The 115,343-nt window shown below is 69.0% G+C and carries 102 protein-coding genes, 2 tRNA genes and 3 pseudogenes (1 of these 107 cut by a window edge); 61 read left to right on the plus strand and 46 right to left on the minus strand.

Features of this window, described 5'->3' with window-relative positions:
- From HNR16_RS01980 to HNR16_RS02020, 9 genes are all read left to right on the plus strand, one after another.
- Positions 1-476, plus strand: partial view of a bifunctional hydroxymethylpyrimidine kinase/phosphomethylpyrimidine kinase gene (locus tag HNR16_RS01980; RefSeq protein WP_158039372.1) — the 3' portion only. 1,120 nt of this gene lie to the left of the window's left edge; the window shows 476 of its 1,596 coding nt (coding positions 1,121-1,596); its start codon lies off the left edge, out of view; it ends in the stop codon at positions 474-476.
- Positions 477-1,071: 595 nt separating this feature from the next.
- Entirely contained in the window at positions 1,072-3,408 is a 2,337-nt protein-coding gene (betT, locus tag HNR16_RS01985) for a choline BCCT transporter BetT (RefSeq protein ID WP_158039373.1), read from the plus strand.
- A 125-nt stretch (positions 3,409-3,533) separates the two neighbouring features.
- Positions 3,534-5,006, plus strand: a complete 1,473-nt coding sequence (locus HNR16_RS01990; RefSeq protein WP_158039374.1) for an aldehyde dehydrogenase family protein — start codon at positions 3,534-3,536, stop codon at positions 5,004-5,006.
- Positions 5,007-5,096: 90 nt separating this feature from the next.
- The gene (locus tag HNR16_RS01995) at positions 5,097-6,659 is read left to right on the plus strand and encodes a GMC family oxidoreductase (RefSeq protein ID WP_225737755.1); all 1,563 of its coding nucleotides are present in this window, start codon (positions 5,097-5,099) and stop codon (positions 6,657-6,659) included.
- A gap of 359 nt (positions 6,660-7,018) precedes the next feature.
- A complete protein-coding gene (locus HNR16_RS02000) occupies positions 7,019-7,483 on the plus strand; it encodes a MarR family winged helix-turn-helix transcriptional regulator (RefSeq protein WP_225737746.1) in 465 nt (154 codons plus the stop codon).
- Between the two features lie 1,186 nt (positions 7,484-8,669).
- On the plus strand, positions 8,670-8,978 hold the full coding sequence (locus HNR16_RS18710; RefSeq protein WP_338109180.1) for a hypervirulence associated TUDOR domain-containing protein: 309 nt from the start codon (positions 8,670-8,672) through the stop codon (positions 8,976-8,978).
- A 705-nt stretch (positions 8,979-9,683) separates the two neighbouring features.
- Complete coding sequence (locus tag HNR16_RS02010; RefSeq protein ID WP_158039377.1) at positions 9,684-10,517, plus strand: hypothetical protein; 834 nt, start codon at positions 9,684-9,686, stop codon at positions 10,515-10,517.
- Between the two features lie 16 nt (positions 10,518-10,533).
- On the plus strand, positions 10,534-11,385 hold the full coding sequence (locus HNR16_RS02015; protein ID WP_158039378.1) for an isopeptide-forming domain-containing fimbrial protein: 852 nt from the start codon (positions 10,534-10,536) through the stop codon (positions 11,383-11,385).
- Positions 11,386-12,327: 942 nt separating this feature from the next.
- Positions 12,328-12,951 (plus strand): hypothetical protein, encoded by a 624-nt coding sequence (locus HNR16_RS02020; protein WP_158039379.1) that lies wholly within the window; start codon positions 12,328-12,330, stop codon positions 12,949-12,951.
- A 443-nt stretch (positions 12,952-13,394) separates the two neighbouring features.
- Here HNR16_RS02020 and HNR16_RS02025 read toward each other — a convergent pair whose 3' ends face one another.
- Positions 13,395-14,393 (minus strand): hypothetical protein, encoded by a 999-nt coding sequence (locus HNR16_RS02025; protein ID WP_158039380.1) that lies wholly within the window; start codon positions 14,391-14,393, stop codon positions 13,395-13,397.
- Between HNR16_RS02025 and HNR16_RS02030 the strand changes: the two genes are divergently transcribed.
- From HNR16_RS02030 to HNR16_RS02075, 10 genes are all read left to right on the plus strand, one after another.
- Positions 14,370-15,686: a hypothetical protein gene (locus HNR16_RS02030; RefSeq protein ID WP_158039381.1), complete on the plus strand. Its 1,317-nt coding sequence runs from the start codon at positions 14,370-14,372 to the stop codon at positions 15,684-15,686. The two genes, HNR16_RS02025 and HNR16_RS02030, sit on opposite strands and share 24 nt — an antisense overlap.
- A gap of 70 nt (positions 15,687-15,756) precedes the next feature.
- Positions 15,757-16,065, plus strand: a complete 309-nt coding sequence (locus HNR16_RS02035; protein WP_158039382.1) for a WXG100 family type VII secretion target — start codon at positions 15,757-15,759, stop codon at positions 16,063-16,065.
- A 104-nt stretch (positions 16,066-16,169) separates the two neighbouring features.
- Positions 16,170-17,588, plus strand: a complete 1,419-nt coding sequence (locus tag HNR16_RS02040; protein WP_158039383.1) for a hypothetical protein — start codon at positions 16,170-16,172, stop codon at positions 17,586-17,588.
- A 2,292-nt stretch (positions 17,589-19,880) separates the two neighbouring features.
- On the plus strand, positions 19,881-20,615 hold the full coding sequence (locus HNR16_RS02045) for a hypothetical protein (protein WP_179558053.1): 735 nt from the start codon (positions 19,881-19,883) through the stop codon (positions 20,613-20,615).
- Entirely contained in the window at positions 20,608-21,141 is a 534-nt protein-coding gene (locus tag HNR16_RS02050; RefSeq protein ID WP_158039385.1) for a hypothetical protein, read from the plus strand. Before HNR16_RS02045 ends, HNR16_RS02050 begins: the two co-directional genes overlap by 8 nt.
- Positions 21,134-21,823 (plus strand): hypothetical protein, encoded by a 690-nt coding sequence (locus HNR16_RS02055; protein ID WP_158039386.1) that lies wholly within the window; start codon positions 21,134-21,136, stop codon positions 21,821-21,823. The genes HNR16_RS02050 and HNR16_RS02055 overlap by 8 nt, the downstream gene beginning before the upstream one ends.
- Positions 21,816-23,687, plus strand: a complete 1,872-nt coding sequence (locus HNR16_RS02060) for a hypothetical protein (RefSeq protein WP_158039387.1) — start codon at positions 21,816-21,818, stop codon at positions 23,685-23,687. The genes HNR16_RS02055 and HNR16_RS02060 overlap by 8 nt, the downstream gene beginning before the upstream one ends.
- Entirely contained in the window at positions 23,684-28,084 is a 4,401-nt protein-coding gene (locus HNR16_RS02065) for an FtsK/SpoIIIE domain-containing protein (protein ID WP_158039388.1), read from the plus strand. Before HNR16_RS02060 ends, HNR16_RS02065 begins: the two co-directional genes overlap by 4 nt.
- Positions 28,085-29,433: 1,349 nt before the next feature.
- The gene (locus tag HNR16_RS02070) at positions 29,434-30,840 is read left to right on the plus strand and encodes a DUF1800 domain-containing protein (protein ID WP_179558054.1); all 1,407 of its coding nucleotides are present in this window, start codon (positions 29,434-29,436) and stop codon (positions 30,838-30,840) included.
- An 11-nt stretch (positions 30,841-30,851) separates the two neighbouring features.
- A complete protein-coding gene (locus HNR16_RS02075) occupies positions 30,852-32,204 on the plus strand; it encodes a DUF1501 domain-containing protein (RefSeq protein WP_158039390.1) in 1,353 nt (450 codons plus the stop codon).
- A gap of 60 nt (positions 32,205-32,264) precedes the next feature.
- On the opposite strand, the gene HNR16_RS02080 is transcribed toward HNR16_RS02075, so the two are convergent.
- Positions 32,265-32,720, minus strand: coding sequence for an Lrp/AsnC family transcriptional regulator (locus tag HNR16_RS02080; RefSeq protein ID WP_158039391.1), 456 nt, complete (start codon positions 32,718-32,720; stop codon positions 32,265-32,267).
- Positions 32,721-32,826: 106 nt separating this feature from the next.
- Here HNR16_RS02080 and HNR16_RS02085 point away from each other — a divergent pair, with 106 nt between their 5' ends.
- Positions 32,827-33,450, plus strand: coding sequence for a LysE family translocator (locus HNR16_RS02085; RefSeq protein ID WP_158039517.1), 624 nt, complete (start codon positions 32,827-32,829; stop codon positions 33,448-33,450).
- 84 nt (positions 33,451-33,534) lie between these two features.
- Here HNR16_RS02085 and HNR16_RS02090 read toward each other — a convergent pair whose 3' ends face one another.
- The gene (locus HNR16_RS02090) at positions 33,535-33,912 is read right to left on the minus strand and encodes a winged helix-turn-helix transcriptional regulator (RefSeq protein ID WP_158039392.1); all 378 of its coding nucleotides are present in this window, start codon (positions 33,910-33,912) and stop codon (positions 33,535-33,537) included.
- A gap of 70 nt (positions 33,913-33,982) precedes the next feature.
- On the opposite strand from HNR16_RS02090, the gene HNR16_RS02095 reads away from it, so the two are divergent.
- Positions 33,983-34,987, plus strand: coding sequence for a zinc-binding alcohol dehydrogenase family protein (locus HNR16_RS02095; protein WP_158039393.1), 1,005 nt, complete (start codon positions 33,983-33,985; stop codon positions 34,985-34,987).
- 82 nt (positions 34,988-35,069) lie between these two features.
- On the opposite strand, the gene HNR16_RS02100 is transcribed toward HNR16_RS02095, so the two are convergent.
- The 3 genes from HNR16_RS02100 to HNR16_RS02110 form a co-directional block, all read right to left on the minus strand.
- Positions 35,070-35,438, minus strand: a complete 369-nt coding sequence (locus tag HNR16_RS02100; protein WP_158039394.1) for a cupin domain-containing protein — start codon at positions 35,436-35,438, stop codon at positions 35,070-35,072.
- Positions 35,439-35,516: 78 nt separating this feature from the next.
- Complete coding sequence (locus HNR16_RS02105; protein WP_158039395.1) at positions 35,517-36,509, minus strand: SRPBCC family protein; 993 nt, start codon at positions 36,507-36,509, stop codon at positions 35,517-35,519.
- On the minus strand, positions 36,506-36,751 hold the full coding sequence (locus HNR16_RS02110; RefSeq protein WP_158039396.1) for a hypothetical protein: 246 nt from the start codon (positions 36,749-36,751) through the stop codon (positions 36,506-36,508). Before HNR16_RS02110 ends, HNR16_RS02105 begins: the two co-directional genes overlap by 4 nt.
- Before the next feature lie 650 nt (positions 36,752-37,401).
- Here HNR16_RS02110 and HNR16_RS02115 point away from each other — a divergent pair.
- The 12 genes from HNR16_RS02115 to HNR16_RS02170 all read left to right on the plus strand — a co-directional run bounded on the left by HNR16_RS02115 (position 37,402) and on the right by HNR16_RS02170 (position 46,221).
- Positions 37,402-37,980, plus strand: coding sequence for an SAF domain-containing protein (locus HNR16_RS02115; protein ID WP_179558055.1), 579 nt, complete (start codon positions 37,402-37,404; stop codon positions 37,978-37,980).
- Between the two features lie 2 nt (positions 37,981-37,982).
- Complete coding sequence (locus HNR16_RS02120; RefSeq protein ID WP_179558056.1) at positions 37,983-38,801, plus strand: hypothetical protein; 819 nt, start codon at positions 37,983-37,985, stop codon at positions 38,799-38,801.
- Positions 38,798-40,378, plus strand: coding sequence for a TadA family conjugal transfer-associated ATPase (locus HNR16_RS02125; RefSeq protein ID WP_179558057.1), 1,581 nt, complete (start codon positions 38,798-38,800; stop codon positions 40,376-40,378). Before HNR16_RS02120 ends, HNR16_RS02125 begins: the two co-directional genes overlap by 4 nt.
- Positions 40,375-41,256, plus strand: a complete 882-nt coding sequence (locus HNR16_RS02130; RefSeq protein ID WP_158039399.1) for a type II secretion system F family protein — start codon at positions 40,375-40,377, stop codon at positions 41,254-41,256. The genes HNR16_RS02125 and HNR16_RS02130 overlap by 4 nt, the downstream gene beginning before the upstream one ends.
- A 106-nt stretch (positions 41,257-41,362) precedes the next feature.
- On the plus strand, positions 41,363-42,238 hold the full coding sequence (locus HNR16_RS02135) for a type II secretion system F family protein (RefSeq protein ID WP_158039400.1): 876 nt from the start codon (positions 41,363-41,365) through the stop codon (positions 42,236-42,238).
- 129 nt (positions 42,239-42,367) lie between these two features.
- On the plus strand, positions 42,368-42,562 hold the full coding sequence (locus HNR16_RS02140; RefSeq protein WP_158039401.1) for a hypothetical protein: 195 nt from the start codon (positions 42,368-42,370) through the stop codon (positions 42,560-42,562).
- A gap of 15 nt (positions 42,563-42,577) precedes the next feature.
- A complete protein-coding gene (locus HNR16_RS02145; protein ID WP_179558058.1) occupies positions 42,578-42,979 on the plus strand; it encodes a TadE family protein in 402 nt (133 codons plus the stop codon).
- A gap of 47 nt (positions 42,980-43,026) precedes the next feature.
- On the plus strand, positions 43,027-43,425 hold the full coding sequence (locus HNR16_RS02150; RefSeq protein WP_218868361.1) for a TadE/TadG family type IV pilus assembly protein: 399 nt from the start codon (positions 43,027-43,029) through the stop codon (positions 43,423-43,425).
- On the plus strand, positions 43,425-43,859 hold the full coding sequence (locus HNR16_RS02155; RefSeq protein WP_158039403.1) for a pilus assembly protein TadG-related protein: 435 nt from the start codon (positions 43,425-43,427) through the stop codon (positions 43,857-43,859). The genes HNR16_RS02150 and HNR16_RS02155 overlap by 1 nt, the downstream gene beginning before the upstream one ends.
- Before the next feature lie 14 nt (positions 43,860-43,873).
- Positions 43,874-44,539: a hypothetical protein gene (locus tag HNR16_RS02160; protein ID WP_158039404.1), complete on the plus strand. Its 666-nt coding sequence runs from the start codon at positions 43,874-43,876 to the stop codon at positions 44,537-44,539.
- 380 nt (positions 44,540-44,919) lie between these two features.
- Entirely contained in the window at positions 44,920-45,399 is a 480-nt protein-coding gene (locus HNR16_RS02165; RefSeq protein WP_158039405.1) for an ATP/GTP-binding protein, read from the plus strand.
- A 249-nt stretch (positions 45,400-45,648) separates the two neighbouring features.
- On the plus strand, positions 45,649-46,221 hold the full coding sequence (locus HNR16_RS02170) for a hypothetical protein (RefSeq protein WP_158039406.1): 573 nt from the start codon (positions 45,649-45,651) through the stop codon (positions 46,219-46,221).
- A gap of 5 nt (positions 46,222-46,226) precedes the next feature.
- Here the strand turns inward: HNR16_RS02170 and HNR16_RS02175 are convergent, their stop codons facing one another.
- The 3 genes from HNR16_RS02175 to HNR16_RS02185 form a co-directional block, all read right to left on the minus strand.
- Positions 46,227-47,105 (minus strand): alpha/beta fold hydrolase, encoded by an 879-nt coding sequence (locus tag HNR16_RS02175; protein ID WP_158039407.1) that lies wholly within the window; start codon positions 47,103-47,105, stop codon positions 46,227-46,229.
- A 109-nt stretch (positions 47,106-47,214) separates the two neighbouring features.
- Positions 47,215-48,132, minus strand: a complete 918-nt coding sequence (locus HNR16_RS02180; RefSeq protein WP_225737747.1) for an endo alpha-1,4 polygalactosaminidase — start codon at positions 48,130-48,132, stop codon at positions 47,215-47,217.
- 146 nt (positions 48,133-48,278) lie between these two features.
- A complete protein-coding gene (locus HNR16_RS02185; RefSeq protein WP_158039408.1) occupies positions 48,279-48,857 on the minus strand; it encodes a dihydrofolate reductase family protein in 579 nt (192 codons plus the stop codon).
- A gap of 73 nt (positions 48,858-48,930) precedes the next feature.
- On the opposite strand from HNR16_RS02185, the gene HNR16_RS02190 reads away from it, so the two are divergent.
- Together HNR16_RS02190 and HNR16_RS02195 are read left to right on the plus strand one after the other, a co-directional pair.
- Positions 48,931-49,500: a TetR/AcrR family transcriptional regulator gene (locus tag HNR16_RS02190; RefSeq protein WP_158039409.1), complete on the plus strand. Its 570-nt coding sequence runs from the start codon at positions 48,931-48,933 to the stop codon at positions 49,498-49,500.
- A gap of 169 nt (positions 49,501-49,669) precedes the next feature.
- The gene (locus tag HNR16_RS02195; RefSeq protein ID WP_158039410.1) at positions 49,670-50,050 is read left to right on the plus strand and encodes a nuclear transport factor 2 family protein; all 381 of its coding nucleotides are present in this window, start codon (positions 49,670-49,672) and stop codon (positions 50,048-50,050) included.
- Between the two features lie 160 nt (positions 50,051-50,210).
- Here HNR16_RS02195 and HNR16_RS02200 read toward each other — a convergent pair whose 3' ends face one another.
- The 6 genes and pseudogenes from HNR16_RS02200 to speB form a co-directional block, all read right to left on the minus strand.
- A complete protein-coding gene (locus HNR16_RS02200) occupies positions 50,211-51,047 on the minus strand; it encodes a MerR family transcriptional regulator (RefSeq protein WP_158039411.1) in 837 nt (278 codons plus the stop codon).
- Between the two features lie 79 nt (positions 51,048-51,126).
- Positions 51,127-51,666, minus strand: coding sequence for an O-methyltransferase (locus HNR16_RS02205; RefSeq protein WP_225737748.1), 540 nt, complete (start codon positions 51,664-51,666; stop codon positions 51,127-51,129).
- Positions 51,667-51,832: 166 nt separating this feature from the next.
- A pseudogene (locus tag HNR16_RS18955) lies at positions 51,833-53,762 on the minus strand (oleate hydratase).
- 187 nt (positions 53,763-53,949) lie between these two features.
- Positions 53,950-55,368 (minus strand): purine-cytosine permease family protein, encoded by a 1,419-nt coding sequence (locus HNR16_RS02215; protein WP_225737749.1) that lies wholly within the window; start codon positions 55,366-55,368, stop codon positions 53,950-53,952.
- A complete protein-coding gene (locus HNR16_RS18020) occupies positions 55,365-55,793 on the minus strand; it encodes a YybH family protein (protein ID WP_225737756.1) in 429 nt (142 codons plus the stop codon). Before HNR16_RS18020 ends, HNR16_RS02215 begins: the two co-directional genes overlap by 4 nt.
- Before the next feature lie 243 nt (positions 55,794-56,036).
- Positions 56,037-56,990: pseudogene (speB, locus tag HNR16_RS18025) on the minus strand (agmatinase); the annotation flags it as partial.
- 84 nt (positions 56,991-57,074) lie between these two features.
- Here speB and HNR16_RS02225 point away from each other — a divergent pair.
- The 4 genes from HNR16_RS02225 (at position 57,075) to HNR16_RS02240 (ending at position 61,441) form a co-directional block, all read left to right on the plus strand.
- Positions 57,075-57,659, plus strand: coding sequence for a helix-turn-helix domain-containing protein (locus tag HNR16_RS02225; protein ID WP_158039414.1), 585 nt, complete (start codon positions 57,075-57,077; stop codon positions 57,657-57,659).
- 158 nt (positions 57,660-57,817) lie between these two features.
- Positions 57,818-58,603 (plus strand): MerR family transcriptional regulator, encoded by a 786-nt coding sequence (locus HNR16_RS02230; protein WP_158039415.1) that lies wholly within the window; start codon positions 57,818-57,820, stop codon positions 58,601-58,603.
- A gap of 408 nt (positions 58,604-59,011) precedes the next feature.
- Positions 59,012-59,293, plus strand: a complete 282-nt coding sequence (locus tag HNR16_RS02235; protein WP_158039416.1) for a helix-turn-helix domain-containing protein — start codon at positions 59,012-59,014, stop codon at positions 59,291-59,293.
- Positions 59,294-59,419: 126 nt separating this feature from the next.
- Complete coding sequence (locus tag HNR16_RS02240) at positions 59,420-61,441, plus strand: AAA family ATPase (protein WP_158039417.1); 2,022 nt, start codon at positions 59,420-59,422, stop codon at positions 61,439-61,441.
- Positions 61,442-61,605: 164 nt separating this feature from the next.
- Here the strand turns inward: HNR16_RS02240 and HNR16_RS02245 are convergent, their stop codons facing one another.
- The 4 genes from HNR16_RS02245 to HNR16_RS02260 are packed head-to-tail and all read right to left on the minus strand — an operon-like array spanning position 61,606 to position 65,871.
- The gene (locus tag HNR16_RS02245) at positions 61,606-62,529 is read right to left on the minus strand and encodes a hypothetical protein (protein WP_158039418.1); all 924 of its coding nucleotides are present in this window, start codon (positions 62,527-62,529) and stop codon (positions 61,606-61,608) included.
- A 40-nt stretch (positions 62,530-62,569) separates the two neighbouring features.
- A complete protein-coding gene (locus HNR16_RS02250) occupies positions 62,570-63,529 on the minus strand; it encodes a BsuBI/PstI family type II restriction endonuclease (RefSeq protein ID WP_158039419.1) in 960 nt (319 codons plus the stop codon).
- On the minus strand, positions 63,526-65,007 hold the full coding sequence (locus HNR16_RS02255) for an Eco57I restriction-modification methylase domain-containing protein (RefSeq protein ID WP_158039420.1): 1,482 nt from the start codon (positions 65,005-65,007) through the stop codon (positions 63,526-63,528). The genes HNR16_RS02250 and HNR16_RS02255 overlap by 4 nt, the downstream gene beginning before the upstream one ends.
- Positions 65,008-65,058: 51 nt before the next feature.
- Positions 65,059-65,871 (minus strand): hypothetical protein, encoded by an 813-nt coding sequence (locus HNR16_RS02260; RefSeq protein WP_158039421.1) that lies wholly within the window; start codon positions 65,869-65,871, stop codon positions 65,059-65,061.
- A 443-nt stretch (positions 65,872-66,314) separates the two neighbouring features.
- Between HNR16_RS02260 and HNR16_RS18030 the strand changes: the two are divergent.
- A pseudogene (locus tag HNR16_RS18030) lies at positions 66,315-67,394 on the plus strand (recombinase family protein); the annotation flags it as partial.
- A 141-nt stretch (positions 67,395-67,535) separates the two neighbouring features.
- On the opposite strand, the gene HNR16_RS18035 reads toward HNR16_RS18030, so the two are convergent.
- Together HNR16_RS18035 and HNR16_RS02270 are read right to left on the minus strand one after the other, a co-directional pair.
- A complete protein-coding gene (locus tag HNR16_RS18035) occupies positions 67,536-67,895 on the minus strand; it encodes a hypothetical protein (protein WP_225737750.1) in 360 nt (119 codons plus the stop codon).
- Positions 67,896-67,938: 43 nt separating this feature from the next.
- A tRNA-Lys gene (locus HNR16_RS02270) sits at positions 67,939-68,011 on the minus strand.
- A 198-nt stretch (positions 68,012-68,209) separates the two neighbouring features.
- Here HNR16_RS02270 and HNR16_RS02275 point away from each other — a divergent pair.
- From HNR16_RS02275 to HNR16_RS02285, 3 genes are all read left to right on the plus strand, one after another.
- Positions 68,210-69,202, plus strand: coding sequence for a CPBP family intramembrane glutamic endopeptidase (locus HNR16_RS02275; RefSeq protein ID WP_158039422.1), 993 nt, complete (start codon positions 68,210-68,212; stop codon positions 69,200-69,202).
- A 96-nt stretch (positions 69,203-69,298) separates the two neighbouring features.
- A complete protein-coding gene (locus HNR16_RS02280; protein WP_158039423.1) occupies positions 69,299-70,501 on the plus strand; it encodes a sensor histidine kinase in 1,203 nt (400 codons plus the stop codon).
- Complete coding sequence (locus tag HNR16_RS02285; protein ID WP_158039424.1) at positions 70,498-71,103, plus strand: response regulator transcription factor; 606 nt, start codon at positions 70,498-70,500, stop codon at positions 71,101-71,103. Before HNR16_RS02280 ends, HNR16_RS02285 begins: the two co-directional genes overlap by 4 nt.
- Positions 71,104-71,140: 37 nt before the next feature.
- Here the strand turns inward: HNR16_RS02285 and HNR16_RS02290 are convergent, their stop codons facing one another.
- The gene (locus HNR16_RS02290; protein WP_179558059.1) at positions 71,141-71,926 is read right to left on the minus strand and encodes a hypothetical protein; all 786 of its coding nucleotides are present in this window, start codon (positions 71,924-71,926) and stop codon (positions 71,141-71,143) included.
- 225 nt (positions 71,927-72,151) lie between these two features.
- Between HNR16_RS02290 and HNR16_RS02295 the strand changes: the two genes are divergently transcribed.
- Positions 72,152-72,781 carry a DNA-directed RNA polymerase subunit beta gene (locus tag HNR16_RS02295; protein ID WP_158039425.1) on the plus strand — a complete coding sequence of 210 codons (630 nt, stop codon included), beginning with the start codon at positions 72,152-72,154 and terminating at the stop codon, positions 72,779-72,781.
- 585 nt (positions 72,782-73,366) lie between these two features.
- On the opposite strand, the gene pstB is transcribed toward HNR16_RS02295, so the two are convergent.
- The 8 genes from pstB to HNR16_RS02335 all read right to left on the minus strand — a co-directional run bounded on the left by pstB (position 73,367) and on the right by HNR16_RS02335 (position 82,591).
- The gene (pstB, locus tag HNR16_RS02300) at positions 73,367-74,146 is read right to left on the minus strand and encodes a phosphate ABC transporter ATP-binding protein PstB (protein ID WP_158039426.1); all 780 of its coding nucleotides are present in this window, start codon (positions 74,144-74,146) and stop codon (positions 73,367-73,369) included.
- 46 nt (positions 74,147-74,192) lie between these two features.
- Positions 74,193-75,311, minus strand: coding sequence for a phosphate ABC transporter permease PstA (gene pstA, locus HNR16_RS02305; RefSeq protein ID WP_158039427.1), 1,119 nt, complete (start codon positions 75,309-75,311; stop codon positions 74,193-74,195).
- The gene (gene pstC / locus HNR16_RS02310) at positions 75,311-76,339 is read right to left on the minus strand and encodes a phosphate ABC transporter permease subunit PstC (RefSeq protein WP_158039428.1); all 1,029 of its coding nucleotides are present in this window, start codon (positions 76,337-76,339) and stop codon (positions 75,311-75,313) included. Before pstC ends, pstA begins: the two co-directional genes overlap by 1 nt.
- A 122-nt stretch (positions 76,340-76,461) precedes the next feature.
- Positions 76,462-77,553, minus strand: coding sequence for a phosphate ABC transporter substrate-binding protein PstS (pstS, locus tag HNR16_RS02315; protein WP_158039429.1), 1,092 nt, complete (start codon positions 77,551-77,553; stop codon positions 76,462-76,464).
- 235 nt (positions 77,554-77,788) lie between these two features.
- Positions 77,789-78,754, minus strand: a complete 966-nt coding sequence (locus HNR16_RS18550; RefSeq protein WP_158039430.1) for an NUDIX hydrolase — start codon at positions 78,752-78,754, stop codon at positions 77,789-77,791.
- A 50-nt stretch (positions 78,755-78,804) separates the two neighbouring features.
- Positions 78,805-80,958 (minus strand): RNA degradosome polyphosphate kinase, encoded by a 2,154-nt coding sequence (locus HNR16_RS02325; RefSeq protein ID WP_158039431.1) that lies wholly within the window; start codon positions 80,956-80,958, stop codon positions 78,805-78,807.
- Positions 80,959-81,009: 51 nt separating this feature from the next.
- A complete protein-coding gene (mshD, locus tag HNR16_RS02330; protein ID WP_158039432.1) occupies positions 81,010-81,879 on the minus strand; it encodes a mycothiol synthase in 870 nt (289 codons plus the stop codon).
- Positions 81,880-81,898: 19 nt separating this feature from the next.
- Positions 81,899-82,591 carry a winged helix-turn-helix transcriptional regulator gene (locus HNR16_RS02335; RefSeq protein ID WP_158039433.1) on the minus strand — a complete coding sequence of 231 codons (693 nt, stop codon included), beginning with the start codon at positions 82,589-82,591 and terminating at the stop codon, positions 81,899-81,901.
- 99 nt (positions 82,592-82,690) lie between these two features.
- Here HNR16_RS02335 and HNR16_RS02340 point away from each other — a divergent pair, with 99 nt between their 5' ends.
- From HNR16_RS02340 to HNR16_RS02355, 4 genes are all read left to right on the plus strand, one after another.
- Complete coding sequence (locus HNR16_RS02340; protein ID WP_158039434.1) at positions 82,691-82,978, plus strand: hypothetical protein; 288 nt, start codon at positions 82,691-82,693, stop codon at positions 82,976-82,978.
- A gap of 136 nt (positions 82,979-83,114) precedes the next feature.
- Positions 83,115-83,726: a nitrobindin family protein gene (locus HNR16_RS02345; protein WP_158039435.1), complete on the plus strand. Its 612-nt coding sequence runs from the start codon at positions 83,115-83,117 to the stop codon at positions 83,724-83,726.
- Complete coding sequence (gene ygfZ / locus HNR16_RS02350) at positions 83,719-84,852, plus strand: CAF17-like 4Fe-4S cluster assembly/insertion protein YgfZ (RefSeq protein ID WP_158039436.1); 1,134 nt, start codon at positions 83,719-83,721, stop codon at positions 84,850-84,852. The genes HNR16_RS02345 and ygfZ overlap by 8 nt, the downstream gene beginning before the upstream one ends.
- A 1-nt stretch (position 84,853) precedes the next feature.
- Positions 84,854-85,933: an FUSC family protein gene (locus HNR16_RS02355; protein WP_158039437.1), complete on the plus strand. Its 1,080-nt coding sequence runs from the start codon at positions 84,854-84,856 to the stop codon at positions 85,931-85,933.
- Positions 85,934-85,965: 32 nt separating this feature from the next.
- Here the strand turns inward: HNR16_RS02355 and HNR16_RS02360 are convergent, their stop codons facing one another.
- On the minus strand, positions 85,966-86,760 hold the full coding sequence (locus HNR16_RS02360; protein WP_218868362.1) for a class I SAM-dependent methyltransferase: 795 nt from the start codon (positions 86,758-86,760) through the stop codon (positions 85,966-85,968).
- 68 nt (positions 86,761-86,828) lie between these two features.
- Here HNR16_RS02360 and HNR16_RS02365 point away from each other — a divergent pair, with 68 nt between their 5' ends.
- A complete protein-coding gene (locus HNR16_RS02365; RefSeq protein WP_158039439.1) occupies positions 86,829-87,578 on the plus strand; it encodes a phosphoglyceromutase in 750 nt (249 codons plus the stop codon).
- A 93-nt stretch (positions 87,579-87,671) separates the two neighbouring features.
- Here the strand turns inward: HNR16_RS02365 and HNR16_RS02370 are convergent, their stop codons facing one another.
- The 11 genes from HNR16_RS02370 to glyA all read right to left on the minus strand — a co-directional run bounded on the left by HNR16_RS02370 (position 87,672) and on the right by glyA (position 102,369).
- Entirely contained in the window at positions 87,672-88,922 is a 1,251-nt protein-coding gene (locus HNR16_RS02370) for an IS256 family transposase (protein WP_158039521.1), read from the minus strand.
- Positions 88,923-89,211: 289 nt separating this feature from the next.
- The gene (locus tag HNR16_RS02375; protein ID WP_218868363.1) at positions 89,212-90,015 is read right to left on the minus strand and encodes an IclR family transcriptional regulator; all 804 of its coding nucleotides are present in this window, start codon (positions 90,013-90,015) and stop codon (positions 89,212-89,214) included.
- Between the two features lie 147 nt (positions 90,016-90,162).
- Positions 90,163-92,685: a GcvT family protein gene (locus tag HNR16_RS02380; RefSeq protein ID WP_158039440.1), complete on the minus strand. Its 2,523-nt coding sequence runs from the start codon at positions 92,683-92,685 to the stop codon at positions 90,163-90,165.
- A gap of 51 nt (positions 92,686-92,736) precedes the next feature.
- Complete coding sequence (gene purU / locus HNR16_RS02385; RefSeq protein ID WP_158039441.1) at positions 92,737-93,627, minus strand: formyltetrahydrofolate deformylase; 891 nt, start codon at positions 93,625-93,627, stop codon at positions 92,737-92,739.
- Between the two features lie 209 nt (positions 93,628-93,836).
- A complete protein-coding gene (locus tag HNR16_RS02390; RefSeq protein ID WP_158039442.1) occupies positions 93,837-94,616 on the minus strand; it encodes a methylenetetrahydrofolate reductase in 780 nt (259 codons plus the stop codon).
- Positions 94,616-96,001 carry an L-serine ammonia-lyase gene (locus HNR16_RS02395; RefSeq protein ID WP_158039443.1) on the minus strand — a complete coding sequence of 462 codons (1,386 nt, stop codon included), beginning with the start codon at positions 95,999-96,001 and terminating at the stop codon, positions 94,616-94,618. Before HNR16_RS02395 ends, HNR16_RS02390 begins: the two co-directional genes overlap by 1 nt.
- Positions 96,002-96,004: 3 nt before the next feature.
- Positions 96,005-96,610 carry a sarcosine oxidase subunit gamma gene (locus HNR16_RS02400; protein WP_158039444.1) on the minus strand — a complete coding sequence of 202 codons (606 nt, stop codon included), beginning with the start codon at positions 96,608-96,610 and terminating at the stop codon, positions 96,005-96,007.
- The gene (locus HNR16_RS02405; protein ID WP_158039445.1) at positions 96,603-99,467 is read right to left on the minus strand and encodes a 2Fe-2S iron-sulfur cluster-binding protein; all 2,865 of its coding nucleotides are present in this window, start codon (positions 99,465-99,467) and stop codon (positions 96,603-96,605) included. The genes HNR16_RS02400 and HNR16_RS02405 overlap by 8 nt, the downstream gene beginning before the upstream one ends.
- Positions 99,464-99,832, minus strand: coding sequence for a sarcosine oxidase subunit delta (locus HNR16_RS02410; RefSeq protein WP_158039446.1), 369 nt, complete (start codon positions 99,830-99,832; stop codon positions 99,464-99,466). The genes HNR16_RS02405 and HNR16_RS02410 overlap by 4 nt, the downstream gene beginning before the upstream one ends.
- A gap of 22 nt (positions 99,833-99,854) precedes the next feature.
- The gene (locus tag HNR16_RS02415) at positions 99,855-101,096 is read right to left on the minus strand and encodes a sarcosine oxidase subunit beta family protein (protein ID WP_158039447.1); all 1,242 of its coding nucleotides are present in this window, start codon (positions 101,094-101,096) and stop codon (positions 99,855-99,857) included.
- 7 nt (positions 101,097-101,103) lie between these two features.
- The gene (gene glyA / locus HNR16_RS02420) at positions 101,104-102,369 is read right to left on the minus strand and encodes a serine hydroxymethyltransferase (RefSeq protein ID WP_179558350.1); all 1,266 of its coding nucleotides are present in this window, start codon (positions 102,367-102,369) and stop codon (positions 101,104-101,106) included.
- 159 nt (positions 102,370-102,528) lie between these two features.
- On the opposite strand from glyA, the gene HNR16_RS02425 reads away from it, so the two are divergent.
- Entirely contained in the window at positions 102,529-103,236 is a 708-nt protein-coding gene (locus HNR16_RS02425; RefSeq protein ID WP_158039449.1) for a GntR family transcriptional regulator, read from the plus strand.
- Between the two features lie 89 nt (positions 103,237-103,325).
- Here the strand turns inward: HNR16_RS02425 and phoU are convergent, their stop codons facing one another.
- On the minus strand, positions 103,326-104,000 hold the full coding sequence (gene phoU, locus HNR16_RS02430) for a phosphate signaling complex protein PhoU (protein WP_158039450.1): 675 nt from the start codon (positions 103,998-104,000) through the stop codon (positions 103,326-103,328).
- A gap of 266 nt (positions 104,001-104,266) precedes the next feature.
- On the opposite strand from phoU, the gene HNR16_RS02435 reads away from it, so the two are divergent.
- Both HNR16_RS02435 and HNR16_RS02440 read left to right on the plus strand, forming a co-directional pair.
- The gene (locus tag HNR16_RS02435; RefSeq protein WP_158039451.1) at positions 104,267-105,406 is read left to right on the plus strand and encodes a sensor histidine kinase; all 1,140 of its coding nucleotides are present in this window, start codon (positions 104,267-104,269) and stop codon (positions 105,404-105,406) included.
- Positions 105,407-105,451: 45 nt separating this feature from the next.
- On the plus strand, positions 105,452-106,138 hold the full coding sequence (locus HNR16_RS02440; protein WP_158039452.1) for a response regulator transcription factor: 687 nt from the start codon (positions 105,452-105,454) through the stop codon (positions 106,136-106,138).
- A 130-nt stretch (positions 106,139-106,268) separates the two neighbouring features.
- On the opposite strand, the gene HNR16_RS02445 is transcribed toward HNR16_RS02440, so the two are convergent.
- The gene (locus tag HNR16_RS02445; protein WP_158039453.1) at positions 106,269-106,838 is read right to left on the minus strand and encodes a DNA modification methylase; all 570 of its coding nucleotides are present in this window, start codon (positions 106,836-106,838) and stop codon (positions 106,269-106,271) included.
- A 185-nt stretch (positions 106,839-107,023) separates the two neighbouring features.
- Between HNR16_RS02445 and HNR16_RS02450 the strand changes: the two genes are divergently transcribed.
- The 3 genes from HNR16_RS02450 (at position 107,024) to rlmB (ending at position 110,038) form a co-directional block, all read left to right on the plus strand.
- Entirely contained in the window at positions 107,024-107,506 is a 483-nt protein-coding gene (locus HNR16_RS02450) for a CarD family transcriptional regulator (protein ID WP_158039454.1), read from the plus strand.
- Positions 107,507-107,614: 108 nt separating this feature from the next.
- A complete protein-coding gene (gene cysS / locus HNR16_RS02455; protein ID WP_158039455.1) occupies positions 107,615-109,036 on the plus strand; it encodes a cysteine--tRNA ligase in 1,422 nt (473 codons plus the stop codon).
- Positions 109,037-109,039: 3 nt separating this feature from the next.
- Positions 109,040-110,038: a 23S rRNA (guanosine(2251)-2'-O)-methyltransferase RlmB gene (gene rlmB, locus HNR16_RS02460; protein ID WP_158039456.1), complete on the plus strand. Its 999-nt coding sequence runs from the start codon at positions 109,040-109,042 to the stop codon at positions 110,036-110,038.
- A 71-nt stretch (positions 110,039-110,109) separates the two neighbouring features.
- Here rlmB and HNR16_RS02465 read toward each other — a convergent pair whose 3' ends face one another.
- Entirely contained in the window at positions 110,110-111,210 is a 1,101-nt protein-coding gene (locus tag HNR16_RS02465; protein WP_158039457.1) for an ABC transporter ATP-binding protein, read from the minus strand.
- A 248-nt stretch (positions 111,211-111,458) separates the two neighbouring features.
- On the opposite strand from HNR16_RS02465, the gene HNR16_RS02470 reads away from it, so the two are divergent.
- The 3 genes from HNR16_RS02470 (at position 111,459) to HNR16_RS02480 (ending at position 112,759) form a co-directional block, all read left to right on the plus strand.
- Complete coding sequence (locus HNR16_RS02470; protein WP_158039458.1) at positions 111,459-112,172, plus strand: DsbA family protein; 714 nt, start codon at positions 111,459-111,461, stop codon at positions 112,170-112,172.
- Between the two features lie 87 nt (positions 112,173-112,259).
- Positions 112,260-112,332, plus strand: a tRNA-Thr gene (locus tag HNR16_RS02475).
- 190 nt (positions 112,333-112,522) lie between these two features.
- Positions 112,523-112,759, plus strand: a complete 237-nt coding sequence (locus HNR16_RS02480) for an SHOCT domain-containing protein (RefSeq protein ID WP_158039459.1) — start codon at positions 112,523-112,525, stop codon at positions 112,757-112,759.
- A 289-nt stretch (positions 112,760-113,048) separates the two neighbouring features.
- Here HNR16_RS02480 and msrB read toward each other — a convergent pair whose 3' ends face one another.
- On the minus strand, positions 113,049-113,453 hold the full coding sequence (gene msrB / locus HNR16_RS02485) for a peptide-methionine (R)-S-oxide reductase MsrB (RefSeq protein WP_158039460.1): 405 nt from the start codon (positions 113,451-113,453) through the stop codon (positions 113,049-113,051).
- Between the two features lie 105 nt (positions 113,454-113,558).
- On the opposite strand from msrB, the gene HNR16_RS02490 reads away from it, so the two are divergent.
- From HNR16_RS02490 to HNR16_RS02500, 3 genes are all read left to right on the plus strand, one after another.
- Positions 113,559-113,885: a DUF3263 domain-containing protein gene (locus HNR16_RS02490; protein WP_158039461.1), complete on the plus strand. Its 327-nt coding sequence runs from the start codon at positions 113,559-113,561 to the stop codon at positions 113,883-113,885.
- Positions 113,886-113,891: 6 nt separating this feature from the next.
- Positions 113,892-114,446 (plus strand): LytR C-terminal domain-containing protein, encoded by a 555-nt coding sequence (locus tag HNR16_RS02495; RefSeq protein WP_158039462.1) that lies wholly within the window; start codon positions 113,892-113,894, stop codon positions 114,444-114,446.
- 525 nt (positions 114,447-114,971) lie between these two features.
- On the plus strand, positions 114,972-115,187 hold the full coding sequence (locus HNR16_RS02500; protein ID WP_158039463.1) for a cold-shock protein: 216 nt from the start codon (positions 114,972-114,974) through the stop codon (positions 115,185-115,187).
- Positions 115,188-115,343 lie beyond the last annotated feature (156 nt).

The raw sequence follows: 115,343 nt of genomic DNA on the forward strand, positions 1-115,343 counted from the left end.
CGGCCGCGAGCCTGCTCGCGCCGACGCCCGAGGAGCAGGCGTTCTGGGCGGCGAGCGCGAACGGGGCGATCGCGGCCGAGACCGAGCTGCACGCGGGCCGGGTCGGGCACGAGTCGCTCTTCTCGGCGGAGCCGTTCGACACGACCTCGGCGTACGTTGATCACCTCCTCGCGTTCGCCGCACGGGGGGACTACCTGGGCCTCGTCGCGGCGATCCTGCCGTGCTTCTGGATGTACGACGACATCGGGCGGCGGCTCGCGGCGCGACGACGTCCGGACCACCCGTTCGGCGACTGGCTCGCGACCTACGACGACCCGGCGTTCGCCGCGTCGACGCGTTCGGCGATCGAGATCGTGACGCGGCACGCCGCGGCGGTGGACGGCGAGGAGCGTGAACGCATGCGACGCGCGTTCGAGGTCTCGGCTCGACACGAGCTGCGGTTCTTCGCGGCGCCGCTGCAGGTGCCGAGCGACTGACGGTCCGTTCGTGCGCCGTCTCGGGGGCGCTCCCGGCGGATGACGGGTTCCCGAGCGCCACGGCACCGTCCCGGTGGCCGACACGCCCGGCCGGACGCGCACGGACCGGTGCGATCGGGCGTTCTGCCCCGATCGGACGGTCGAGGGGTCGGCGGGCGGTCTCGGTCGCCGCCGACGGGCGATCGCGGAGCGCGCTGCGACACCGCCCGGTTCCGCGTGTTCATGCGGATCGCACGAGGCGGCGACACCCGTGCGGCGGGTCCACGGGTGCCGGCGGGGGGAGCGGGCGGCAGGCCCGGCCGTCCCGCCGTGTGGGCCGCCGACGCCGGGGGTCGCGGCCGACGCGGTGTCGCGGGGCGCTCCTACACTGGTCGCACCGGTGATCCGGTGCGGGTCGGCACGTCTCCACCCGGCCACGGGACCACCACGGTGCGCGACCGCCCGGTCGCGCGCCGGTTCGGGCGCGAGCCGTGAGCGAGAGGAGCAGGGCAGCCCCGAGGACACCGCACGCACACCGCCGCGCACGGGGCGGCCCACCGCTCGCGCAGCGCGCATCGGGTGGGCCCGCTCGCGACCGAATCGGACGGAACTCCGCATGAACCGAAACGACGACCGAGCTACGCCCGACCCGGACCGCCCCGACGCGAACGACACCGCGGCAGCGCCGGATGCAGCCGGAACCGGCACGAACCGCGACCTCCACACCGGCGACGACGCCGGCACGGCCGACACACGCAGGACGGGAGCGAGCGGCGACGAGGGCGCGAGCACCCGAACGGCCCCCGACCGCTCGGCCGACGGCCGGACGAACCCACCCGTCGCCACGGTCGGGACGGCCGAGTCCGGGGCCGAGGCCGGGGCACCTGACGCGGACGCCGCCCCCACGGACCCCGTCACGCGCTGGCCCGTCTTCATCGGCTCGAGCGTGCTCATCCTCGCCGTCGCCGTGTGGGCGATGATCGATCCCGATCAGGCGGGTGAGCTCATCGGCGCGGTCGTCGTGTGGACGAGCGCGAACCTCGGCTGGTACTACATCCTCACCGCGGCGGTCGTCGTCGGTTTCGTGCTGTTCCTCGCGTTCTCGCGCCACGGCGGCGTGAAGCTCGGCCCCGATCACTCGAAACCGCAGTTCAGCCTCTTCACGTGGACGTCGATGCTGTTCGCCGCGGGCATCGGCATCGACCTCATGTTCTTCTCGGTCGCCGAACCCGTCTCGCAGTACTACGAGCCGCCGACCGGTGGCGGCGAGAGCATCGAGGCCGCACGACAGGCGATCGTCTGGACCCTCTTCCACTACGGCCCCGTCGGCTGGGCGATGTACGCGCTCATGGGCGGCGCCTTCGCCTACTTCGCGTACCGGCGCAATCAGCCCCTCAGCATCCGCTCGCTCCTCACGCCGCTGTTCGGCAAGCGCCTCGACGGCTGGATCGGGCACACGGTCGACGTGACGGCCGTGCTCGGCACGGTGTTCGGCATCGCGACCTCCCTCGGCATCGGTGTCGTGCAGCTCAATTACGGCCTGTACCTCATGTTCGGCATCCCCGAGGGGGTGGGCGCGCAGATCGGACTCATCGTGCTCGCCGTCATCATGGCGACGATCTCGACGGTGTCCGGCGTCGAGAAGGGCATCCGTCGACTCTCGGAGCTCAACGTGGTGCTCGCGATCGTGCTGCTCGTCTACATCACGGTGACGGGCGAGTCGCGTCGGCTCATGGACGGGCTCGTCATGAACATCGGCGACTTCGTCGCTCGCTTCCCGGGCATGCTCATGGACACGCACGCGTGGGAGCAGCCCGACGAGTGGTCGAGCGCGTGGACCCTGTTCTTCTGGGCGTGGTGGATCGCGTGGGCCCCGTTCGTCGGGCTCTTCCTCGCGCGCATCTCGCGCGGCCGCACACTCCGCCAGTTCATCGCGGGCGTCCTCGTCGTCCCGTTCCTCTTCATCGCCGTCTTCATCTCGATCTTCGGCAACTCCGCGCTCGTCCTCGTGCTCGGCGGCGACGCAGCGTTCGGGGCGAGCGCGATGGATACCCCCGAACGTGCGTTCTACGACCTCCTGATGCAGTACCCGGCGGCACCGCTCGTCGTGGGGCTCGCGACGATCACGGGGCTCCTCTTCTACGTCACCTCGGCGGACTCGGGTGCACTCGTGCTCGCGAACCTCACCTCGCGCATCGACGACCCGAAGCAGGACGGCGCGAAGGGCCTGCGCATCTTCTGGTCGGTCGCGACGGGGCTCCTGACGCTCGCGATGCTTGTCGTGGGCGGCATCCCGACGCTGCAGGGCGCGACGCTCATCATCGGGCTCCCGTTCTCGATCGTCATGTACCTCGTGATGATCGCGTTCTTCAGGGCGCTGCGGACGGAAGCGGCACACGTCGCCGGGTACCGGGCCACGCTCGGCACGCGTGCCGTCGCCGGCGGACAGAGCTGGCGCCGACGTCTGCGCCGTTCGACGACGTTCCCGCAGGCAGCCCAGGTGCGGCGATACATCGACGCGACCGCCGCGCCCGCGCTCGGCGACGTCGCCGACGAACTGCGCCGCTCGGGCGTGGGCGTCGATCTCGACGAGTGCGCGGTGGAGGGCACCGACATCCCGAGTCTCGTCCTCACGGTGCACTTCCCGCAGGAGGAGGATTTCAGCTACCAGATCTACCCTGTCGGGCACGAGCGTCCCTCGTTCACCTACCGTCACCCGGGCGAGAGCGCGCGCTACTACCGGCTCGAGGTCTTCGCCCCCACGGGGTCGCGCGGCTACGACGTGTACGGCTACAGCGCGGACCAGCTCATCGCCGATGTCCTCGGGCACTACGAGTCGCATCTCGAATACCTGCGCCTGTCGACGGCCGGTGCGGACGCATCGGTGGGTGACGAGGAGAACGTCGTGACCGATTGGCACGACGACTTCGGCGACGCGGACGAGGCGCGCTGACCCGGACCGGCCGCGGCGGACGCGCACGGCGCGACCGGCCGCGAACGGTGTGACCCTCGCGCGCCACTCGGCACGCGACCCCACGAACGAACACGCACGAACGAACCGACACGAACGGAGCGCACATGACCGCGACACTCTTCATCGACGGAACCTGGACGACCGCGGCGGCGGGCGGCACCCGCGAGATCCGCTGCCCCGCCGACGGCTCGCTCGTCGGGACGGTGGACGAGGCCGGGCCCGAGGACACGCTGGCAGCGATCGCGGCCGCGCGGTCGGCGTTCGACAGCGGCGTCTGGTCGGACGTGCCCGCCGTGGAACGAGGCGACCTGCTGCTGCGGGTGGCGGCCGCGATCCGTGAGCGCCGCGAGGAGTTCGCGCGCGCGGAGTCGCTCGACACGGGCAAGCGCATCGTCGAGTCGCGCATCGACATGGACGACATCGCCGCGTGCTTCACGTACTTCGGCAAGCTCGCGGCCGAGGACGCGGGACGCATCGTCGATGCGGGTGATGCGAACGTCCTCAGCCGCATCGAGCACGAACCCGTCGGCGTGTGCGCCCTCATCACGCCCTGGAACTACCCGCTGCTGCAGGCCGCGTGGAAGATCGCCCCCGCGCTCGCGGCCGGTAACACGTTCGTGTTCAAGCCCGCCGAGCTGACGCCGCACACCGCGATCCTCGTGATGCAGGTGCTCGACGAGCTCGGGCTGCCCGCGGGCGTCGGCAATCTCGTGCTCGGTGCGGGGGCCGTCGCGGGGGCTGCCCTCTCGGAGAGCCCCGACGTCGATCTCGTGTCGTTCACGGGCGGGCTCGTCACGGGACGCGTCATCGCCGAGAACGCGGCACGGACCGTGAAGAAGGTCGCACTCGAACTCGGCGGGAAGAACCCGAACGTGATCTTCGCGGACGCCGACTTCGACGCCGCGGTCGACAACGCCCTCAACGGCGCGTTCGTGCACTCCGGCCAGGTCTGCTCGGCGGGGTCGCGCATCGTCGTCGAGGACACGATCGCGGAACGCTTCGTCGACGAACTCGTCGCGCGCGCCGAGCGGATCCGTCTCGGTGGCCCGTTCGACGACACGGCCGAGACGGGGCCGCTCATCTCGGCGGCGCACCGCGACAAGGTGACCGCGTACGTCGAGGCGGGCCTCGCGGAGGGCGCTCGCGTGCGCTGCGGTGGGCGCTGGGGCGAGGGGGACCTCGAGACGGGGTACTACTACCTGCCGACGATCATCGACCGGGTGCACCGCGGCATGTCGGTCGTCACCGACGAGGCGTTCGGGCCGGTCGTGACGGTCGAGACCTTCTCGACGGAGGACGAGGCGATCGCGACCGCGAACGACACGATCTACGGGCTCGCCGGGGCCGTGTGGACGCAGGACGCCGGCCGGGCACAGCGCATCGCGCGCCGACTCCGTCACGGCACGGTGTGGATCAACGACTTCCACCCCTACCTGCCGCAGGCCGAGTGGGGCGGCTTCAAGCAGTCGGGCATTGGCCGTGAGCTGGGCCCGACGGGGCTCGGCGAGTACGTCGAACTCAAGCACATCTACCAGAACCTCACGCCCGCGGTCACGGGCTGGTTCCCCGAGCACTGACCGCGATGCATGCGCGGCGGGCTCGTCGCGCACGGGGTCCGGGACGTCCCGGACGCGGAGCGAAGACACGTGAACAAGATCGGAGACGAAGTGAAGACTACGCACACGTTCGACTACGTCGTCGTCGGCGGCGGCTCGGCCGGAGCCGTCGTCGCCGCCCGCCTGAGCGAGGACCCCGACGTGACGGTCGGCCTGCTCGAGGCGGGCCCCAGCGACACCGAGGAGCAGGTGGTGCTGCAGCTCGATCGCTGGATGGAGCTGCTCGAATCGGGCTTCGACTGGGACTACCCCATCGAGCCGCAGGCACACGGCAACTCGTTCATGCGCCACGCACGCGCGAAGGTCCTCGGTGGCTGTTCGTCGCACAACTCGTGCATCGCGTTCTGGGCGCCACGGGAGGACCTCGACGAGTGGGAGTCGCGCTTCGGCGCGACCGGGTGGAACGCCGACGCCACGTTCCCGCTGTTCGCGAAGCTTGAGACGAACGAGGACGACGACGCGATCCACGGCCACGACGGGCCGGTTCACCTCATGAACGTGCCGCCGCACGACCCGTCCGGCGCCGCGCTCCTCGAGGCGGCCGCGCAGGCAGGCATCCCGACGACGCGCTTCAACACGGGCGAGACCGTCGTGAACGGTGCGAACTTCTTCCAGGTGAACCGCAAGGCGGACGGGACGCGGGCGTCGTCCTCGGTGTCGTACCTGCACCCGGTCCTCGACCGCGAGAACCTCGCGGTGCTCACGGGCGTGCACGTTCGCGAACTCGAGTTCGACGACGACGGACGGTGCACGGGCGTGCAGCTCGTCGACAATGCGTTCGGCCGCCCGAGCCGTATCGAGGCGACGCGCGAGGTGGTGCTCTCGGCGGGTGCGATCGGGTCGCCGCAACTGCTCATGCTGTCGGGGATCGGCCCGCGCGAGCACTTGGAGGAGTTCGGCATCCCCGTGCGCATCGATGCTCCGGGCGTCGGCTCGAACCTGCAGGACCACCCCGAGGGTGTCGTCCAGTGGGAGGCGAAGCAGCCCATGACGCGCTCGTCGACGCAGTGGTGGGAGATCGGGGTGTTCACACCGACCGAGGAGGGCCTCGATCGCCCCGATCTGATGATGCACTACGGCTCGGTGCCGTTCGACATGCACACGTACCGGGCCGGGTACCCGACCGCCGAGGAGGTGTTCTGCCTCACGCCGAACGTGACGCACGCGCGATCGCGCGGCACGGTGCGACTGCGCTCGATCGACTACCGAGACAAGCCCAGGGTCGACCCGAAGTACTTCACCGATCCCGAGGGCCACGACCTGCGGGTCATGATCGCGGGCATCCGCAAGGCGCGCGAGATCGTCGCGCAGCCCGCGATGGCCGAGTGGGCCGGACGCGAACTGTCGCCCGGCGCGGACGCCGTGACCGACGAGCAGCTCGAGGACTACATCGTCCGCACCCACAACACGGTCTACCACCCCGTCGGCACGGTGCGGATGGGGCCGGACGACGACCCCATGTCGCCACTCGACGCGCGCCTCCGGGTCAAGGGTGTGACGGGGCTCCGCGTCGTGGACGCGTCCGCGATGCCCGAGATCACGACGGTGAACCCCAACATCACGGTCATGATGATGGGTGAGAAGGCGGCGGAGCTGATCCGCGAGGATCGATGAATCCGCTCCCACCGCGCCGCAGGCCGTCCAGCCTTTCATTTCGTCGCGGGGCTTCCACGGTGCAACCATGACGCACACCCGTTTCGCGACCGAACTCGGCAGCCGGAGCCCGGGCGCTTGCGAGACGACCGCACGGTCGTATGGCGGGGCACCGGGACGAGTCGCTGAGGCCCGCCGGTCTCGGTGGAAGTGAGGCGAGGGGACAACCGTCCACGTCGTCGAGGTCACCGATCCGGAATACCCTGACAGGGTCGGTGGGCCGAACGTCGGCGCTCGCTCCGATGCTTCGGCTCGACGATACGATGGTCACGGTTCCGCCCGGGAGGGAGCGCCAGACGATCGGGACACGGGGGTGGAAGGTGCCAGGTCAACAGTCGGACCCGCTTGCACTCGAGCGACAGGTGTGTTTCGCGCTCACCCTGGCGGCGCGCAGCATCATTGCCGCCTATAGGCCGGTGCTCGCTCCGATGCATCTGACGCATCCACAATATCTCGTGATGTTGACGCTCTGGGAGCGGGCCCCGTTGTCCATCAAGGACATCAGTCGCACGCTTCATCTCGATCCCGGGACGCTTTCTCCGCTCATCAAGCGGTTGGAGCGAGTCGGATACGTGGAGCGACATCGAAGTCGATCGGATGAACGTTCGCTCGAGATCATGCTGACGTCCGCTGGAGTCGCCCTCAGGGCGCAGGCAGAGGCGGTCCCGACGACGATGATGCAGCGGCTGGGGATGTCCGCCTCGGAGCTCGAGGCTCTGCACGACTCGATGACGAAGGTGATCGTCGCTGCCCAGCACTTGGAGGTCGGCGACCACAACGGGTGAGTCGAGGGGCTCGCCGGTCGCTCCGGCGCCGAGCGTGTTCTGGACGGCATGCGCTTCGTGACGGCGGGGCGAACAGTCGGTGAGTTCGTCCGGGACGGGCAACCGCCTTCAGGGCTCGTCGGGGCACTGGAGGTTGACACCGGTTCCGCGATGCGCCCTGACGTTCGTGTTGCAGTTGCGGCAGAGCGGAAGCGGTCGAACGCCGACGTCAGCAGGCCCGGCAATTCTGATGAGTGCTGCGTTGAACCAACGGTAGAACCCGCCGGCGTCCCTGATTCGCTGACCGAGGGGCTTTCTGCGCGGTGGCTGCCACATGCGCGAAGCGTACCAATGATTGGTGTACCAATTAACATCGGGCTTCGGCGTGCTGCGGCCCCGGCGTAGCGGGCGCGGTGAGGGGACGTTCGCCGGGTTCTCGCCGCATCTTCTTCTCGTCACGCCGATTCGAGCGGTCGACCTTCTGCCGACTGCCCATCGCTCCGGGAAGGTTGACGCCCGTTGCCGCCACCGTGTGGAGCTCCGGGACACGGCTGTGTAGCCGGACACGTGCCCTGGCGAGGCGGCGTCGCGGCAACACCCCGTCGCGGGCCTGAACGAATCCGGCGCGAGCGACGGAGGTCGACGTGGCGGGGGACGGGCTCTGCGCGAACCGGGTGAGGCCGCGGCGCGGCGGTCCTCGAGAGTTCGCGTGCGAACGAGTGAACGGGGCGGCGTGTTCATGGACGCCTCAGGCGGCATGGGCCGGGGCTCGGGAGCCGGGCTCGGCGTGGCAACGCCGTGGCCGCGGTCGTCGGCGCCCGGCACGATGGGCGTCGGCATCACCGGCGAGCGCAGCTTGTCGGGTGAGCGACTCGCGTTCGAGGTTGCGGAGACGTTCGTGACGGGGATCGTCCATCGAGACCGGATCGAGGAGCGGGGTGTGCTGTTCGTTCGGGCGGTTGCCGGACCTCATCGTGCGTGATCCGCTGGCGACGTGGTCACCGTGTCGGAACGCCGATGCCGAACAGCTGCCACTGAAATGCGTCGTGAACCTCGACCCCGCGTCGCCGGTGGATCGCATGAGCTCGAGACCGCAACGTGCCTTCGACGGTCCGGCCTCGGGTGCGGGCTGCTCCGTGGCGCGTCTGGCAGGATCGGGTGCGGATGTCCCGGCAACACGGGCGTTTGCGAGAGGCGGGTCTTGACGGTGCGGCGATTCGATATCGGTGATCGCGTGACGTGGAACTCGGAGGCGGGGCGGGTCAGCGGGCGCATCGTGCGGATTCACGAGGCGGACTTCCCCTTCAAGGGGTACCGCCATCATGCGTCGTCAGAAGACCCTCAGTACGAGATCGTGAGTGATCGCACCGATCACGTCGCCGCGCACCGCGGCGGAGCGCTGCAGCTCTTCGCTGAGCATGGCGAGAGGGAGGGGCGCCGCCCCTCCCGTCAGGAGCGCGTCAGTTCGATGCGCCCCGACGACCACGATGAGGACGGCGTCGGCATGGATCACTGAAGTGAAGGGGCTGAAGTCGAAGCACGAGGTGCGGGGTGCGCGGGGGAACCCCGAGTTCTCGATCGTGTCGTTGGGCGACGCCCGCACTCGGGCCGGGCTCGGACGTGACCACGGACGTGTCGCTCGCTGAGTTCGAGGTCCGGCTCACTGTCCGCAGCAGGCGCACCTGTGGCGGATCTGCTCCCCGGCCCCTCGGGTCCTGGACTATGAGCGCCGCGATTTCGCACGCACATCCGGTCCGGTGGATGATGATGCGGTCTCGCGCTGCTCGCCGGTGTCCCGTCCGCCGTCAGCTGTCTCGGGGTCGCCCGGGCGACTTCGGCGGCAGGTCGACGCGGATCGCGCCGAAATGCGAGTGTCCTGAACTGGTACTGTGCTGAACGATTCTGATTGGAATGCGTCCGGCTCCGAAGTCTCCACGTCGAAGCCGACATCGAACCCGCCCCCCCGGGAACCTTCCGTTCCCTCGAGACCTCGGGGCGACATCCTGCTGCACGGAGATGCCAGATGGCACTATTGAGTTTTCATCCGTCCGCCCGCGCGCCGCATCCAGCGAGCGAGACAGCAACATCGCCATGAAGTCAGCACGTCCGGTGGGGTCTGGTCGTCATTCTCGGCGTCCTCCTCGCCGCTGCGAACGTCGTGGCGACCGGCTCGAGCGCGCCTTCGGCCTCGGCCGAGCAGGCATACACCGGTGATGACGGATTGACCGTCACGGTCGACAGGGACTGGGTCACGCAGGGCGGCTCCGAGGGGTTCGTCGTCACCGTCGCCGATGCGAACACGAGCGGAGTGGACTTCGACTCCTACAAGCTGTCGGGAATCCCTGCCGGGTGGCAGGTGTCCGTCGACGGCACGGCACTCGCCCCGGTCTCCCCCGATCCCGTGATCTTCGAGATCCCGAAGAGCGCGACGTCTTTCGTGCTCACCCCGGCGGCCGACTATGTCGGGACGCTCTCGGACCTCAAGCTCTCACGGGTGTCCAAGGCCGGGAATCTGGTCACGGACTTCGATAACGGCACCTTCGACTACATCGGACAGTCGCACCCGACCATCACGACCAACCCGGTGGACAGTCTGAGCTCGGGATCGACCCCGTACACGTACCACGACCCCCAGACAGTGGTGTCGTCGTGTGGGTCCGCCCAGTACGCACCCTGCGATGGGCAGTACAGCATCTGGTCGACGGCGGACATCAACGGCCCCGCGCTCGGTGACAGCGGCATCCCCGGATGGCCGTACCCGCGCGCGTGCAACAACTACTGGGCGGACCTGCGAAGCACGACGAACGCGATGACCGATCCCACGACCGACACGGTGACCCAGGGGTGGGACACCGGAGGGGCGGACACGCTCGCATCGAACACCTACAGCGTCCCGAGCCCCCAGGCTGCAGCGGCTGGGAAGTTCCTGATCGTCAACGGCTCGCGCAGCTTCCCGCAGCCGCACGACGTCATCACGACGACGATCACCGGACTCGAGCTGAACACCGACTACACGATGTCCGGATTCATCGCGAACGTCTCCAGCCAGCCTTAAAGCCGACGTCGCCACCGTGCAGATCGGATTCGTCGCCGGGGGAGCGTTCATCGGCTCGTCACAGCCCTCGGCCAAGCAGGCCGGTGCGCGCAACGAGGACACCGCGTGGACGCCCCTGACCTCGATCGTCAACACGGGTGACGCCACGTCGCTCACCATCAGCGTCCGCAACTACGCGGCCGGTGGATGGGGTAACGACTTCGCCGTCGACGAGCTGAGTCTCTTCCCGATGGCCACGGCCGGATTCTCGCTCGAGGTCCGCAGCCCGGTGCCCGGATACGAGTTCTCGAAGACGTCGGACTCGGTGTCTGGGTCGAGCGTCAACCCGGGCGACGAGATCACGTACACGCTGACCGGCGACAACACCGGCGCGACCGAGCTGTCGACCACCATCGAGGACGACTTGTCCGACGTGTTCGAGCACGCGGTGCTGGTGGCCGGCTCCCTGAATGCGTCGACCGGTGAGGCGAAAATCGACGGGGCCGCACTGACCTGGGACGGAACGCTCGCGCCCGGCCAGACCGTGAGCATCAGCTACACCGTGAAGGTCGACGAAGACGCGTGGAACGTGTCGTTCAGGAATCACGCGACCTCGGAGGCGACCCCGCCTGGAGGCGTGCCGCCCATCACGCCGCCGCCCGGTGAGACCGAGCACCACACTCCACCGACGCCCCCGGTGACCCCGACGACGACGCCGGGAACGCCGACGGCCACGCCGGTGCCTCCCACGGGGACGCCCGCGGAACCGGGAACCGGCCTCGCCACGACCGGGGCCGAGGGGGTGGGATCGTGGATTCTGATTGCGGTTCTCCTGCTTGCCGCGGGTGGGGCGGTGCTGGTGGTGGTCCGTCGCCGTCGTGACGCCTGAGTGATCAGGAGTACCAGGGCGTCACCCTCGGGCGACGCCCTGGTCGGATCCCGGGTGGCCCCAGTCGGGGGCTCCCGGGATTTCGCTGTCCTCGGCCCGGCGCACAATCGCAACGAGTCCTGGCTCGATCGTCGGACGAGCGCACGTCTGCCGCACCAGGGGACGCAGCCAGGTCGCCGAGTGGGGGACGCAGATCGCTGCGATACCCGATTCCCTCCAGGGATGATCGGCCCGACACGATTCTTCAGGGAAGCCGCGGCCCGCGTGTCCGTTCGTCGTGCCGGTCGAGCCCTTCTGATCCCCGGTCGTCACATCCGACCGGAGCGACGGCACCTGCCTGGGAGATCATGTGGCTCCCTGCTCAACCGACCCGTCGAGAATCCTGCGAGTCGCGCTCACCGTCTGGAACTCGAACGATGCCGACGAGATTGACCGGTCCGTTACCTCGTTCGTCCTCTGGCGCGACCCGGTGACGATTCCTGCGGATGATTCGTCGCCTGCGAGTGCAGCGCGGTGAGGCGAGCCTGGGGACTCGCGTGGCACAGTCGTGTCCCTCGTGCTCACGAGCGATCGGCGTCATGATCCGGTCCCTGCAGCGGCGCTGATGGAGGGTGCCAGGGTGTCGTGGCCGTCGCACCTTACGATCGGAGTGTGACGAACGACCTTGATCAGGAGACGATCGCCCTTCGTCGACATGCGGTGGGGCGCCGTGAGGACCATGCTCCCGGCGCTTCGGAGTCCTCGCTCCACGCGGTCGGAACGGTCCCCCGGTGCGACGTCCATGCAGACGCCATAGCGTACATCGCGTGCCGTGAGTGCGGTCGACCGGCTTGTGCAGTGTGTCGGGAAGTGTCGGCGGTCGGTCAACTCTGTGCCGAGTGCGCGAGGCGCGAGAGGGATACCGATGGGATCGCGGTCAGCCCACGGATGGCGCGCGGGGCGATGCTCGTCGCGATGGTGACCGCGGTTCTCGGGGCCGCGACCGTGCTGTCGCCCGTGCTCGCGAGGGAGTTCGCCTTCGCACCGTTCACGCTGACCTCCAGTCCTTGGAGGATCGTGACGGGGCTGTTCGTGATCCCCGGCTTCGGGTACGTGGCCCTCGTGCTCGTCATCGTTCCGCTCTGGTTCGCCGCTTCCGGGCATGAGCACCGACGAGGCACGCTGTCGATGCTGGTGGTGCTTGCGCTCGGCGGAATCGCCGGCTTCACGCTGCTGTTCGCGGTGACCGGCAGTTCCGACCCGACGTGGACGCTCGCGTCCGGGACGCTGGCCGCCGGGATCGCGGCGCTCGCGGTGAGTGCCTGCTGGCCGCATCCACGGCACGTGGGGTGGCGTCCGTGGTTCGGGGTGGGGATCGCACTGACTGGTGTGCTCTCGATGACCCTGCTCGGTGTCATCCCCGCGTGGCAGGTTGTGGGCGGTCTCGTCATGGGGTGTCTGCTGGAAGCCGTCTATGCGTTCTCGCCCAAGCCCCAGCGTCATCCCCTCCCGCTGTTCATCGGGCTTGGGGCGGGGGTCCTCGTCGTCGTGTTGACGCTCGTCGCGGTGCTTTTCCTTCGGGGATAGCGAATCGGTATTCATATCGGGCATGTGCCGAGAAGAGTTCATCGACCTTGCAAATGAACAACGTCCGGGTCGGGTGGTCGGAGGGCACGAGACCCCCCACCCCGAATTCGAGTGATGCTCGACCGTGCGGTGTCGGGTGACGTCTGTCGTGCGGCAGTTCCTTCCTGTGCCGGGGTGCTGAGAGGGGCGGTGGTATAAGGGCCCGGTCGGCGGTGTCGGTCGGCGTTATACAACATCCGCGGATCATTCACCAGGGGAGGGGTCACCATGGTGATCGAATCGGTGTTCGTTAGCCTCGATGTGTCCAATTCCCTGGGTCTTTCAGGGCATGATCGAACGTTCTGAGGCGCGATCGATAAGTAGCGGAAAACGTGACGAGTGGTTGCGTTTCAATGGCGGACGAATTCGAGGGCGGGTATTTCGAGATGAAACGCATCGGGCGGTTAGCGCTCCTCGTCGGTGTTGCCATGGTCGCGCCGGTCGGCGTCGGTACGATCGGCATCGAGTCCGCGTTCGCCGCGGACGAGGTCGTCGGTATACCTGAGGTCAACTCCGGTGAGGGTGGCAGGGATGTCGCCATCGAAGGATTCGTCACAGCGCACGCCGAGGAGGGCGCATACCTCGTTCAGGCGGCCGGCTCCGGTGGAAAAGTGACGCTGCAAGGCGGTTCGGACGCGGTTCTCGTGATCGGCTCCGACCAGGTGCCGGCGATCGGCGCGTTCGTTCGGGTGCAAGGGAACGTCGAGGACGTTGATGGTGCGCGAACCGTGCGCGCCGGTGCTGTCGATGAGCGGGATGCGCCGGAAGGCGCACAGAAACCGGTCGCCGTGACCGAGGTCGATGGCGTGGCGGCAGGCGACATGCTGACAAACGACGAGGTTCTGGAGCGCCTCCGCGGCATGATCGTGGCTCCGGCAGGTGACTGGACGGTCACGGGCGTGGATCGCGCCGCGACGCGTGGCGAGATCGCCATCGTCCCGGGTACCGCGCCGCTCGGGGCTGACGCAGGGCAGCCCCATGCTGCCGCGAAGATCGTCCTCGACGACGGGCTTTCGGTCGACTACCTCAGTCCGAATGAGGACCGCCGTGCGCCGTGGGCCGGTGCGGAGGCGCCGCACGTCGGTGACCGCGTCGTCGTCACGTCGGATCTCGTCCTGCAACACCTTCAGGGCGTCGAGGGAGCCGGTGACGGGTGGCACCTCCAACCGGTCGCAGCGTTCGACGGCAGCGTGTCCGCGAACGATCGCCCGTACCGATTCGAAGGGGGGATCCCGCAGTCGGCCCCGACCGTCGAGGGTGGCGACCTCCGCGTCGCGACGATCGACCTGGGCAGCTACTTCCCGGTCGAAGGTGCCCTCGTCAGCCCGGACGGAACGCGCTGCATGGCGGTTGCGGCGCGCGACGGGCAAGCTGTTGCGGTGACCGGCGAAGGTGGATGCCACCAGCTCGGTGCCGCGTCGCAGGCGTCGTTCGAGGTGCAGCGCGCGAAAGTACACGCGCTGTTGCGCGGGCTCGCGGACATGGACGTGATCGCCGTTCAGGGCGTTGCCAATCCGCTCATCACGCCCGCCGCCGCCGGCGAGTACGAGCGGCTCGCGCAGGCACTCACCGAGCACTCCGGCGTGCAATGGGGCGCAGTGACGGCACCCGAGGGGGTCGGTGGGCCGTGGACCAACGGATTCCTCTACCGCACCGACCGCGCCGAGCCCCAGGGGCAGGCCGTGGCGCTCGCGGACAGGGCATTCGAGCGTTCGTCGACGCCCCTCGTCCAGGCATTCGCTGCGGAGGGGCGGGAAGCGGTCGCGCTCGTCTCCGTGCGCCTGTCCACACAGAGCCAGTCGGACTACGCAGGCGATCGCGAGGCGAACCGGTTCGCGGGAACGAACGAACCCGAGCGAATCCTGCAGATCGAGACGCTCGCCCGTCTCGTGGGTGAAGCCACCATCGCGCAGCGCACCGTGCTGCTCGGCGCGTTCGGCAGTCTGACGGGAGATCCGGTTCTCGCCCCCCTCGCCCAGGACGGCCGGATCGACGCGGTCGAGGCCGCCGGACTCTCGACCTCCCGCGACGGCGACGGGTCGGGATCCGTCGTGCATGTGTACGTGCCGGACGGGCTGTCCGCGAGTGGGGCGACCACCTGGCCCATCAACTCTCGCTCGGCCACGACGTCCGGCTTCGCGTATCAGGGCAGCTTGTCGGTCGCCTCCGTCGACGCGACGAGCCCGGAACGAAGCGCCGCGGAGGATCCGGTGCTCTTCTCGCTCTCGCTGGCTCCGCAGGAGCAGCAGACGTTGAACCCCGTCGTCGCCGCACAGCAGAGCGGTCCCGAGTCGGCCGCCGACCCGAACGCCACGGAATCCGCATCCGCGGTGCCGACATCGACGGCGCCCGCCGCCACGTCGGGTGGCACCGGGAACATCGGTACCGCGGTCGCCCCCTCGGTGAGCAGCGGATCATCCGGCCAGAGCCAGCAGGACACGTCGACAGAGGCACAGACCCAGCCCGCACCGTCGACGAACACCACCACGGTGGTCGCGGAGTCCTCCGCGACGCCTGCACCCGCAGCCGGACCGGCGAAGCCCGACTCGCAGGCACTCACCATGCCGGGCGGAAACCAGCTCGCGAACACGGGTAGCAATTCGCCCGCCGCGATGGGGATCGCGATCGCCATCGTCGTCGCCGTCGCCCTCGGCGCGATCATCACGACGATTGCGGGACGGGCGCGCAGGACCTAGACGTCGGAGCGGGAACCCCCGTTCTGCACAGCCGTCACCGTGAGGTTCGGTGACAACGGAAGGAGCACACATGGCCGACAAGTTCCACTGGGATGAAGGCGCCGTTCAGACGAAGCGGACGCAGCTCAAGAACGGCTTCATCGAGATCGAGACGAAGCTGAACGAGCTGAACCAGGCGATCGTCGAACTGACGACGCAGGGATCGGGCGGCTTCTACACGCAGCAGGGTTCGGACGCGTTCCAGACCTCGTACGACACGTTCACGCTCGGCGCGAAGAACGTGGTCGACGGCATCAACGGTATGGAAGCGTTCCTCGACAAGGTCGGTCAGGGCGTCCTCGAGTACGACCTCCAGATCAAGGCGGGCACCGGCGCCTAGAGAGCAGCGTTGTTCGGGGAGCTCGGGCACGTGGCCCGAAGCTCCCCGAACCGCTTCGCAGTATCGCCCGCGAGGCGATTCGGTCAGTGAATGAGGGAGCAGTCATGGCGAGGGCGTTCAAGCAGACCCGCGAGGAATGGGCGGCCACCAACGGGTGGATGACGCAGGCCGACGGGGCCGCACGCACGTCCGAGATGCAGGGCTACATCGATGCCGATCGCGCAGCCGCACAGCGTGCCGCTGACGAGGGACGATCGAAGCTCGACGAGGCGAAAGTGCAGTCCGAGGCTGCGCAAACTCAGGTACAACAGGAGAACGAGCAGCTCGCGAACGATCTGAAGGCACGAGCCGAAGCGAGCGATGCCGAGCGGACGAGCTTCGCGGCGGACCACGATCCCGGCGGGCCCAAGTCGTCCGCCGAGGCGCAGCGCGAGTTCGACGAGCTCGCCGACGACAAGCTCATCATCTACAACGAGTACGTCAATCCGGATGACGACACGTTCACGAGCACCAACGACCAGATCGCCGAGAGCGGCACTGCGGAGATCGACCCGACGAAGGGCGTCTCTGAACTGAGCGACGAGGATCTCCAGAGGGAGGTCCAGGAGCTCGGTGCGAACTACGACCCGTACGCCGACATCCCGAGCAGTGGGGACTCGGGCAGCGGCTCATCGTCCTCCACCGCGGGAATGACCCGTGCCGATATCGTGCACCTCGACATGCCCTTGCTGCGAGACCTGGCGAACCGGTGCGCACAGATCAACGAGGCATTCCAGAAGGGAACGGCGAGCGATCAGAGCGCCGCATGGTATGCGGGCACGAGGACGTGTCTCGGATACAACTCCGGTCTCGTGAACGGCGTCATCAAGGAGTTCTACTCCAACTGGAAGATCCGTCGGGGGAAGATCCGCGAGAGCGCCGAGCAGTACGGGAAGAACGCGCGCATCGTCGAGCAGAACTTCACGAGACTCGATGTCGAGATCGCCGCGAAGGCCGTTCGTCAGCGGGCGGTCTTCCTGGAGTCGAAGCGCCGCGCGCTCGCCGCCTCGGAATCTCGTGAAACGCCGGAGGGCAAGGCCCTCACGCAGCCCGAACTCGACCTCTACGACGGCACCGTCGAATTCATCGGGATGAAGAGCGGTATCTCGTTGACGGGGGCGGCGATCGGTGCGAAGCTCGCGCTGCAAGTGGAGGGAGCGGCCTCACCGTACGCGGCGTCCGCGGGAGACGATTTCGGGACGGGAGATTTCACGCCGGACGCGGTGTTCACCACACCCGACCCGAGCGACCTCTCCGATCCGGAGAAGTGTCTCGACGAGGGAACCGCGCAGACCGACTACTACCGATCGGACGGATTCGAGCCCGGGAGACCCGGATCACCGGGTGGAATCCCAGGCCTCATCGACCTCGCCACGACGTTGATCGGTCGACGTGGCGGAACGCCCCTCGAGTATCCGGACGGCACCATGCACGTCGTCCTGGCCGGCCCTCGCGGCATGGTGCCTCGCGCTGCGTTCGAATGATGGGACTCGGGAACATGACGAACCCACAGGGAGAACTGCACGATGTCCGATAACAGTACGTGGGACGGGCCGGCCACGTTCAGTGATTCCAGTGCCGCGACCGTCACGCGCAGTGACCTGCAATGGAATCGCGTGGGTCTCAGTGACGATCCGGTACAGATCTCTCCCGAGCGGGTGACCGAGATCTACGACGAGTGGCGCACGTTCCGGAGCGCACTCGAAGAGACCGCGGAGCAGGCTCGAAGTGTCAATCCCGACGGCAACGGGGAGATGAAGGGCAAGTCCGTCGAGAAGCTCAAGGAGGACTCCGAGAAGCTGAGCGAGAACCTCGACAAGGCGGCGGCTCGCTATCAGAAGGCCGAGCAGGCCGTCGGGGCATATCGTGAGGCCGTCATGACGGCACGCAATACCACGCGCGATATCGTCGAGGCCGCGGCTGCGGACAGGAACACCGTGTCGCAGGACAAGGGTGACGGTTCGGGGGACATGACCGACCCGAGTGACGCAATCGGCGAATACCGGAGTCAGATCAACAATGCCGTTGATGCGCTTCTCGATGCACAGAGCAGCTTCGTCGGGTCGATGAAGAGCGCGAGCAAGACCGAGAAGGACTCCTGCAAGGACAAGTTCCTCGATGCGTTCAAATGGGTACTGATCGCGCTTGCGATCCTCGGCATCCTGCTGGGGATAGCGGCATTCGTCGTTCCGTTGTTGGGAACGATATTCACAGTCCTCGCGCTTGCCGTGGAACTGGCCTCTCTGGCGGTCACGGCTGCGGCGTTCCACTACGGCCAGGGAAATGTCATCGACCTCGTTCTCGGCGCGATCTTCGCAGTCGTCGGAGGCGCCGCAGCGTTCGCAGCCGTACGCAGTGGCATGATCAGCGGTAAGGGATGGCACGGCGCAGGCTCGAACAAACCTCGACCCGAGCACGGCGGGGACATCGAGTTGCAACCGGTCGGAGGACGTCCGGACGGTGACGCTCCGGTCGAGCCTGTCCCACCCGCCGGGGGCACTGGTTCGGGGTCGGGTTCGGGGACTGGCACTGGTTCGGGTTCGGGTTCGGGTTCGGGGACTGGCACTGGTTCGGGTTCGGGGACTGGCACTGGTTCGGGTTCGGGGACTGGCACTGGTTCGGGTTCGGGGACTGGTCCTGGCACTGGTTCGGGGACTGGCACTGGCACTGGTTCGGGGACTGGCACTGGTTCGGGTTCGGGGACTGGCACTGGTTCGGGGACTGGCCCTGGCACTGGTTCGGGGACTGGCACTGGTTCGGGTTCGGGGACTGGCACTGGTTCGGGGACTGGCACTGGCACTGGTTCGGGGACTGGCACTGGTTCGGGTTCGGGGACTGGCCCTGGTTCGGGGTCGGGCACGGGGTCGAGCTCCACCGCCGCTCCTGGAGCCGGTCCCGCCGGTGGAGGTGGGGTGGTGCCGGGCGGTGTTCCTGTTCCGCGTCCGGCGAGTACGCCGCCGGGTGCTGGTGGGGCGTCGCCTCGCCCGGTTGATGTGGATGGGTCGGGTGTTCCTGTTCCGCGTCCGGCGAGTACGCCGCCGGGTGCTGGTGGGGCGTCGCCTCGTCCGGTTGATGTGGATGGGTCGGGTGTTCCTGTTCCGCGTCCGGCGAGTACGCCGCCGGGTGCTGGTGGGGCGTCGCCTCGTCCGGTTGATGTGGATGGGTCGGGTGTTCCTGTTCCGCGTCCGGCGAGTACGCCGCCGGGTGCTGGTGGGTCGTCGCCTCGTCCGGTTGATGTGGATGGGTCGGGTGTTCCTGTTCCGCGTCCGGCGAGTACGCCGCCGGGTGCTGGTGGGGCGTCGCCTCGTCCGGTTGATGTGGATGGGTCGGGTGTTCCCGGGTCGGGTTCGTCGACTGGGTCGTCGGGTGCTGGTGGGTCGTCGCCTCGTCCGGTTGATGTGGATGGGTCGGGTGTTCCCGGGTCGGGTTCGTCGACTGGGTCGTCGGGTGCTGGTGGGTCGTCGCCTCGTCCGGTTGATGTGGATGGGTCGGGTGTTCCTGTTCCGCGTCCGGCGAGTACGCCGCCGGGTGCTGGTGGGTCGTCGCCTCGTCCGGTTGATGTGGATGGGTCGGGTGTTCCCGGGTCGGGTTCGTCGACTGGGTCGTCGGGTGCTGGTGGGTCGTCGCCTCGTCCGGTTGATGTGGATGGGTCGGGTGTTCCTGTTCCGCGTCCGGCGAGTACGCCGCCGGGTGCTGGTGGGGCGTCGCCTCGTCCGGTTGATGTGGATGGGTCGGGTGTTCCTGTTCCGCGTGGTGGTGAGCCGGAGGCTGCGCCTGTGGGGCCGCGTGGTGGTGAGCCGGAGGCTGCGCCTGTGGGGCCGCGTGACGGCGATGCGCCCGATGCCGGGGCCGCAGGACGTGCGGGCGACGACGCTGCCAAGAGCCCGTGGACCAGGGCACTCGATGCGATCGGATGGACCGGATCCAACCGGAACGGGACCGGTCTGGGGGCAACGGCGCTCGACAAGCTGTTCAGCCTGTCGGTGTGGGACCGTGTCTTCCACCTTCAGAAGTTCAAGAACTGGTACGCGACGCAACGCGGCAATCCGGGATTCCTGGACGACTTCCCGACGGGCTTGAAGGACTTCCCGATGGACAAGTACAAGGCCTGGTCCGCGGCGGAGGACATCAAGATGGACTATTGGGTCGTCACGTTCGGAGCACGAGCCGGTGTCGCGATCAACGGTGCGATCGCGATCGTCCAGATCTTCAAATCCGGGTGGGGCATGATCGGCCGAACCGGACTGTTCCACGAATGGCGCACGGGCGAGAACCTCAACGAGTGGAAGGGGGGTGCCGGAACCGCGGAACACCTGGCCGACCCGTCTATCGCAGAGATCACGCCGATCGAGGGACAGACCTCCGTCGATCCCGAGGTCGCGAAGCGGCTCTGGCAGGCCTGGGAGCAACTGACGCCCGATGAGCAGTCGCAGGTGATCACCTCGTTGGATGACCAGGACCCCGAGATGATCGCGGCATTGAACGACATACGAGTTCCGGCAGATGCCTGAGGTACCACTCGACGCCGCCACCGAGGACACGGAGGAGCAGCCACCGACCCTCGCGTCCGCATTGCCGGTTATCGCGGCGATCCCGCCGTCCGGCTTCGCGGAGACGTGGTCGACACGACCGCCCTGGTCGCCACTCGTGCTCGAATCAGCAGGAGTGCCGACGCAGGACATGCCTGAGCGAGCCCGGGTGGGCCTCTTCGCGCTGCTCGATCCAGGACTCGGTGTTGCGTTCGCCGCGTACCACTGGGCGATCCCGGTGAACGATCTCGCGGGGGAGTCACGACGGCGCGCGGGATCGATCCTCGGACCTGCGAAGACCGTCATCGACGAGGAACTGTTCGTGGTCTCGGTCGGCTCGGAACTCGACGACGGCGGCGTCGTCGTCCGCCGCGCCGTGATGTGTGCCCGTGTTCACTCGGCCATGTTGGTCGCCGAGTACACCGAACAGCGACTCGAGGTGTTCGATCGTGTCGCTCCGATTCTCGCGCCGTCTATCCTGTTGTGGATGGATGGATGCGATGGGTAACGCGGCCGATATGCAGGCGCCGTTCACGGTGATCATGCCGACCGAGTGGGAGCGAGTTTCACTGCTCGAGCCGGATGACGTCGTCGAGGCACACATCAAGCGCATCGCGCGACGTTCCGTCGGCACGAGCCTGCCGCGCGACAAGGCGCCGATCGCCATCGAACAGGCCCGCCGTATGCTCGTCGACTCCGTCGAGGACGCCCGCGCGTACAACGTCCACGGCCTCACGCTCCCGGTCGGCCTCATGGAACGACAGATCGCCTCCGGCCTGTCGATGTTCGACTTCGAGTACGACACCTCGGACTCCCGTCATGTGAGTCTCGGCATGCTCCGGGCAGGCACCATCTGGTCGGGCCTCGGTGGCGAACGCTTCGAGACGGTCGACGGCCTGCAGGGGGTGCGCGTCGACGACTTCCAGGAGGACGCGTCGGCGTTCGGTGGCAAGCCCGGGATCGACGCCGTCCTCAGCCTGTTCGCGTTCCCCGTCCCGAAGCGACCGCACCGGTGGAAGGCACTCGGATTCTCCGCCGTCCTCCCCACCGGAAGTGACGAGTCGGTGCGGGAACTCGCGCGCGGTGTGGGGAAGGCGTTCGCCCAGACGTTCCGGTTCGTGGGACTCGACGACCCCGACGCGCAGGAGTACGAGGAGCGACTGCAGGACGTGATGCGACGCCGTGCTTGAGTCAGGCGACCCGGGGCTCGTCCTGCTGATCGTGGCGGCCGTCGCGGTCATCACGACGCTGCTCGTGGGATACGGCGTGATCGCGTACCTCAGTCGACGCACGCGGGACGCGAACTTCTGGCAGGAGAGCTCGCCGGTCTCGACGATCGAGCGACGGCAGGCGCGAACGACCCTCGACCGGCTCCGAGCAGCGTGCGACGAGGCCGGGATCGCTGCCCCGCGCCCCACCGTGCTCTCGCTGACGGACACGATGGCGACCGTGTTCCTCGACCGGCCGGCCGAAACCGCCCCCGAACCGTGGGCTGTCTCACCCGATGGATTGACCTGGCAGGCACTGCTCGACGAACTCGATGTGCGCGCGTTCGCGGCCCCCGAGCACCGCCTGCCCGACGCGGTCGTGGCGCTCGGCCGCACCTCGATCGCCACCGTCTTCGTGGATCTCGCCGCCTGTCCCGGTGTCGTGAACGTCGTCGGCAATCGACAGCTCGCCCGCAAGCTCGTCCGGCGCTGGATCGGCGAGCTCACGCAGCCCACCTGGCGTGTTGACTTCACCGCCGGCGTCATCGAGGACGCCTCGCTCCTGACCGGCCGATCCATGCGGTGGAACCGTTCGATCCGCCCGGACGCGGGCCGTGACTTCCGCGGCGGCTACCTCGCGGTCGGGACGGCGAACGATGCCGATGTCGTCGAGGCCATGGTGCTGAGCAGCAGGCACGACGACCAGCGGGGCGCGGCCGGTGTGGTCATCGGGAGCATGCGGCAGGCCGCGTGGCGGATCCACGTGGGGCCCTACGGCGTGCTGACGTCGTCGGTGTTGCCCACCACGGACATGCGTGACCCGTTCATCCCGTTCATCGCGAAGCAGAAGAACCGACTCGCGGGGAGTGTGCCGTGGCGAGCGGGGGCAGGGCGCGTGGATGTCGTTCCGTCGTCACTCGGACACGGTGCCGTGCAGGTTGCGGCCGATCCGGACGGCGGCGACGCATTCGCGGCTCCGGACGCTGCGATCGCGCACGAATCGGAATCGCCCGTCGATATCGCGATCGAGGCCGAGCCGGAGCCGGCGGTCGCGTCGACGTCCGTCCCCGAGACGGTCCGGGCGGACGCACCGACGGAGGCGGGTGCATCTGCGGTGACGGACGGGCCGGCGGCGACGGATGGCCCCGTGGCGGGAGCGACGACCGAGACCACTGAGGCGGCCCCGGCGACCGTGTCGGCGGAACTGCCCGTGTCGGCGGACGTGACCGTGTCTGCGGACGAGCCCGTGTCTGCGGACGTGCCCGTGTCTGCGGACGAGCCCGTGCCCGGGGCGGCGGACGTGCCCGTGGCGGCGGATGGTCGTGAGGCGACGAGCTGGCCCGCGACACCGAATGCGATCGAGCCCGAATCCGTGCTCCCGAATGCGATGCAGGTGGAGCACGACCCGGTCTCGGCCACCGAGCCGGCCGAGGAGGAGGACGTCGAGACCGGGACGGGGGCGAGCCCCGAGCCGATACCTGCGGCTGACATGGAGACCCAGCTCCCGGCCCCGTCGGACGACGGTGCGGTGAACGAACCCGGGCACGGGCAGGTGTCGCCCGCCTCGCCAGGCACGCCCGCGCCGGCTCCCGCCGTGAACGGGCTCCCCGGGGGCGATCGACCTGACGCCGCGAACCGGGTGGCGCCCGCATCGGCGGATCGCGCAGGCACCACGCCGCTCGGCGGGACGGTGTGGCCCTGGGGGCAGGCCGCCTCGCCGTGGCCCGGCGCGACTCCGGTCGACGAGCGCACGACCCCCACGAGGCCGGTCTCCGTCATCGACCGTCGAGTACCCACCGCGGACGACCGAACCGAGGTCGACCGAACCGAGGACGAGAGCACATGAGATTCGCGCTGACCGGTCGCCGCTCCTCGACGTCCGAGACCGAGCGCGACTTCCTGATCGAAGCGGATCCGGACGTCAGCACCCGCGACATCATCGAGCGCATGGCGGCCGAGATCGGCGCCGATCCGCACTCCGCGATCAGCGTCAGTTCCGGTGAGCGATACGAGCAGCTGAGTGAAGCCGCCCTCGATCGTGCGATTGGCTCGGGGCCACTCGTGCAGGGCGCCCGAGTCACGTTCGACGCGCACGACGAGCACCGTGTGGACTCCACGGCGGGCCTCGTCGAGGTGGTCACGGTGCGGGGTGCCGGTGTCGGCCGGGTCCAGGTGCTCCCCGTCGGCCGGATGCCGTTCGGCGTGAGCGCGGGCGGCGGGATCTCCGCCGGCGCGCACGTCCACGCGCCGCTCGTGGTCGTCGACGTCGCCTTCGACGGCCGTGTGCAGGTGGCGCTCTCGCACGGCGTCGAGCCCAGCAGGCACCTGCCCATCGACCTCGAATCGGAGCCGGTGCTGGACGCGCCCGTCACGTGGCTCCCGGAACAGTACCTGCGGATCGGTGATTCGTCGCTCATGCTGCGCCCGGTCGCCGTGAGCGCCGGACGGCTGGTCCGTACGGCGGGTGCCGCGACCCTCGACTTCAACCGACCGCCGGCCTCGCCGCGGAAACCGGCTCGTAAGCAATTCCGGATCCCCAAGCCGCCGGAGCGCAACCGGCGGGTCAACGTGATGCTGCTGTACGCGATCATGCCCCTCATCAGTGGGCTCGCGATGGCCATCATCTTCCAGCGCCCCTACTTCCTCATGTTCGCGCTCCTGTCACCCATCGTGATGCTCGGCAACTGGTTGACCCAGCGGCGTGACGGCGTGAAGACGTATCGGCAGAAGATGGCCGACTACAAGCGGGAACTCGCGGCCCTCGACGTCGCGGTCGCCCACGCCGTCGCGGCCGAGACGGCCACGCGCCGGGACGACGCACCGAGCCCGTCCGATCTCCTGCAGGCGGTGGGTCACACCACCCGGAAGCTGTGGGAGCGACGTCCCGGTTCCTCGACGTTCCTGCGCGTGCGCGTCGGAGTCGGCGACCTCCCGAGCAGCGTCGAGGTGAGCGACGACGAGGAGTTCGAGTTCCGCCGCACGGAGGCACGCATGCTCCGTTCCGTTCCCGTCACGATCGGGATCACGGAGGCCGGCGTCGTCGGCGTCGCGTCGAAGGATCCGGAGGAGCTGCGCGCACTGCTCGACTGGATGGTCGGACAGGTCGCCGCGCTGCACCTGCCGGCCAATGTGGCGGTGTATCTGCTGTCGTCCACGAGGGAGTCACACCGATGGGACTGGGCGCGCTGGCTGCCGCACGTGGACCGCGCCGGTGCCCCCGGGCCGATCACCCGGATCGCTCTCGGTGGTGACGAGGTCGCACCGCTCGTCGCCGAACTCACGATGTTGCTCGCACAGCGTGCCGCGTCACTCGCGGCGGGAGCAGGTGTCGAGGATCATCCCGCCGTGGTCGTCGTGCTCGACGGGGCGCGCGCGCTGCGGGCCCTCCCCGGCGTCGTGCCGCTGCTGCGCGACGGCCCCTCGGTGGGCATCCACCTCGTCTGCGCCGACTCGAGCGTGCAGCAACTGCCCGAGGAGTGCGTCACCGTCGTGAGCGAGGGCCTGCACGGCCGTCTTCGCGTGAAGGAGGGCGCGGCGGATCCCGTGGAAGCGACCCCCGACGCCGTGTCGCAGGAGTGGTACGACATCGTGCCCCGAGGCCTGTACCCGCTGAGGGACATCAGTCGCTCCAGCGACGGCGCCGAGATCCCCGCCTCCAGCCGACTCCTCGAGATGCTCGGGCTGCCCGAGCCCGAGGGGGACGAGATCGCGGCGAGGTGGTCCCACACGGGCAGGACGACGCGACTCGTGATCGGTGAGAGTTTCGACGGCCCGTTCGTCGTCGATCTCGTGAGCGACGGCCCGCACGGTCTCGTCGCGGGGACGACGGGGTCCGGGAAATCGGAGCTGCTGCAGACCATCGTCGCGTCGGGTGCGACGGCGAATCGGCCCGACGAGATGACCTTCGTCCTCGTCGACTACAAGGGCGGTGCGGCGTTCGCCGCCTGTTCCTCGTTGCCGCACACGGTCGGCTACGTGACCGATCTCGATCCGCACCTCGTGGAGCGAGCCCTCACCTCGCTGCACGCGGAGTTGACCCGTCGTGAGCACCTGCTCGGAAGCATCGGCGCGAAGGACATCGAAGACTATCAGCGTGAGGCGGACGGCCGATCGCTCCCGTCGTTGCCTCGCCTCGTGATCGTGATCGACGAGTTCGCGACGCTCGCCCGAGAGCTGCCGGACTTCATCACCGGACTCGTGAACATCGCCCAGCGCGGCCGTTCCCTCGGGGTGCACCTCATCCTCGCGACACAGCGTCCGGCCGGTGTCGTGTCCGCCGACATCCGGGCGAACACGAACCTTCGGATCGCGCTCCGTGTGACGGACGTCACCGAGAGCCAGGACGTCATCGACGTCAAGGACGCCGTCGAGATCAGCAAGTCGACGCCCGGTCGTGCCTACGCGCGGCTCGGACAGGCGACCGTCGTTCCCTTCCAGTCGAGCCGGATCGGGGGCAGGCACCCGATCTCGGACGAGGTCGAGCGGGAGATCCCCGTACCGTCGGTGCGACGGATCGCGCCGGCGTCGTTCCGGCGGCCGTTCCCGGAGCACACGGCGGGTGCCCCCACGGGGGAGTCCGATTCGACCGATCTCGATCTGCTCGTACGCGCCGTCACCGATGCAGCGCGTCGTGCAGAGATCGATGCGCCGGAGTCGCCGTGGCTCGCGCCGCTCGGCGACGTCATCCTGCTCGACGAACTCGGTTCGGCGCCGGAGCCGGTCGAGGGGACGGCCGTGCCGTTCGCGTGGGGACTCGTCGACCGTCCGCGCAGCCAACAGCAGATTCCCGAGATGTTCGATCTCGATACCATGTCGCACCTCTTCCTTGCCGGCTCACCGGGATCCGGCCGCACGCAGGCGCTTCGGACCTTCGCGGCCGCCGCGGCCCGGGCGCACTCACCGGCCGACGTGCAGATCTACGGTGCGGACTGCGGGAGCGGCGGACTCGTCGCACTGAACGAGCTGCCGCACTGCGGTGGCATCGCGACGAGCTCGCAGCAGGATCGCCTCACGCGGATCCTGTCCCGCCTCTCGGACGAGGTCGATCGCCGCGGTGGCATTCTCGCGGCCGCGAACGCGTCGGGTATCGCCGAGCAGCGTGCCGTCGCGGAGGGGCGCGGACGGCTACCCCACTTCCTGTTCCTGCTCGACCGGTGGGAGAACTTTCAGGACCTGTTCGCGGAGCAGGACGGCGGTCGATTGACCGACATCGTGATGCGCCTGCTCCGCGAGGGCCCCTCGGTGGGCATCCACGTCATCGCGTCGGGCGACCGGACGCTCCTGAACTCGCGCCTCGCGCAGTACTCGCGACAGCGCGGAGCACTGAGGTTCGACGACTCGCAGGACTACGGCTACGTCGGGTTCCGTCCGAAGGACATCCCGACGAACGTCGTCCCCGGGCGGCTGTTCTGGGCCGATCGTGAGGTCGAGGAGATGCAGATCGCCGTCCTCGACACGGATCTGACGGGTGCCGGTCAGGCCGCGGTGATCCGGCGTATCGCCGAGGAGGCGCGGGGACGCTTCCCTCGTCCGATCGTTCCGGTGTCGGTGTTGCGCGAGCTTCCGGCCGTGATCGGCTTCGACGACATGATGGCGAGCCCGGTCGAGCACGAGCATGCGCTGTTCGCGACGGTCGGTGTCGGGGGCGACGATGCACGTCAACTGGGTGCCGACCTCTCCGAGGTCAATACGTTCCTGGTCGCGGGGCCGCGGAGTTCGGGGCGGAGCTCGCTCCTGTCGACCATGACCCGGAGCCTGCTCGCGCGCGGCACGGAGGTCGTCATCCTCGCGCCGAAGCCCTCGCCGCTCACCGAGCTGGACGGCGTGGACGGTGTGCGCGCCGTCCTCACCGATCCGCGCATCGAGGGGAAGGAGCTGAGCGAACACATCGCTCCCGGCGACGATCCTGTCGTGCTCGTCGTCGACGACGGCGATCTGTTCCGCGACGGCACGGTGGCCGAGTTCCTCCTGCACCTCGTCCGAGCCGGCAAGGCGGCCGACCGGGCGCTCCTCGTCGCCGGGGAGACCGAGACGATCGGATCGGGACTCGGGCGCGCGTGGAATCTCGACGTCAAGCGCAATCGTCGTGGTGTGCTGCTCTCGCCCGCGAACGTGTTCGACGCCGAGCTGATCGGCACGACGATCCCTCGTTCGCGTGCGTCGTCGAGAATCGTCCACGGGACCGGGGTCATGCACGTCGGCGGCGGCGAGGCGCAGATCGTCCGCACCCCGCGGCCGAACTGATCGCTCGTCCCCTCCGGCAAGCCGTACGTCGATCAGCCTCCGGGGCTGCTGAGCAGGGCGTTGTCGTGCGGGGCAGGTCAGGGCTGGTGGGCGGGCTGCGTCGCGTGCGTGGAGTGCGTCGCACGCGACGGAACCGGACGACTTGCGCAGCGGCAGGCCGCTCACAGCCGTGGTCCGTCGGGAGTCGGTGCTCCGGTCGTCCAGTCCGAGGTCACCGTCATCCGGGCCGTGACGTCTCGTCGGGGACGCGGGAGCGAGCGGCCGAACAGGGCGTCCCGGCTGCCAGCCTCCGTTTGAGCACCACCGTTCTCTGCGGTCGTCCAGATCAGGGCACGGACGTCCCCCGTCGATGCACGGGCGATCGGATCTTGGGACGGGGCACGCCCGGTGTGGGCAGCGGACTCGAGGTGTGACTCCTCCGCGAGATTCGACTCCTGCTCCTCGCCACTCCCGTGGCTTGGCCGCAGCGCCCGCGAGCGTGTAGGCAACTTCCCTGACCGGACGCTCACGACCGCGGGCGGACCTCGTGCCTTTTCGCAGAGCCCACCGTGGAGGACGCGGCGCGTGCTGTTGCATCGATACTCGCGCGGTTCCTGAGTGCTCCGTGTGATGCAGGAACGGGGGACGCGGACTCGACTGACGCGTCCGAGTTCCCGGACACGCGGGTGACCTGCGGCTTTCGCTGAGGTTGTGCAGGCTGCGACACGGTTCGACATTGATATGGGCATGACTACCCATCCAGATGACGTTGATCTCGCTGTTATGTTCCTCGGGCCGCGCCGCGGGCCCTCCCGGCTCCGACGCAACCATCGTCTGAACAGCATGGAGAACAATCGAGAATGGATGCAGCCGACAACTCCACCGGTCCCTCCGAGGCCGACGGCGAGGGGCTGCCCACTCGCCGATCCATGCGCGCGCCGCGGAACGTCGCCGCCACGGCGTCAGCGACGGATGTGCTTTCGTCTCCCGGTGGTTCGGAGCCGGGCCCAGCACGCGGGCGGCGATTGCTCGTCGCCGCCGGGGTCGCGGCGCTCGGGGCGGGCGCGCTCGCTGTCGGGAGCCGACTGGCGGCCATGGCGGGAAGCCCCACGCACGGTCAGCAGGGGGGTTCCGGTGAAACGAACGGCACGGACTCGAACGCCGTGGGCGGTGGCGAGATGGGCGCCGGGCCCGCGCCCGTGGCTCCCCCCGGGGCCACCATGGGGCCATCCGGCGGCGGTGCACCTGTCGTTCCCGGCCAGATCGCCGAGGCGTCGGACCGCGACGAGTCCCATGGGCAGGGCGTCGCGGAGATCGATCGGCCGAAGGAGTATGACCCGGGCCTTCCCGCCGGCCGCACGAATGGCCCGATGTCGGTTCCCGTCGCCGATTCGCCCGAAGCGCGGCATCACCTGCTGAAGCGTGCCGGGTACGGCATCGGAGCCATCGCGGAGCGTGAGGTCGAGCAGATGGGGCTCGACGCGTGGCTGACGCAACAGCTCGACCCTGCCTACGTCGACCCGTTCGAGGCCACTGCACTTTCGTGGTTCCCGTTCGCGAAGGTCGAGATCAATAGTGCCGAGGCCGCGGGCGTCGACCGGAACGAGACGTACCCGGCCTACATCAACGCGACGCTCGCCCGGCAGATCTACGGAAAACGTCAGATCTACGAGAACGTCGTCGACGTCTTCGAGAACCACCTCTACTGCATCAGGGGAACCGACCTCGGTGTCGGACAGGGCAATGACTACGGGAACGCGGTCATTCGCCCGCACGCGCTGGGCAGGTTCAGGGACATGCTCCTCGCGTCCGCGCGCCATCCGTACATGATGAAGTACCTCAACAACACCGATTCGGTGGACGGTGAGATCAACGAGAACTACGGCCGAGAGCTTCTCGAACTCCATACGGTCGGTGTCGGTTCGGGGTACTCGGAAGACGACGTGAAGGCATCGGCGAAGATCCTCTCGGGCCGCCGTGCCGGATCCGACGGGCTGTTCGCGTACGAACCGAAACACCACGTGACCGGCGCCGTGCGTGTCATGGACTTCGCGTCCGACAACGCGACCACCGAGGGTGGCATGGCCCTCGGTGACGAGTTCCTGAACTATCTGGCGACCCATCCCGCCACCGCACGGACCGTGGCTCGCAAGCTCGCGGTGCGCTTCGTGTCGGACTACCCGGATCCCGCACTCGTCGAGCGTCTCGCGCAGACGTACCTCGACAACGACACCGACATCCGTGCCGTGCTCGTCGAGATCTTCCGCTCGGACGACTTCTGGCACACCGCGGGATCGAAGATCCGACGCCCGTTGGAAGATGTCGTCGGGACGATCCGCGCGATCGGGGCCGATTCGGCGAAGCGTGACGGCACGCTCGAGATGGTCGGGTTCCTCGGTCTGCTCGGTCACCGTCCGTTGAGCTGGGGGCCACCAAACGGGTATCCCGACGTGTGGAGTGCGTGGATGTCGGCGAGCCAGCTCGTGCAGCGATGGAACGAGCACTTCCGGCTGGTCGGCTCACACCGCGAGCACCTCCTCCCGAGCAGTGAGTTCACCGCGATCTTCACGCCCGCACCCGGCCAGACCGTCGACGCCTGGGTGGACGCCATGTGCCGGTTCGCGATCGGCGAGCCGGCGAATCAACAGATCCTGGACGCCGCGCGCGTGCTCCACCAACTGCCGGTCGGCTCCACCGTTCCGGCAGATTTGTCGGGCCGAGTCGGGCCCGAGATCACGGCCCTCTTCTTCCATTCCGTCCAGTTCAGCGTGCGCTGAGAAAGGTCGACATGCTCGATCACCACCCATTCGCGATCCATCCCGACTGCACCGATTGGCGGCGCCTCGGGCGGAACGAGGAGGAGGCCAGGCTGCGGGCCATTGCGGGGGCGGTGCAGCGGGACGAGGAAGGCCGCGGCGAGCGCTGGTCGAAGGGTTTCACCCGCAGGAGTTTCCTCGCGGGTGGGCTCGGCGTCGCCGCGCTCGGTTCGCAGCTCGTCACGTCGCGTGTGTCATATGCGGCGAACGCTGCGACCGGTGGCGTCTCGAACGGACGCACGCTCGTCGTCGTCTTCCTCCGGGGCGGGCTCGACGGCCTGTCCGTTCTCGTCCCCGCCGATGATCCGAACCTGCTGACCGCTCGACCGGACATCGCGATTCGCGCGGGGAGCCTGCTGCAATTCGATCGGAACTTCGGCCTGCACCCGGCACTCTCGGCGCTCGAGCCGATGATGCGGGCCGGAAAGGTCGCGGCGATGCCGGATGTCGCGACACCGGAGCTCAGCCGGAGCCACTTCCAGGCGCAGGACATGCTCGAGCGTGGCGGGAGCTCGAGCGGAGGGTCGAGCGGTTGGCTCGATCGCGTGCTCGAGCAGACGGGGGCCGGCACGACGTTCCGCTCGATGTCGGTGACGAGCAACCTCACAAGGTCGCTGACGGGTACCTCGAACTCGCTCGTCGGCCGGACGGCCGAGTCGTTCAACATCCACGGCAATGCCTACAACGCCGACGCGATCAACGCGCTCTACACGGGCATCGATCATCCGTTCACCGTGCAGGCCGGCATCGCGCTCGACGCGCACGCCCAGGTCGCGTCGCTGACCTCGGCGGTGAGTGCCGAGAGCGCGTACCCGGAGGGTGGATTCAGCGCGGATCTGCGCAACCTGTCGGGTCTCATCCGCTCGGACGTCGGGGTGCGCGTCGCGACCGTCGATGTCGGTGGGTGGGACATGCACACGGGCATCGGTACCGTCGACACGGGGGACATGCGCGAGGCGCTGCAGGGGGTCGGCGACGGTCTCGCCGCCTTCTTCACCGACCTGGGCCCCAAGGCGGACTCCACGACGGTCGTGCTCATGAGCGAGTTCGGGCGACGGTTCGAGCAGAACGGCTCGGGTGGCACCGATCACGGTCACGGTGGTCTCGCGATGGTGATGGGCGCAGGGGTGCGCGGTGGGGTCTACGGCACATGGAACGGCCTGACGGAGGCCGACCTGAAAGAGGGCGATCTGCCGGGGAACAACGATTTCCGGAACTTCCTCGGCGAAGTCGTCATGTCGACGCTCGGGCTCAGCGAGGGGGCGCTCTCGAGTGTCTTCCCCGATTGGAAGATCACGACGTCCGGGCTGATGACGCCGGCGTGATCGTCGTTCGCGGGCGGCGCCGTCGCGGCGACACCGCCCACGTCCTGATGATCGAGTTGCTCAGGGGACCGGGACAAGATGTTCCGCGCCGATCCGCTTCATGACCATCGTCGAGGTGAGCCGCTGGACGCCGGGCAGCACGGCGAGGCGCGTGTCGTACAGCTCCTGGTAGCCGGCGAGGTCGGGTGCGAGCACGCGCAGGAGGTAGTCGGGTTCGCCGAACAGCCGCTGGGCGGTGACGATGCTCGGTTCGTCGGCGACGGCGTCCTCGAACGCGGCGACCGTCGGCCGGTCGGTCACGTTCATCGTGACGAACACGATCGCCTCGAACGTGAGCCCGAGCCGGTCGGGGGAGACGATCGCGCGGTAGCCCTCGATCGCGCCGCTCGTCTCGAGCTCTTTCACGCGCCGGTGGCACGACGAAAGACTCAGGCCGACGCGGGCGGCCAGATCCGTCGTGCTCATCCGTCCGTCCTCCTGAAGGAGTGAAAGGATCTGCTGGTTCAGTGCGTCCATATCGAGAATCCTCCCACCGTGACGGCGGGTTGTGACGCAGGAACGAAGCACATTTCACTCGAATCTTCGTAGCCTCTTCGTGACGAACGAGGACGGAGGTGCGGGCATGGACGTCGCACTCGTGGGCCAGTTCTGGGCGATCGCCGCGCTCCTCGCGTGCACACCGGGCGCCGACTGGGCGTACGCGATCGCGGCCGGTATCCGTGCCCGCTCCGTCGTCCCCGCGCTCTCCGGCATCGTCGTCGGCTACATCGGCCTCGTCGGGGTCGTCGCCGTCGGGCTGGGGGTCCTCGTCACGAGCTATCCGATCGTGCTGACCGTCCTCACCGTGGCCGGTGCCGCGTACCTCCTTTTCCTCGGCATCTCGACGCTCGCGAGCGCACCGAGGGCGGTGGGTGCGAGCGACGGGCCGCTCGGGGACGGCGTCTCGGGGCAATTCCTCCGCGGAGCCGGTGTGAGCGGCATCAACCCGAAGGGCATGCTGTTGCTCGTCGCCCTCCTGCCGCAGTTCGTGAGCCCCGCGGGCTGGCCGTCACCCGTGCAGATGCTCGTGCTCGGCGGGCTCCACGTGGGCAATTGCGTGGTCGTGTACGGCGCCGTGGCGCTCCTCGCGCGACGGGTGCTCGCGGCGCGACCACGCGTGAGCCTCGTCGTCACGCGCGTGTCGGGCGTCGTCATGACACTCATCGGCGTCGGCCTCCTCGCCGAGCAGGTGCTCGCGCTCCGCTGACCGCACCGCTGCGGCGGGCGGGACGGAGTCGTCGTCGGTGCGCTCGATGTCGGCGGGACGGTCCCGCCGGCGGTGCGCTCGGCATCAGTGCGTCGGCGCGGTCCCGGTGCTGCTCGAGGTGGGGACGCCGTGGGCTTCGGCCCAGACGCGCACGGCGTGCAGCGGCTCGAGGGCGCTCGTGCCGAGAACGGTGAGCGCGTACTCGACGTGCGCGGGCACGTCCGGCAGCACGGTGCGCTCGACGAGTACGTGTGCGACGAGGCGCTTGAGGGTCGCCGAGAGCACCTTCGCGCTCACGCCGTCGAGCCGTCGCCGGAGCTCGCCCGTGCGCAGCGGGCCGTCGGCGAGCGTCTCGAGCACGAGCGCGCTCCAGCGATCGGACAGCACGTCGAGCACGGGCCGGCACGGGCAGCGCTCGGCGTCGCGATCGTCGTGCGGAGTGGTGTCGGTCGGGCGGATCACGGGCCGATGGTATCTCGTGGTGACCAGAGGCCCTTGACGGTAACCGGGCGGACGGGACGATGATCGGGGTATGAGCCCAGTCGCGATCGGATACGAGAACAACCTGCCCGCCACCGACCCGAACGCCTTCGTCGCGCGCGAGGTCGAGGTGCCCGAACCGGGCCCGCACGACCTGGTCGTCGAGGTCGAGGCCGTCTCGGTGAATCCCGTCGACGTGAAGCTGCGGGCCGCGGCCCCCGCGGACGGGTTCCGCGTGCTCGGCTTCGACCTCGCCGGTGTGGTGCGTGCCGTCGGAGCGGAGGTGACGCTGTTCGCGCCGGGCGACGAGGTCATCGCGGCGGGCAGCATCGCCCGGCCGGGCAGTGATCAGCGGCTCGTGCTCGTCGACGAGCGCATCACGGGCCGCAAGCCAGCATCGCTCTCGTTCGCCGACGCGGCATCGCTCCCGCTCACCGCGATCACTGCGTGGGAGTCGCTCTTCGACCGCCTCGCGCTCACGGAGCACGACACGGGAACGCTCCTCGTCGTGGGTGCGACGGGCGGCGTCGGCTCGGCCGTTGTGCAGCTCGCGGAGGCGCTGCTCCCGGGCGTGACCGTCATCGCGACGGCATCCGGGCCGGAGCGCTCGGCGTGGGTGCGTGCGCTCGGTGCCGAGCACGTCGTCGACCACCACGACGACCTCGTCGCGCAGGTGACGGCGCTCGCGCCCGAGGGGGTCGACGCCGTGTTCACCGCGCACTCCGAGGGGCAGATCCCGAGCTACGCGCGGATCGTGCGGCCGTTCGGGCACATCGTCGCGATCGACGACGGGCCGCGCGACGTGGAACCGCTCAAGGAGCGCAGCGTCGCCTGGCACTGGGAGCTCATGTTCACGCGTGCGCTGTTCGGCACGCCCGACCTCGGCGAGCAGGGCGCGCTGCTGAACCGGGTCGCCGACCTCGTCGACGAGGGACGTGTTCGCCCGGTCGTGACGACCGCGCTCACGCCGATCTCACCCGAGACGCTGCGCGAGGCGCACGAGCTCGTGGAGCGCGGACGCACGCTCGGCAAGGTTGTCGTGCACGGATGGGCGTGAGCGGACGCGTGTGACGGCGGGGGCATCCGGACGCCTGACCCGCACGTTCGGCGAGCGGTGAGGGAGAGCTGTTCCGGGCCCATCAGGCGGATCGCGCGTCATGGAGCTCGGCGGTCAGGTCGCCACCGGCGTCGCCGGTGTTGACGGTGCCCGCAGCTTCGACGAGGAGCGCGTGCACCTCGGCATCGGCCCGCGGGCGGTGCTCGATGCCCCGCGGGACGACGAACAGCTCGTTCGGGCCGAGTTCGACGTTGCCGTCGCGCAGCTCGATCGTGAGGTGTCCGTGCAGCACGAGGAACAGTTCGTCGCTCTCGGGATGTGTATGCCACACGAACTCGCCGAGCAGGTTCACGAGTTTCACGTCGGTCGAGTTGACCTGGGCGACGAGATGGGGCTGCCAGGGGGCCGAGCTGCGTTCGAGCGTTTCGGTGATGCTGCGACTACCGGTCATGGCGGGCACGATACGAGATCGGTCGTCGTCGTGGTTCGGTGTGCCGCTGTGCGTCGCGTGCGGGCACCGGTCGGCTGATCAGCGGAAGGCACGCCCGATACCGGTACCGACCTGGTGGAGCGAGAGCCAGACGGCGTATCGCTGCAGGGGTCGCATGATCGGTGCGAGAAGCCGTTTCGGTGATCGGCGGCGCGTCGTCGAGCGCACCCAACTGAGCGTGAGGCGCAGGTGCGTGCCACCCGCCGCGGGTTCGAGTTCGACCGTGAGGCGGCGCGCGTTGGTCGTCGGCGCGTCGGGCCAGGAGGTCGCGAGCGTGAGGCGGTGCGGCTCGGTCAGCTCGTCCACCCTCGTGACGCCGGTCTCGGTGCCGTCGGGTACGCGGGCGGCTCGCCCGTCGGGTCGCGTTCGTCGCGCCCGCGTCGTCCACGTCGCGCCGTGGGTCACGGTCTCGGGGGCATCGTCGACGGTGCCCGTCAGTGGGTCCCACTCGGGCATCCGCTCGGGCGTGGTCAGGAGTGCCCAGACCTCGTCGGGGGACGCGGGTGCGAAGGCCTCGGCGCGGCCGGTCAGGGTGTCGCGCGGGCGGTTGGCGGTGGGTGTGGGCATCGTCTCGGCGAGGGCGAGGCGGTCCCGGATTCCGTCGGCGCTCGTGCCGAGTCTGCGCAGGACGGCGTCGACGAGTCCGCTCGGTTCGCCCAGGAGCTCGCGCAGCACGGCGGCGGCGTCGCCGCGCCGATCGCCGTCGCTCGCGCGTCGGATGATCGCGATCGCGCGTTCGCTCCACTCCGCCCGTGTCGTATCGTGGAACGTGATCCGTCCTGGTGGTGGCAGCTCCGCATCGACGCCGAGGGTCGCGAGTTGTTCTGCGCGCTGTGCTGCAATCGAGTTGCGGGTCGCGTCGATCGTGACGCCGTTCGCCCGCAGGAGTTGCCCGGCGAGCTGTTCGTTGATCGTGAGGGCGAGCAGGAGGTGCTCGATGTCGGCCGTCGGCTCACCGAGGCGCGAGGCCTCCTCCATGGCGGCGACCGACAGGGTGTGCGACGTCGTCGCGACGGTGGTGAGCTTGCTCAACTGTTCCTCCGTGGGACGGGGATCGTGGGGTCGATCCGTTTCGCGTACTTCTTGTGCACCGCCTGGCGGGTGACCCCGAGCGACGCCGCGATGTCCTGCCAGCTCAGGCCGGCCCGCAGTGCGGCCTCGACCTGTGCGAGCTCGAGTCGCTCGGTGAGCGTGCGCAGTGATGCGATGGCACGAAGGCCCGCTCGTGGATCGCTCGTGTCGGCGGCGACCGTGGTGATCTGCGGCGATTCCATGTTGTCAACCTAGGTTGCGCACAGCGGATTTGTCAACCGGAGTTGCTTGAGGTGGAGGGGATCCATGGTGTTCGAGCCGCGAATCGTTGCCCCGTGTTTCATGGTGAATGCTCAGAAGCCTGGCCAACGCGGGTCGCGCGATGCAACGATGGCCGTCACGAACCACGCCCGACGAGGATTCGCCACTCCAGCGACATCGGAGCCGCTCCACCGGCGAAGGAACCCACCACACCGCCCGTTCGAGGAGCCGTTTCGGCTTCGGGGGAACGAATCGAGCGGTCAGGTCACGAAGGACGACGGCGGCGCGGTCACCGCACCGCACATCCGGAAGCGAGCGTGCGCTCGAGCGGCCGGAGTCCGGTGCGCTCGACGACCCGTGCACCACGAGATCACGATGCGCCGTCGGCGTCGGCCGTTCCCGTCCGCGGTGGTGCATCCGTCGTCGACGAACAGAACGGAGCGGGCGCCACGAGGCGGCGCGCGCACGGTGTTGGGCCGAATCGTGGGCGAGGAGCCGCCTACGGAACCGAAGGGTGGGGGACATGCGGGGTGGCGACAGCGGGGCAACCCGTGCCGAACGAACGCGGGAGGGGCGCGGCGAGACGAGCGGTGGGCGCGGAGCGACGGGGGTCCGAGCGCGGCGACGCCCGATGCTCATCGCGCTCGGCGTCGCGCTCGCGATCGTCGCGGGACTCGCGTCCTACGTCGTTGCGACGCAGACGAGTCAACTCGTCTCGGTGCTGACGACGAACACCGACGTCGCTCGTGGTGAGCACCTGGAGGCGAGCGACTTCTCCGCCATCCTCATCTCGAACGGGCAGGTCACGAACGCCGTCCCCGTCGCAGCGCTCGACTCGCTGGTCGGGCAGGTCGCGGCGGTGGACCTGCCGGCGGGGTCGCTCGTCACGACCGCCAACGTGGCCGCCGAGGTGACGGTCGAACCAGGCTTGCACGTCGTCGGGATCCCGGTCGGTCCGACGCAGAAGCCGTCGGCGCCACTCGTCGCGGGCGATACGGTTCTGGCCGTCTTCACGCCGATCGCCCAGGGGGAGGCGCCGGTCGGTGAGCCGCCGACGATGCCTGCGACGGTCCACGCGGTGAAGTCGGACGTCGAGGGCGGCCTCACGCTCGTCGACGTGGTCGTCCCTGCCGAGCAGGCCACGACCCTCGCCGCATGGGCGGCCACGGGACGTGTCTCGCTCGTTCTCGATCCGTCGGGAGGTCGATAGCGATGTCGGTTGTGGCGTTCGGGAGTCTCGGGCACAGCCCGGGCACGACCACGAGCGTGCTCGCGCTCGCACTCTCCTGGCCTCGTCCGGCGATCGTGGTCGAGGCCGACCTCTCCTCGACGAGCAGCGTGCTCGCGGGTCGCTTCCGGGGGAGCCGCGACCACACCGTCGGGCTCGCCGTGCTCGCGATGGCGGAGCTCGAGGGGCGCCTCGCACCGCACATGCTGTGGGAACAGTCCGTTCCGCTCGGGCCGGAACCCGACGCGCAGCGTGTCGTCCCGGGGTTCACGACGCTCGGGGCCGCGGCGGGTGCTGGTGGCTTCTGGTCGACCCTCGGGCAGGTGCTCGTGTCGCTCGAGGCCTCCGGCACGGACGCCTTCGTCGACCTCGGCAGGATCACCCTCAACGATCCACGGATGCCCCTCGTCGAGACGGCGGACGCGGTGGTGCTCACGTGCGGTGCCACGCTGCCGGACGTCGCGGCGGTCGTGGACCGCGTCAACAGTCACAGCTCGGCGCTCGAATCGGTGCGTTCGCGTCTCGACCTCGTCGGGAAGCCGGATGTGCTCGTCACCCTGCTCATCGAGCGCGCCCGCGAGAACTACTCGGCCACGGAGGTGCAGCGGGCCACGGGGCCACGGGTGCTCGGAACACTGCCATGGGCGCCCGACGCGGCGGCCGCGTACTCCCTCGGCGCGCCGACGGGACGCGGACGCACCACCTTCGAGCGAGCGGTCCCGAGCATCGTCGCGTCGCTCGCCGGGCTGCTCGACGAGCAGCGTGCGCGCCTGCGGGGGCCGGCGGAGGCGAGTCGACGATGAGCCGCATCGATCCGGCCGACCTGCCGCCGAGCCTCGCCGACACCCCGCTGTTGGGGCAGCGCGAGGCCGAGCGGGCCGCGCGGGCGAACGGTCCGCCGGATCCGGCAGGCTCGTTCCGACAGTTCGTGCACGAGGGGCGGGGAACGGGGCGCGACGAGGCGCGATCGTCGGCACACCGTCCCGAACACCGTGGCGACGCGCGCGGGCGGGTACCGCAGTCGACGGCCGGCGCGCTCGTGGGCGAGCTTGACTGGGAGGTCGTGGCGCGTCTGCGGCACGCGGTGTCCGACCTGTTGACGCGACAGATCGAGGCGAAACCGAGTATGTCGGAGCAGGATCGGCGAGCCATGGCGCAGAGCCACATCGCCGAGGTCGTGCGCGAGGAGGCGGCCTCGCAATTGCGTGGTGGGGGACGGGACGCCACCTGGTCGCAGGAGATGCAGCACCGGGTGTCGAGGGCCGTGTTCGACGCGCTGTTCAAGCTCGGACGCCTGCAGCCGCTCGTGGACGAGCCCGGCGTCGAGAACATCGACATCTTCGGCCACGACAACGTGTACGTGAGCTACGCCGACGGCAGCAAACGGAAGGCGCCAGCCGTCGCCGACAGCGACGAGCAGCTCGTCGCCGACATCGCCTTCCTCGCGCAGCGCGGGGGCGAGGAGGGGCGCAGCTTCACGGCCGCGAGCCCCGACCTCGACATGGATCTGCCGGGCGGCGCGCGGCTCGCGGCCGTGCATCCGCCGATCTCGCCACGGCCGAAGGTCGTCATCCGCATCCACCGTTTCGTCGACATCTCGCTCGCCGATCTCATCGGGTACGGCACGCTCACCCCACCTGCCGCGGCGTTCCTGAGCGCAGCGGTGAAGGCGGGGGTCAGCGTCGTCGTGGCGGGCGCGCCGAGTGCGGGGAAGACCACGTTTGTGCGCGCACTCGCGAACGAGATCGATCCGTTCGAAGAGATCGTGACGATCGAGAAGGAGCGCGAGCTGCACCTCGATCGCATGGGGGAGCGGCACCGCATCGTCACGGCACTGCAGTATCGGCCGGGGCAGGGGGAGGCGGGCGCGGCGGGGGCCGGTGAGGTCGGGCTCGTGCAGTTGCTCGAGAAGGCACTGCGGCTCAATGCCGAGCGCATCATCGTGGGCGAGGTGCGTGGCGGCGAGGTGGATGCGATGTTCCAGGCGATGCAGGCCGGCGTCGGCTCGCTCTCGACCATTCACGCATCGAGCCCGACCGACACGATCGAGCGACTCGCGAGCCTCACCCTCAAGAACCTCGGCACGAGCGACGCGTATGCGTATCGGCAGATCACACAACACATCGGTCTCATCGTGCAGATCCGGCGCGTCCGTCGCGGGGGACAGGTGCGGCGTGTGGTCACGCACATCTCGCAGGTGCAGCCGGGCGAGTCGGCGCCGGACGGCACGACGCGCCCCGTCGCGATGGACGTGTTCGCGATCGACGGCGAGGAGCGACTCGGCGCGCGTCATCTGCCGACGGGCGCGCTGCTCGGGCGGCTGCGTGAGGTGGGTTTCGACGATCGCGACCTGCGGGGCGATCGAGGAGGATTCGCATGAGTGCCCTGATCGGCATGCTCGTGACCGTTGCGGTGCTGGGCGTCGTCGTCGCCGTCGTCGGATTCCTGCCCGTGTCCGAGGGACGCGCGGCTCGTCCACCGAGCGGTTTCGCACGGTGGGTGAACCATCGGCGCGCGATCCTTACGCGACGCCAGTGGCGATGGGCTGCCGTGGGGCTCGTCCTCGGCGTCGTCGGGTGGATGCTGACCGGTTGGGTCGTGCTCGTCTTCGCCGCTCCGATCGTCGCGCTCGGCCTGCCCTACGTGCTCTCGAGCGGCGAGAACCGTGTGCAGCTCGACCGACTCGACGCCCTCGAGTCGTGGACGCGAAACCTGTCGGGGCTCACGCAGACCGGCGCGAGCCTCGAGCACGTGCTCATCGCGAGTCTCTCGAGCGCTCCGGAGCCGATCCGGCCGGAGGTCAACACCCTCGTCGCCCGGCTGAACGCTCGCTGGCGCACGCGGGACGCACTGGAGCAGTTCGCGGCGGATCTTTCCGATCCAACGGCCGATCTCGTCGTCGTTCATCTGCTGCTCAACGAGTCGCAGCGGGGCCCCGGGCTGACCGCGGCACTCGACGATCTCGCACAGATCATTTTCGAGGAGGTGCGCGTGCGGCGGCAGGTGGAGACGGATCGTGCGAAGCCGAGACAGAACATGCGGATCATCACGGTCGCGACGTTGGGGCTGCTCGCGTGTCTGCCGCTCCTCTCGACGTTCATGGCTCCGTACCGGACACCGTTCGGGCAGGTGTTGCTGGCCGCGTGGCTCGTGCTCTATGCACTCATCCTGTTGTGGCTCAAGCGCATGACCGTCACGAAGCCGAGCCCGAGGCTCCTCGACGGGGCGTGGACGCAGGCGGACGGGAGCACCACATGAGGGCGATGCGGCGGGCGAGGGCGATGTGGCGGGTGGCAGGGTGCCCCGGCGCAGCGGGTCGAGCTCGCGCCGCCGCCGCGCCGGTGCGGACGGGGCGGGGGCGCTGATGCTCGCGTTCGTTCCGGGTGCATTCGTCGGCATCGGCGTGACGCTCATCCTGGTCGGGCTGATTCCCGTCCGGCCGGACCTCCGTGTCGCGCTCGCGAACATCGGCACGTCGACCGTGCCCGAGGCGAGTGCTCCGACGTCTCGCCCGCAGCGTGCCGGTGCGTGGCTGCGCACGCACATGCCCGAATGGGCGATCAGGGGCGATCTCGATCGGGACCTGTCGCTCGTCGGTATGAACGCCTCGCGCTTCTACTGGGACAAGTTGCTGCTCGCGCTCGTCGGCTTCGTCGGGTGTTCGACGCTCGGGTTCGTCATGCAGACGCTCGGGTACGTGCCCGCGTACCTCTTCTCGCTCGTGGGCGTCGGCTTCGCGCTGTTGCTCTGGTTCGTGCCCGACCAGGAACTCCGGCGGAAGGCGCGCGAGAGCAGACTGGAGTTCGCTCGCGCGGTGGCGGTGTATCTGGAGCTCGTCGCCGCCGAACGGCGCCGGGGGTCCTCCGCGACGCATGCGCTCGAGTCCGCGTCGCGGGTCGGCAACACGTGGGTGTTCATGCGCATCCGCGAGGAGCTGACGCGGGCACGGCTCGCGGGCACGAGACCGTGGGATGCGCTCAACATGCTCTCTGATCAGATCCGCGTGCCCGAGCTGAGCGAGATCGCGAAGATCACGCGGCTGAGCGGTGAGGAGGGGGCGTCGGTGTACGAGACCCTTCGCGGTCGCGGGCGAGCGTTGCGTGTGCAGTTGCTCAACGACGAGCACGCGAAGGCGAATCAGGCGTCGGAGCGGATGTCGGTGCCGCTGACGTTCCTCGCCTTCGTGTTCGTCGGGATCATCCTCACGCCGCTCGTCCTGAACCTGACGGGGGGATCGTGATGCGCCGCGCCGCTGCCGTCCGATCTCGCGATTCGTTCGGGCCGTTTCTCTGTAGGGGTCGACTCCGGCCTGCCGCTCGTCGTCCGTGTCCGTCCCCATCCGTCCCGTTCACATCACCTGGAGGTACTCATGAACCGGATCCTGAATGCAACCGCCGCTCGCGTCGGAGTGCGCCTGGCTCGTCTGCGCGACGAGGGAGAGGCGGGTGCCGAGACGACGGAGTGGATCTTCATCGTCGTCGGGGCGCTCGTCATCGGTGGCGTCGTCATCGCCGCGATCACGGCGTTCGTCGACGGGCAGATCGCGCTGCTGCCCGGCGGGTGAACGGAGACTGCGGTGGTGTCCGTTCGGAATCGTGGCGTCGGGTGCCGGGCACTCGGCGGGGAACGTGGTGCGTCGAGCGTCGAGGCGGCGATCATCCTTCCGGCGTTGCTGTTGGTGTTCTTCGCCATCGTGCACGGGGCCGCGTTCCTGCACGCCGGGAACATCGCCCAGGCGAGCGCGCAGGCGGCCTATGAGGAGGCGCGTCTGTTCGACGGGACGGCCGCTCAGGGTGTCGCTGCCGGGCAGGCGGCCGGTGCTGCGTCCGGTGGTGGGCTCGAGAACGTCGCGGTCACCGTCGATCGGGGCACGGAGTCGGTGACGGTGACCGTGACGGGGCAGGCACCGATGCTCATTCCGGGCCTGCCGCTGGATGTCACGCGGACGATCACGGGGCCCGTGGAGCGGTGGTCGCAGTGACCGGCAGGTGGCCGTGGCGACACGGTGTTTCGGATGATCGGGGTGCGTTGTCGGTCGAGCTCGTCATCGTCGCGCCGGTCCTGATCGCGGTCGTGTTGTTGCTCGTCGCGGCAGGCCGGATCCAGGTCGCGACGACGGCCATGCAGTCGGCCGCGGGTGCGGCGTCTCGAGCGGCGTCGATCGCGTTGACGAGTGCAGAGGCGGAGATCGAGGCGACCGAGGTCGCGCGGACGACGCTGAGCGAGTCGGGCTACCTGTGCGCGACGTTGACGGTCGAGGTCGACGACTCGGGGCTCGCGTCGCCCCTCGGCGTCTCCGGCACGGTCGCGGTGACCGTCACGTGCGATCTCGCGTTGGCGGACATCGCCCTGCCCGGCCTCGGCGGGACGCGAACGTTCACGGCGACGGCATTGAGCCCGGTCGACTCGTTCAGGGAGCGGAACTGATGCGCGGTTTGATGATGAGAGTCTCGCAGCTCCGGCGACAGCCGGAGCGCGGCAGCGTGCAGTTGTTCCTGATCCTGACCGTCGTGACGTTGGTCGTGGTCGTGGGGCTCGTGGTCGACGGTGGTGGGAAGGTGCAGCTCGCCACGGATGCGCAGCACGTCGCCTCGTCGGCGGCGCGAGCGGCGACGAACGCGATCTCGGCCGAGACGGTTGCCGGGCACGCGTTGAGCATCGATGCGCTCCTCGCGACCCAGGTCGCCGAGGACTACATCGAGAACGCCGACATGACCGGCACGGTCTCGGTGGACGGTGCCACCATCACCGTCACGACCGAGGCGGTCTACGCGACGAGATTCGTCAGCCTGATCGGCATCAGCACACTCACCGTCAGCGGAACGGCAACGGCAAGTCTCATCGACGGGCCAACGGGCTAAACCAGTACAGCGGAATGAGTTGGGAAAAGAAAATGCGAACACAAAAACTCCGAATTGTCGTCTTGGGTTCGGCTGCGGTGCTTGCGCTAGTGCTTTCGGCATGCGCGTCCGGAGAACCGGACCTGACGCCGCTGCCTTCAACCGACGCGTCGACGGTTGCCGAGGAGACCGCGTCGGTTCCGGAGAAACCCGGCGTCGAGGACCTCCCCCTCGTTGCGGAGCCTCCCGCTACGGAGAGCGCGGCCATCGACTGGGCAGTGCGTGCGACATACGGATACATTGCGGTCGAAGGCGACGTCATGAACAACCACCCCGACGATACGTCCGAGCTCGCCCTCATCGCTAAGGGGAACGCTTCGGACTTGATTTCCTACTACGCTGGAAGACTCGCTGAGACCGGCAATATCAGGTCGGGGAATGCGTACTATGAGGCGCTTGCGGAGAGAAGCAGTGTCGCGACCTCCGGTGATGCGAGTGCGACACGGTTCGGGCGAGTCGAAGTGTGGGGATGCTATGGGTCGGGAGACGTTACGCTCACCGACGCGGACGGAAAACCCCTGGAACATGCGAATATTCCGCCGGCTCCAATGTGGTTACTTGCCGAGTATGATGCAACCAGCTCGATTTGGTACATTGTCGATATCGATCCGCTTCCTCAAGATGCGGCCTTCTCGTGCTGATTTCTCCCACTTTATGTTCAAGAATCCTTCTTCTCTCAATTGTTGGACTGCTTTGCGTGGGTATTGTTTTGCCTGTGGGTGACGTCGCGTTTGCGGAGGAACAATCATCGTATGAGTCTCGCGGTAGGGGGCCACTGCCTGATGGGTCCTATCCGGGCGGCAACTGCGAAGTACTCAGTTGTGGGACTTGTGATTCCTCGGTCAGTTCGGACAACCGTTGTGACGGTCAACCACCCGGTTCCACGGAGCGTCCGCCCACTGATCCTGACGATGGCCTAGATGATGGGCCCGACGGTGGTTCGGGCGGCGGAGCCGATGGTAGCGATGGTGGTGCGCCGGCGCCCGCACCTCCGCCTCCGATCCCGGCCGGTGAGGCGGCGTTGGCGCTTTCCGCGGCTTTTGCTCCGTCGCCGATCGAGATCGGGATGGCGCCGAAGGTGAATCCGGATTGGGGGCATCGGCGGTCGTATGTTGGTTTGCCGATTTGGATGTGGGTTGCGAATCCGTCGGCGTCGTCGTGGGGGCCGACGTCGTGGTCCGGGTCGACTGGTGGACAGACGATCGATTTCGTGGCGCAGGTGAGCACGGTGCACTGGGATATGGGCGATGGGGCGATGGTGACGTGTGCGCAGGGCACGCCGTATTCGACGGCGTACGGGAATCGGATGTCGCCGTCGTGTGGGCACAAGTACACGCACGTGAGTGCGGGGCAGCCGGGCGGCATGTATGCGGTGACGGCGACGACGAACTGGACGATTGCGTGGACGAGTCGGACGACTGGGGAGACCGGGACGCTCACAGCCTCGGCGGTGTCCTCGACCGAAGTCGAGATCCTGCAACTGCAATCCGTCAACACCTGATCGCGACGTTGCGCCAGGGGCGGCGCTGCGACGCGGCCGAAATCTGGGACGTCGCGTGGTCGCGTCGTGATCACGTTGATGAGTACTCCGAATTTGAGGGGCAAAATGCCTGCTGGACTTCGCAGATCGGTCGCTGTCTTGGTGACGCTGACGTCACCGACGCTGCTGGGAGGGTGAGCCGCCGGCGAGTCGGATGGCGCGCAATCGGCCGCCGAAACGACGACCCAACCCAGTGATCCGTTGCCGACGATGGGGGAGACGCCCGCCGTCACCGACGTGCTACTCGTCGCCGAGGCCGCGACGTTCGAGGAGGAGGCGATCTGGTGGGCCGTCCACGCCGCCAATGCGTTCAACGTCGTCCAGTCCGAAGTGATGAACAACCACCCGGACGACACGAGCATGCTCAACTCGATCGCGAAGGGAGACCCAATCGTCATCGTCGAGTACTACGCCGGGAGGCTCGCGACGAGCGGCCTCGTCATGCCCGGGCTGGCCGAGCAGTGGGTCATCCCGCAAGAAAGCGTCGTATCGCCCGACCGCGAGAACCGGGAGTCGAGCTTCGGTCGCGTCGAGGTCTGGCTGTGTTCGGGAACCGGTGGTATTTCGCTGACGGACGCCGACGGAAACGACGTCCCTCACCAGTACATCCCGCCGGGCCCGCAGTGGATGCTCGCGGAGTACGAGGTCGAGGAATCAGCGTGGTTCATCACCGCGATTACGGTCTGGCCGGAGGCCGACTACAGTGCTGAAGGCGGGGTGCGCGCACCGAAGCCGAATACCGGGCGCAGATGCGACGAGGCGTCGCCGTGCGCCGGCCTCTGACCTCATCAGGCGAGCAGGTCGAGCGCCTCTCGCGCGATGAGCTCAGGCTCGGTCACGGGGATCAGGTGCGCGGAGCGTTCGGCAGGCACGAACCGGGCGCCCGGGTGTGCGGCGACCGTCTCGTGGTGTGCCCGCACGAGGCCCGCCCGCAGCGCGCGGTCGAATCGGCCTGGCCGCTGCCCCGACAACACGCGCATCGGCATGTCGGCGAGCGCGAGCGGGTGCTCGGCCAGCGTCGTGATCTCGGGCGGGACCACACGGTGCTCCGCCGCGATCGCGTGTGCGGCATCGACCGTCGTCGACGCGGCGACCGTCGCATCGAGGATCGGCTCGGGCAGCCCCCGCAGGGGCACGCGCGAGAGCCTGCCCAGAAGTCCCGTTTGGGCGAGGGGCACCATGATCGCGCCCTGCGCCTCGCCCGACCAGCGCGCGAGCCGGGAGGTGTAGAGCTCTGCCGCGTGCTCGTCGCTCTGGTCGACGAGCACGAGCCCCGCAGGTGCACTGCCCTCGGCGAGCAGACGCGCGGCGAGTGTCCGCACGATCGGGCCGCCCCAACTGTGCCCGACGAGCACGAGTCGCCGGTGCGGGAACGCGTCGACGACGGTCCGGAGGTCGCGCGCGAGGTGGCGAAGGTCGCGCGGCGCATCGCGCACCGGCGAACTGCCGCCGTAGCCGGCGCGCTCGTAGGCGACGACGCGCGCGTGCCGGGCGAGCCGCGCGTGCACCGGCCCCCAGTACAGGCCGCTCGTGCCGAGCCCCGCCTCGAGGACGACGAGATCGTCACCCTCGCCCGCCGACATGGTGCGTAGACGCCGACCGTCCCACGCGTCGACGAACCCGTCCTCGCCGAGTAACCCCGCCCCTGGAACCGTGTCCGTGCGCATGTGTCGAGCGTACCGAGTCGACGTGGACGCAGCTGTCCCGGCGAGGAGCCGGTCTCAAGCGATCACGGCCCCGCGCGGACCGCGGGCCGCGCCGACGACCGCGAAGAGGTCAGACGCAGCGCTCGTACACGTGGTCACCGTCGCCGCTCGCGACGAGGTCTCGATCACGCAGGATCGTGAGCGGTGCGCGGTCCGGCGACGCGCACACGCGCGCGAAGTCCGTCCCACCCTCGGCGAGCGAATCCGGGTACTCGATCTGCAGCACGTGGGGGCCATACACCGACGTGAAGCGCTCGCATTCCTCGTAGGCGCCGCACTCCTCGACGACCGCGAAATCGAAGCCGAGATCGTCGTGCGCGATCTCGGTCACCTCGGCCGCGTTCTTCTGCGCGATCGCGAGGCCGTTCGCGTGGGCACGGTCGACGTAGGCGCGTGCGAGCTCGAGCGCGCCGACGCGGTCGATGCGATCGAATCGCGTCCAGGTGTCCAGGTTGTCGATCTCGACCGCCGCGTACCCCGCTCGCGCACACGAGTCGATGACGGGCCCGATCACAGCCAGGATGCCCTCGCGCTGCGACGCGGTCGACGGGTCGAGCACGTCCTCGTCCGGCCAGGCCGGATCGTGCACGGGCACGCCGTCGGCATCGGTCAACAGCAGGTGTGCGCGATCGGCCCGCCACGCCGACGCCTCGTCGGGCTGCGTCTGGAATCCGTTCACGTAACACACGCTGTAGGCGCCAGGTAGGGCCGGCGCCGAGGCGTCCCGCACGACCACATCCGGCCGCAGCTCGCCGTTCCCGGTCGCGACGATGTCGGACGGTCCGCCCAGTTGATAGTCGAAGACGCCCTCTGTCGGTGGCAGCTCGAACGCGGACCCGGACGACGAACGAGGCGCGTCGGAGGTCGCGTTGTCGGACGTGGCATCACCGGGTACGGCATCCGCCGGCCAGCTGCAGCCGACGAGCACCATCGCAGCGGCACACGCCGCGATCACCCGCGCGATCCGCCTCGAACTCCTGAGCGTCACCGGCACGCGTCCTTCCTGAGGGCCTGGGGCGAGGACGGACGGCCGCCGTCTCGCCGGGTCGATCATGGCACCACGTGGTTGCCGATCACCTCAATGGGGCGGCCGCACCTCCGGGCGTGACGACGAGCACCTGCGCCGAGCGCTCGTCACCGAGTCCGGCGCGCATATTCCGCGAGTATCACGCCCGACTCGAAGGCGAGCGTGCCCGTGCGCACCCAGCCAACCGGCTCGTAGGGCCGCTCACCGAAGAGCCGCACCCCACTGCCGAACGTCACCGGATTGATCTTGAGCGCGAGCCGGTCGATCTCCCCGCGCAGCTGCGCCGCGAGGGCGCCACCGCCGCACAACCAGATCCCGCGCCCCGGCTCGCGCTTGAGTCGTCGAACGGTCTCGACCGGATCCGCATCCGTCAGCTCGACGCCGTCGCTCCCGTCCGGCGCTTCGTGTGCATGCGAGAAGACGATCTGCCGCAGGTGACGATACGGCGAGGGCAGGGCGGGGAGGCCGACCGCGTAGGTGTTCCACCCCATGAGGACCGTGTCGAACGGCCCACCCTCGACGGTAAGCCCGGCCGCATCGGCGAGCTGCGTCGGTGCGGTGCCCGTATAGCGGGCCCAGATGGGCGCGGCGTGGTCGCCCTCGACCAGGAAGGTATCGAACTCGTGGTCCGGCCCGGCGATGAAGCCGTCCAGGCCGACGGCCACGAAATAGGTGAGTTCTCGCATGATGACTCCGTTCACGACAGGTGCAGCGGTTGGGAGAGTACGACAGATGCAGTGATTGCGCTAGTCTCGGTGCGTGGCGAAGAACGAGGCGCGGCGAAACGCGCTCGCGGATGCGGGCATCGTCGTCCTCGCGCGCGAGGGATCGCGGGGGCTGACGCACCGGGCGATCGACCAGGAGGCGGGCGTGCCGGTCGGCACCGCGTCGAACTACTTCCGCAGCCGCGACGCGCTCGTGAGCGGCCTCGCCGACCGCATCGGTGCGCGCCTCGCGCCGACGCCCGACGACCTCCAACGCCGCGGCGAACGCGCGCCGGGCCGAGCGCTCTTCGCCGACTACCTGCGCGACATCGTCCGGCGGCTCATGGCCGAGCCCGACGTGACGCGCGCGCTGTTCGAACTGCGACTCGAATCGGGGCGCCGCCCCGAGCTCGAGGCCGTGTTCGGGCCCTGGCTCAGGGCAGGATTCGAGGCGGACCTCGCGTTCAACGTCGCGGCCGGGCTCCCGGGTGGCAGGAGAGAGATCGCGCTGTTCCGCTACGCGATCGACGGGTTCCTGCTCGATCGGCTCACGACACCCGTCGACCCGGACACGAGCTCCGACGTGGTGATCGACGCGCTCGTCGCCGGGCTCCTGCCCGACTGATCGCGGGCGGCCGGGCGGACGGGCAGACGGCCGGCGGGCTCGACGGCGAGAATCGACCGTGGTGGCGCACGACGGTCGTTCGCCGGATGGCCGCGTGCATGAGGGCCGTGTGGCGACGGTAACGCGCGGCTCGCGCCCGAGAGCCCCACGTCGAGGCGTACCGTGAAGCATGACCACGCGCGATGCCACGGGACGAACCCTCGACGAGTCGGAGGACCTGTTGCTCGACGCCATGCGTCGGAGCGATGTCGAGCAGCTTCGTTCGCTGCTCGCCGACGATCTGGTCTTCACCCTGCCCGACGGCACGGTCGTCGGGCGTGAGGCCGACCTGGCCGCCCACCGTTCCGGCTCGACGCGGTTCCAGTCCCTCGCCGAGATCGACCGATCGACGGACGAGCAGGACGGCCGCGGCCGCACCCGCACGCGCGTCGACGTCGTGGTGATCGACCGCGGCGACCGGATCGTCGCGATGCTCGACTACGAGCGGTCCTGGTCGATTCGTGGTGGCGTGTGGCAGGTCGTGTCGGGGAGTGCGACCCCGGTGCTGTGACCCGGACGGTCGCGCCACGGCGGCACGACCCTCACGGCTCTCCGCCGCTCGGTGTCGCGCCGCCGCGGCCGCTCTGTCTCCTTCGGGCCGACGGCGCTCGGGCTCAGCCCGCTCGCGCTCAGCCCGCTCGGCTCAGCCCGCTCGGCTCAGCCCGCTCGGCTCAGCCCGCTCGGCCGAGCGGCACGCACACCTCGGTCACGAGATCGGCCTCGTCGACCTGATCGGGCGTCGTCACGTAGAGGTTGAAGGCGCGGCCGGCCGGCGAGACGTCGTCGCGCACCGCGATCCCCTCGGTCGTGAGGTGGGCGGCGATGAGGTCGTGGGCCTCGCTGATCCGGTCGTACGGACCGACGACGCGCGCGACGAGACAGTCGCGGGCCGGCAGCTCGAGCACGTCCACGGGCGGTTCGACGCTCGTTCCGGGTACGACGGGCACGAAGATCGACAGATCGACGTCGTGTTCGGTGTATTCGTCGTCGTGCTCGATCACGCCACACGGCCCGATCGGGGTGATCGAACGGGCGGCGAGCAGGGGCATGAGCTGCCCCCACAGCCGTCCCTCGTCGGAATAGCTCGCGACGGTGCCGCGAAGTGTCGCGACGGTCATAGCGGGGACGGTGGTGCGGTTCAGGGTGATGGGCATGAGATGTGCTCCGTGATCGAGAAGTCGGGTGATGAGTGACACCCGTCCCGTGGCCGCGCGCTGTTCCGCCACGAGACTCTCGCGCTGCACACACAGCGCTTGCGTCCATGCGGGGGTGCCGCGGGCGGCGAGGAGGATGCCGATGGCGGAGACGCCGAACCCGACATCGCGCAGATTGCGGATGTCGGCCGCATCGGCGAGCTGGTGCGGCGCGTAGCGTCGGTAGCCGCTCGACGGATCGATGTCGGCGGGAACGAGCACGCCCTGCGCGTCGTAGTGGCGCAGCATCCGCACCGACAGCCGGCTCAGCGAACTGAACCGACCGATCGTCATGAGCGTCGTGATCTCGGCCATGCCTCCATCGTGACGGCTGACACGGTGTGAGGGTCAAGAGTCGTCGCGCGAACGGCGACCGTGCCCCGAGCGAGGGCCATCACGTGCGACGCAGGATCAGCAGCCCGTCCCAGCCCTTGACGCCGACCGTCTGCACCGCGGTCGCCTCGAGCGACGGATCGGCGGCGATGTCCGCCACGAGTTGCCGGACGCCACGGACGCGTACGTCGTCGCTGTGCTCGTCGACGACGGCACCGTCGTGCACGACGTCGTCGACGATGATCACGGCGCCGGGGCGGGTCAGTCGGAGGGCGACCGCGAGGTAGGCGGGATTGCTGGGTTTGTCGGCGTCGATGAACACGAGGTCGAACGGTTCGGTGTGGGTGTCCGCGAGGCACTGTGCAGACTGGGCCGCAGGCCCGCCGACGACGTCGACGCGGTCGGCGACGCCCGCCCGCTCGAGGTTCTCACGGGCGATCGCGGCAATCGTCTCCTCGAGCTCGAGCGTCAGCACCCGGCCCTCGTCACCCACCGCGCGAGCGAGCCAGATCGTCGAGTAGCCCGCGAGCGTGCCGAACTCGCCGGAGTCGACCCCGGCCAGATGGTTCCAGTCCGGTACCGGCCGGAGATCTTCGACCACTACGTCGCACTCGCCCGCGATGTCGGTGAGGACGAGGCGCGGGAGCTCGCCGCACGCATCGCGGGCGGTGGGAACGCGTGAACCGTGTGCCCGACCACCGAACGGTGGCCGGGCGACGGCGTCGAGCGCGGCGGCTGCGGCTGCGGCTGCGTCGCGGCCGCACGGTTCACAGCAGCCCGGACTCCTTCAGCAGTTCCTCGGTCCATGTGCCGTGGAGTTTCTTGACGAGCTGCTTCTCGACGAGCCCGGCGAACGGGAACTTCGCGGGCAACGGCTCCTCCTCGATGCTCTTCCGGTCGCGCAGGTAGTAGGCCGCCTTGAGGAGCTGCCGGATGTCGTACACCGACCCGAACACCTCGGGGATGCCGCGCTCGACGCCGAGGAGGGTGTAGACCGCCTCCATCGCCGTGCGCACCGAGTACTCGGTCGTGAACACCGTGTCGCGCGTCGGCGATTCGGCGAAGTTGCCGATGAACGCGAGGTTCTTCGAGCCGTTCGGCACGACGGCGGGCCGGTCGCCCGGTCGCCGGGGCATGAAGTACGACGTGATGAACGGCATGTAGACCGGGTTCGTGTTGATCGAGCCCTGGGCGGCGAGCTCGGCGATGCGGTCGGTCGGGACGCCGAGGTGGTACAGCCACTCCTGCGTGATCTCCTCGCCGCTGCACTCGGTGATCCGCTTGTGGACGTAGTCGCCCTCCGTGTCGGAGTAGAGGCCGTAGATCCACACCGTCGTCTCGTTGGGCTTCTGCTCCTTGAAGTGGGGTTGGCGGTGGACCGCGAAGCTCATGAGCCAGCTCGAGTCGGTGATCGTGATGATGCCGCCCGTATTGACCTTGTGATCGTGCAGATCGCGCTTCGTGAGTCGTTCGATGTACGGATCGACCTCGGTGTTCTCGATCGTGGCGGTCGCCGACACGAACCAGCTCCGCTCCGGGAGTCCCGTCGAGAACACGTCCGGGCGTCCGAAGTCGGGGGAGCGCTCGGCGAGGCGCTGCCACAGCGTCCACGATCCGCCGGGCTCGTCGGTGACGGGCGCGGGCGTGGTGGTCGCCGTAGGTGGTCGACTCGGTGATCGACCCGTTCGTGACGAACACGAGGTCGTCCTCGCCGAGCGCGATCGACTCGTCCTCGCCGTCGACGGTGACGAGCAGGTGGGTCGCGGTCTTCGTGTCGCCCGTGACGTCGACCTCGACGTCACGCACCGTGGTCCCGTACCGGAAGTCGACGCCGTGGTCGTTCAGGTAGGCGAGCAGTGGCTTCACCATCGACTCGTACTGGTTGTAGCGGTTGAACTTGAGTGCCGAGAAGTCGGGCAGCCCGTTGATGTGATGGATGAAGCGCATGAGGTAGCGGCGCATCTCGACGAGGGAATGCCACTCCTCGAACGCGAACATCGTCGACCAGTAGACCCAGAAGTTGCTCTTGAAGAAGTCGGCCGAGAAGTGGTCGGCGATCGTCTTGTCGCCGAGGCTCTGTTCCGAGGCGAGGATGAGCTTCACGATCTCCTGCTGTGCCTCGTTCGAGAGGGTGAAGTCGCCGTCGGTGGGAACGCGCTCGCCCTGCTCGTGGATCAGGCGGCAGTTCGAGGAGTTCGGGTCGTCCTTGTCGAGCCAGTAGTACTCGTCGAGGTACGAGGCGCCCTCGATCTCGAGCGAGGGGATCGACCGGTACATGTCCCAGAGGCACTCGAAGTGGTCCTCCATCTCGCGTCCGCCGCGCGTGATGAAGCCGATGTCGGGCCGGTCGATTCCGTCGAGCGAGCCGCCCGCGAGGGGGAGCTCCTCGAAGATGTGGATGCGTTCGCCGGGTACGTGGCCGTCCCGGATGAGGAACACCGCGGCGGAGAGGCCGGCGAGACCGGCCCCGACGATCCACGCCGACGCCGTCTCGGCGCGCTCCGGCGTGCGGGGCCGCGCGAATGCTTCGTAGTTTCCGTTCGAGTGGTACACGATCTCCTCTTTCGTTCGACGGAGACTCCGGGTGCTGCGCACACGGCTCCGGAGCGTCGATCGAAAGGGCCGGTGGTCCTCGCGGCGTGCGATCGACCGATCGGCGGGCCACTGCGTGGGCGGCGGGTCCGGTGTGGTCGTCATCCTGCCGGTGCTCACGGTCGGGCACCGCACCTCGGGCTCCGGGGCCGCGGTGTGACCATTGTCATCCTCCCGTCTGGGCGGCAGCCGTGGACGCCACCAGGGGCGGCGTGCGCGTCGCCCGACGCAGTGAGCCCGTGACCTCGGAACGGAACGATCGGGTCACGGGCTCGCTGCAGCGATCGATCGATCAGTCCGGCCGGGCGGAGGGAGCGTCTGCGACGGGCGAGGGCGCCTCGGCGGGGCCGGCGTCGGCGAGATGGATCGCGGGACGGTTCTCGTTGCCTCCCCGCTCGCGCCACATGAGCGCCAGGTAGAGCACGGCGGAGATCACGAACGCGGGCACCGTCGCGCCGATCGGGCTCGGCCACACGTAGGTGAACAGGGCGGAAGTGATCGCGCCTACCACCCACACGCCGATCGCGATCCAGTTGACGCCGCCGTGATACCAGTAGCGGCCCGCGCGCGGCAGCAGCAGATCGCGGGTGTACGTTCCGCGTTTGACGACGTAGTGGTCGACGATCATGATCGCGAAGACCGGAACGAAGAAGGCGCCGATCACCGTCAGGAACGTCGTGAACTTATCGAGCAGTGCGAGCCAGGTCGAACCGGCGATCGACACGATGCCGATGACGAGGGCGACGGGCAGGAAGCGAATGCGGCTACCGCTGCGAGCGTTCACGACGGAGGTGGTCATGCCGTAGACGACCATCGTGTTCGTCGCCATGACCGACACGAAGATGACGATCGCGATGGGTGCCCCGAACGCGTCCACGAGCACGCCGGGGTCGAACGCGACGGCGTCGCTGCCCCGCAGGATCGCGTACCCGATCGCGGTCGCCCCGAGCGACATCGACACGACGGTCGACAGCGTGTAGCCGAGTCCGGAACCGAGCACGCCGGCTCGTTGGGAGCGTGCCAGCCGATTGAAGTCCGCCGACAGGACGGTCCAGGAGATGGCCGTCGCGAAGACGATGTCGAAGGCGACGACGGGGGTCATGCCGGCCTCCGCGTCGATGGGGATCGCCTGGAAGTCGCTCGGCGCGAAGGTGCTGAACACGGAGACGAACACCCACGCGATGATCGCGAGCATGAGCACCGCGAGCCACGGCTCCACCTTCGCGATGCCGGTGTGGCCGAGGATGGCGAGGACGACGACGGCCGCCTCGCACAGCACTGAGAACAGGATCGGGTTCGAGAATCCCGTGAGGCCGGCCACGAAGTGGTTCACGGTGACGCCCGCGAGCATCGCCTGCACCCAGCTCCAGCCCATGAGCACCAGCAGGTTCGCCGCGACCGGGACGAAGCTGCCCCGTGTCCCGAAGGCGCCGCGCGTGAGTGCCATGGTCGGCAGTCCGGTGCGAGTGCCGATGTTGCCGATCGTCGTGAGCACGATCGCGCCCCCGAGCGTGCCGAGCAGGATCATCCAGAGCGTCGTCCCGTAGTCCAGGCCGGGAACGAACAGCGTGCCGGTGAGCAGCGTCGTGACCACGAGGTTCGCGGCGAGCCAGATCATGGCCATGCGTCCGGTACCGAGATGACCGCGAACGGGTCCACCGTCCTCGGCGTTCGCTTCCAGGTTCGCTTCCAGGCGGCGATAGAGGTTCACGAGACGGCCTCCGTCGGCTGCTGCTCGGGCATAGTCGAGAGGTGCTCGTGCACCGCGACGAGTCGGTCGCCCTCGACGCGGAAGATGATGGACTCGCGTTCCGTGTATGCAGCCGTCGTGCCGTCGCCGTTGTCCACTCGGGTGCGCACGGTGTGGCTGAACACGGCCAGTCCTGGCGACGCCTGCACGAGTTGCTCGCGCGAGCTGCACTCGAGCACTCGCCAGCCGGTGTCGATCCAGCCCGCCCAGAGGGTTCGGTACTCGTCGAGCGTGTCGAGTCGGGTGGGTTCGGGGTGGAACACGAAACTCGCGTCGGGGGCGAACGCCGCGAAGTAGCGGTCGCCGTCGTTGGCCCGGAAGGCGTCGACGATGGCGTCGGCGGCGTCGCGGACCTCCTCCGGGTTCGGAGTGCGGGTCGACGTCATGTGGCTTCCTCTGGTCGAGTTCGGCACCGCTGAGGTGACCGGACAAGAAATCTTCGGGGGCTTCGGCTCGATGATGCGCGGGGCGCTGCGGAGGCTCGGCTCATCGGCCTGATTCGTGTGGTCGACGTCCTCGTCGGCCGGTTCGCTCACCCGCCGGGCAGGCGATGGGGTGATGGACGTCCTTGTCCGGGTTCTCGGGCGGGGCGACGGCGCACTCGCGTCGTCGCCCCGGCGAGTTCGGGGGCGCGGGGAGAGCGCGCTCACGAGTTCGTACACGACGTGCGACGCGGCGACCGCCGTGAGCTGGGCGTGATCGTAGGGCGGAGAGACCTCGACGACGTCGGCGCCGACGATGTTCAGCTCGGCGAGGGAGCGGATGATCTTCAGCAGTTCGCGGCTGGTGAGTCCTCCTGCCTCCGGTGTTCCTGTTCCGGGTGCGTGTGCCGGGTCGAGCACGTCGATGTCGATTGAGATGTAGAGGGGCGCGTCGCCGATGCGGTTGCGGATGCGTTCGATGGCGGTGTCCACGCCGTCGTCCTCGATGTCCTCCGTGCGGACGATGGCGAAGCCGAGTCGTTCGTCGTCGCGCAGGTCCTCGACCCCGTAGAGCGGTCCGCGGGTGCCGACGTGCATGCTCGCCGTGGTGTCGATGAGACCTTCTTCGGAGGCGCGTCGGAACGGCGTGCCGTGGGTGACCGGTGCGCCGAAGTAGGTGTCCCACGTGTCGAGGTGCGCGTCGAAGTGGAGGACGGCGACGGGGCCGTGCTCCGTCGTGACGGCGCGCAGCATGGGGAGGGCGATCGTGTGGTCGCCGCCGATGACGATGGCCCGTTCGGCGTGCGCCCGCAATTCGAGGGCCTGCCGTTCGATGTCGGCGACCGCTTCCTCGATGTCGAAGGGGTTGACGGTGAAGTCGCCTGCGTCGACGACCTGCTGGGTCGCGAAGGGGGACACGTCCTGCGCCGGATTGTAGGGGCGGAGCAGGCGTGAGGCCTCGCGCACGTGTGAGGGGCCGAAACGTGCGCCGGGGCGGTAGCTCACACCGCTGTCGAACGGGATCCCGACGACGGCGATGTCGGCGTGGTCGACCTCGTCGAGTCGGGGGAGGCGGGCGAAGGTGGCGATGCCGGCGAACCTGGGGACGAGGCTCGCGTCGACAGGGCCGAGGAAGCCGTTCTCATTGACACGTGGTTGCATGTGGGACAACTCTCGATACTTAGTAGTAAACCTTCTGCGAGACTAGGTCCGTGCGCGGAGGCTGTCAACGACAGAATGGATCGCATGCGTCCCGTGCAAGCTGACCCCAACGACCGGCCCGTGGCGATCGGTGCGCGTTTGCGGAATGCACGAACGGCGCTCGGGCTCACGCTCGCGCAGGTGGCCGAGGCGAGCGGGGTCACCAAGGGGTTCCTCAGCCGGGTCGAACGCGACGAGACCTCGCCGAGCGTCGCGACGCTCGTCGGGCTCTGCCAGGTGCTGTCGGTGCCGATGGGGGCGCTGTTCGTGGAGCCCGAGATCCAGGTCGTGCGCGCCGGTACCGCCCCGCGCATCAACCTGGGCGGGCGGGGCGTGACGGAGCACCTCGTCTCGGCGCGCTCGGAGTCGGAGCTGCAGATCGTGCGATCGACCATGGCGGCGGACGCCACCGGTGGTGACGAGCTCTACACCATCTCGAGCACGGTCGAGGTGCTGCTCGTGCTCTCGGGTGAGATCGTGGTCCGGTTCATCGATCGCGAGATCGAGTTGTCCGCGGGTGATTCGATCACCTTCCCCGGCCGTGAACCCCACAGCTGGCGGACCGGCGCGGAGCAGGGCGCCGAGGTCGTCTGGTGTCTGTCGCCCGCCGCGTGGCGGGGCACCGTGTAGCTCGCACTCGATCCGTCACCCCGGGGCTGCCGGGCGGTCTGCGGGACGCCCGCGCAATGAGGCGGCGTGCGCTGCGCGCCGGGTGGGGTGCCACCGAGCGAGGGGCGGTTGTCGAGCATCTTGACGTTGACGTAACGAGAAGCTCTACCGTTTCTCGCATGGAGTGGTCGATCCAGCACGCGGCCCGCCTGGCGGGCACCACGAGCCGAGCCCTGCGGCACTACGACGAGCTCGGCGTGGTGCCGCCGAGTCGAGTCGGACGCAACGGGTACCGCTACTACGACGAGCGTGCACTCGTGCGGCTCCAACGCGTGCTGCTGCTGCGCGGACTCGGGCTGGGGCTCGCGCAGATCGCCGGTGTCCTGGCGGACGAGGACGACGAGGTGTCGGCGCTGACCACCCATCTGTCACTCCTCCGGGAGGAGCAGGACAGGCTCGCCAGGCAGATCGCCGCGGTCGAGCACACCATCACCGCATTGACGGGAGAGGAAGAACTCATGGCAGAGACCATGTTCGACGGCTTCGAGCACACCGAGTACAGGGACGAGGTCGAGCAACGCTGGGGGAGCGACGCCTACGCACGCTCGGACCAGTGGTGGCGGGGCCTGAGCGACCGGCAGCGCGGCGACTGGAAGGCTCGGGCGCACCAGCTCGGCCGGGACTGGATCGCCGTCGCCGACTCCGCCGAGCTCACGCCCGACTCGCCCGAGGCCCAGGAACTCGCGCGCCGGCACGTCGACTGGCTCCGCAGCGTTCCCGGCACGCCGGCCGCCGATCCGGACGGCGACCTCGCGGGCTACGTGCGCGGGCTGGCGGAGATGTACGTGTGCGATGCGCGATTCGCGGCGAACTACGGCGGCGCCGAGGGAGCAGTCTTCGTGCGCGATGCGCTGCTGGCCCACATCGATCGGATCGAGGGGACGGGCGACCCCAGCGGGGTCTGAATCCACGTCGACGGACGCTGCACGCCCGTCCGCCGGCCCGGGCCGGTCGGGGCATGTGCCCGGCGCGGGCGCTCGCCCGTCGTCCAGTCGACGATCACAGCCACGGCCGCCGGTTCCACGAGCCGACGGTCTTCGCCCGGCGCCGTCACTCCGGTCAGCGTGCTCGGCACGTCGCGGTCATCGAGCGCGTCGCGCGCCGCCCCACTCTGCGATGAGGTCGGCCCGCAGCGTCGAGGCCACGATCCATCGAATGCTGATGACGTGTCCGATGGTGCCGCCGTCGGTCGCGCGGCAAGGACGAGACCGAGCGCGCAGTTGCGCGTGATTCTTGATGCCGGGCAATGCGATCTGCACGCCGGACGGCCCGGCCGTCTTGCGCTGTCGTCCGTGCCCGGGAGGGACGATCCCGTGGACGCAACGAAGCGTTGCGGGAACAGGCGACCACGGGTCGAGAGGCTCGTTTCCGCGTGGAATCAAGGCATCCGCGAGGATGCCGAGTCCGAGTGCGAGGCCGACGACCCTCTGATCGGCGCGTCAGCCGAACCAAAGAAACGACCTCGAACACGCCTCACCGACGAGGAAGTGGACGCTATGCGAACAGCCCGCGCGCAGGGCGTCAGCGTGATCGTGCTCGCACGCCGGTTCGGTGTGCATCGGGGCACGGTGTGGGCGAAGACACGCAAGGGCTGACGAGGGAGGCAACCCGTGAACTCATCTCATAGACGCGCGCGCTGCCACCCCGCCTGTGTCGCTCCTCACCGATACCCTTGAAACTCCCAGGGCGATGCCGAGCCCGCACACAAGGGAGGTGTCACGATGCGCGTTGAGTCCGCCACGGTCAGCAACTTTCGTTGCGTGATCGACAGCAGTCAGTTCGAGGTGGAGCCCGACAAGACAATTCTCGTAGGCATCAACGAGGCGGGTAAGACCGCTCTGCTGAAGGCGTTACAGCACGCCAGCCCCACCGATGACACCGCCTCGATCGACTGGCTCTTCGACGCGCCCGCGGCCATGGTTGACGACATCCGCCGGAAGAACCTTGACCCGGCAACGCTGGCTGTGGCCCGCGTCGTGATGCGACCGGAGCCGAAAGACCTAGCCGGTCTGAGCCTGCCAGAAGGCTCCGATGACATCCGGCTCGTCATGACCGCCTGGATGAACAAGAAGCGGACCTATTCGGTGACAGGGCTTCCCTCGGCGCCAACCATGGGTGATGCCGAGAAGGCGATCCTCCGCCTCGCGGGCGCGATGAACAAGCAATCCGACGAAGATGCGAAGCAAGTCGCCAAGGCGATATCGGATTGGAAAGACGCACAAGCCTCAGATGCCGCGATCAGTGGCGAGGTAGCCGCTGGACTGAAGACGCACCTTGATGCAGCATTGCCGTTGTTCGCAGAGGGGTCTGCCGCCGAGACCCATTGGGATGCGCTGAGCGGAGTGCTCAAGAGTGCTCTTGCGCGCGACAAGATCGGCAAGCACCTAGCGGATCGCATGCCTCCTTTCGTCTACTACTCCTCGTACTTCGCGGTCCGCCCGCGCATTCACCTCAATCGGTTGGCCGAGCGCGAAGCGTCTGGAGAAATCGACCTGGACTACGACTTCGGGAACTTGCAACTGCTAAAGTTCCTGGGATTCACCGCCAAGGAACTCTCCGACATGGCATCCGAAGCGCCCGAGAAGGGGCACAACTACGACAATGATGTCAACGTCCAGAATCAGTACAAGCAGGAGTTGGCCGCCCACGAACGCCGCGTCACTGAGCGAAAGAGGGCGCTCCAGACGGCGGGAGCGCGGCTCACTGAGGAGATTCGGAGAGTCTGGAACGACGATAGGCTGACCATTCGTTTGGATGTAGATGGCCAGTACCTCCAGACCTTGGTCGAGGACGAGCTCGGCATTCCCGTCGAGTTGGATCAGCGGAGCGAGGGTTTTCGCTGGCTCGTCTCGTTCTTTGTCGTCTTCCATGCCCAGGCCAAGGACGATCTGAAGGACGCGATCCTCCTTCTGGACGAGCCCGGCCTGAGTCTCCACGCCCTGAAGCAGCAGGAGTTCCGCAAGACGGTCTCGCGGCTCGCCGAGGGAAACCAGATTCTCTACACGACCCACTCGCCCTTTATGGTCGGCTCGGACGAACTCGATCTAGTTCGCATAGTCGAAATGACCGATCGGAAGACGGGCACGAAGGTCCACACCCGTCTCGCAGTCGATGATCCGAAGTCGATCTACCCCCTCCAGGCGGCTTTGGGCTACGACCTCGCGCAGAGCATGTTCACACACCAGAAGAATCTGGTGGTCGAAGGCGTGACAGACCTGCTCTACGTCGAAGCCCTGAACTCGGCATTCGCCGCGCAAGGCGGTGCCACGCTAGACGACGGAATAGCGCTCGTGCCGGCGGGTAGCGCCAGCAAGGTCGTCTACTACAGCACGATTCTCACCAGCCAAGATTTGAAAGTTGCCGCGTTGCTGGACTCGGACGCCGCCGGGGACAAAGCCGCGGAACAGGAAGCCCTCTGGCAGCTCCTTACCAACAAGCGCATCCTCCGAACCGGCGATCACATCACCGGGGTTCAGCGAGCCGAGATTGAGGACCTGCTTCGTGTCAGCCTCGGCCTCGTTGCGCGAGACGAGTGCGGATGGGACAGTGTCGCTACGATCGCAGCACAATCGCAGCGGCCGATCATGGAGATTCTGGCCGACGAACACACCGGAGTATCGAAGTGGAAGCTTGCTCGCGCTTTCGTCCGATGGCTCGCTACCAATGGCGCTGACGCTTTGACCGGCGATGAGCAGAGGTCCTGGGCGTCGCTCGTCGCAGCCGCGAACAGGTCGCTCGCATAGGCGAGTGACTGACTCTTGCAACGACAGACGCTCACTCAATAGCTTAGCTCGATCTGACAAGGAAGCGGGCGCCGTACGTACGGTCCCGCAAGTGCGGCATCAGCGTCACCACTTTGACGAGCAGTTCGGCGTTCACCGTGGCACCGCCTGGACGAAGACTGGTGTTAGCTGTTGAGGCGAGGCGCGTACTCATGATCCTGATGGCTGACAAAGCGCTGAGGGTCGTTGCTCGCGATCTCCGCGACTGCGTTGCCAAACTTGTTTACACGGTCCGCCAGGTAGGTGGAGAGCGACCCGGCAGACACGACGTCGATGTTGAACTGTCCATCGACCTTTGCCGACTTGATCTCGCGGGTCACGGCAGCCCATGGGACCTCAACGGCTTCAACATTCTCGCTCATGACGTCAACCGCGAATACTGGTGCAGAGGTGACGACTACGGGGTAATAGAAGTCGATGCTTGCCCATTCCTGATCTGGCCGGTGCATGACGTAGGAGGTCCTATTCGCCTGCGAACGAAAGTACGTCAACGCCTTTGCCAGCGGGTAGACCAATGACGTGAAGATCCCCCGGTTGTCCGCGAGCCAGGTCTGCTTACGGTCCAGGCGGGTCAGCTGAGTCCCGAGGAAACCGCCCTCCCACGGATTGCCTGGCAGCTTGTCGATCCCGAGATACTCACGAGCACGCGTGCAGTGAAGCTGCGCTCGACCGTCCCCAAGTTCCGTCCGCCCAGTCTCGACTGTCGGGAACCGGAAGTGTTGTTCCTTTCGGTCCCGCTCCAACTCGTAGCGGCTCGCGGGGCCGCCTACCACTACGTAAGGCATCGAACTCTGCTTGCACTCGGCAAGAACCCGAAGGCCGACGCTGAACGATAGTTCATCGTCGCGATAGAGCTGTCGATAGCCATGAACGTCTATCTCGCGTGATACGGTCGCGTCGTCTGGATCAGGAAACGCCTTACCCTGCATCACGTGGAATCCACCGGCGCCCAAAGCGCGAGCAGTGTCCTGCTCCAAGAGCCAACCAGCGTCGCGCAGGGCGGCCACAACTTCACCCGAAGTGGGCAAGGTCATCCGACGATCAACCATGGCTGCTCCGGTTCGATCCCTAGTTTGACGGCCAACTGACTCATTCGTATGGCCCGAGGAAGCGTTCGCCGTTGTAGTGGATCATGTGCGTGGGGTGGTCGGCGCACCAGACTTCGGATTCCCAGGCGATCTTGTCGACGTACTTGCGAAACTCTGCCCGGTTGGGGAAGCAGGAGACGTAGACGAGGCCTGCCGTTGACTGTGCGAACAGGCCGGCGAGTTCGGCTTGGCGTTTCGAGTCGACCGGGCCGTGTGAGCTTGCTGCTTCCAGGAGCACGAGCCAGTTGCGGTCGGGGAGGTAGATGACGAGGTCGGGCATCTTGCCGTGCTCATCGACCTCGACGTTGAGTGAGGACAGGGTCTCTCGTTCGAAGAGTGCCCACTTGTCGCCCGCGTCGCCGATGTAGAGCACTTGCCCACCGGGTGTGAAGCGAGGGCAGAAGTCTTCGACCATCGCTTTGAGGAGCACGTTCTGCCCGCCGGGCGAAAGGGTGAAGATCGAGCCGTCCGGGAGGGTCAGCGGGATGCGATCCATCTCGCGCGCAGCCGCGTAGCGTGCTTTGAGTCCGGGAAGGTCAGCAAGGTATCGGTCGGTTGCGGATTGCCAGGCGTCGGTGCCGTAGGCGCGCAGAACGTCCAGTGCCTCGGCGGTGACCTGGTAGTTCCACTTGGGTGAGTTCACAGGGCGTTGCGGCTCGTCAGGGTTCTGGACAACGAGTCGTGCTTCCACGAACTGGTGGAGTGTGAACCGTCGGACGGTCTCGCGAGTGTTCGGCGCGTAGTCCTTGCCGTACTCGTCGCGGATGAAGTCCATGATCGCCCGTGTTCCGAGCATCGGGTTGGCTGCCTCTGCCCATGACTCAGCGGGTGTGAGCCGTAGGAGGGCCAGGAGCACGAGCGCGGAACGTTCGTTGCTGCGCTCTGCATCCATGCCGAGCGTCTCCAGGGCGATGCGGGCATCTTCGACTCGTTCGTAGGCGTCGTTGCTCAGCTCGCTCATGCGGCAATCAACTCCATGACAAGAGAGTCGACCTCGACCTGCGACACGACGGCGTTCCGCCCGAGGCAACGCAGGGTCTCCATGCTTGGGAACCGCAGGGTGCGGAGATCGGTGGCGTTGACTTGAGTGTGGCCCGAGAAGGTGCGGAAGAACTTGTCGATTACCGACGAGTTGAGCCAGACCGAGATGCCTCTAGCGAGGTCTTCGTCCAGCCCGCGACCTCCGATGTGGAACACGTTGAGGTGGTTCTCGAAGGCCACTTCACCAGGGTTGTCGTTAGGCGACCAGACTGATGCCACGATCCGTCGGCGCTCTTCCTTCGCACTGAACCGTTTGACGACGGTGTACCAGCCCTCCGGGAGGATCATCGCCCGGTGTTTGTCGTCGATCGGTTGGAACCATTGAGGCTTGCGGATTGCCCGAGGCCAGAGCACTCCACCGTCCCGGAGATTGCCCGGATAGATCAGCGGTACCGCCTCCGGCAGTTCGACGCCGCTAAGCGCATGGCGTGAACGGAAGTCCACCACCCGCCCGGTCGACACCTGTACGCCAAGATCGGTCAGTGCGCAAGGCTGGGACAGCACCAGCTCGGCAACCCTGGTGTCCTCGACATCGGTTGCCAGTCGGATGAATCGGTTGGGGTCATCTGGGAAGACGACATCGTCGTAGGGTACGAGGCGCGACGCGATGTCGTCGGTGTGGTCGCGGCTGACCGAAAGCTCAACGACATCGGGACTAGCTCCCCGAGTTCCAGAGAAGATGACGTTCTCCTGAAGCACGCCCGTGTCGGCGAACACAGTCGAGCGGGAGTCGAAGACGTGTACCCGGTCAAGCGCGATGGAGTCGAGCAAGTGGGAGCGAAAACCGCCGAAGTACGGGCCGTTGAAGAATGATCGGGGTGTGATCGCAACAACCTGCCCACCAGGACGCAGCGCTGCGACAGACAGGGCAAGGAACGCAGCGTAGAGGTTCGGAGTATCGACTCCGGCGGCACGCATGGCGGTTCGGTGTGTGCTTGACGCCGCGAGCTTGCCGTAAGGCGGATTCTCGATTACTAGATCGAACTGTGCATCCAGACTGAGTGAGGCATCTAAGCCCGTGGAATCGAGAATGAAATCGGCCACGACGGCCTCCGCCACCACTCGACCTTCCCCAGCGCGCTCGCACTCGGCGAGGGTTGCCTGAAGGTGTGGCAGCATGGCAGGGTCTCGTTCGACTGCGACGATCTCTACCGACAACTCCGGCCGCTCTGTCAACACGCGGCTCACTAAAGCTGCGGTGAGCACGCCTGAGCCGGCTCCAGGATCGAGCACGCGCAGTGTGCCGGTCGATGGCAGGCTCGGCAGGGAGGCAATCAGCTGAGCGGCGGCGGCGGGGGTGAAGAACTGCCCCAGGTCGCTCTGCGTACGCGCGTCGAGGCCGCCGAGGGCGGCGACTCGCTCGACCTCGGCGATGCCTAAGAGGTCTGTCGCCAACACTCTCTCATCGTATCTGGGACCACCGACAGCGACCGGGGAGCACGCCGCGTGCTACTGGTCAATCGCTCCCATCGACGGATGCCGCCGGGTCATGAGCTGCATGTTGCGCCTGTGCTTGTTCCTCGGTGTCGACTCGTCGGGCGCGGCAGGGCGACGGTCATCGGCTGCTGCACGCTTCACGAGCGCCTCGTAGAGGACTTCGACGTTGTTGTAGAGATCCCAGAACCTTGGCTGGTCGGGGTTGAGTGCTTCGTAGTTCTCGTCGGCGACGTTGTCGATGAGCACCCACATGGCCTGGACGAGAGCATCGTTGTCGTAGAGCACAGCATCGATGCAGTCGCTCCTCGGATGAGGTACCTCGATGCGGCGCTCCCGCACCTCGGTGACGAGTCTCTCAACGATCTGCACCTTGACCGCGCCATCGCGGTGGGCGCGGCGGTCTTCGTAGGCGGCCTTGCGGCAGGCGGGCGAGCAGTACAGGCGCGGCCTGCCCGTGGACTTCACTTCCTTGAGCTTGGTGCCGCATCTGGCGCAGGTGGCGGGTAGCTCGACTCGGCGCTCGACACGCACGGTCCGGTCGCGGCGACGCTGCTCCGCTTGCTTCCGTTCACGGAGGCGTGCGGCCTGGTTGGCGTTGATCTCGCTGAGCAGCACGATCACGCGCTTCTGCTCCGCCCGCACCGTCGAGTCTGGTTCGTCCCGATCAACCGCGGCGAGCTTCTTGAGCACGCGCCTGTTGAGCGTCGGGAGTGCCATGGTGGCTTCGAGTAGCTCGGCTTCGGTGCCGGATTCGAGGGCGGCTACCCAGCGGGCGTAGCGGCCGTCGAAGTCGGTCGCTGTGGGGTCGTAGCGTTTGGTGGCCATGTTCTACGGTACGTCGGTTTCGTCACCGACGTAAGTGGCGATTCCTCGATCTGCAAGATGCGTGTCGTCTCAAACAGGGTCTGATTGATGGGCAGTAATCCGGCGTGGTGATCCGCGTTTGGGAGGTGCTGCGCACCTACTTGTCATGAGGACTGAGGATCGACGCCTGTGGCTACGTGTGACGCGGCGTGATGAGCCTGATCGTGCCAAGCTCATCGAGTGGGTGCTCGGAATCGCCGAGGCTCGGCACCGCGCATGGATCAACGGCGAGCCCGACCCCTACGGGCTCCCGCTGCCCGTCGGCATCGAACCCTTGACCTTGGGCGGCGCAGTCGGTGCCGGAAAATTTCCGGAACCGTCAGTCTCCCCGAAGCGCCGAGCGGTTCGGGGATCATGATCTCCACTACTCGAAGCGACCGACTCCGCCACGAAGGAGGCCCATCATGACCACCACGCTCACCACTGACGCCAGCACCGAGGAGGAAGCCCCGGTGCTGCTTGCGGTGTCCTACCTGCGTGTCTCGACAAGGGAACAGGCGGAGCGCGGCGGCACGGAGGAGGGGTTCTCGATCCCCGCCCAGCGCGAGGCCAACCAGCGCAAGGCCGAGGAACTCGGGGCGCGGGTCGTGCGGGAGTTCGTGGACGCGGGCGAGTCCGCCCGCTCGGCCGATCGCGACGGCTTGCAGGACATGCTCGCGTTCATCACCGCGACGCGGGTGCAGTTCTGCATCGTGCACAAGCTCGACCGGCTTGCCCGCAACCGGGCCGATGACGTGAAGATTCACGAAGCCCTCATCAACGCCGGAGTCACACTCGTCTCGGCGACAGAGTCCATCGACCAGACGCCCTCGGGGATGCTTGTCCACGGCATCATGTCGTCGATTGCCGAGTTCTACTCACGGAACCTCGCCACCGAGGTCACCAAGGGGCTGACGCAGAAGCTCGCACAGGGTGGCACCCCGATGCGTGCCCCGGTCGGATACCTCAACGTCCGCCGCACCGACGACCAAGGCCGAGAGGTTCGGACGGTCGAGGTCGATCCCGAGCGTGCGCCGTTGATCAGGTGGGCGTTCGAGACCTACGCCCAGGGCGAGAGCTCCGTGAGCGGGCTGTTGCGCGACCTGACGGCGCGGGGTCTGACGACCGTGCCGTCGCCGAAGCGGCCGTCGAAGCCGCTGGGGAAGAACACGCTCTACAAGCTGCTGACCAACCCCTACTACGCCGGAGTCATCCGCTACAAGGGCGCTCTGCATCCCGGAGCGCACGAACCGTTGATCGAGCCAACTCTGTTCTATGAGGTGCAATCGCTCCTGAAGGCCCGCAATGCGCAGGCGACCCGGCACGTGCAGCACGCCCACCACCTGAAAGGTCTGTTGCACTGCGGAAGTTGCGGGTCGCGGATGCTGCTGGACTTCGCCACCAATCCGCGCGGCACGACCTACGCCTACTTCGTCTGCTCCGGTCGAGCGGCGAAGAAGACCGCCTGCACCCGACGTGCGGTTCCTGTGCAGGTCGCGGAACGACTGGTCGAGGACTCCTACGCCAGCATCACGATCAGCGAAGACGACTACCAACACCTTGCCGCCGAGGTCGACGCGGCGTTCGACAAGCGTGGTGCCGGGCGGGATCAGGAGTTCACCGACCTCACCGCGAACCGGGCACGCCTAGAATCTGAGAGCGACAAGCTGGTCGCAGCGCACTTCGCCGACGCGATCGACCTCCCGACACTCAAGCGGCACCAAGACCGCATCCGCGCTGGGCTGGCCGACATCGAGCACCGCCTCGCCCAGCACGACAAACAACACACCGGCGGTCGGGCCTTCCTCCACGACAGCCTGCGGCTCCTCACCGACGCGCACCACGCCTACGCCCACTCCGACGACGGGAGCAGGAGACTGGCGAACCAAGCGTTCTACACGCGGTTGGAGATCACTGAAGACGAGCAGCTGCGCCCACGCCTCGCGGAACCGTTCGCCACCATCGTGACCGAGGCAGCCAGAGGCAAGGAAGCCAAACGGGAACACACCACATCTCTCGATGTCGCGTGTTCCCGTAAGACACTTTGGGTGGGCCCGGTGGGGCTCGAACCCACGACCCGCGGATTAAAAGTCCGATGCTCTGCCAACTGAGCTACAGGCCCACGTCACGCGGAGCGTGACTCGACAAGCGTACCGTGGCTCGCCACCCGCATCGCACCGGGTGGCGCAAGCTGCACAACGCGCCGCGAGAGCCGCCGAACCGGTCGTGACATTCGTCACGGGCAACCCGTGTGTGGCCAAGACGAAGCGGTGAGCGGCGACACGGGCGCCGACGCTCGGCGTTCGGCAAGCTCGTAGACATGAACACCGGACCCAGCATCCACACCGAAGTGTCGGCGGACCCGGTCCGCACGGCCTACCACCGGACCATCGCCGAGACACGACCACGGGCATGGCGGGGCATCGTCGCCCTCCTGCTCCTCCTCGCCGGCCTCGTCGGCTTCGGGCTGATCCTCACCCCGATCGGCATGCTCGTCGACTCGCTCGCGGGACGGTCCGCGATCGTCGACGGCACCTTCGTCCTCTCGCCCGTCGTCTTCGCGAGCAACATGCTCGCCCTCGCGCTCCTCACGCCGTGGAGCATGCTTCTCCAGCGATGGCTCTTCAAACTCCCGGCAGGTTCGCTCTCGTCGCTCGCCGACCGATTCCGCTTCGACCGCTTCGGGCGGGCCGTTGCGATCCTTGTTCCCGTCTGGGCCGTGTACATCTGCCTGACGGCCTTCCTGTTCCCCATCCAAGCGACCGCCTGGACGACGGTGGACCTCGTCGCGATGCTCCTCGTCGTCCTCGTCGTCACGCCACTCCAGTCGATGGGGGAGGAGTACGGATTCCGAGGCCTCATCTTCCAGATCGCATCGAGCTGGGGACGCGGCCCACGTTCCGGCCTCGTCATCGGGGTCCTCGTGAGCAGCGTTCTGTTCATGTGCGCGCACCTCGCGCTCGACCCGTGGCTGAACCTCTACTACCTCGTGTTCGGCGCGACCCTCGCGCTCATCTCGTGGCGAACCGGCGGGATCGAGATCGCCGTCGCACTCCACGCCGTCAACAACACCATCGCGATCCTCCTCCAGATCGTGCTGCACGCGGACCTCGCGGCCGGGTTCGACCGCTCCGCCGGCGTCGGGAACCCCTCGGTGCTGCTCCTGTGCGCGATGGTCGCCGGCACCGGCGTCGTCGTCTGGATCGCGACACGACGCGTCGGGACCGTCACATGCCCCGCACGCCCCGGCGTCCCGCCGATGCCGACGCCGATCGGACACGACAGCGAGACGGCTGCGACCCGGGCCCGGTGACCGCGGGCGCCCCGCGCCGCGTCGAATCCGGCGCGCCGCGGGGCGTCGACGAAGCCGCTCGACCACGCCACCCCCGATCGACAGGAGAATAGACCCATGGACCGGTTCGGGATGACCTCGGCACGGCGATTCGAAGGCTACGTCCGATGGTCGCTGTACATCCTTCTCGCGCTCCCCCTCGCCCCGCTCATGCCGTTCGCGGCCATCGCCTCCTTCCGCCTGCGCCAAGGGGACATGGTCGGCGGGACGATCGCGGTGTCACTGCTCCTGGGCGTGTCGGCGCTCGCGCTCGTCGGGTGCAACATCGTCGTCGCCCGGGCCGGATTCCAGCGTCTCTCCGAGGAGGACTCGCCGCTGCCGGCGTGGCTCCTCGCCGCCTGGGCGGCGGCCGCCGTCATCCATCTGACGTGCGCTGCGTTCCTCGCCTCCGTCGACCTCGAGGTCTACGGGCGCGGACTCACCGTCGCGGCGGTGTGTGCGATCGGGACGATCGTGTCCGCACTCACTCCCCAACTCTCGAGCAGGCAACTGCTTGTCGTGTGCGCGGTGCTCACGGTGCCGATCATCGGCTACGGCGTGTTCGTCTCGGCCGGTGACGCGATCCTGGTCGCACTGTTCGTGTGGTTCCTCTCGTGGATGGCCTGGCTCACCGTCTGGATGCTCCGCGTGATGTACGAACTCCAGGACGCGCACGAAGTGCGCGCCGATCTCGCGCTCGCCGAGGAGCGCCTGCGCATCTCGCGCGACCTGCACGACGTGTTCGGACGAACGCTCGCGACGATCGCCGTCAAGAGCGAACTCGCGAGCGAACTGAGTCGCCGCGGCAAACAGGAGCGTGCGGGCGTCGAGATGGCCGAGGTGCGCAGACTCGCCGAGACCGCGGGGACGGAGGTGCGACGCGTCGTCCGCGGCGAACTCCGCCCGAGCTGGGCCGAGGAACTCGAAGGGGCGCGCGCGCTCCTCGACTCGGCGGGCATCCGCTGCATCGTGAGCGGCGACGACGTCCCACCCGTGGTGGCGGAGACGCTCGCCTGGGTCGTACGCGAGGGCGTCACCAACATCCTGCGGCACTCGGAGGCCTCGACCGTCACGATCGCGACCGCCGCGGAGGCGCACGAGATCGTCCTCACGCTCGCCAACGACGGCGCAGGGGCGCGCGAGGGCGGCGAGGGCGGGTCCGGCATCGACGCGATGTCCGAACGACTGCGCGCGATGGGCGGCGCGCTCGAGGTCCGCCGCGACGGCGACTGGTTCCTCCTCGAGGCGACCGCGCCCACCCACACGGAGGTGTCCCGATGATCCGCATCCTGCTCGCCGACGACGAACAGCTCATCCGCGACGCGATCGCCGGTCTGCTCGAACTCGAGGACGACTTCGAGGTCGTCGCACGCGCCGCATCGGGGAGCGAAGCGCTCTCGGCCGCCCGCTCCCTGCACCCCGACATCGCGCTCCTCGACCTGCAGATGCCGGCGCCCGACGGCATCGAGGTCGCCCGCACCCTCGCGAGCGAAAAACCCGACTGTCGCTGCATCATCGTCACGTCGCACGGTCGCCCCGGCTACCTCAAGTCGGCGCTCGCGGCCGGTGTCCGGGGATTCGTACCCAAGACCGTGCCCGCCGCCGTCCTCGCACAGGTCGTGCGAACCGTCGCGGCGGGCGGCCGTCACGTCGACCCGCAGTTGGCGGCCGAAGCGATCTCGGCGGGCGACTCACCGCTCACACCACGCGAGGCCGATGTCCTCGCCCTCGCTCGCGACGGCGCGTCGGTCGACGAGATCGCGGGTCGCGTCTCGCTCTCACGAGGCACCGTGCGCAACTACCTCTCGGCGGCGGCCACCAAACTCGGTGCCGTCAACCGCCACGAGGCCGCGCGCATCGCGTCCGAGCACGGGTGGATCTGACGAGCTCTCCCCGGCAGCGCGGCGCCGCGCGGCGGGGTCAGCGGGCGTCCCGCCGCCGATCCTCGGCATCGTCGTCCGAGAGGACCTCCTGACGGCGACGCGTGCGCTCAACGACCTCCGAGATGTCGATCGTCGACGTGTCGATCGGCATGTCCTCGGCGGCGTCGTTCTGCTCGATGTCGGCGAACAGGGCCTCGGGGTCGAGCTCCTCACGCGTATCGGGCTTCTCGGGCCCGAAGCCGAGCCACCGACGCTTCGGGAAGTGGACGCGTTCCGTCGACCACCACACGGCACAGAGCGTGCACAGCACGATCGTCGTGAGCAGGACGATCCCCGGGCCGGCGAGAACGGGGAATTCACCGTTCGCCGCGTCGATGCGCAGGAACCCGAACAGGAACATCCAGCCGGCCCCGAGCGCCGAGAGCAACGACCAGAGGAACAGCGAGTTCGCGGGGATCATCGCGAAGTTCGCGATCCGGAGGATGATCTGGACGACCAGCAGCAGAACCGGCACCACCGGAACGAGCCCGAAGAGGATGTTGCCGATGACGGAGTACCCCGTCGCGGCAGCGAGGTTGCCCAGGCCGAACCCGAGCCACAGCAACTGCCACGCGTTCAACCAGTCGGCCACGCGGTCGAGCGGGATCTCGGAACGCCACCACGGCACGAACAGGGTCACGACGAGCACGACCGCGACGAGCGTGAGCGCGACCTGCTTGCCGCGGTACGCCGGGTACGAGGAGAGCGGGAAGTCGCTGTGGACGAGCGAACCGCCGTCCTGCCCCGCGCCCTCGGACGCGGGCGGAGTCGAGGAGGTGGCCATGAACTCGAGCCTATCGGGCGTCCCGGAGAACGACCGGAAGGCGGGCCGGGCGCCGGCAGTGTGTGCCGGGGTGGTTCGCCGATGGGTGATCCGCTCGCAATCGTCGGGAGCGGGGCGCACAATGGATGACGGTCGCGAACCGACGGACCTCCGTCGGACGGACGTGGCCCCGATGCGCCAACACGCCTCGGTCGACGCGTCGAAGGACGCAGGAGAGGCAGCTCTGTGACGGATCGGTTCCACAGGCCCGTGCGGGTCCCGCTCGAGGCGTTCGAGGCGCTGCTCGGCGGGCACGATCCCGCCGATGTGACGCGCGTCGCCCACGACACCGCGTCGGCACTGTTGAACCGTGCGCGCGGTGAGCGCGACGCCGAGGTGCTCGACCGCATGATCGCCTTCACCGACGAGCACGGCATCGACGACATCGCCGAGGTGTGGGCGCCGGCGAGCGCGGAGTCGCTCCCGGGCTCGCTGTGGCGGCTCTACCTCGTCCGCGAGTCGGTGAAACGCGATCCCGAGGACGCGAGCTACGTGTTCCGCCGCGGGCTCGAGGTCGACCGGGGAATCGGTCACGTCGTCGCCGGTGCCGTCACGCCGACGGGGCCGGACGAGATCGTGGCCCTCACCGACGAGATCCTGCGGGGCGCGTTCACGGGCGACTTCTCGATCGCGCTCGAGCGTGCCGCCGCATTCTGCGCCGTCATGTCGCAGGGAGCCGCTGCGCTCGCGGGCGACGCGGAGCGCACGGAGCCGGACCGAGCCCACACCGACACGCTCCGATCGGCACGCTTCCTGTTGTTCGCGCAGGAACTGCACGCGAGCGCACTTCTGGCGCGCGACGACGCACTGGACTGACGCGTCGCGACAACGCGCTCCGGGGCGGTGCACCCTGAACGTGGTGCGCGCTGCACGTGGCGCGCGCTGCACGTGGCGCGCGCTGCACGTGGCGCGCGCTGCACGTGGCGCGCGCTGCACGTGGCGCGCACTGCAGGCGAATCGCCCTGAACGCGGTGCACCCTGAACGCGGATCGCCCTGAACGCGGATCGCGATGCCGCGGCCGACACACCCGGCACGGGCTGTTCGCGCCTCGCGAAGCACCGCCACCACGGGGCGACACGCACCGCGGGGCCGCGTACACTCGATGACTGCCGGGCCGCAGTAACCCCGGGCTCCAATATTCGCCGCTTCGAGCGGCCTTCCGCCGAGAGGCGTTCTGCGGTCCGGCCCCACACATCAGATGCCCCGGTCCGAACGGACCGGGGCATCGTGTCGTCCGCAGCACGTTCCCCGCACGAACAAAGCCGGGTTGTTGCTACCGGGCCTGCGGCCCGGTAGCAACAACCCGGCTTCGTTTCGGTCTCTTTCCCGCGATGCTGTCGTGGCCCCGTGTGTGACCGGGTGAGGCCGCGACAGCGCGCGAGGCGAGGGGAAGGGACGGATCAGCCGAAGCGGCCCGACACGTAGTCCTCCGTGGCCTGCTCGCTCGGGTTCTCGAAGATCGTCTTCGTGGCGTCGTACTCGATGAGCTTGCCCGGCTTGCCGGTACCCGCGATGTTGAAGAACGCGGTCTTGTCGCTCACGCGACCGGCCTGCTGCATGTTGTGGGTCACGATGACGATCGTGTAGTCCTGCTTGAGCTCGTCGATGAGGTCCTCGATCGCGAGCGTCGAGATGGGGTCGAGCGCCGAGCAGGGCTCGTCCATCAGCAGCACGTCGGGCTGCACCGCGATCGCGCGGGCGATGCACAGACGCTGCTGCTGACCGCCCGAGAGGCCCGAGCCGGGGAGGTCGAGGCGGTCCTTGACCTCCTCCCACAGGTTCGCGCCGCGCAGCGACTTCTCGACGATGCCGTCGGCCTCGCTCTTGCTGATGCGCTTGTTCTTGAGCGTGATGCCCGCCAGGACGTTCTCACGGATCGACATCGTGGGGAACGGGTTCGGCCGCTGGAAGACCATGCCGACCTGCGAGCGGACGAGCACGGGGTCGACGCCGGGGCCGTAGAGGTTGTTGCCGTCGAGGAGCACCTCGCCGTCGACCCACGCCTTGGGGATGACCTCGTGCATGCGGTTGAGCGTGCGGAGGAAGGTGGACTTGCCGCAACCCGAGGGGCCAATGAAGGCCGTCACGCTGCGGGGCTCGATGATCATCGACACGTCTTCGACGGCCTTGAACTTGTCGTAGTAGACGTCGAGGTTGTTGACTTCGATGCGCTTGGACACAGGGGTTCCTTACTGACTCGCTGCCCGAACGGGCGAAGAAGAATGACTAACGGCCCTTGGGGGCGAAGAAGTGGGCTATGAGCCGGGCGACGAGGTTGAGCACCATGACGATGAGCAACAGCACGAGCGCGCCGGTCCAGGCCAGGTTGAGCATGTTCTCCGCGCCCGCGCCGACCTGCTGCGTGTAGGAGCGGTAGACGAACACGGGGAGGCTCATCATCGGCCCCTGGAACAGGTTGTAGTTCATGAACGTGTTGAAGCCCGCGGCGATGAGCAGCGGCGCCGACTCGCCGATGACGCGCGAGATGGCGAGCATGACACCCGTCGTGATGCCGGCGATCGCGGTGGGCAGGACGACCTTCGAGATCGTCAGCCACTTCGGCACACCGAGCGCGTAGCTCGCCTCACGGAGCTCATTGGGGACGAGGCGGATCATCTCCTCGCTCGAACGCACGACCGTGGGGATCATGAGCACCGTGAGCGAGAGGGCGCCGGCGAAGCCGTTGCGCACGTTGGTGAGCGGCAGACCGAGCGTGTTCAGGATGAGCATGAACAGCGTGTACGCGAACAGACCGGCGACGATAGACGGGACGCCCGTCATGACGTCGACGAAGAAGTTGATCGCCCGGGCGAGCCAGCCCTTGCCGTACTCGACGAGGTAGATGGCCGTGAACAGGCCGATCGGCACCGAGATGATCGTCGCGGTGAGCGTGATGAGCAGCGTGCCGATGATGGCGTGGATGCCACCGCCGCCCTCGAACACGACACCGACCATCGACGAGCTGAAGAACGTGCCGTCGAAGCGGGCGATGCCCTTCGAGATGAGCGTCCAAAGGAGTGACAGGAGTGGGATGAGCGCCAGCACGAACGCCGTCGAGACGAGCGCGGTGACGAAGCGGTTCGCGGCCTGGCGCCCGCCCTCGACGGCCCGCGAGACGACCCACGTGGCGATGAGGTTGAGCAGACCGCCGACGACGATCGCGCCGGTCCAGTTCGTCGACTGGCCGCTCGCGGCCGCCACGAGGAAGAAGAGGATGAGTGACACCGCGAGCGAGCCCGCGAGGATGACCCAGGGCGTCCGCGTGTGCAGGCGACCCGACGCGAGTGCGTTCTTCATCGGCGTGCCGGGCGTCGCCGGCGCGGGGGAGTTGGTGGTGGTCGTCATCAGTTCGCTCCGGAGAATTGGCTGCGGCGGCTCACGATCCAGCGCGCGATCGAGTTGACGATCAGCGTGATCGCGAACAGCACGAGACCCGAGGCGATGAGCACGTTGATGTCGAGGCCGGAGGCCTCGGGGAACGAGAGCGCGATGTTCGCGGCGATCGTGGACGGGTTGGTGCTCGACGTGAGCTGGAAGGTGATGACGCCCGAGGCGGAGAGCACCATGGCCACGGCCATCGTCTCGCCGAGCGCACGCCCGAGGCCGAGCATGACGGAGGAGACCATGCCGGAGCGGGCGAACGGCAGCACGGACATCTTCACCATCTCCCAGCGCGTCGCGCCGAGGGCCAGTGCGGCTTCCTCGTGCAGGCGAGGCGTCTGGAGGAAGACCTCACGCGTGAGCGAGGTGATGATCGGCAGGATCATGACGGCGAGCACGATGGCCGCCGTGAGGATCGTGCGGCCCGTCGACGAGACGTCGCCCGAGAAGAGCGGCAGCCATCCCACGTTGGAGTTCAGCCACGCGTAGAACGGTGCGACGAACGGGCCGAGCACCGTCGCACCCCAGAGGCCGAAGACGACCGAGGGGACCGCGGCGAGCAGGTCGATGACGTAGCCGAGGGTCGCGGCGAGCTTCCGGGGCGCGTAGTGCGTGATGAACAGTGCGACGAGGATCGCGATCGGCACCGAGATGATGAGCGCGAGCAGCGAGGCCCAGAGCGTGCCGAAGACGAGCGGCAGCACGTACCAGAAGAAGTTGCCCTCGCCGTCGGGGTTCGCGATGTTGGTCGACTTCTCGATGAACTCGCTGTTGTGTGCGGCATCCGGAAGGAAGGCGGGGAACCCCTGCACGAGCAGGAAGAAGAAGACGGCGGCGAGGATCGCGAGGATGAGCGATCCGGAGAACGTGGAAAGGAACTCGAAGACGAGGTCGGCGGGACGCTTGGGAGCCTTGCCGCTCGGCGGTGTCGGGGAATCCTGCGGAGGCGGTGGGGCCGTGTCCTCGGCCTTCTTGATGGTGTCGGCAGTCATCTGCGGGACGTGTTCCTTGCTCGGAGGGTCAGTCGGTGGGTGCGGACACCCGTGAATGGTGCGACGGTGCCCGGTGACGAGCGTTCAACGCTCGTCACCGGGCACCGTTGCCGAGGGAATCGCTACTTGATGGCTCCGGCGGCCTCGGCGGCCTTCTTCTGGAGGTCGGCCGAGAGCGGCGCGGAGTGCGCGGTCTCGGCGGCGGCGTTCTGACCGTCCGCGCTCACGACGTACTCGAAGTACGCCTTGACGTTCGCACCGACGGCCGGGTCGGCGTACTCGGCGCAGCCGATGAGGTACGAGACGAGCACGACGGGGTAGACGCCCTCCTCGGTGCGGTTGAGGTCGTAGACGAGGTCGGTCGGCGCGCGACCCTCTTCGATCGTCGACGCGTCGACGACGGCCGAGGCTGCGTCGGGCGACAGCTCGACGACCTTGTCGCCGACCTTGAGGCTCGCGATGGTGAAGTCACCGGCGGCCGAGTTGTCGAGGTAACCGATCGTGCCGTTCCCCGTCTTGATGGCGTTCTGCACGCCGGGGGTCTCCTGGGCGGCCTCGCCACCCTGGATCGGCCACTCCTCGACGGAGCCGTAGGTCCACACGTCGGGGGCCGCGGCGTCGAGGTACTCGGTGAAGTTGCCGGTCGTACCCGACTTGTCCGAGCGGTGCACGGGGTTGATCGCGAGGTCGGGGAGCGTGACGCCCTCGTTCGTCGCGGCGATCGCCGGGTCGTTCCAGGTCGTGATCGTGCCGGCGAAGATGCCCGCGAGCGTGGCGGGGTCGAGCGTGAGCTTGTCGACGCCCTCCACGTTGAACGCGATCGCGATGGGCGAGATGTAGGCGGGGATCTCGACGAGGTCCGAGCCATCGGCACAGCCCGAGAAGCCGCCGGCCTCGATCTCGTCCTTCTTGAAGGCGCGGTCCGAGCCGATGAACTGGCTCGTGCCGTTCTGGAAGTCGGTGCGACCGGCACCCGAGCCACCACCGGCGTAGTTGATCTGGATGCCGGGCTGGAGGGCCTGGAAACCGGCGATCCAGGTGGTCTGCGCGGTGCCCTGCGACGAGGCGCCCGAACCGGCGAGCGTGCCGGTGAGGTCGCCGGCCGTCTGGCCCTCGCCACCCGTCGCAGGCGTCTCGTTGGTCGCGCAGGCCGCGAGCGTGAGCGCTGCGACGGCAGTCATGGCGAGCGTGGCGCCGATGCGCGTGAGCTTCATTGAGTTTCCCTTCAAGGGTGAATCAGGTGTCTGGGGGCCGTTCCCGGCTCCGAGGGAAAGCTAGGTGCCGGACATGACGCGCCGTCCCTCCTGAGGTGAACGCCAGGTGAACGCGCCGGGAATCGGCTGCGGATCCGCTGATCACCGCTCGGGAAACGGATCGGGCGGGCGACCTCGGTCGCCCGCCCGATCCAGTCGTTCGGTGGGATTCCCAGGGGCCACCCGGGTGCCCCGGTCATACGAGGGGGCCGTGCTCCTCGATCGCGACGATGCCGCCGTCGGGGTGCTCCGTCGAGAGGTGCACGAGCACGCACTCGGCCGTCGAGAGCATGGCGTGGCGGGATGCCGCGCCGGCCGGGCTCCCGGCCGCGAGCGCGATCTCGCGGGCGATCTCGGGGATCACGGGGGAGTGGCTGCACAGGACGGTCGTCCGACCCGACGCGACGACGTCCCGCACGACCTCGGGGATACCGTCCCCGCCGTCGTCGTACGCGTTCTGCGAGATGGCCGGGACGGTCCGCGGCTCGATGCCCATGGCCTCGGCGAGCGGTCGCACCGTCGACGTGCACCGCACGGCGTCGGACGAGAGGATCACCTGCGGCGAGAACGCCCGGAGGATCGGAACGACGAGTTCCGCCTGCTCGACACCGCGAGCGGTGAGCGGGCGGGACGCGTCGTCGCCGGGCCAACCGAGCGGCGGCACGGCCTTCGCGTGTCGGAGCGCGATCACGGCGAAGGTGCGCAGCGTTCCCGCGTCGACGCGCTCCTGGAAGCGGTCGAGCACATCGCGATCGAGCTCGTAACTGACGAGCTTGCGAGCCTTGCGAACCGACAGCCACTCGACGCGGTCGACCTCGTCGTTCGGCGTGAACGGGTGCTCCCGGAACATCTCCTCGGTCACCTCGGCGGTCCAGTAGTGGACCTCCTTCCGGCGTCCGGAGGGCAGGTCGTACTCGACGGAACCGAGCGGTGCGCCGAGCGTCGCGGGATAGCCCGTCTCCTCGAGCACCTCCCGCGCCGCCGTCTCGGGCAGCGTCTCGCCGGGATCGACCTTGCCCTTCGCGAGGGAATGGTCGCGGTGCCGGTCACGGTGGATCACGAGGACCCGGATCTTGTCGCCCTCCTGCCGCCACAGGACGGCTCCTGCGGCGTACACGGAGGTGAGCTCGGTCGGCTCGTCGGTCGTGGAGACGGTGGTCATCGGTTCCGATCTCTCTTCATCGCCCTGGGGCGGCGGCGGTCGATCCGATCCTACGAGCGGCGCAGGCTCGGGCGCGGACGACGTGCGACCCGGCGCATCATCTCGTCGTGCAGATCGACGAGCGGGCCGCCCTCGGCATCGGTCGAGTGGCGCGTCCACTCCGCGTCGGGGCCGAGGTGCCAGGTCGCCGTCCCGTCGGACATGGCGAGGTCGAACATGGCCGCGATCTCCTCGAGGTGCTGCTCGTCCTTGAGGCGCACGAGCGCTTCGACGCGGCGGTCGAGGTTGCGGTGCATCATGTCGGCCGAGCCGAGGTACACGCGCGTTCGTCCGCCGTTCACGAACGAGAACAGGCGCGAGTGCTCGAGGTAGCGGCCCACGACTGAGCGGACCCGGATCGACTCGCTCATGCCCTCGACGCCCGGCCGGAGCCCGCAGATACCGCGCACCCAGATGTCGATCGGGACGCCCGCGCGGCTCGCCGCGTAGAGCGCGTCGATGATGACTTCGTCGACCATCGAGTTGACCTTGATGCGGATGCCCGACTCGCGGCCCTCGAGCGCCGCCTGACGCTCGCCGTCGATGAGTCGGAGCAGGCCGTTGCGCAGGTGCAGCGGGGCGACGAGCAGGCGCGTGAACTTCTTCTCGATCGCGTAGCCCGAGAGCTGGTTGAACAGGCGCGTGATGTCGCGCGACACGTCCTCGTCCCTCGTGAACAGGCCGAGGTCCTCGTAGATGCGCGACGTCTTCGGGTTGTAGTTGCCCGTGCCGATGTGGTTGTAGGTCGCGAGCCGACCGTCCTCCTGGCGGATCACCTGCAGGAGCTTGCAGTGCGTCTTGAGCCCGACGAGCCCGTAGACGACGTGCACGCCGGCCTTCTCGAGCTTGCGGCCCCACTCGATGTTGTTCTGCTCGTCGAAGCGCGCCTTGATCTCGACGAGCGCGAGCACCTGCTTGCCCTGCTCGGCCGCCTTGATGAGCGCCTGCACGATGGGGCTGTCGCCCGATGTGCGGTACAGGGTCTGCTTGATCGCGAGGACGTGCGGGTCCTTCGCGGCCTGCTCGATGAACGCCTGCACGCTCGTCGAGAACGACTCGTAGGGGTGGTGGACGAGCACGTCGCGCTGTGCGATCGCGCCGAAGATGTCGGGCTGCTCGCCCGCGTCGGTCGGCCGGAACGCGGCCGCGGTGACGGGCACGTGCGTCGCGTAGCGCAGGTCGGGACGCTTGACCTTGCCGAGGCCGAAGAGCCCCGCGAGATCGAGGGGCCCGGGCAGCACGGTGAGCTCGCTCTGGGTGATGTCGAGCTCGGTCATGAGCAGTTCGAGCGTCTCGGCGTCCATGTCCTCGGACACCTCGAGCCGGATCGGCGGGCCGAAGCGGCGACGCAGCAGCTCTTGCTCGAGCGCCTGCAGCAGGTTCTCGGTCTCGTCCTCCTCGATCACGACGTCCTCGTTGCGCGTCACGCGGAACACGTGGTGATCGAGGATCGTCATGCCGGGGAACAGGTGGTCGAGGTGGTGCGTGATGAGGTCCTCGAGCAGGATGAACCGGGTCGCGCCCGACTCGCTCGGCAGCGGGTAGAAGCGCTGCAGGCCCGTCGGCACCTTGAGGCGCGCGAACTCCTTCTTGTCGGACAGCGGGTTGTAGACCCGGATCGACAGGTTGAGGCTGAGGCCGGAGATGTACGGGAACGGGTGTGCCGGATCGACCGCGAGTGGCATGAGGACGGGGAAGATGAGCTCCGAGAACACCTCGTGGAGGTGCTCGCGCTCGCCCTCGGACAGCTCGTCCCACGACACGATGTGGACACCCTCGTCGGCGAGAGCGGGGCGGACGAGCTCGTTGAACGCGTTCGCGTGGCGCACCTGCAGTTCGCGCGCGCGGTGCTGGATCGCGGCGAGCGAGTCCTCCGCGGGAACGCCCGCGGGCGTGGGGACGGCGAGGCCCGTCATGATGCGCCGCTTGAGCCCGGCCACGCGCACCATGAAGAACTCGTCGAGGTTCGAGGCAAAGATCGCGAGGAAGTTCGCGCGTTCGAGGAGCGGCACGCTCGGGTCCTCGCCCAGTTCGAGCACGCGCTGGTTGAACGCGAGCCAGCTCAGCTCACGGTCGATGAATCGGCTGAGCGGCAGCGAGTCGTCGAGTGCGCCCTCGACCTCCTCGAACTCCTCGGTCTCGATGTCCTGCATCTCCTGGGTCATGTGTGCACTTTCTCATCGGCCGGTGAACGGAAGCAATCGTCGGCGTACCGGTCAGGCGCGGTACTGCACGTCGACGAGATCGTCGAGGTAGCCGAGGGAGCGGTAGAGCCGCAGTGCGCGCTCGTTGTCGCCCTCGACGTACAGGCTCGTGCGCGTCATCCCGGCCGCGTGCATGCGAGCGAGGCCGGCTGCCATGAGGGCACGGCCGATGCCGCGCCCGGCCGCGTCGTCGTCGACCCCGATGACGTACACCTCGCCGTCACCGTCCTCGAGCTTGAGCCAGTTGTAGCCCAGCAGGCGCCCGTCGCTCGAATCCCGCGCGAGCAGGAAGTCCTCGTCCGCGTACCAGGACTCGTTGCGTCTCGCGTCGAGGCCGGGACGGTCGAGGGCGCCCTGCTCGGGGTGGTCGCGGAAGACCCGCGCGTTGAGGGCGAGGAACGCGTCGGTGTCGCGCTCCTCGTCGAAGCGTTCGAGCGCGACCCCCTCGGGTACCTCGGCGGGGCCGTCGCCGTCGGCCTCGGTGAGGGGGCGGGCCAGCCGGAGCAGCGTGCGCACCGGCGTCAGGCCGTGCTCCGTCGCGAAATCGGTCGCGGACGAAAGCCTGCCGTGCGACCACACCGTCACGGGACCGGTCGCCATGCGGCGGAGTGCCGTGACGAGTTGCCCGCCGATGCCCTGCCCGCGCAGCGCGGGGTGCACGACGAGTTCCGCGTCGAGGCCACCGTCGTCGGTCCGGCGCGCGAGCGCGGCGGCCACGAGTGCATCCGCCCGCCACGCGGCCACGAGCTCCCGCTCCTCCAGGCGGAGGCGCGTGTCGTCGTTGAACGGCGCGACGCCGTCGTGCGCCGTCGCGACCCGCGCGAGTTCGGCGATCGCCTCCGCGCTGCCGTCCGCTCGCTCGTCCACCCACAGATCCGTCATGTCGCCCTCCCCGATCCGATCAGTCCTCGGTGTCGTCGTCGTCGTGCGACTGTTCACCGCCGCGCAGGAGCCGGTAGCCCACGTTCCGAACCGTACCGATGACCGATTCGTGATCGCCCAGCTTCGCGCGAAGTCGGCGCACGTGGACGTCGACCGTCCGCGTGCCGCCGTAGTAGTCGTAGCCCCACACCTCGCTCAGCAGACGCTGCCGCGTGAAGACGTGGTCGGCGTTCGCGGCGAGATAGCGCAGCAGCTCGAATTCCTTGAACGTGAGGTCGAGCGTGCGACCGCGGTACTTCGCGGTGTAGCTCTGCTCGTCGATCGTGAGATGGCCGACGACGATCGCGCCCTCGTCCGTCTCCTCGGCCTCGGCGTGCGGACGGAGCAACCGGATCCGCGCATCGACCTCCGCCGGGCCCGCGGTCTGCAGGACGACGTCGTCCATGCCCCAGGCGGGTGCGACGGCGGGCAGGCCGCCCTCGGTCACGACGAGGAGGAGTGCGCGGTCGGGCGAGATGGTACGGGCGACGCCGCACAGCGAACGGGCCGCAGAGAGATCGAGTGTCCCGTCCACGACGACCGCGTCGGGGCCGTCGGCCGAGGCGAGCGCCGACGAGGTCGGGGGCAGGACGCGCACCCGATGGGCGAGCAGGCCGAGCGCGGGGAGCACGTCGTCGACACCACGTCTGCTGAGAAGGAGGATGTCGGCCACGCATCCTCCTTGTGCTCGTCCTGCCGAGTGCGTGATCCGATTCTACGGGCACGCGGGCCCGGCGGCGGATCGGACGGCCCGGTGCGGCACAATGGGCGCATGACCAAGGAACGGGTGAGCGTCGCCGTCGTCTGGGTCGTGGCCTTCATCGGCGTGCTCACGATCCCGCTGCTCGCGACCCCGGAGCGTCACGTGACGTGGGCCTCCGTGCTCCTGCTCGTGCTCGTGTGCATGACGTGCGTCATCCAGCTCGGCATGCAGGAGTCTCGCGGATTCGTGCGACGCATGAGCCTCAGTCTCGTCGGGGCGTTCGTGATCCTCTCCATCGCCTCCCTCATCTACTTCCTCATGGGTGGCGGCGCGGGAGTGCTCGACGGGCACGGGTAGACTGGCGGCATGGATCCGCTGCTCGCCATCGAAATCACGTTCACCGGCCTGCTCGTCGTCGCGCTCGCGGTGATCGGCTGGCTCTCCGTCGTCGTGCTCGTGCGCCTCTTCAAGGGCCAGAGCTAGGTCGATCGACATGATGGACATCCCCACGGGGCTTCCTCCGGAGATCGTTCCCCTCTCGTGGCTCCTCGGGGTCTGGGAGGGTGACGGCGTCATCGAGTACGACGTCGACGGCGACACGCGTCGTCACGACTTCCGGCAGCACGTGAGCTTCAGCCACGACGGTCTCGGTTACCTCAACTACTCGGCGCGCCTCGAGCTCGTCGAGGGCACGGGCGACGAGCCGGACACCGTGCCCCTGACGGCGGAATCGGGCTTCTGGCGACTCGCCCGCCCGCGCGACGAGGGCGATGTCGGTCCCGGCTACCTCCCGCCGTCGGCACCCCCGAGCTTCCCCGACGCCGACGCGGTCGAGACACTCCGCAACGCGGAGGGTGGCTTCGACGTCGAGGCCGCGATCGTGCACCCCACGGGGCTCAGCGAGCTCTACCTCGGGACGGTGCGCGGTCCGCGCATCGACCTCGCGACCGACGCGGTCGTCACGTCCCCCGGCGCGAAGCCCTTCACGGCGGCGACGCGCATGTACGGTCTCGTCGGCGGCGAGCTGCTGTGGGCGTGGGACATCGCGGCACTGGGGGGAGAGCTCGCGACGCACGCCTCGGCGAAGCTGGCCAAGCGTGACTGACGCGACGCGCGTCTCGCCGTTCCTCGGTCTGCCCGGCGCGGTCGAGGGGGAGGGGCCGAACGCCGGTGCGCCCGCACACTACGGTGCGCTCGTCGCCGAGCAGCGCCCGCTCGAGCGCGGCGGCGCGGTCGTCGATCTCGGCAACCTCGGCGTCATCCGGCTCCGCGGCGCCGACCGGTTGACCTGGCTCGATTCGCTCACGAGCGGCCTCGTTCGCTCGCTCGCGCCGGGCGAGAGCGGCGAGACGCTGCTTCTCGACGTGCAGGGGCGCATCGAGCACGCCGCCGCGGTCCTCGACGACGGGGAGTCCACCTGGCTCGTCACGGAGGGTACGCGGGCCGACGAGTTCGCGAGCTGGCTCGACCGCATGCGGTTCCTCCTCGACGTGCGCGTCGAACGGGCCGACGAGATCGTCGCGGCCGTCGGCGTGTTCGGCGACCGCGAGCTCGGGGCCGCCGCGCCGAACGGCGTGCCGCTCGTGTGGCACGACGAGTGGGCGAGCACACGCGTGGGTGGTGTGAGCTACGCGACGACCGATGCGCACCCGGGTCGCGACTGGGACCTCCACGTCCACCTGCTCGAGCGCCCGGCGCTCGAGGCGCTCGCAGAACGTGTCCGCGTCGGCGACGTGTCGGCGGCGGGGATCGACGCGCTCGAGGCGTTGCGCATCGCGGCCTGGCGCCCGCGCCTCGCCCGCGACGTCGACTCGCGCGCGATCCCGCACGAACTCGACTGGACGCGCAGCGCCGTCCACCTCGAGAAGGGCTGCTATCGCGGACAGGAGACGGTCGCGAAGGTCCACAACCTCGGCCGTCCGCCGCGTCGACTCGTGCACCTCGACCTCGACGGCTCGCTCGGTGCGCTGCCCGCCGCGGGAGCGGTCCTCCACGTCGCGGGCGATCCCGACCGCGCCGTCGTCGGCCAGATCACGAGCATCGGTGTCCACCACGAGAACGGTCCGATCGCGCTCGCGCTCGTCAAGCGACGGCTCGACCCCGAGGCCGTGCTCGCCGCGGACCTCGACGGCGAGGGGATCACGGCCGCACAGACCGCGATCGTCTCGCCCGAGGCGGGACACGCCGCCGACGTCCCCCGTCTGCCACGCCTCGGTCGCCGGAGCGGCTGAGGTGGCAGGGCTCGCCCGTTTCGACCTCGGCGAGTCGATCCGGCGCGTGGCCGACTCGAGCCCCGCGATCCTCCAGATCGCGATCGCGTCGCTCGCCGCGTACTCGATCGCCCACTACCCGCTCGGGCACCCGACCCCGTTTCTCGCGGTCACGGTCTGCATCACGGCGCTCGGTTTCGCGCGCGACGCGCGGCCGCGTCGCGTCGTCGAGTCGGCGCTCGGCATCGTGTTCGGCGTCGTGCTCGCGAACGCGGCGCTCGTCGTCATCGGGCGTGGCGTGTGGCAGCTCGCGATCGTCCTCGTGCTGTCGATGGTGATCGCGCGCTTCATCCATCCCGGCACCGGTTTCGCGGCGGCGGCCACCGTCCAGGCCGCACTCGTCTCCCTCATCCCGCTCGCCCCCGGCGTGCCGGAGTACTCGCGCATCATCGACGCGTTCATCGGCGGCGCGGTCGCGATCCTGTCGACGGCACTCGTGCCGAGGGACGCGCGACGCATGGTCCTCGTCGAGACGCGCGCGCTCCTCGAATCCGTCGAGCGTGCGCTGACCGATCTCGTCGACGGCCTGCGCCTCGGTGACGACGAGCCCGCGCGCCTCGCCCTGCGTGAACTGCGGGGAACCCAGACCATCCTGGATCGCTGGCACTCGGCACTCGAGTCGGCGACCGCGATCGCGCGGATCTCACCGTTCCTTCGGGGCCAGCGGGCGTCACTCGCCGACAACGCCGACCTGCACGCCATGCTCGACCTCTCGGTGCGCAATCTCCGTGTTCTCGCTCGGCGCTCCTGGTCGCTCGCGGCGGACGGTGTCGAACGCCCGCACCTCGCCGATCTGCTCGCCGACATCGAGTCGGGTGTGCGCGAGCTCGCCCTCGGTCTCGATCGACCCGGCATGCGCGCCCGCGCCCGGCAGACGTTCGTGCTCGCCGCGGTGCGCTGCTCACCGTCGGCGCTCCCGGCAGACGCGGCCGTCGGCGAGGTCATGATCGTCATGCAGTGCCGGCCGCTCCTCGTCGACCTGCTGCGTGCGGCCGGCGCCGACGAGGCGGACGCGAGGGCGTGTCTTCCGGCGGTCGCCTGACGGGAGCGTCGCCGCGCACCGCGACGCGCCCGTCAGTGGGGCAGGACCGCCTCGGCGCGGACGGTCAGCTCACCGAGGCGCCACCGACGGGGTCCGTCGACGAGCGGCCAGCCGGCGTCCCGGACCCGCTCGGCGGCGGCCACGAAGCGCTGCCGAGCTCCGAAGGTGCCCCGCGGCGCCTCACGCCGCCACGCATCGTCGAGCGCGCGGAGGTAGTCGTGGATCGGCTCGCCCGGCACGTTGTGGTGGATGAGCGTCTTCGGGAGGCGCTCGGCGACGACGAGCGGGGAGTCGAGGCTGCCGAGGTGCAGCGAGATCGTGAAGGTGCGCGGGCCGGGCGCCTCGACGTCGAACCAGCTCGCGACGCGACCGACCTCGTTGCACGTCCCCTCGACGAGCACACCCCCGGGCGCGAGACGACCGAGCATGGTCTCCCAGGCGTCGTGCACCTCGGACTCGTCGTACTGCCGCAGCACGTTGAACGCGCGGACGACGGCCGGCCGTTCACCGCGGGGGAGCGGCATCTCGAAGCCGCCCACGTCGAAGCGCACGCGCTCGCGCACCGCGGCGGGCTCGCGCTCGAGCTGCGCGCGGGCGACGCGCACCCGCTCGGGCTCGATCTCGAACCCGTGCACGCGCACGTCCGGGCGGACGCGTGCGAGGCGTGCGCGCAGTTCGAGCGCCGTCGTCGCGCTCGCGCCGTAGCCGAGGTCGACGACGAGCGGGTCGTCGGCCGTGCGAAGCGCGGGGAGCGCGGCGATCCAGCGGTCGACCCGGCGGAGGCGGTTCGTGCCCGTGGTGCCGCGCGTGACGTGACCGATCGGCATGCTCCGAGCGTCCCACATCCGCAGCACTCCCGAGGCCGCGCGACACCCGCGCTCGGTACGCTGAGCGCATGACAGAACCGCGCACGCTCATCCTGGTCCGCCACGGCCAGAGCGAATGGAACGAGAAGAACCTCTTCACGGGGTGGGTCGACGTCGAGCTGACCGAGCAGGGGCGCGCGGAGGGCGTGCGCGCGGGTGAACTCATCCGCGAGGCCGGCCTCACGCCCGACATCCTGTTCACGTCGCTCCTCACGCGAGCGATCGACACGGCGAACCTCGCACTGAAGGCCGCGGGGCGCGGTTGGATCGACGCGCGCCGCGACTGGCGGCTCAACGAGCGCCACTACGGCGACCTGCAGGGCAAGGACAAGGCCCAGGTGCGCGACCAGTACGGCGAGGAACAGTTCATGACCTGGCGTCGCTCCTACGACACGCCGCCGCCCCCCATCGCCGACGACTCCGAGTGGTCGCAGGCGGGCGACCCCCGCTACGCGGGCATCGACGTGCCGAAGACGGAGTGCCTCAAGGACGTGCTCGAGCGCTTCCTGCCCTACTGGGAGTCGGACATCTCGCCCGAGCTCCGGGCGGGCCGCACGGTCATCGTCGCGGCGCACGGCAACTCGCTGCGCGCGCTCGTGAAGCACCTCGACGGAATCTCCGACGACGAGATTTCGGAGCTCAACATCCCGACCGGCATCCCGCTCGTCTACCACCTCGACCCCGAGACGCTCCGGCCCGTCGAGCCCGGTGCCTATCTCGACCCCGAGGCGGCGGCGGCCGGTGCCGCGGCGGTCGCCAATCAGGGCGCGAAGCACTAGTCGCCATCGCGAACGGGCGGTGCCCGGCACGGACGGATCCGGGCCGGGCACGGGTCTGTCCGGTAATCGGTGTGTGGGGTCCGGCGGTTTTCATTAGTGGGTGGTTCTCTCGAACCGTCCGGCGAAGGTGATCGCGAACGCGTTAGGCGCGGGCTTCCACCTCATCACCCAGCGTGCCCGGCCTCCGCCGGTCGGGTCAAGGGACCGCGTTACGAGGTAGAGGCACTTGAGCGCAGCCTGCTCGTTCGGGAAGTGCCCGCGTGCCCTGACCGCCCGCCGGTTGCGGGCGTTGATCGACTCGATCGCGTTCGTGGTGCAGATCACCCGCCGGATCTCGACGTCGTACTCCAGGAACGGCACGAACTCCGCCCAGGAGTTGCGCCAGAGCTGCACGATTGCCGGATAGCGTGCTCCCCATTCGGCAGCGAACTTTTCGAACCGGTCCTTCGCCGCCTGCTCGGACGGCGCCGTATAGACCGGCTTGAGCGCTTTCACGATCGCATCGCGATGCTGCCGACCTGCGTAACGGAACGAGTTCCGGATGAGGTGAACGATGCACTGCTGCACGACCGTCTGCTCCCACGTGGTGTTGATCGCCTCCGGGAGACCTTTCAGCCCGTCGCAGACGGCGATCAGCACGTCCTCGACGCCGCGGTTCTTCAGCTCGGTGAACACCTGCAGCCAGAACCTCGCGCCCTCACCACCGTCGCCGGCCCAGATGCCGAGGATGTCGCGTTCCCCGGCCGTGGTGACGCCCATCACAACATAGAACGGGGTATTCCGGACCTGCCCGTCACGGACCTTCACCACGATCGCGTCGACGAAGATCACCGGATACAAAGCATCCAACGGACGAGAAGACCACTCGGCGAGTTCGCCGGTGACTTTCTCGGTGATCCGACTGATCGTGTCCTTGGAGACCTTCGCCCCATAGACCTCATCGAAATGCGCGGCGATCTCGTCGGTCGTGAGGCCGCGAGCGGTCAGCGACAACATGATCTGATCGACCCCATCCAGACGGCGTTTCCGTTTGGGGACGATGACGGGCTCGAACGAGCCGTCACGATCGCGGGGGACCTCGATCTCGACCGGACCGATCTCCGTCAGCACGGTCTTCACCCGGGTCCCGTTGCGCATGTTCTCCGCGATCGGGGTCCCGCCGTGTTCATGACCGAGATGCTCGGTCAACTCCGCCTCCAGCGCCGTCTCGAGCACGCTCTTCGTGAGCTGACTGAGCAGGCCACCCGGCCCGGTCAAGCTCACGCCCTGCTCCTTCGCTTGCGCGAGCAACCGCTGCGCGAGCTCCTTCTGATCGATGAACTCCCCGGTCACGGGATCAATCATCTCGTCGTCAACAACAACATCGGTCGTGTACGCCACGGCCATCTCCTCTCGGATCGGGCCGAACCCTCACACACCGTTAATCAGACAGTCCCGCTGTCGGCAGTAATCTGTCCCCGACATCGAGTCGCCATCGCGAACGGGCGGTGCCCGGCATGGACGGATCCGGGCCGGGCACCGTCGTTCGCGAGTCGTGTCGGTCGCTCGCGGTGTCGCGTGACGGTCGTGGTGGTGTTCGGTGTCCCGCGGACCTGCGCGTGATCGGGCCCCAGGAGCGTCGGCGACCCGCGGATCAGGCGCGGGCGGGCACGAGGTGGCCGAGCCGCCTCGAGAGCTCATCGGCGAACCGGCGCAGCACCTCGGCGCGTGCCGGGAACTCGTCCGGGGTGAGGCGGAAGGCGGGGGCCGTCGTGCTGAGCGCGCCGATGACACTGCCGTCGGTCGCACGGACCGGCACGGCGATCGCGTTCGTGTGCTCGTGCCACTCCGCGACGGCGCTGCCCCAGCCGCGCTCCCGCACGAGCTGCAGCTCGTCCCGCAGTGCCGCGGGGTCGACGATGGTCGTGTCGGAGAACCGACGCAGGTGGCGCGACGTCTCGTCGAACACCGCGTCGCCCGCGGCCGCGAGGAGCACCTTGCCGGACGAGGTCGCGTGCAGCGGGGTGCGCTGGCCCACGTACTGGTCGCGCACCGACACGCTGCTCGTGCCGGTCGACTGGGCGATGTTCACCGCGGCGCCCTCGACGAGGATCGCCACGTTCGAGGTCTCCCCGAGCTCGGCGGTGACCTCGTCGCACACCTCCTGTGATTCGCGGGCGAAGTCGATCCGCAGCGACACCGAACCGGCGATGCGCAGGGCACCCGAACCGAGGGTGTAGGTGCCGCGGTGCTCCTTCTGCACGACGAAGCGCCGGTGCTCGAGGGTCGCGAGCAGGCGGAAGGCCGTCGAGCGGTGGACGCCGAGCTCGCGCGCGATCGCGCTCACGCCCATCGGGCCGTTGTCGGCGAGGAACTCGAGGATCTGCAGGGCGCGATCGGCGGCCTGCACCGTCGGCGTCTCGTCCGCCGGTCCGGGCGTCGTGGGATCCTCGTGCACGCGTTCAGTGTAGGGGCGACCGGACGGACGTCGACGCCGACGCACCCCGTCGGGGCACACGGACGACGTCGCGTGACCGGCCGGTCGGAGGCATCGATTCCTCCGACCGGCCGGTCACGCGGCGCGCGCGACGTACGGCCGAACCCGTCAGGCGGGCTGGGCCGCCGCCGCGGGCGCGGTGCCGCGCAGCCGCGTCATCTCCGGGTCGTAGAGCGGTTCCGCGGTGATCGTGGCGGGGACGCGGACACCGAAGTACTCGATGTGGACCCGATCCCCGACGGCGGTCGACGCGGGCAGCCACGCGTAGGCGATCGGCCGGCCGATCGTGTAGCCGTACGCGGCGCTCGTCACGTAGCCGACCGGGACGTCGTCGATGAAGACCGGCTCGCCGCCGAGCACGACCGTGCGGCCGTCGTCGATCGTGAGGCAGCTCAGTCGCCTCGTCGATGCTGCGGCTCGCGCCTCGAGCGCGTCACGGCCGACGAAGTCGTCGGTCTTCGCCGCCTTCACGGCGAACCCGAGCCCCGCCTCGTTCGGCTCGTGCTCCGAGGTGACGTCGGCTCCCCACGAGCGGTACCCCTTCTCGAGCCGCAGCGCCTGGAACGCGGCACGGCCCGCGGCGACGATGCCGAACTCGCGGCCCGCCTCCCACAGGACGTCCCACAGTTTGCGCCCCACCTCGGCCGACGCATAGAGCTCCCAACCGAGCTCGCCCACGTACGAGAGGCGCATGGCCGTGACGGGCACCCCGCCGAGCGAGACCCGCTTCGTCCGGAAGTACTTGAGGCCCTCGTTCGAGAGGTCGTCGCCCGTGATCTTCTCGACGACATCGCGCGCGAGCGGGCCCCAGAGCCCGATGCAGCACGTGCCACCCGTGATGTCCCGCACCTGCACCCAGGCCGACGGGTCCGCGGCGCTCTGCTCGCGCGCCTCGCGGGTCAAGTACTGGAGGTCGACGTTGCTGTTGACCCCGACCTGGTACCGCTCGGTCTCCAATCGCGCGACCGTGATGTCGCTGCGCACTCCGCCCGCCGTGTCGAGCAGGAGCGTGTAGGTGACGGCACCGGGGGCGCGGAGCATCTGGCCCGTCGTCAGCCGCTGAAGGAGGGGACCCGCACCGGGGCCGGAGACCTCGAGCCGCTTGAGTGGCGTCATGTCGTACATCGCGACCGCGGTGCGGGTCTTCCACGCCTCGACCGCGGCGATGGGTGACGAGAACTGTGCCGCCCACGGGGTGCGGGCCGGCGGTGTCCACTCCTCGGGCAGCTCCGCGAGGAGCGACGCGTTCGCCTCGAACCAGTGCGGCCGCTCCCAGCCCGTGCCCTCGAGGAAGACCGCCCCGAGCTCCACGTGCCGGTCGTAGAACGGGCTCGTCCGGAGTTCTCGCGGCGCGAGACGCGGCTGCAGCGGGTGGAGGATGTCGTAGACCTCGACGAAGTTCTGCTGCGACGTCGTGCTGATGTACTGCGGTGTCGTCTGCACCTCCTCGAAGCGGCCCAGCTCGCACGACCCGAGGTCGACGCTCGAGACGCCCGTCGTGAGGACCTCGGCGAGCGCCCGGGCGACGCCGGCGGAGTGGGTGACCCAGACCGCCTCGGCGACGTGGAATCCTTCGATGGCACTCGAGCGGCCCACGAGCGGCCCGCCGTCGGGCGTGAACGAGAAGATCCCGTTGAAGCCGCGCGCGATCTCGGTCTCGCGCGTCTCGGGGAGCAGCCGCCTCGTCTCCTCCCACTCCGCGACGAAGTCCTCGGGCGTGAACGGCAGGCTCGAGGGCATGTGCTCGTGCGTGATCTCCTCGGGCGCGAAGGGGCGCATCGTCGCGAGGTCGACGGGGAGCGGGCGGTGCGCGTACGAGCCGATGCCGATGCGGTCGCCGTGTTCGCGGTAGTAGAGGTCGCGGTCCTGGTGGCGGAGGATGGGGAGCGATGCGCCGTTCGGTTCGGGGTGCTGCGCCCGAAGGCTCGGCAGCGCCGTCGTCGTGACGTACTGGTGCGCGATCGGGAGGAGCGGCACGACCGTGCCGACCATCGCCCCGATGTTCGGCCCCCAGAAGCCCGCGCAACACACGATGACATCGGCCTCGAACCGTTCGTCGCCCGCGATGACCGCGCGCACCCTGCCGCCGTGCTGCTCGATGTCCGTGACGACGGTGCGGTCCCGGTACACGACACCAGCGGCGCGCGTCCGGTCGATGAGGAGCTGCGTCCCCTGGGCGGCGAGGGCGAGCCCGTCGCCGGGCGTGTGGTACCCGCCGAGCACGAGTGATTCGTCGATGAGCGGATGCAGGCGCTTCGCCTCGGCCGTGTCGACCACGCGGGCCTCCACGCCCCACGACGCCGCCCAGCCCGCGCGTCGTTCGAGTTCGGCGAGCCGTTCGGGCGTCGTCGCGAGTTCGAGTCCGCCGATGGGGCGGAACGAGCCGCGGCCGTCCGGGCCGACGAGCGAGCTCAGTTTCTCGATCGTGTACGTCGCGAACGTCGTCATCGTCTTCGAGCCCGTGGTCGAGTAGACGAGGCCCGGCGCGTGCGAGGTCGAGCCGCCAGGGATGTCGAGGGGTCCCTGCTCGAGGACGGTGATGTCGTCCCATCCGCGGGCGACGAGTTCGTCGGCGAGATTCGCGCCGACGATCCCGGCGCCGATGATGACGGTCTTGGGGATGGTGGTCATGTCGTTCGGGCTCCGTTCGGAACGGTGGGCGACCTCAGTGGGAAGCCGACCTCATTGGAAGACGATGGTGCGGTGCCCACTGATGAGCACGCGGTGCTCGCAGTGCCAGAGCACTGCGCGCGAGAGTGCCGTCGCCTCGACGTCCTGGCCGAGGGTGGCGAGATTGCGCGGACTCGCCGCGTGGGTGACGCGGAGCACCTCCTGTTCGATGATCGGCCCCTCGTCGAGGTCCGCGGTGACGTAGTGCGCCGTTGCACCGATGAGCTTGACCCCGCGGTCGTAGGCCTGGTGGTAGGGACGCCCGCCCTTGAAGCCGGGCAGGAAGGAGTGGTGGATGTTGATCGCCCGGCCCTCGAGGTCGCGCGTGAGCTCGTCTGAGAGCACCTGCATGTAGCGCGCGAGGACGACGAGGTCCGCGTCGACCTCCTCGACGAGGGCGCGAAGCGCGTCCTCGGCCTGTGGCTTCGTCTCGGCGGTCACCGGGATGACGTGGTACGGCAGGCCGGCGGCCTCGGCCATCGGTCGCAGGTCCTCGTGGTTCGAGACGACCGCCACGATCTCACCGCCGAGCGTGCCCGCCCGCCAGCGGAAGAGGAGGTCGTTCAGGCAGTGGCCCGACTTCGACACCATGACGAGGATCCGCTGCCGTTCGCGGGGGTGGAACGTGAAGTGCATGTCGAAGCGTGCGGCGATGTCGGCGAAGTCACGTTCGAGCGCCGCGATGTCGACGTCGTCGGGGCCGACGAACGAGGTGCGGAGGTGGAAGACGTCGAGGTGGCGGTCGTCGAACTGGTGGTGTTCGTCGATGTCGAACCCACGCTCGTAGAGGAACTGGGTGACGGCCTGCACGATGCCCGGCGCCTGGGGGCAGCTGAGGGTGAGGACCGGGTTCGGCAGCGCGAGCGCGTCGGGCACCGTGCGGAGTGCGGTGGGCTGGGTCATGTGAGCTCCAAATGATTGTGTTGCGTATGGTGCACAACGTGCGCGGTGTGCAACCAGTATGGATGTGTTGCGGTCGGGACGCAAGAGTGCGTCACGACCGTTCGGGGAGTCGACGAACGAAAGCGGAACAGGAGGTGCGTCGGTGCGCGCGAGGGCGCACGGAATCGACGCGGAGCGGGGTGGGAACACCCCGCCGCAACGGGCGAGGCTCAGGAGGCGGACTGGTCGGCCACGAGGGCGCCGAGACCGTCGAACGCGTTGAAGCTGTACACGTGGAATCCGGCGAACGCGGTCGTGCCGAGCGTGGCGAGCGCGTCCGCGCGCAGCGCCGACGGATCGTAGGCGCCGAGCAGCCGCCGATTCGCGCCGCGTTTCGCGAACGCGAGCGAGCGTCCGACGCCGATGCGCATGGCGATGCCGGCGAGCTTCCGCACGCCGACGCGCCCCGGCACGCCGAACCACAGGGGGAGCGGCACGCCCGCTGTCGCGAGTTCGGTCGCATAGCGTCCCAGCCGGGCGCCGTCGAAGCACATCTGCGTCACGGCGTGGTCGGCGAGCGGTGCCTTCCGGCGGAGCACCTCGATGCCGCGCGACGTGTCGAAGGCGGGATGCCCCTCCGGGTACGCCGCGACGCCGATCCGGAACCGATCGTCCGTCGTCTCACGGATGCGTTCGAGTAGGACGAGGCCGTCGGGAACGGCGTGCTGTGGCGTCACACCGTCGCCGCCGACGGCGAAGACCGTGCGGATCGGCGAGTCGGCGAGACGGTCCATGATCGCGTCGAACGTTCCGAGGTGGGGGATCTGGGCGGCCGCGAGGTGCGGCACGGCGTCGAAGCCGTGACGGGCGAGTTCGAGACTCGCGGCGACCGTCGGTTCGATGCCATGTGCGGGCAGCGCCGTGACGGTGACGGTCGTGCCGACGGGGAGCCGCCTGCGGACCTCGTCGACGACGCCGGCGACGGGGACGATCTCGATGCGCTCGGCCATCAGCACTCGACCATGCTCACGTTGAGTGCGAGGCCGCCCTCGGCGGTCTCCTTGTACTTGTGGCTCATGTCGACCCCCGTCTCCCGCATCGTCTTGATCGCCGTGTCGAGCGACACGAGATGCTCGCCGTCGCTCCGGACGGCCATGCGCGCCGCCGTGATGGCCTTGACCGAGGCGATCGCGTTGCGTTCGATGCAGGGGATCTGCACGAGGCCGCCGACAGGATCGCACGTCAGGCCGAGGTTGTGCTCGATGCCGATCTCCGCGGCGTACTCGATCTGTTCCGGCGTTCCGCCGAGCACCTCGGCGAGGCCGGCGGCGGCCATGGAGCACGCCGATCCGACCTCGCCCTGGCAGCCGACCTCGGCGCCCGAGATCGAGGCATTGCGCTTGAAGAGGGCGCCGATCGCACTCGCGGTGAGGAAGAACCGGACGACGCCCTCGGCGGAGGCGCCGGGGACGAAGCGCGTGTAGTAGTCCACGACGGCAGGGATGATGCCCGCCGCACCGTTCGTGGGCGCGGTGACGACCCGCCCGCCGGCCGCGTTCTCCTCGTTCACGGCGAGTGCCGCGAGCGTCACCCACTCCATCGCGTGGAGCGGATCGTCGGTGTGACCCGCGGCCTCGAGCTGTTCGCGCTGGGCCGCGGCCCGGCGGCGCACGCCGAGCCCGCCCGGCAAGATCCCGCGGGCGCCCGTCCCGTTCGCGATGCACTCGCTCATGACCGACCAGATGTGTGCGATGCCGTCGCGGACCTCGCGCTCGTCGCGGAGCACGAGCTCGTTCGCGAGCATGATGTCGCTGATCCGCAGCTCCGTGCGGCCGGCGATGGCCAAGAGCTCCTCGCCCGAGGCGAACGGGTACGGCACCTCGGTCTCGTCCTCCGCGGCGGCGGCCTCGGGGTCGCGCGCCTCGTCCTCGTCGAGGACGAAGCCGCCACCGATCGAGAAGTACTCGCGCCGGTCGAGCACCGAGCCGTCCTCCGCGAGCGCCTCGAAGCGCATGCCGTTCGTGTGGAAGTCGAGCCGTTCCCGAAGGTGCAGGACGACATCTCGCTTCAGCTCGAACGGAACCTCCCGGACGCCACCGAGCAGCAGGCGGCCCTCGTCCTTCGAGCGCTCGTAGCGCGCCTCCGCCTCGATCGGGTCGACGAGGTCGGGGCGTTCGCCCTGCAGGCCGAGGACGACGGCCTTGACGGTGCCGTGGCCGTGGCCGGTGAGACCGAGCGAGCCGAACAGGTGCGTCCGGACGCCGGCCACCACGTCGAGCGTCCCCGCGTCGCGGAGGCGCTCGACGTAGGTGACCGCGGCGCGCATCGGGCCGACCGTGTGCGAGCTGGACGGCCCGATGCCGACCTTGAACAGATCGAACACGCTCAGCGTCACGGGTCAGTCCCCGTGGTCCGCTGGGTACGCGAGCGGGTCGCGCAGCGCGTCGAGCAGCCAGTCCGCGAGCGAGCGGGCGAACGACCAGCGCACGACGAGTTCGGTGCGGGACGCGTCGGCCGAGCGCGCGATGACGACGACGATCGCCTGCCCGAGCAGCGTCTGCGTAGCCGACCCCTCGGGGAACCGCTCGGGCCGGAGGTCGAGGCTCGTCCCCTTCGCGAGGAGCCCGACCGTGTCACCCGTCACGACGATCGAGACGCGCTGACCGGACTGGTCGACGACGACTCCGGCACCGGCGACCGCGGTGCGCAGCCCGTCGGCGAGGTCGGGCGAGCGGGTCGGGTCGATCACGAGCCACTCGTCGGGACCGAGCCACACGACCGTGCGGCCCACCGGGGTGGTCGCGGCGTGCATGACCCCAGGCAGGTCGACACCGAGCGCACGCTCGACCTCGACCCGCTGCGGGCTCGACGGGTCGAGGCGCACGGCGAGGTGCTGGGCGAGCGGCGCCGAGGCGAGCCCGACGGGGCCGTCGAGTGCGGCGAACCGCTCCTCGTAGGGGGCGAGGATGCTGCGGGCGGTGAGCGGGGCGGTCGCGTCAGCCATCTCGGCGCGCTCCTTCCGGGTCGAAGAGGACGTGGCTCGTGATGGTGGCCGGGACGGGCAGGCCGTCGACGACGGCGTTGATCTTCTCGCCGATCCGGCCGTGGCCGCCGTCGACGAGGGCGAGTGCGAACGTGGATCCGAGCGCGCGGCTGTCGTACGACGACGTGACGAACCCGTGCATGGGCACGCGTCCCGGGCGGTCGAGGTCGGTCACGGTGACGAGCTGTGATCCTTCGGGGATGAAGACGGTCGGGTCGTCCGGCAGGAGCCCGACGAACTGTCGTCGGTTCGGGTCCTGGTTCGCCGTCCGGGCGAACGAGCGTTTGCCGACGAAGTCGAGCTTCTTCTTCGACACGACCCAGTTCATGCCGAGGTCCTGCGGGGTGACCGTGCCGTCGGTGTCCTGCCCGACGATCGGGTACCCCTTCTCGGCGCGCAGCACGTGCATGGTCTCGGTGCCGTACGGCGTGATGCCGTACGGCTCGCCCGTCGTGATGAGTCGCTCCCACAGGTCGAGGCCGTACCAGCTCACGGTGCTGACCTCGTAGGCGAGTTCGCCCGAGAAGCTGACGCGTGCGAGCCGGACGGGGACACCGCCGAGCGTCGTCTCCCGCCAGGTCATGAACGGGAACGCCTCGTTCGAGACGTCGACCTCGGGGAACAGCTCGCCGACGACGGCGCGCGATCGTGGGCCGACGACGGGGAAGGTGACCTCGTGTTCCGTGAGCGACGTGAGGTGCACGCGCAGCTCGGGCCACTCGGTCTGCAGCCACTCCTCGAGCCAATCGAGGATGTGGGCGGCACCACCCGTCGTCGTGTAGACGAGGTAGCGGTCCTCGGCGAGGCGCAGCACGGTGCCGTCGTCGATGACCATGCCGTCGACGCCGCACATGACGCCGTAGCGCACCGAACCGATCTTGAGGGAGCTCATGAGGTTCGTGTAGATGCGGTCGAGGAACTCCGGGGCGTCGGGGCCCTGCACGTCGATCTTGCCGAGGGTCGAACCGTCGAGGATGCCGACGGCGCCCCGCGCCGCGACGGTCTCGCGGGCGACGGCCGCATGGATGTCCTCGCCGGGCTGCGGGTAGTACCAGGGACGCTTCCACTGTCCGACGTCCTCGAACTCGGCCCCGTGGGCGACGTGCCAGTCGTGGACGGCCGTGATGCGGACGGGGTCGTAGAGCGCACCGCGCGAGCGACCGGCGAGCGCCGCGAACGGGACGGGCGTGTACGGCGGACGGTGCGTCGTCGTGCCGACGGCGCCGATGGGTGTGCCCGTGAGCACGGCCGTGACGCCCGCGGCGACGACCCCGGAGGTCTTGCCCTGGTCGTGTGCGGTGCCGATAGTCGTGTAGCGCTTGATGTGCTCGATCGAGCGCAGGCCGGCACCGATCGCGGTCGCGATGTCGGCGACCGTCGCGTCGCGCTGCGCGTCGACGAAGTGGGTCGAGAGCGTCACCGGGTCGCCCGTGGGGACGAACCACAGCACGTCACCCGGTTCGTGGTCGTCGTCGGCGGCGAGGTCGACGTGGGGGCCGTCCGCCGGCACGAGGCCGAGGTCGGCGACCGCGACGTCCGCGGCGCGTCGGGCGTCGTCGACCACATCGGCCGAGTCGAATCGACCGGCCGCGGAGCCCGCGACGCTCACGCCCTCGGCGGGCCCGTCGGGAACGAACGCCCCGAGGCGCTCGTCGAACCGGAGGCGGCCACCGGCCTGACTGTAGAGGTGCGCGGCCGGGTTCCACCCGCCGCTCACGAGGAGCGTGTCGGCGTCGAACGAGCGGGTCGCACCGATCGTCGCACCGTCGAACGGTGCGGCGAAGACCTGACGTACGCGGCCGCCCTCGTCCGCATCGGTTCCGACGACGACGTGTCCAGTGAGCACGGGGATCCCGCGTCGCGCCGCCTCACGCGCCGGGCCACCCAGCCCGCCGCCCCGCGAGTCGACGACGGCGAGGATCTCGACACCGGCGTCCGCGAGGTCGAACGCGGCACCGTAGGCGCTGTCGTTCGTCGTGAAGACAACCGCGCGGTCGCCGACACGCACGCCGAAGCGGTGCAGGAACGCGCGGGCCGACGTCGCGAGCAGGATGCCGGGGCGGTCGTTGTCCGCGAACACGACGGGACGCTCGTGCGCCCCGGTCGCGACGATCGTGCGCCCGGCGCGGATGCGCCACACGCGCTGCCGGAGCGCGTCCGCGGGTGCCGTGTCACCGAGGTGGTCGCTGCGACGCTCGACGGCGAGCGCGAGGCCGTCGTCGTACAGGCCGAACACGGTCGTGCGTCGGAGCACGACGCCCCCGGCGGCCTCGAGCTCGTCGGCCGTGTATGCCGCCCAGCGGACGCCGTCGACACCCTCGATCGTGCGCGGCACCGCGTGCAGCGAGCCACCCACCTCGGGGTGCTCGTCGACGAGCGCGACGCGGGCGCCGGCCCGGGCGGCGTGGGTCGCCGCGACGAGCCCCGCGGGGCCCGCACCGACGACGAGCACGTCGACGTGCAGGTGCGCCGTGTCGTAGCGCGCCGGGTCGGGTTCGGTCGGCAGGACGCCCTGGCCGGGCACACCGTGTGCCGCGATGCCGGGGGCGAGCTCGACGGTCGTGGCGAGCTGCATGGGGTCGGGGAACGGGGCCGTGATCTGCAGGAGGCCGTTCGGGTCCTCGGCCCACGCGGCGGCGATGCCGCGGGGACGACCGAACGTGATGCTCGTCGTGATCTCGTGGATGCCGTTCGCGAGGAGCGCGGAGGCGAGCGTGTCGCCCGGGTGCCCCGTCACGGTGCGGCCCTCGAAATCGAAGTCGATCGTGTGCGTGCGGTCGATGCGGCCGCCGGTCGGTGTGCGGTGAGTCTGGGTCATCGTGCGTCCGTTGGTTCGAGAGCGGCGACGGCGTGGGCGTCGTGGTCCGGCGATGCGGCGGCGGGAGCGCTCGCGCGGGGCGCGAGCACGGGGACGTCGGGGCGAGGAGCACCGATCGGGTAGACGGCAAGGAACCGGTAGGTCACGGTGTCGCGCACGGCGTTGAACCACCGGCGGCAGCCGACCGTGTGCACCCAGCGTTCGGCGAACGCACCCTGGGGGTTGTCGCGGAAGAACACGTAGTGCGCCCACTCGGTGTCGTCGAGCTCCGCGGGGTTCTCGGGGTAGGCGATGTGTGCCTCGCCGCCGTAGCCGAACTCGTTCTCCTCGCGGGGTCCGCACCAGGGGCAGTCGATGAGTTGCATGTGGATTCCGTTCTGCTCGGAGCTAGTGGGCGACCGCGGCGGCGCCGTGTTCGTCGACGAGTCGGCCCGAGACGAAGCGGTCGAGCGCGAAGGGGGCGACGAGCGGGTGGGGCGTGCCCGTCGCGACGGTGTGCGCGAACGTGTCGCCGATGCCCGGTGTCGCCTTGAAGCCGCCGGTTCCCCAGCCGCAGTTGAGGAAGAGGTTCTCGTACGGTGTGAGCCCGACGATGGGCGAGGCGTCGGGCGTGACGTCGACGACCCCGCCCCACGTGCGCAGCAGGTGCGCCCGCGCGAACACGGGGAACAGTTCGACGGCGGCCGCCATCTGGCGTTCGATGATGTGGAACGGGCCACGCTGGCCGAAGCCGTTGAACGCGTCGACACCGGCACCCATGACGAGTTCGCCCTTGTGCGCCTGCGAGACGTACACGTGCACGGCGTTCGACATGACGACCGTCGGATGCACGGGCTCGAGCAGCTCCGAGACGAGTGCCTGCAGCGGGTGGCTCTGGATGGGGATGCGGATGCCGAGCTCGTCGGTGAGGGTCGCCGTCCGTCCGGCGGCGGCGAGCGCGACACGTCCCGCGCCGATGTCGCCGCGGCTCGTGCGCACGCCCGTGACGCGGTCGCCCTCCGTGAGGAAGCCCGTCACCTGGGTGTCCTGGATGAGGTGCACGCCGGCCTCGGCGGCCTTCCGGGCGAAGCCCCACGCGACGTAGTCGTGCTTCGCGATGCCCGCGCTCGGCTGGTAGGTGGCGCCGAGGACCGGGTAGCGGATGTCGTCGGACGTGTTGACGATCGGGCAGATCTCCTTCACGCCGTCGGCGTCGACCCATTCGGCGTCGACCCGGTTGAGTCGGTTCGCCTCGACGCGTCGGCGGGAGTCGCGGACGTCCTGCAGCGTGTGGGCGAGGTTGAGCACGCCGCGCTGGCTGAACAGGATGGGGTACTCGAGGTCGTCCTCGAGTCCCTCCCACAGGTCGAGCGCGTGGTCGTAGAAGTTCGAGCTCTCGTCCCACAGGTAGTTGGAGCGGATGATGGTCGTGTTGCGCGCCATGTTCCCGCCCGCGAGCCAACCGCGCTCGATGACCGCGACGTCGGTGATGCCGTGGTTCTTGACGAGGTAGTAGGCGGTCGCGAGGCCGTGCCCGCCGCCGCCGACGACGACGACGTCGTAGTGGCGGCGTGGTTCGGGGCTGTTCCAGAGGTGGGTCGGGTGCTTCGGGAGCTCGGCGCCCGGGGTGCGCGGGGTCGGTCTGGTCATGCGCGGGTCACGCTCCGTATCCGAGGTAGAGGGGGAATCGGTCGGCGAGCGCGGCGGCGCGCGCGGCGAGCGCCTCGAGGTCCTCGTCGTCGAGTTCGGGGCGCAGCGCGGTCGCGATGATGTCGGCGACCTCGGTGAACTCGGCGTCGCCGAAGCCGCGGGCGGCGAGCGCGGGCGTGCCGATGCGGACGCCCGAGCTCACCATCGGCGGGCGGGGGTCGAACGGCACGGCGTTGCGGTTGACGGTGATGCCGACGCGGTCGAGGCGATCCTCCGCCTGCTTGCCGTCGAGCTCGGAGTTCCGCAGGTCGACGAGCACGAGGTGCACATCGGTCCCGCCGCTCACGACGCCGATGCCGGCCTCGGTGGCGTCGTCCCGCAGGAGCCGCTCGGCGAGGATCGCGGCGCCGCGGAGCGTGCGCTCCTGGCGCTCGCGGAAGGCGGGCTCGGCGGCGAGCTTGAACGCGACGGCCTTCGCGGCGACGACGTGCTCGAGCGGACCGCCCTGCTGACCGGGGAACACCGAGCTGTTGAAGCGCTTGGCGTACTCGTTCGTCGCGAGGATGATGCCACCGCGCGGGCCGCCGAGCGTCTTGTGCGTCGTCGACGTCACGACGTGCGCGTGGGGCACGGGGTTCGGGTGGACGCCCGCGGCGACGAGGCCCGCGAAGTGCGCCATGTCGACCATGAGGGTCGCGTCCACGAGATCGGCGATGCGGCGGAACTCGGCGAAGTCGAGCTGTCGCGGGTACGCCGACCAGCCCGCGACGATGAGCTTCGGGCGGTGCTCGAGGGCGAGGCGCTCGATCTCGGCGTAGTCGACTCGGTGGTCGTCCTCGCGCACGTGGTAGGCGACGGGGCGGTAGAGCTTGCCGGAGAAGTTGAGGCGCATGCCGTGGGTGAGGTGCCCGCCGTGGGCGAGGTCGAGCCCGAGGATCGTGTCGCCCGGTTCGAGCAGGGCGGCCATCGCGGCGGCGTTCGCCTGCGCGCCCGAGTGGGGCTGGACGTTCGCGTATTCTGCGCCGAAGAGCGCCTTCACGCGGTCGATCGCGAGCTGCTCGATGACGTCGACGTGCTCGCACCCGCCGTAGTAGCGACGGCCGGGGTAGCCCTCGGCGTACTTGTTCGTGAGTACCGACCCCTGGGCCGCCATGACGGCGAGGGGAGCGAAGTTCTCGCTCGCGATCATCTCGAGCGTGCCGCGCTGTCGGCCGAGCTCCGCATCGAGCGCCGCCTGCACCTCGGGGTCGATCGCCCCGAGCTCCGCAGTCATGGTGTCGGTCGCCGGTGCCGTCCCGGTTGCTGTCATCGCCTGTTCTCCATCTGACCGTGAACTGATATATGAGTGATGGATCAGATAGTATGTCGCTCGCGGGCAGGCCGTCAACCGATGGGCGTGCCGAGGACGAGGCAGCCCGCGGAGGAGGGCGAGATGACGAGCGCACCGGACACGGTCGACCCCACACCGCCCGCGCGCGAGGCGGAGGCGCGCGAGCGCGCACGGCTGGCCGGCTCGTTCGCCGAGTACGCGACGACCGTGCTCCGCGACCGGCTCATCGTGCTCGACCTGCAGCCCGGGACGCCCCTCAACGACGAGGCGCTCGGTCGGGAGCTCGGCATCGGTCGGACGCCCGTGCGGGAGGCGCTCAAGCGGCTCGAGGGCGAGCACCTCGTCACGGTGTACCCGCGGCGGGGCACCTTCGCGTCGGCCGTCGACCTGAGCGATCTCGCCTACATCACCGAGATCCGTGAGCGGCTCGAGCCCCTCGCCGCGGAACGGGCGGCACGCTCGGCGTCACCCGAGGCCCGTCGTGGCATGCGTGAACTCGCCGACGCCCTGGAGCGACTCCAGCCGGGTGCAGCGGGTGCCGCCGAGGCCCTGCGCTACGACCTCGACGTGCACCGGAGCATCTACGCGGCGAACGGAAATCCGCACCTCGAGGAGGACCTGCGCAAGTACGACAATCTCGCGACGCGCATCTGGTGCTTCGTCGCCGACCGGCTCCCCGACGTGAGCGGCAACGTCGCCGAGCACATCGCGCTGCTCCGCGACATCGCGGAGGGGCGGGCGGCCGAGGCAGCCGAGCACGCTCGGGAGCACGTGTCCGGGTTCGAGCGTCTCGTGCGCTCCGTCATCTGAGCGAGCGTCGACCCGCTGCCCGCGCCCGGGTGACGGCCCCGGGAACGACGACGGCCCCGCTCGTGGCGAGCGGGGCCGTCGGGGTTCGGTCAGGCGTTCGGCGTGGCAGCTTCCTTCTGCTGCAGCCACTCGCCGGAGCTGAGGTACTGGATCTTCTTCGCGATCGAGACCGCGTGGTCGGCGAAACGCTCGTGGTAGCGGCTCGCGAGCGTCGCGTCGACGACCTCGGTCGGGTGGTTCACGTCGGTACCGTTGCCGAGCAGCGCGTCGAAGATCGACTTGTGGAGCCCGTCGACGATGTCGTCACGGCGCTTGATGTCCTCGGCGAGCTCGTTGTCCTCGGTGTCGAGGAGCTTCACGAGCTGGCGGGCGATCTCGACGTCGTTGCGGCCCATCTCGCCGAAGACCTCGCGCAGATCGCGCGGGCCGACCTGCTGCGGGAAGCGGAACCGGGCGAGCTGCGCGATGTGGGCCGCGATGTCGCCCATGCGCTCGAGCGAGGCGCTGATGCGTAGCGCGCTGACGACGATACGGAGGTCGCGGGCGACGGGGGCCTGGCGGGCCAGGATCTCGATCGCGAGTTCGTCGAGCTGGATGGCCCGCTCATCGATGTGCTGGTCGTCGGCGATGACCCGCTCGGCGAGCGCCACGTCCGACTCGGCGAACGCGTGCGTGGCCTGTTCGATGGCGACCTGCACCAGCTCTGCGATCTCGACGAGGCCGTTCTGGACCTCGGCGAGCTCCTGCTGGAAAACTTCGCGCATGTTCTTCCTTACGTTCACGAATGGCTTGTCGGGCGGCAGGCTGCCGCACGGACCCTTCGTGCAGGGTCCGGGCCCCCACCATAGATCCGTCAAGTGACGGGACGGTGTACCTGCGGTGACGCGGCGAGGGTCACGGGGGCATCGCGAGGCGCGTTCGAACGATATTCTCTCACATTCGATCGGCGCCTGCCGCGGGGCCGCGACGCGGCCGGGACGCCACCTCGTGGGCAGGATTCCGTGTTCCGTGGATCCCTAGACTGCTCGATATGGACTCGTCGCTCGCGATCGTCATCGCCACCGCACTCGGGTTCCTGATCGGCGGCGGATTCGTGGCCCTGCTCCACGTCGCCGACCAGCACCGCCAGCAGGCACGCGCCGTGCTCGAGCCTCGGCTGCCGGACGGTATCGAGCACCTCCTGGGCGCACTCGACTCGATCGTCATCGTGTGCGATCCGTCGCACAACGTCTACCAGTCGTCACCGGGGGCGACCTCGAAGGGGCTCGTGCTGCGTGGCGGCCGTCTCGCGACGCCCGTCGGCGAGCTCGTCGACGCCGTGCGCCGAGCCGGCGAGCCGATCACGCGAGACCTCGAGATCCCTCGCGGGCCCTTCGGCAGTGCCGAGCTCATGCTGCGCGTCCGCGCCGCGCCGCTCGCGACCCGGTTCATCCTCATCCTCGCCGACGATCGCACGGAGGCGGTTCGCGTCGAGAACGTGCGGCGGGATTTCGTCGCGAACGTCAGCCACGAGCTGAAAACGCCCATCGGGGCCGTCTCTCTTCTCGCGGAGGCGATCGACGCGGCCGCCGACGATCCGGAGCAGGTGCGCTACTTCACCGATCGACTCGTCACCGAGGCCGGTCGCCTCGGCAAGCTGACGAACGAGCTCATCAACCTCTCCCGCCTGCAGTCGGCCGACTCGCTCGAGAAGGCGGAGATCCTCGAACTCCGACCGATCGTGGAACAGGCCGTGGACCAGGCGCGGGTCGCGGCCGACGCGAAACGCATCTCGATCACGCTCGCGGAGGGGTCGGGGGAGCGCGTCTACGCGGACCCGGGCCTCCTCGTCATGGGGTTCCACAACCTCGTCGCGAACGCGATCAACTACTCACCGGAGGGCTCGGGCATCGGCATCGGCATCCGCACGGTCGACGGCGGTGTCGAGGTCGCGGTGACCGACCAGGGCATCGGTATCGCGCCCGAGGACCAGGGCCGCGTGTTCGAGCGGTTCTTCCGCGTCGACGCCGCTCGCTCCCGCCTCACGGGCGGGACGGGGCTCGGGCTCAGTATCGTCAAGCACGTCGTCGAGAACCACGGTGGCGACATCCGGCTCTGGTCGCAGCCGGGCCGGGGGTCGACGTTCACGGTCCGCCTCCCGCTCGCCGATGCCGACGAGGTCGCGGCATGAGCCGCGGTTCACCCTCCGTTCGCCAAGTCGTTGCAGAATGAGCGGGTGACCAGGATCCTGCTCGTCGAGGACGAAGCCTCGCTCCACGAACCCCTGTCCTTCCTGCTCCGTCGCGAGGGATACGACCTCGAGGTCGCCGAGAACGGGATGGACGCCCTCGAGGCGTTCGACCGTGACGGTGCCGACCTCGTGCTGCTCGATCTCATGCTGCCCGGCATCGCCGGCACCGAGGTGTGTCGCCAGCTGCGCATGACCTCGTCGGTGCCGATCATCATGCTGACGGCGAAGGACAGCGAGGTCGACATCGTCGTGGGGCTCGAGCTCGGCGCGGACGACTACGTCACGAAGCCGTACTCGACGCGGGAGCTGCTCGCGCGGGTCCGTGCCGTGCTGCGGCGCAACGCGTCCAACGACGAGAACGCCGAGGACGACGGCGTCGTCGAGGTCGGTGACGTCCGCATGGACGTCGACGGGCACACGCTGCACGTCCGTGGGACGGAGACGGCGATGCCGCTCAAGGAGTTCGAGCTGCTCGAGTTCCTCATGCGGAACGCCGGTCGTGTCCTCACGCGTGGCCAGCTCATCGACCGGGTGTGGGGCCCCGACTACTTCGGCGACACGAAGACGCTCGACGTCCACATCAAGCGCATCCGCTCGCGCATCGAGCCGGTTCCGTCCGCGCCCGAGCTGCTCGTCACCGTCCGCGGGCTCGGGTACCGGTACGAGGCATGAGCAGCGGGCGACGGTCCGTCGATCGATCCCTGCTGCACGGACCATCGCCGAAACGGAGGGCGGACGATGTCGATCGACATCGTCCGCCCTCCCGTTTCGCGTGGCACCCGGCCGCGGCGGGCGCCCGGGGTCAGGGGCCCTGGGGCTGTTCGGTGTCGACCGGCTCGAGCGTCTCGACCGGGTCGGTCGGTGACGGCGTCGACGGCGTCACGGTCGGCAGGTACGACCCGTACGGGGTGATCGAACCGTCGAGCACGGGCACGAAGGCCTGGACCGTCGTGCCGTTCGAGGACGTGAAGGTCACCTCGACCGTCGCGCCCGCGGCGAGGCGGACACCCTCGAGCACGAACTGCTCGCCGGTCCCGTAGCCGACCTCGATGATGCCCTCGTCGGCCGGGAACTCGATCTCACCGCTCGTCGAGTCGCCATCGGCCGAATACGACACCGTGAGCGTGCCCGCCTCGCCCGAGTGGTTGACGAGACCGAAGATGAAGTTCGCGGTCGTCGAGCTCGCGCCCGGGTCCTCGGGTGAGATGAGGAGGATCGCGTTGCGCACCTTGACGCCGCCGACGTCGACACCGACGCCATCGCTCGCGTCGTAGTGCAGCGTCGTTGCCTGCGGGCTGACGAGGGTGCAACCGGCGAGGCCCGCGGCGGCGGCCAGGGCGAGCACGAGGGATGCGGCGGCGCGGATCTTCACGTCGGTGGCCTCCAGGAGCGGATTCGAAAGGGTGGGTCGTCCGCGTTCATCGCGGATTCGACGCGTTCAGCCTATCGGATCGAGGCGCCCGCGCGGCCGCCTGCGGCCATGCGGCGGCCATGCGGCGGCATACCCTACCACTACTTCTTTGTGATAAGATGCCCTATCGAAAGGGGTCCGCATACATGCAGTTTGAGGTCGGGGAGATCGTCGTCTACCCCCATCACGGCGCCGCCACCATTTCAGAGGTCAAGACCCGCTCCATCAAGGGTGTTCAGAAGACCTTCCTGAAGCTCGAGGTCGCCCAGGGCGATCTCGTCATCGAGGTGCCCGCAGAGAACGTCGATCTCGTTGGCGTCCGTGACGTCATCGGCAAGGAAGGGCTCGACAAGGTGTTCGAGGTGCTGCGCGCACCCATCACCGAGGAACCCACCAACTGGTCGCGCCGCTACAAGTCCAATCAGGAGAAGCTCGCGTCGGGTGACGTGATCAAGCTCTCCGAGGTCGTCCGCGACCTCTGGCGCCGCGATCAGGACCGTGGGCTCTCGGCCGGCGAGAAGCGCATGCTCGCCAAGGCCCGACAGATCCTCGTGTCGGAGCTCGCGCTCGCCGAGAAGACCGATGAGGAGCGTGCCTCGACAGTGCTCGACGAGGTGCTCGCCTCCTAGTCCGCATCCCTCCCGTCGCCCCCGCTCACCCGAGCGGGGGCGACGTCGTCTTCGGTGGGGCAGCGCGGGCCGCGGCAGCGGCTCCGTCCGCGCCCGTATGCTTGGGGCGTGAATCAGCGGCTCTACGACTCGAAGACCCGGACGCTCCGCGACTTCGTCCCCCTCCGGGCGGGCGAGGTCTCGATGTACGTCTGTGGGCCGACGGTGCAGTCGGGGCCCCACATCGGTCATCTCCGCTCGGCCCTCGTGTACGACCAGATGCGGCGCTGGTTCGAGTACGACGGCGCTCGCGTGACGCTCGTGCGCAACGTCACCGACATCGACGACAAGACGCTCGCGAACGCGACGCCCGACGAGCCCTGGTGGGCGCTCGCCTACCGGGTGGAGCGCGAGTTCACGGCCGCGTACGCGCGCATCGGTGTCCGGCCCCCAACCTACGAGCCGCGCGCGACGGCCTCCATCATGGAGATGCAGGCCATCATCGAGCGCCTCGTCGAGCGAGGGCACGCCTATCCCGCCGACGACGGCTCGGGCGACGTCTACTTCGACACGGCGAGCTGGCCCGCGTACGGCGAGCTCACCCATCAGCGCGCCGACGAGATGGAGCCCGCGACCGACTCGGTGTCGCGCGCGAAGCGCGATCCGCGGGACTTCGCCCTCTGGAAGGGGCGCAAGGACGGCGAGCCCGACTCCGCCGCCTGGCCGTCGCCGTGGGGCGAGGGGCGGCCCGGGTGGCACATCGAGTGCTCGGCCATGTCCACCAAGTACCTCGGCCCCGCCTTCGACATCCACGGGGGAGGGCTCGATCTGCGCTTCCCCCACCACGAGAACGAGCTCGCCCAGTCGACGGCGGCCGGTGACCCGTTCGCGAGCTACTGGCTGCACAACGGCCTCATCCACTTCTCCGGCCAGAAGATGTCGAAGTCGATCGGCAACATCGTCTCGGTGGACGAGCTCTTCGCCGCCGCGCGACCCGTCGTCGTGCGCTACGTGCTCGGTGCTGCGCACTACCGTTCGACCATCGACTTCTCGCCGACGACGCTCGAGGAGGCGGACGCCGCGTTCGCACGCATCGAGGCGTTCGTCGCCCGTTCGGCGAGCGCCGTGGAGCGTGTCGACGCCCCGGCTGCAGACAGCGCACGCGTCCCCGACGCGTTCGCCGAGGCGATGCGTGACGATTTCGCGATGCCGCAGGCTCTCGCCGTGCTGCACGGCGAGGTCACGCTCGGGAACCAGGCCCTCGACGCGAACGACGACGCGGGTGCCGTTCGCGCTCGCTCGGCGGTGCTCGCGATGCTCGGCGTGCTCGGTCTCGATCCCGGCGCCCCCGAGTGGTCGGCGGACGACGACCACGCGTCGGCGGCTCGCGACCGGGCGCTCGACGCGCTCGTGGGCGGGCTCGTGGCGCGGCGGGCCGAGGCGCGCGCGACGAGAGACTTCGCCGAGGCAGACCGGCTCCGCGACCTCCTCGCGGACGCGGGCGTGCAGATCGCGGACACCCCGCACGGCACCGATTGGAACGTGGAGTAGAACATGGGCGGACCAGGCAAGACCGGACGGCCGAAGGGCAAGAAGGGTCCACAGAAGGGGACGGGCGGCAACGGGCGGAAGGCGCTCGAGGGCAAGGGCCCGACTCCGCGCGCGGAGGACCGGGCGTGGCACCCGGCAGGCAAGCGCAAGGCGGCCCGCGAGCGGTTCGTCGCGGCGGGTGGGCGGACGGGCGGCTCGTCGGAGCGACGCGAGGGCGGCGCGCCGCGCCGTCGTCCTGCAGACGACACCGAGATGGTCACGGGACGCAATTCGGTGCTCGAGGCGCTGCGGACCGGCGTCCCCGCGTCGGCACTGTACGTCGCGGCCCGGACGGACATGGACGAGCGGCTCAAGGAGATCGTGCAGACCGCCGCGAAGCGCGAGATCCCCATGCTCGAGGTCATGCGCCCCGAACTCGATCGGATGGCCGGACGTGACGCCGTGCACCAGGGTGTCCTCATCAAGGTGCCGCCGTACCAGTACGCGGACCCGCTGACGCTGCTCGACACGACCCTGCAGCGGCGTCGCACGCCGCTGTTCGTCGCGCTCGACGGCATCACGGACCCGCGGAACCTCGGCGCCATCATCCGATCCGTCGCGGCCTTCGGCGGTCACGGCGTGATCGTGCCGCAGCGGCGCTCGGTCGGGCTCACCGCGTCGGCGTGGAAGACGTCCGCCGGTGCGGCGTCGAGGCTGCCGGTGGCGATGGCCGCGAACCTCACGGCCACCATCAAGGCGTTCAAGAAGGCCGGTGTGTTCATCATCGGTCTCGACGGGGACGGCTCGGTCGACCTGCCCGGTCTCGAACTCGCGACCTCCCCGCTGCTCGTCGTCGTCGGCAGCGAGGGCAAGGGGCTGTCGCGTCTCGTCACCGAGGAGTGCGACGAGATCGTGTCGATCCCGATCGACGCCGCGACGGAGTCGCTCAATGCGGGTATCGCGACGAGCATCACGCTCTACGAGGTGGCGAAGCTCCGGGCGGCCGCGGCCGGCCGAGCCTGACGGCCGGCCGAGCCTGATGGCCGACCGGGCCGGATGGTCGGCCGGGCCCGCGGTCACCGGACCGGCCTGCGTCACCGGTCGCCGAGTCGCACCCCGGTGTCGGCGTGGAACCAGTGGAGTCGCTCGGCGTCCGGCCGGACCCGGACGCGATCGCCGGTCAGTGGATGTGCGCGACCGTCCACGCGGACGACGACGGGCACCGGGGTGTCGTCGATCGCGAGCCCGCTCGCTTCGCCGTGCAACGAGCCGTCCGAACCGTACTCCTCGACGAGGGACACGACGACGTCCGCGCCCTCCTCGTCCTCGCCGACGAGTCGCAGGTCCTCCTGTCGGGCGCCGACGAGGACGTCGGCCGCGCCGTCGAGTCCCGCGACGACCGCCCGGGGCACCTCGATGCGACGCGAGCCGAACGCGATGGCGTCGTCCTCGACACGCGACGTCCACGTGGACATCGCGGGCGAGCCCATGAATCGTGCCACGAACGCGTTCGCGGGTCGGTCGTAGAGTTCGATCGGTGTTCCGAGCTGCTGCAGCACACCCTGGTCGAGGACGGCGATGCGGTCGCCCATCGTCATGGCCTCGGTCTGATCGTGGGTCACGTACACCGTCGTCACATCGAGCCGTCGCTGCAACTCGGCGATCTGTGCGCGGGTCTGCACCCGAAGCTTCGCGTCGAGGTTGGAGAGCGGTTCGTCCATGAGGAACACCTGGGGCTCCCGGACGATCGCCCGCCCCATCGCGACACGCTGGCGCTGTCCGCCGGACAGTTCGGAGGGCCGGCGGCCCAGCAGCGGCTCCAGGTCGAGCATCGCGGCCGCCTGGAGCACCCGCCGCTTCCGTTCGGGCTTCGGGACGCCGCGGACCCGCAGGCCGAACGACATGTTCCGTGCGACGGTCCAGTGCGGGTAGAGGGCGTAGTTCTGGAACACCATCGCGATGTCCCGGTCCTTGGCGGGTATCCCGTCGACCACGCGATCGCCGATGCGGATCGTGCCCTCGTCCACGGGGTCGAGTCCCGCGAGCATGCGCAGTGTCGTCGTCTTGCCGCAGCCCGACGGGCCCACGAGCACGAGGAACTCCCCGTCGCCGATGTCGAGGTCGAGATGATCGACAGCGGGGCGGGACGTGGGGGAGAACCGGCGTGTCACGCCCTCGAAGGTCACTGCGGCCATGGAGGCCAAGTGTAGGCGCTGCCCGTCGCAGGACCCGTTCTGCGACGTCGACGGACGGATCCCCGGATCGTCGATCGAGGTCTCGAGGTCATCACGATGCACGCCGCTGGCGGGCGGTCTCAGGCTGGGCGGGCTACGCTCGCACGCGCCGCGGCAATGCCCGCGGTCCGTTCCACATGAAGCTCCCTGAACCTCTCTTGCCTCGACTCGCCCCCTCCCACGAAGGGACCGGCCGCGAGCGCACCGGCGTGGGCGCCGCCGTCCGGACGCGCATCGTCGTCCTGCTCATCGTCCTGCTCGTCGTCGTGACCGGTGGCATCGCGATCGGCGTCGTCGCGTCGGGAGCCGGGAGCGCGGCGTCGGTTCCCGCGGGGGTGGACGGTGAGGGCGGGATCCCGGTGGCATCCGGGCGCGGGGAGACCACCGCGGTGACGACGACGCCGATGGCGCTCACGATCTACACCGACTACTCGAGCAACGATGCCGCCACGTTCCTCACGGTCAACGACCTGTTCATGCGTGGACTGCTCGACGCGGGCACCGCGACGATCGCGATCCATCCGGTCGCGCTCCCGGAACTCAGCGGTGGTGACGGCGAGTACGCGCTGCGCGCGGCGAACGCGGCGGCCTGCGTCGCGGAGTACGCGAGCGACTCGTTCTGGGAGTTCCACGTCGCGCTGTTCGCGAACCAGCCGACCGGGCCGGTGAGCTCCGCGAGCGATGACGATCTCGTCGAGCTGGCCGCCGGGTCCGGCGTCGGCCGCATGGGTGAGGTCGGTGCGTGCATCCGGGAGGGAACGTTCGCTCCGTGGGTGCAGGATCGCTCGGCCGATGCGGCCGTCGCCGGTGGCGTCGTCGACCGGATTCCCGTCGTCGTCGCCGACGGGCGCGTCTACGAGGGATCCATCTCGTCGAACACCGAGTTCCGCGCATTCCACGCCTCGGTCTCGACGGTGAGCTGATCAGGCGGGGCACGCGCGGGAGGGGCGTGGGCAGCGCGGCCGAGGCAGGAGCACTAAGATCGGTGCGGTCGGGGGATTCCCCGGCGTGCCGGCTTAGCTCAGTTGGTAGAGCACCGCTCTTGTAAAGCGGATGTCGCGGGTTCGAACCCCGCAGCCGGCTCATTGACCGTATCCGCTCGCTCGGAACGATGCGGAAGCGAATCCGTGGGTGGTGGCCCTGACGCGGCACCTACCCGCGGGTCGACCCCGAGCCGTCGTGCCGGGAGACCCGGAGGTGGTCAGAGGCCGATGTCGACCGGGCGCACGCCAGGAGGGTGCCGACCCGGCGAAGCCGCTGGCAGGATGGTGGCATGTTCGCGAATCTCTCCGGCTGGCACATCGTCATCATCGCGGCAATCCTGTTGGCTTTCCTCGTCGCCGCGATCGTGGTGGTGGTCGTCGTCCTGGTGGCGCGAAGTCGCACGACCGGGAACGCGGTCGTCGACCCTGCCACTCAGCTCGAACGACTCACGGAGTTGCGTGACTCTGGGGTGCTGACCTCGGAGGAGTACGAGCGGAAACGGGCCGCACTCGTCAAGAGGCTCTGATCTCCAGCGCGTCCGTGGAGCGCGGGGTGGCGGCCCGGCGCGCTGATCATCGTGGGGTGGACGGTGACGCGGCGTTCGCGACATGAGCCGCTTGCGCCGGTCCGAGCGACTGAGTCGCTCCGATGTCCATGGGCACGAGCAAGCGGACAGGTTCTCGATTCGGCAGGGCACACGTCGTCGTCGGTCGAGCTGCCGCCGCGTGGTCATCGGGGCGACGCCGCAGAGGACGCCAGAAACTGCCGTTTTCACGCGCGATCCGTGGTCTGCGGCGGTACGACCGCCGCACCGGTCAGTCGCCGGGCTCGAACCCGAGCGAGAGCGAGTTCATGCAGTACCGGTCACCCGTCGGCGTCCCGAACCCGTCCGGGAACACGTGACCGAGGTGTGAGCCGCACCTCGCGCAACGGACCTCGGTGCGCACCATGCCGAGCGAGCGGTCCTCGAGCAACTGCACGGCCTCGGGGCGCACGGCCTCGTAGAAGCTCGGCCAGCCGCAGCCGGAGTCGAACTTCGTTCCGCTCCGGAACAGCTCCGCGCCGCAGGCCCGGCACGTGTACAGGCCGGCCCGCTCCTCGTCGAGCAGTTCGCCCGTGAAGGCGCGCTCCGTACCCGCTTCGCGCAGCACGTGATACTCCTCGGGGCTCAGGGCCTCGCGCCACTCGTGTTCCGGACGCTGCACGTCGTACTCGCTCATGGATGCCTCGACTTCCCGGCGGGGAGGATCGCCGTTCGGCGATTCTACGCGCGCCGTCCCGAGTGGACGCTCACCGCGCAATACACTGTCGCCACCGGAGGTGTCATGGCGGAGTCGAGCGAACGCGATGCGGCCGTCGTCGGCGCGCACCGCGATCTGACGCCCCTCGAGGTCGACGTCCTCCGGTTCGAGGAGGAGAATCCGCGACACACCTCGCTCAAAGAGGAGCGCATCCGCCGTCGCTTCGACCGCTCCGCCGCCCAGTACTACCAAATCCTCGGTACGCTCATCGAGGACCCGGACGCGCTCGCGTACGATCCGGTGCTGATCGCCCGACTCCGTCGGCTCCGTGACTCGCGGTCCGAACGACGTGAGGAACGGCGTCGACAGCGGTTCGACAGTGCCGCTCCCCGATTCGACAAGGCCCGGTAGACCAACGTGAAGTACCCGAAGGATCGTTTCGACGACATCCCGCCGTCCATCGACCGGCGCGGCGCCCACCGTGCCCCGCGAACGCGTGCCGCGAAGATCGCCGCGTGGCTCTGGGGCCTCGCCGCGGTCGTCGTCCTCGTCGGCGTCGCCGTCGTCGGCATGTTCGTGATCGATGGTGTCGTGTCGGCGGGACAGAACGCCGCCGAGCCGACCGCGACGGAGACGACGGCCGCGCCCGCCGAGGGCGCACCCCAGGAGGCGGCGCCCGCCGAGCCCGCTCGGGACCCTGCGGTGCCCGTCACGGTGCTGAACGGGACGGCGCAGGCCGGTGTCGCGGGCTCGACGAGCGAGAAACTCTCCGGGCTCGGGTGGAACGTCGTCACGACCGGCGACGCCGACAACGACGAGCACACGGCGAGTGTCGTCTACTACGGCGACGCGGCCGACGAGGGCGCGGCGCTGGCACTCGTGCAGGATCTCGGTGGCGGCACGGCCACACTCGACCCCGCCCAGGCGAGCGCGGGAACGATCACCGTCGTCATCGGCACCGACCTGGCCTGATCCCCGGCGTCCGCACGGGCGCACGGTGACCCCGTCGGCGTCCCCGGGCGCCGGGTCGACGGACGTGCGGTCGAGTGGCGCGGTGGCCGTGCCGTGTGGTCCTGCGTCCCGCAGGGGCCTCGGTCGACGCGGCACTCGATCGACGAGGCCACGGGCATGGGGTCGGCCGTCCGCGCGTGCGTCGGATTCCCGGCCGTGCGATTCCCGTGCTCGTGGGGAGGGGCCGTCGTCGTCTCCGCGGTGTCGGCGACGATTTGTGGACGCGGTCGAACTGTTCCAGTCGAGCCCCATGAGGGCGCTGATTGCTGAACGAGACGTTTCGTCGGACCGGGTCCGGGGTGCCCGGAGTTTCCGGGGCACCGCGCCCCATCAGTCACACTGGTTACTTCAGTCTCATCTGCATCATTCATGCGTTTTAGACTCGACCCGCTCCGAGGTGGGCGCGGCACCTGGTGCAGTTTGCTCGGCGGGGGTCCCCGGCGCGTTGTGTCCGGGGGAGGAACACAGCAGTTATTGGGAGTGACAATGGCGAACGGGACCGTCAAGTGGTTCAACGCTGAAAAGGGCTACGGCTTCATCACCGTCGACGGCGATGAAGGTGGCGCGCAGCAGGACGTCTTCGTCCACTACAAGGCCATCGAGATGCAGGGTTACCGTGTGCTCGAAGAGGGCCAGAAGGTCGAGTTCGAGATCGGTGCCGGTGCCAAGGGGCCGCAGGCCGAGGCGGTTCACCCACTCTGATCGATCCGACCACGTGGCGGCGTCCCTCGTTCGAGGGGCGCCGCTTCGTCGTTCCCGGTGCCGTCCGCGGTGCGCGAACGCCCCGGCGCGCGCCCGGCGTTCGCTTGCACTCTCCATGCGCGAGTGCCAAGATTGTTTTGTCACTCTCGTGGAGGG

Source organism: Pseudoclavibacter chungangensis (genome assembly GCF_013410545.1).
Classification (GTDB): Bacteria; Actinomycetota; Actinomycetes; order Actinomycetales; family Microbacteriaceae; genus Pseudoclavibacter; species Pseudoclavibacter chungangensis.

Bases quoted from the DNA above. Each gene is read 5' to 3' on its own strand.
- HNR16_RS02410 (WP_158039446.1), bottom strand. From the start codon at position 99,832: ATGCAACTCATCGACTGCCCCTGGTGCGGACCCCGCGAGGAGAACGAG.
- betT (WP_158039373.1), top strand. From the start codon at position 1,072: ATGAACCGAAACGACGACCGAGCTACGCCCGACCCGGACCGCCCCGAC.
- HNR16_RS02465 (WP_158039457.1), bottom strand. From the start codon at position 111,210: ATGGCCGCAGTGACCTTCGAGGGCGTGACACGCCGGTTCTCCCCCACG.
- HNR16_RS02120 (WP_179558056.1), top strand. From the start codon at position 37,983: ATGTCGGTTGTGGCGTTCGGGAGTCTCGGGCACAGCCCGGGCACGACC.
- HNR16_RS02435 (WP_158039451.1), top strand. From the start codon at position 104,267: ATGGACTCGTCGCTCGCGATCGTCATCGCCACCGCACTCGGGTTCCTG.
- HNR16_RS02075 (WP_158039390.1), top strand. From the start codon at position 30,852: ATGCTCGATCACCACCCATTCGCGATCCATCCCGACTGCACCGATTGG.
- HNR16_RS02365 (WP_158039439.1), top strand. From the start codon at position 86,829: ATGACAGAACCGCGCACGCTCATCCTGGTCCGCCACGGCCAGAGCGAA.
- HNR16_RS02250 (WP_158039419.1), bottom strand. From the start codon at position 63,529: ATGAGCGAGCTGAGCAACGACGCCTACGAACGAGTCGAAGATGCCCGC.
- pstC (WP_158039428.1), bottom strand. From the start codon at position 76,339: ATGACTGCCGACACCATCAAGAAGGCCGAGGACACGGCCCCACCGCCT.
- msrB (WP_158039460.1), bottom strand. From the start codon at position 113,453: ATGAGCGAGTACGACGTGCAGCGTCCGGAACACGAGTGGCGCGAGGCC.
- HNR16_RS02135 (WP_158039400.1), top strand. From the start codon at position 41,363: ATGCTCGCGTTCGTTCCGGGTGCATTCGTCGGCATCGGCGTGACGCTC.
- HNR16_RS02230 (WP_158039415.1), top strand. From the start codon at position 57,818: ATGGAGTGGTCGATCCAGCACGCGGCCCGCCTGGCGGGCACCACGAGC.
- HNR16_RS02085 (WP_158039517.1), top strand. From the start codon at position 32,827: ATGGACGTCGCACTCGTGGGCCAGTTCTGGGCGATCGCCGCGCTCCTC.
- pstS (WP_158039429.1), bottom strand. From the start codon at position 77,553: ATGAAGCTCACGCGCATCGGCGCCACGCTCGCCATGACTGCCGTCGCA.
- HNR16_RS02130 (WP_158039399.1), top strand. From the start codon at position 40,375: ATGAGTGCCCTGATCGGCATGCTCGTGACCGTTGCGGTGCTGGGCGTC.
- HNR16_RS02140 (WP_158039401.1), top strand. From the start codon at position 42,368: ATGAACCGGATCCTGAATGCAACCGCCGCTCGCGTCGGAGTGCGCCTG.
- rlmB (WP_158039456.1), top strand. From the start codon at position 109,040: ATGGGCGGACCAGGCAAGACCGGACGGCCGAAGGGCAAGAAGGGTCCA.
- HNR16_RS02360 (WP_218868362.1), bottom strand. From the start codon at position 86,760: ATGCCGATCGGTCACGTCACGCGCGGCACCACGGGCACGAACCGCCTC.
- HNR16_RS02240 (WP_158039417.1), top strand. From the start codon at position 59,420: ATGCGCGTTGAGTCCGCCACGGTCAGCAACTTTCGTTGCGTGATCGAC.
- HNR16_RS01990 (WP_158039374.1), top strand. From the start codon at position 3,534: ATGACCGCGACACTCTTCATCGACGGAACCTGGACGACCGCGGCGGCG.
- HNR16_RS02345 (WP_158039435.1), top strand. From the start codon at position 83,115: ATGATGGACATCCCCACGGGGCTTCCTCCGGAGATCGTTCCCCTCTCG.
- HNR16_RS02185 (WP_158039408.1), bottom strand. From the start codon at position 48,857: ATGCGAGAACTCACCTATTTCGTGGCCGTCGGCCTGGACGGCTTCATC.
- HNR16_RS02490 (WP_158039461.1), top strand. From the start codon at position 113,559: ATGGCGGAGTCGAGCGAACGCGATGCGGCCGTCGTCGGCGCGCACCGC.
- HNR16_RS02290 (WP_179558059.1), bottom strand. From the start codon at position 71,926: ATGGCCACCTCCTCGACTCCGCCCGCGTCCGAGGGCGCGGGGCAGGAC.
- HNR16_RS02425 (WP_158039449.1), top strand. From the start codon at position 102,529: ATGACGAGCGCACCGGACACGGTCGACCCCACACCGCCCGCGCGCGAG.
- HNR16_RS02160 (WP_158039404.1), top strand. From the start codon at position 43,874: ATGAGTTGGGAAAAGAAAATGCGAACACAAAAACTCCGAATTGTCGTC.
- HNR16_RS02285 (WP_158039424.1), top strand. From the start codon at position 70,498: ATGATCCGCATCCTGCTCGCCGACGACGAACAGCTCATCCGCGACGCG.
- HNR16_RS02500 (WP_158039463.1), top strand. From the start codon at position 114,972: ATGGCGAACGGGACCGTCAAGTGGTTCAACGCTGAAAAGGGCTACGGC.
- HNR16_RS02390 (WP_158039442.1), bottom strand. From the start codon at position 94,616: ATGGCCGAGCGCATCGAGATCGTCCCCGTCGCCGGCGTCGTCGACGAG.
- HNR16_RS02325 (WP_158039431.1), bottom strand. From the start codon at position 80,958: ATGACCCAGGAGATGCAGGACATCGAGACCGAGGAGTTCGAGGAGGTC.
- HNR16_RS02080 (WP_158039391.1), bottom strand. From the start codon at position 32,720: ATGGACGCACTGAACCAGCAGATCCTTTCACTCCTTCAGGAGGACGGA.
- HNR16_RS02095 (WP_158039393.1), top strand. From the start codon at position 33,983: ATGAGCCCAGTCGCGATCGGATACGAGAACAACCTGCCCGCCACCGAC.
- HNR16_RS02020 (WP_158039379.1), top strand. From the start codon at position 12,328: ATGCTCGTCGCGATGGTGACCGCGGTTCTCGGGGCCGCGACCGTGCTG.
- HNR16_RS02380 (WP_158039440.1), bottom strand. From the start codon at position 92,685: ATGACCACCATCCCCAAGACCGTCATCATCGGCGCCGGGATCGTCGGC.
- HNR16_RS02170 (WP_158039406.1), top strand. From the start codon at position 45,649: ATGGGGGAGACGCCCGCCGTCACCGACGTGCTACTCGTCGCCGAGGCC.
- HNR16_RS02280 (WP_158039423.1), top strand. From the start codon at position 69,299: ATGGACCGGTTCGGGATGACCTCGGCACGGCGATTCGAAGGCTACGTC.
- HNR16_RS02370 (WP_158039521.1), bottom strand. From the start codon at position 88,922: ATGATTGATCCCGTGACCGGGGAGTTCATCGATCAGAAGGAGCTCGCG.
- HNR16_RS02125 (WP_179558057.1), top strand. From the start codon at position 38,798: ATGAGCCGCATCGATCCGGCCGACCTGCCGCCGAGCCTCGCCGACACC.
- HNR16_RS02070 (WP_179558054.1), top strand. From the start codon at position 29,434: ATGTCGGTTCCCGTCGCCGATTCGCCCGAAGCGCGGCATCACCTGCTG.
- HNR16_RS02400 (WP_158039444.1), bottom strand. From the start codon at position 96,610: ATGGCTGACGCGACCGCCCCGCTCACCGCCCGCAGCATCCTCGCCCCC.
- HNR16_RS02065 (WP_158039388.1), top strand. From the start codon at position 23,684: ATGAGATTCGCGCTGACCGGTCGCCGCTCCTCGACGTCCGAGACCGAG.
- HNR16_RS02450 (WP_158039454.1), top strand. From the start codon at position 107,024: ATGCAGTTTGAGGTCGGGGAGATCGTCGTCTACCCCCATCACGGCGCC.
- HNR16_RS02050 (WP_158039385.1), top strand. From the start codon at position 20,608: ATGCCTGAGGTACCACTCGACGCCGCCACCGAGGACACGGAGGAGCAG.
- HNR16_RS02480 (WP_158039459.1), top strand. From the start codon at position 112,523: ATGTTCGCGAATCTCTCCGGCTGGCACATCGTCATCATCGCGGCAATC.
- purU (WP_158039441.1), bottom strand. From the start codon at position 93,627: ATGACCCAGCCCACCGCACTCCGCACGGTGCCCGACGCGCTCGCGCTG.
- HNR16_RS02115 (WP_179558055.1), top strand. From the start codon at position 37,402: ATGCTCATCGCGCTCGGCGTCGCGCTCGCGATCGTCGCGGGACTCGCG.
- HNR16_RS02055 (WP_158039386.1), top strand. From the start codon at position 21,134: ATGGGTAACGCGGCCGATATGCAGGCGCCGTTCACGGTGATCATGCCG.
- HNR16_RS02200 (WP_158039411.1), bottom strand. From the start codon at position 51,047: ATGGCCGAGATCACGACGCTCATGACGATCGGTCGGTTCAGTTCGCTG.
- HNR16_RS02195 (WP_158039410.1), top strand. From the start codon at position 49,670: ATGACCACGCGCGATGCCACGGGACGAACCCTCGACGAGTCGGAGGAC.
- HNR16_RS18020 (WP_225737756.1), bottom strand. From the start codon at position 55,793: ATGACGTCGACCCGCACTCCGAACCCGGAGGAGGTCCGCGACGCCGCC.
- HNR16_RS02100 (WP_158039394.1), bottom strand. From the start codon at position 35,438: ATGACCGGTAGTCGCAGCATCACCGAAACGCTCGAACGCAGCTCGGCC.
- HNR16_RS02035 (WP_158039382.1), top strand. From the start codon at position 15,757: ATGGCCGACAAGTTCCACTGGGATGAAGGCGCCGTTCAGACGAAGCGG.
- HNR16_RS02155 (WP_158039403.1), top strand. From the start codon at position 43,425: ATGCGCGGTTTGATGATGAGAGTCTCGCAGCTCCGGCGACAGCCGGAG.
- HNR16_RS02405 (WP_158039445.1), bottom strand. From the start codon at position 99,467: ATGACCCAGACTCACCGCACACCGACCGGCGGCCGCATCGACCGCACG.
- HNR16_RS02175 (WP_158039407.1), bottom strand. From the start codon at position 47,105: ATGCGCACGGACACGGTTCCAGGGGCGGGGTTACTCGGCGAGGACGGG.
- HNR16_RS02275 (WP_158039422.1), top strand. From the start codon at position 68,210: ATGAACACCGGACCCAGCATCCACACCGAAGTGTCGGCGGACCCGGTC.
- HNR16_RS02225 (WP_158039414.1), top strand. From the start codon at position 57,075: ATGCGTCCCGTGCAAGCTGACCCCAACGACCGGCCCGTGGCGATCGGT.
- HNR16_RS02040 (WP_158039383.1), top strand. From the start codon at position 16,170: ATGGCGAGGGCGTTCAAGCAGACCCGCGAGGAATGGGCGGCCACCAAC.
- HNR16_RS18550 (WP_158039430.1), bottom strand. From the start codon at position 78,754: ATGACCACCGTCTCCACGACCGACGAGCCGACCGAGCTCACCTCCGTG.
- phoU (WP_158039450.1), bottom strand. From the start codon at position 104,000: ATGCGCGAAGTTTTCCAGCAGGAGCTCGCCGAGGTCCAGAACGGCCTC.
- HNR16_RS02245 (WP_158039418.1), bottom strand. From the start codon at position 62,529: ATGGTTGATCGTCGGATGACCTTGCCCACTTCGGGTGAAGTTGTGGCC.
- HNR16_RS02260 (WP_158039421.1), bottom strand. From the start codon at position 65,871: ATGGCCACCAAACGCTACGACCCCACAGCGACCGACTTCGACGGCCGC.
- pstA (WP_158039427.1), bottom strand. From the start codon at position 75,311: ATGACGACCACCACCAACTCCCCCGCGCCGGCGACGCCCGGCACGCCG.
- HNR16_RS02415 (WP_158039447.1), bottom strand. From the start codon at position 101,096: ATGACCAGACCGACCCCGCGCACCCCGGGCGCCGAGCTCCCGAAGCAC.
- glyA (WP_179558350.1), bottom strand. From the start codon at position 102,369: ATGACTGCGGAGCTCGGGGCGATCGACCCCGAGGTGCAGGCGGCGCTC.
- HNR16_RS02340 (WP_158039434.1), top strand. From the start codon at position 82,691: ATGACCAAGGAACGGGTGAGCGTCGCCGTCGTCTGGGTCGTGGCCTTC.
- mshD (WP_158039432.1), bottom strand. From the start codon at position 81,879: ATGACGGATCTGTGGGTGGACGAGCGAGCGGACGGCAGCGCGGAGGCG.
- HNR16_RS02110 (WP_158039396.1), bottom strand. From the start codon at position 36,751: ATGGAATCGCCGCAGATCACCACGGTCGCCGCCGACACGAGCGATCCA.